At 63.8% G+C, this 114,383-nt stretch carries 103 protein-coding genes and 2 tRNA genes (1 of these 105 only partly in view); 59 read left to right on the plus strand and 46 right to left on the minus strand.

The genetic code is table 11. The features are described 5' to 3' along the window. Nucleotides 1-446, plus strand: partial view of a double-strand break repair helicase AddA gene (gene addA, locus IYX23_RS12715; RefSeq protein WP_196393871.1) — the 3' portion only. It extends 3,043 nt beyond the left edge of the window; the window shows 446 of its 3,489 coding nt (coding positions 3,044-3,489); its start codon lies off the left edge, out of view; it ends in the stop codon at nt 444-446. Here addA and IYX23_RS12720 read toward each other — a convergent pair. The 5 genes from IYX23_RS12720 to IYX23_RS12740 all read right to left on the minus strand — a co-directional run bounded on the left by IYX23_RS12720 (nt 443) and on the right by IYX23_RS12740 (nt 5,417). Continuing rightward, nucleotides 443-1,516 (minus strand): AI-2E family transporter, encoded by a 1,074-nt coding sequence (locus IYX23_RS12720; RefSeq protein ID WP_196393872.1) that lies wholly within the window; start codon nt 1,514-1,516, stop codon nt 443-445. The genes addA and IYX23_RS12720 overlap by 4 nt on opposite strands. Before the next feature lie 145 nt (nt 1,517-1,661). Further along, on the minus strand, nt 1,662-3,812 hold the full coding sequence (gene pnp / locus IYX23_RS12725) for a polyribonucleotide nucleotidyltransferase (RefSeq protein WP_196393873.1): 2,151 nt from the start codon (nt 3,810-3,812) through the stop codon (nt 1,662-1,664). Nucleotides 3,813-4,007: 195 nt separating this feature from the next. Next, complete coding sequence (gene rpsO, locus IYX23_RS12730) at nt 4,008-4,277, minus strand: 30S ribosomal protein S15 (protein ID WP_029648958.1); 270 nt, start codon at nt 4,275-4,277, stop codon at nt 4,008-4,010. 148 nt (nt 4,278-4,425) lie between these two features. Then, entirely contained in the window at nt 4,426-4,878 is a 453-nt protein-coding gene (locus IYX23_RS12735) for a PAS domain-containing protein (RefSeq protein WP_196393874.1), read from the minus strand. Between the two features lie 20 nt (nt 4,879-4,898). After that, nucleotides 4,899-5,417, minus strand: coding sequence for an SRPBCC family protein (locus IYX23_RS12740; protein ID WP_196393875.1), 519 nt, complete (start codon nt 5,415-5,417; stop codon nt 4,899-4,901). 219 nt (nt 5,418-5,636) lie between these two features. Here IYX23_RS12740 and IYX23_RS12745 point away from each other — a divergent pair, with 219 nt between their 5' ends. Beyond that, complete coding sequence (locus IYX23_RS12745; protein ID WP_196393876.1) at nt 5,637-6,446, plus strand: sterol desaturase family protein; 810 nt, start codon at nt 5,637-5,639, stop codon at nt 6,444-6,446. A 96-nt stretch (nt 6,447-6,542) separates the two neighbouring features. Next, nucleotides 6,543-7,136 carry a hypothetical protein gene (locus tag IYX23_RS12750; protein ID WP_196393877.1) on the plus strand — a complete coding sequence of 198 codons (594 nt, stop codon included), beginning with the start codon at nt 6,543-6,545 and terminating at the stop codon, nt 7,134-7,136. A gap of 110 nt (nt 7,137-7,246) precedes the next feature. Here IYX23_RS12750 and IYX23_RS12755 read toward each other — a convergent pair whose 3' ends face one another. The 3 genes from IYX23_RS12755 to IYX23_RS12765 all read right to left on the minus strand — a co-directional run bounded on the left by IYX23_RS12755 (nt 7,247) and on the right by IYX23_RS12765 (nt 10,498). Then, a complete protein-coding gene (locus IYX23_RS12755) occupies nt 7,247-9,025 on the minus strand; it encodes a sodium:solute symporter (protein WP_196393878.1) in 1,779 nt (592 codons plus the stop codon). An 80-nt stretch (nt 9,026-9,105) separates the two neighbouring features. Then, nucleotides 9,106-9,723, minus strand: a complete 618-nt coding sequence (locus IYX23_RS12760) for a MotA/TolQ/ExbB proton channel family protein (protein WP_196393879.1) — start codon at nt 9,721-9,723, stop codon at nt 9,106-9,108. Between the two features lie 34 nt (nt 9,724-9,757). Beyond that, nucleotides 9,758-10,498 carry a hypothetical protein gene (locus IYX23_RS12765; RefSeq protein ID WP_348643660.1) on the minus strand — a complete coding sequence of 247 codons (741 nt, stop codon included), beginning with the start codon at nt 10,496-10,498 and terminating at the stop codon, nt 9,758-9,760. Nucleotides 10,499-10,751: 253 nt separating this feature from the next. On the opposite strand from IYX23_RS12765, the gene IYX23_RS12770 reads away from it, so the two are divergent. From IYX23_RS12770 to IYX23_RS12865, 20 genes are all read left to right on the plus strand, one after another. Next, complete coding sequence (locus tag IYX23_RS12770; RefSeq protein WP_196393881.1) at nt 10,752-11,825, plus strand: RluA family pseudouridine synthase; 1,074 nt, start codon at nt 10,752-10,754, stop codon at nt 11,823-11,825. Between the two features lie 59 nt (nt 11,826-11,884). Next, entirely contained in the window at nt 11,885-12,697 is an 813-nt protein-coding gene (locus IYX23_RS12775) for an ATP12 family protein (RefSeq protein WP_196393882.1), read from the plus strand. Between the two features lie 184 nt (nt 12,698-12,881). Further along, nucleotides 12,882-13,244 carry an NADH-quinone oxidoreductase subunit A gene (locus IYX23_RS12780; RefSeq protein WP_014891230.1) on the plus strand — a complete coding sequence of 121 codons (363 nt, stop codon included), beginning with the start codon at nt 12,882-12,884 and terminating at the stop codon, nt 13,242-13,244. Continuing rightward, a complete protein-coding gene (locus IYX23_RS12785; RefSeq protein WP_018407003.1) occupies nt 13,235-13,825 on the plus strand; it encodes an NADH-quinone oxidoreductase subunit B in 591 nt (196 codons plus the stop codon). The genes IYX23_RS12780 and IYX23_RS12785 overlap by 10 nt, the downstream gene beginning before the upstream one ends. A 160-nt stretch (nt 13,826-13,985) precedes the next feature. Next, nucleotides 13,986-14,588 (plus strand): NADH-quinone oxidoreductase subunit C, encoded by a 603-nt coding sequence (locus tag IYX23_RS12790; protein WP_196393883.1) that lies wholly within the window; start codon nt 13,986-13,988, stop codon nt 14,586-14,588. 10 nt (nt 14,589-14,598) lie between these two features. Further along, on the plus strand, nt 14,599-15,819 hold the full coding sequence (locus tag IYX23_RS12795; RefSeq protein ID WP_018407005.1) for an NADH-quinone oxidoreductase subunit D: 1,221 nt from the start codon (nt 14,599-14,601) through the stop codon (nt 15,817-15,819). After that, complete coding sequence (gene nuoE / locus IYX23_RS12800; protein ID WP_123177177.1) at nt 15,819-16,433, plus strand: NADH-quinone oxidoreductase subunit NuoE; 615 nt, start codon at nt 15,819-15,821, stop codon at nt 16,431-16,433. The genes IYX23_RS12795 and nuoE overlap by 1 nt, the downstream gene beginning before the upstream one ends. Before the next feature lie 20 nt (nt 16,434-16,453). Continuing rightward, on the plus strand, nt 16,454-17,758 hold the full coding sequence (gene nuoF, locus IYX23_RS12805) for an NADH-quinone oxidoreductase subunit NuoF (RefSeq protein ID WP_196393884.1): 1,305 nt from the start codon (nt 16,454-16,456) through the stop codon (nt 17,756-17,758). A gap of 34 nt (nt 17,759-17,792) precedes the next feature. Beyond that, complete coding sequence (gene nuoG, locus IYX23_RS12810; RefSeq protein ID WP_196393885.1) at nt 17,793-19,853, plus strand: NADH-quinone oxidoreductase subunit NuoG; 2,061 nt, start codon at nt 17,793-17,795, stop codon at nt 19,851-19,853. Between the two features lie 35 nt (nt 19,854-19,888). Next, nucleotides 19,889-20,914 (plus strand): NADH-quinone oxidoreductase subunit NuoH, encoded by a 1,026-nt coding sequence (gene nuoH, locus IYX23_RS12815; protein ID WP_196394014.1) that lies wholly within the window; start codon nt 19,889-19,891, stop codon nt 20,912-20,914. A gap of 7 nt (nt 20,915-20,921) precedes the next feature. Next, nucleotides 20,922-21,410, plus strand: coding sequence for an NADH-quinone oxidoreductase subunit NuoI (nuoI, locus tag IYX23_RS12820; protein WP_196393886.1), 489 nt, complete (start codon nt 20,922-20,924; stop codon nt 21,408-21,410). 52 nt (nt 21,411-21,462) lie between these two features. Further along, a complete protein-coding gene (locus tag IYX23_RS12825; protein WP_018407011.1) occupies nt 21,463-22,065 on the plus strand; it encodes an NADH-quinone oxidoreductase subunit J in 603 nt (200 codons plus the stop codon). A 14-nt stretch (nt 22,066-22,079) separates the two neighbouring features. Next, on the plus strand, nt 22,080-22,388 hold the full coding sequence (gene nuoK, locus IYX23_RS12830; RefSeq protein WP_196394015.1) for an NADH-quinone oxidoreductase subunit NuoK: 309 nt from the start codon (nt 22,080-22,082) through the stop codon (nt 22,386-22,388). A gap of 8 nt (nt 22,389-22,396) precedes the next feature. Continuing rightward, entirely contained in the window at nt 22,397-24,427 is a 2,031-nt protein-coding gene (nuoL, locus tag IYX23_RS12835) for an NADH-quinone oxidoreductase subunit L (RefSeq protein WP_196393887.1), read from the plus strand. Beyond that, nucleotides 24,427-25,935, plus strand: coding sequence for an NADH-quinone oxidoreductase subunit M (locus tag IYX23_RS12840; protein WP_196393888.1), 1,509 nt, complete (start codon nt 24,427-24,429; stop codon nt 25,933-25,935). Before nuoL ends, IYX23_RS12840 begins: the two co-directional genes overlap by 1 nt. Before the next feature lie 13 nt (nt 25,936-25,948). Then, nucleotides 25,949-27,382 (plus strand): NADH-quinone oxidoreductase subunit NuoN, encoded by a 1,434-nt coding sequence (nuoN, locus tag IYX23_RS12845; protein ID WP_196393889.1) that lies wholly within the window; start codon nt 25,949-25,951, stop codon nt 27,380-27,382. Nucleotides 27,383-27,412: 30 nt separating this feature from the next. Continuing rightward, on the plus strand, nt 27,413-28,201 hold the full coding sequence (locus tag IYX23_RS12850; protein ID WP_210330690.1) for a biotin--[acetyl-CoA-carboxylase] ligase: 789 nt from the start codon (nt 27,413-27,415) through the stop codon (nt 28,199-28,201). After that, nucleotides 28,198-29,868 carry a ribonuclease J gene (locus tag IYX23_RS12855; RefSeq protein ID WP_196393891.1) on the plus strand — a complete coding sequence of 557 codons (1,671 nt, stop codon included), beginning with the start codon at nt 28,198-28,200 and terminating at the stop codon, nt 29,866-29,868. The genes IYX23_RS12850 and IYX23_RS12855 overlap by 4 nt, the downstream gene beginning before the upstream one ends. A gap of 204 nt (nt 29,869-30,072) precedes the next feature. After that, nucleotides 30,073-31,218: a DNA cytosine methyltransferase gene (locus tag IYX23_RS12860; protein ID WP_196393892.1), complete on the plus strand. Its 1,146-nt coding sequence runs from the start codon at nt 30,073-30,075 to the stop codon at nt 31,216-31,218. Between the two features lie 151 nt (nt 31,219-31,369). Next, nucleotides 31,370-31,777 carry a very short patch repair endonuclease gene (locus IYX23_RS12865; protein ID WP_196393893.1) on the plus strand — a complete coding sequence of 136 codons (408 nt, stop codon included), beginning with the start codon at nt 31,370-31,372 and terminating at the stop codon, nt 31,775-31,777. 127 nt (nt 31,778-31,904) lie between these two features. Here the strand turns inward: IYX23_RS12865 and efp are convergent, their stop codons facing one another. Further along, nucleotides 31,905-32,474, minus strand: coding sequence for an elongation factor P (gene efp, locus IYX23_RS12870; protein WP_196393894.1), 570 nt, complete (start codon nt 32,472-32,474; stop codon nt 31,905-31,907). Nucleotides 32,475-32,570: 96 nt separating this feature from the next. Between efp and epmA the strand changes: the two genes are divergently transcribed. From epmA to typA, 3 genes are all read left to right on the plus strand, one after another. Beyond that, nucleotides 32,571-33,614 (plus strand): EF-P lysine aminoacylase EpmA, encoded by a 1,044-nt coding sequence (gene epmA, locus IYX23_RS12875; RefSeq protein ID WP_196393895.1) that lies wholly within the window; start codon nt 32,571-32,573, stop codon nt 33,612-33,614. Between the two features lie 134 nt (nt 33,615-33,748). Next, complete coding sequence (locus IYX23_RS12880) at nt 33,749-35,224, plus strand: hypothetical protein (protein WP_196393896.1); 1,476 nt, start codon at nt 33,749-33,751, stop codon at nt 35,222-35,224. A 176-nt stretch (nt 35,225-35,400) separates the two neighbouring features. Next, nucleotides 35,401-37,221: a translational GTPase TypA gene (gene typA, locus IYX23_RS12885; RefSeq protein ID WP_196393897.1), complete on the plus strand. Its 1,821-nt coding sequence runs from the start codon at nt 35,401-35,403 to the stop codon at nt 37,219-37,221. An 11-nt stretch (nt 37,222-37,232) separates the two neighbouring features. Here the strand turns inward: typA and IYX23_RS12890 are convergent, their stop codons facing one another. From IYX23_RS12890 to IYX23_RS12900, 3 genes are all read right to left on the minus strand, one after another. Beyond that, a complete protein-coding gene (locus IYX23_RS12890) occupies nt 37,233-40,985 on the minus strand; it encodes a tetratricopeptide repeat protein (RefSeq protein ID WP_196393898.1) in 3,753 nt (1,250 codons plus the stop codon). A gap of 144 nt (nt 40,986-41,129) precedes the next feature. Then, nucleotides 41,130-42,146, minus strand: a complete 1,017-nt coding sequence (locus IYX23_RS12895) for a ribonuclease T (RefSeq protein WP_196393899.1) — start codon at nt 42,144-42,146, stop codon at nt 41,130-41,132. 343 nt (nt 42,147-42,489) lie between these two features. After that, on the minus strand, nt 42,490-43,512 hold the full coding sequence (locus tag IYX23_RS12900; protein ID WP_196393900.1) for an RluA family pseudouridine synthase: 1,023 nt from the start codon (nt 43,510-43,512) through the stop codon (nt 42,490-42,492). Between the two features lie 76 nt (nt 43,513-43,588). On the opposite strand from IYX23_RS12900, the gene IYX23_RS12905 reads away from it, so the two are divergent. After that, complete coding sequence (locus tag IYX23_RS12905) at nt 43,589-44,965, plus strand: TIGR03862 family flavoprotein (protein WP_348643661.1); 1,377 nt, start codon at nt 43,589-43,591, stop codon at nt 44,963-44,965. Here the strand turns inward: IYX23_RS12905 and IYX23_RS12910 are convergent. Next, nucleotides 44,893-45,363: a DUF411 domain-containing protein gene (locus IYX23_RS12910; protein WP_196393901.1), complete on the minus strand. Its 471-nt coding sequence runs from the start codon at nt 45,361-45,363 to the stop codon at nt 44,893-44,895. The two genes, IYX23_RS12905 and IYX23_RS12910, sit on opposite strands and share 73 nt — an antisense overlap. Before the next feature lie 165 nt (nt 45,364-45,528). Here IYX23_RS12910 and IYX23_RS12915 point away from each other — a divergent pair, with 165 nt between their 5' ends. Together IYX23_RS12915 and IYX23_RS12920 are read left to right on the plus strand one after the other, a co-directional pair. Next, nucleotides 45,529-46,710, plus strand: coding sequence for a hypothetical protein (locus IYX23_RS12915; protein ID WP_196393902.1), 1,182 nt, complete (start codon nt 45,529-45,531; stop codon nt 46,708-46,710). Between the two features lie 57 nt (nt 46,711-46,767). Continuing rightward, nucleotides 46,768-47,583, plus strand: coding sequence for a creatininase family protein (locus IYX23_RS12920; protein WP_196394017.1), 816 nt, complete (start codon nt 46,768-46,770; stop codon nt 47,581-47,583). A 3-nt stretch (nt 47,584-47,586) separates the two neighbouring features. Here IYX23_RS12920 and IYX23_RS12925 read toward each other — a convergent pair whose 3' ends face one another. After that, nucleotides 47,587-49,155: a glucan biosynthesis protein gene (locus IYX23_RS12925; RefSeq protein ID WP_196393903.1), complete on the minus strand. Its 1,569-nt coding sequence runs from the start codon at nt 49,153-49,155 to the stop codon at nt 47,587-47,589. Nucleotides 49,156-49,805: 650 nt separating this feature from the next. Here IYX23_RS12925 and IYX23_RS12930 point away from each other — a divergent pair. Both IYX23_RS12930 and IYX23_RS12935 read left to right on the plus strand, forming a co-directional pair. Continuing rightward, nucleotides 49,806-50,951: a type III PLP-dependent enzyme gene (locus tag IYX23_RS12930; RefSeq protein ID WP_196393904.1), complete on the plus strand. Its 1,146-nt coding sequence runs from the start codon at nt 49,806-49,808 to the stop codon at nt 50,949-50,951. A gap of 220 nt (nt 50,952-51,171) precedes the next feature. Next, nucleotides 51,172-51,768 carry an N-acetyltransferase gene (locus IYX23_RS12935; RefSeq protein WP_196393905.1) on the plus strand — a complete coding sequence of 199 codons (597 nt, stop codon included), beginning with the start codon at nt 51,172-51,174 and terminating at the stop codon, nt 51,766-51,768. A 61-nt stretch (nt 51,769-51,829) separates the two neighbouring features. On the opposite strand, the gene IYX23_RS12940 is transcribed toward IYX23_RS12935, so the two are convergent. From IYX23_RS12940 to IYX23_RS12955, 4 genes are all read right to left on the minus strand, one after another. Next, entirely contained in the window at nt 51,830-52,441 is a 612-nt protein-coding gene (locus IYX23_RS12940) for a phosphatase PAP2 family protein (RefSeq protein ID WP_196393906.1), read from the minus strand. Nucleotides 52,442-52,549: 108 nt separating this feature from the next. Beyond that, nucleotides 52,550-53,068 (minus strand): hypothetical protein, encoded by a 519-nt coding sequence (locus IYX23_RS12945; RefSeq protein WP_246716754.1) that lies wholly within the window; start codon nt 53,066-53,068, stop codon nt 52,550-52,552. 67 nt (nt 53,069-53,135) lie between these two features. Beyond that, a complete protein-coding gene (locus IYX23_RS12950; protein ID WP_196393907.1) occupies nt 53,136-54,950 on the minus strand; it encodes an aminopeptidase P family protein in 1,815 nt (604 codons plus the stop codon). Nucleotides 54,951-55,125: 175 nt separating this feature from the next. Next, on the minus strand, nt 55,126-56,055 hold the full coding sequence (locus IYX23_RS12955) for a 50S ribosomal protein L11 methyltransferase (RefSeq protein ID WP_196393908.1): 930 nt from the start codon (nt 56,053-56,055) through the stop codon (nt 55,126-55,128). A 102-nt stretch (nt 56,056-56,157) separates the two neighbouring features. Between IYX23_RS12955 and IYX23_RS12960 the strand changes: the two genes are divergently transcribed. Together IYX23_RS12960 and IYX23_RS12965 are read left to right on the plus strand one after the other, a co-directional pair. Then, complete coding sequence (locus tag IYX23_RS12960) at nt 56,158-57,135, plus strand: hypothetical protein (protein WP_196393909.1); 978 nt, start codon at nt 56,158-56,160, stop codon at nt 57,133-57,135. A gap of 77 nt (nt 57,136-57,212) precedes the next feature. Further along, complete coding sequence (locus tag IYX23_RS12965) at nt 57,213-58,034, plus strand: hypothetical protein (RefSeq protein WP_196393910.1); 822 nt, start codon at nt 57,213-57,215, stop codon at nt 58,032-58,034. 112 nt (nt 58,035-58,146) lie between these two features. On the opposite strand, the gene IYX23_RS12970 is transcribed toward IYX23_RS12965, so the two are convergent. Then, nucleotides 58,147-60,354 (minus strand): hypothetical protein, encoded by a 2,208-nt coding sequence (locus IYX23_RS12970; protein ID WP_196393911.1) that lies wholly within the window; start codon nt 60,352-60,354, stop codon nt 58,147-58,149. A gap of 327 nt (nt 60,355-60,681) precedes the next feature. On the opposite strand from IYX23_RS12970, the gene hpnH reads away from it, so the two are divergent. Next, nucleotides 60,682-61,833: an adenosyl-hopene transferase HpnH gene (gene hpnH, locus IYX23_RS12975; RefSeq protein ID WP_196393912.1), complete on the plus strand. Its 1,152-nt coding sequence runs from the start codon at nt 60,682-60,684 to the stop codon at nt 61,831-61,833. On the opposite strand, the gene IYX23_RS12980 is transcribed toward hpnH, so the two are convergent. From IYX23_RS12980 to IYX23_RS12990, 3 genes are read right to left on the minus strand one after another with little or no spacing between them, the layout of a single operon-like run. Continuing rightward, the gene (locus IYX23_RS12980) at nt 61,774-62,505 is read right to left on the minus strand and encodes a phosphorylase (RefSeq protein WP_196393913.1); all 732 of its coding nucleotides are present in this window, start codon (nt 62,503-62,505) and stop codon (nt 61,774-61,776) included. The two genes, hpnH and IYX23_RS12980, sit on opposite strands and share 60 nt — an antisense overlap. 45 nt (nt 62,506-62,550) lie before the next feature. Continuing rightward, nucleotides 62,551-64,524, minus strand: a complete 1,974-nt coding sequence (gene shc / locus IYX23_RS12985; RefSeq protein WP_196393914.1) for a squalene--hopene cyclase — start codon at nt 64,522-64,524, stop codon at nt 62,551-62,553. A 21-nt stretch (nt 64,525-64,545) separates the two neighbouring features. After that, nucleotides 64,546-64,836 (minus strand): helix-turn-helix transcriptional regulator, encoded by a 291-nt coding sequence (locus IYX23_RS12990; RefSeq protein WP_196393915.1) that lies wholly within the window; start codon nt 64,834-64,836, stop codon nt 64,546-64,548. 163 nt (nt 64,837-64,999) lie between these two features. Between IYX23_RS12990 and IYX23_RS12995 the strand changes: the two genes are divergently transcribed. The 3 genes from IYX23_RS12995 (at nt 65,000) to IYX23_RS13005 (ending at nt 66,896) form a co-directional block, all read left to right on the plus strand. After that, nucleotides 65,000-65,371 (plus strand): Rieske 2Fe-2S domain-containing protein, encoded by a 372-nt coding sequence (locus IYX23_RS12995; RefSeq protein ID WP_018407047.1) that lies wholly within the window; start codon nt 65,000-65,002, stop codon nt 65,369-65,371. Nucleotides 65,372-65,381: 10 nt separating this feature from the next. Beyond that, complete coding sequence (locus IYX23_RS13000) at nt 65,382-66,134, plus strand: hypothetical protein (RefSeq protein WP_196393916.1); 753 nt, start codon at nt 65,382-65,384, stop codon at nt 66,132-66,134. Nucleotides 66,135-66,254: 120 nt separating this feature from the next. Further along, entirely contained in the window at nt 66,255-66,896 is a 642-nt protein-coding gene (locus IYX23_RS13005) for a hypothetical protein (protein ID WP_196393917.1), read from the plus strand. A gap of 130 nt (nt 66,897-67,026) precedes the next feature. Here IYX23_RS13005 and IYX23_RS13010 read toward each other — a convergent pair whose 3' ends face one another. From IYX23_RS13010 to opgC, 5 genes are all read right to left on the minus strand, one after another. Then, nucleotides 67,027-67,371, minus strand: a complete 345-nt coding sequence (locus IYX23_RS13010) for a Rieske 2Fe-2S domain-containing protein (RefSeq protein WP_196393918.1) — start codon at nt 67,369-67,371, stop codon at nt 67,027-67,029. 114 nt (nt 67,372-67,485) lie between these two features. After that, nucleotides 67,486-67,574, minus strand: a tRNA-Leu gene (locus IYX23_RS13015). 45 nt (nt 67,575-67,619) lie between these two features. Continuing rightward, the gene (gpt, locus tag IYX23_RS13020; protein ID WP_196393919.1) at nt 67,620-68,141 is read right to left on the minus strand and encodes a xanthine phosphoribosyltransferase; all 522 of its coding nucleotides are present in this window, start codon (nt 68,139-68,141) and stop codon (nt 67,620-67,622) included. Between the two features lie 26 nt (nt 68,142-68,167). Then, nucleotides 68,168-68,929 (minus strand): molybdopterin-binding protein, encoded by a 762-nt coding sequence (locus IYX23_RS13025; protein ID WP_196393920.1) that lies wholly within the window; start codon nt 68,927-68,929, stop codon nt 68,168-68,170. A 58-nt stretch (nt 68,930-68,987) separates the two neighbouring features. Next, nucleotides 68,988-70,148: an OpgC domain-containing protein gene (gene opgC, locus IYX23_RS13030; RefSeq protein WP_246716756.1), complete on the minus strand. Its 1,161-nt coding sequence runs from the start codon at nt 70,146-70,148 to the stop codon at nt 68,988-68,990. Nucleotides 70,149-70,315: 167 nt separating this feature from the next. On the opposite strand from opgC, the gene map reads away from it, so the two are divergent. The 4 genes from map (at nt 70,316) to IYX23_RS13050 (ending at nt 74,423) form a co-directional block, all read left to right on the plus strand. Continuing rightward, entirely contained in the window at nt 70,316-71,152 is an 837-nt protein-coding gene (gene map / locus IYX23_RS13035) for a type I methionyl aminopeptidase (protein ID WP_196393921.1), read from the plus strand. Next, nucleotides 71,149-71,874, plus strand: coding sequence for a DNA repair protein RadC (gene radC / locus IYX23_RS13040; protein ID WP_196393922.1), 726 nt, complete (start codon nt 71,149-71,151; stop codon nt 71,872-71,874). The genes map and radC overlap by 4 nt, the downstream gene beginning before the upstream one ends. 61 nt (nt 71,875-71,935) lie before the next feature. Further along, a complete protein-coding gene (locus IYX23_RS13045) occupies nt 71,936-73,324 on the plus strand; it encodes a DHA2 family efflux MFS transporter permease subunit (RefSeq protein WP_196393923.1) in 1,389 nt (462 codons plus the stop codon). Between the two features lie 76 nt (nt 73,325-73,400). Further along, nucleotides 73,401-74,423, plus strand: coding sequence for an adenosine deaminase (locus IYX23_RS13050; RefSeq protein WP_196393924.1), 1,023 nt, complete (start codon nt 73,401-73,403; stop codon nt 74,421-74,423). 8 nt (nt 74,424-74,431) lie between these two features. Here the strand turns inward: IYX23_RS13050 and IYX23_RS13055 are convergent, their stop codons facing one another. The 7 genes from IYX23_RS13055 to IYX23_RS13085 form a co-directional block, all read right to left on the minus strand. Next, nucleotides 74,432-75,130: an RlmE family RNA methyltransferase gene (locus tag IYX23_RS13055; protein ID WP_196393925.1), complete on the minus strand. Its 699-nt coding sequence runs from the start codon at nt 75,128-75,130 to the stop codon at nt 74,432-74,434. Then, nucleotides 75,127-77,226, minus strand: a complete 2,100-nt coding sequence (locus IYX23_RS13060) for an ABC transporter ATP-binding protein/permease (RefSeq protein ID WP_196393926.1) — start codon at nt 77,224-77,226, stop codon at nt 75,127-75,129. The genes IYX23_RS13055 and IYX23_RS13060 overlap by 4 nt, the downstream gene beginning before the upstream one ends. Nucleotides 77,227-77,308: 82 nt before the next feature. Then, the gene (locus IYX23_RS13065; protein ID WP_196393927.1) at nt 77,309-77,641 is read right to left on the minus strand and encodes an integration host factor subunit alpha; all 333 of its coding nucleotides are present in this window, start codon (nt 77,639-77,641) and stop codon (nt 77,309-77,311) included. Between the two features lie 212 nt (nt 77,642-77,853). Further along, nucleotides 77,854-78,678 carry a carbon-nitrogen hydrolase family protein gene (locus IYX23_RS13070; RefSeq protein WP_196393928.1) on the minus strand — a complete coding sequence of 275 codons (825 nt, stop codon included), beginning with the start codon at nt 78,676-78,678 and terminating at the stop codon, nt 77,854-77,856. A 111-nt stretch (nt 78,679-78,789) separates the two neighbouring features. Next, on the minus strand, nt 78,790-79,434 hold the full coding sequence (locus IYX23_RS13075) for a TetR family transcriptional regulator (protein WP_196393929.1): 645 nt from the start codon (nt 79,432-79,434) through the stop codon (nt 78,790-78,792). After that, on the minus strand, nt 79,431-82,559 hold the full coding sequence (locus IYX23_RS13080) for an efflux RND transporter permease subunit (protein WP_196393930.1): 3,129 nt from the start codon (nt 82,557-82,559) through the stop codon (nt 79,431-79,433). Before IYX23_RS13080 ends, IYX23_RS13075 begins: the two co-directional genes overlap by 4 nt. A gap of 10 nt (nt 82,560-82,569) precedes the next feature. Next, nucleotides 82,570-83,667, minus strand: a complete 1,098-nt coding sequence (locus tag IYX23_RS13085; protein WP_196393931.1) for an efflux RND transporter periplasmic adaptor subunit — start codon at nt 83,665-83,667, stop codon at nt 82,570-82,572. Between the two features lie 358 nt (nt 83,668-84,025). On the opposite strand from IYX23_RS13085, the gene dnaK reads away from it, so the two are divergent. The 10 genes from dnaK (at nt 84,026) to IYX23_RS13135 (ending at nt 93,643) form a co-directional block, all read left to right on the plus strand. Beyond that, nucleotides 84,026-85,924, plus strand: a complete 1,899-nt coding sequence (dnaK, locus tag IYX23_RS13090; protein ID WP_196393932.1) for a molecular chaperone DnaK — start codon at nt 84,026-84,028, stop codon at nt 85,922-85,924. 122 nt (nt 85,925-86,046) lie between these two features. Then, nucleotides 86,047-87,159, plus strand: coding sequence for a molecular chaperone DnaJ (dnaJ, locus tag IYX23_RS13095; RefSeq protein ID WP_196393933.1), 1,113 nt, complete (start codon nt 86,047-86,049; stop codon nt 87,157-87,159). Nucleotides 87,160-87,280: 121 nt separating this feature from the next. Beyond that, nucleotides 87,281-87,925, plus strand: coding sequence for an rRNA adenine N-6-methyltransferase family protein (locus tag IYX23_RS13100; protein ID WP_210330692.1), 645 nt, complete (start codon nt 87,281-87,283; stop codon nt 87,923-87,925). Next, nucleotides 87,922-88,614, plus strand: a complete 693-nt coding sequence (gene pyrF, locus IYX23_RS13105; protein WP_196393934.1) for an orotidine-5'-phosphate decarboxylase — start codon at nt 87,922-87,924, stop codon at nt 88,612-88,614. The genes IYX23_RS13100 and pyrF overlap by 4 nt, the downstream gene beginning before the upstream one ends. Nucleotides 88,615-88,651: 37 nt before the next feature. Continuing rightward, nucleotides 88,652-88,834 carry a ChaB family protein gene (locus IYX23_RS13110; RefSeq protein WP_196394021.1) on the plus strand — a complete coding sequence of 61 codons (183 nt, stop codon included), beginning with the start codon at nt 88,652-88,654 and terminating at the stop codon, nt 88,832-88,834. Nucleotides 88,835-88,915: 81 nt separating this feature from the next. Continuing rightward, nucleotides 88,916-90,133, plus strand: coding sequence for a glycosyltransferase (locus IYX23_RS13115; protein ID WP_196393935.1), 1,218 nt, complete (start codon nt 88,916-88,918; stop codon nt 90,131-90,133). Nucleotides 90,134-90,170: 37 nt separating this feature from the next. Beyond that, the gene (hpnC, locus tag IYX23_RS13120) at nt 90,171-91,073 is read left to right on the plus strand and encodes a squalene synthase HpnC (RefSeq protein ID WP_196393936.1); all 903 of its coding nucleotides are present in this window, start codon (nt 90,171-90,173) and stop codon (nt 91,071-91,073) included. Then, nucleotides 91,070-91,945, plus strand: a complete 876-nt coding sequence (gene hpnD, locus IYX23_RS13125) for a presqualene diphosphate synthase HpnD (protein ID WP_196393937.1) — start codon at nt 91,070-91,072, stop codon at nt 91,943-91,945. The genes hpnC and hpnD overlap by 4 nt, the downstream gene beginning before the upstream one ends. Continuing rightward, on the plus strand, nt 91,942-93,189 hold the full coding sequence (hpnE, locus tag IYX23_RS13130; RefSeq protein ID WP_196393938.1) for a hydroxysqualene dehydroxylase HpnE: 1,248 nt from the start codon (nt 91,942-91,944) through the stop codon (nt 93,187-93,189). The genes hpnD and hpnE overlap by 4 nt, the downstream gene beginning before the upstream one ends. A gap of 148 nt (nt 93,190-93,337) precedes the next feature. After that, nucleotides 93,338-93,643, plus strand: a complete 306-nt coding sequence (locus tag IYX23_RS13135; RefSeq protein WP_196393939.1) for a hypothetical protein — start codon at nt 93,338-93,340, stop codon at nt 93,641-93,643. Nucleotides 93,644-93,697: 54 nt separating this feature from the next. Here IYX23_RS13135 and IYX23_RS13140 read toward each other — a convergent pair whose 3' ends face one another. From IYX23_RS13140 to IYX23_RS13150, 3 genes are all read right to left on the minus strand, one after another. After that, nucleotides 93,698-95,104, minus strand: coding sequence for an amino acid permease (locus IYX23_RS13140; RefSeq protein ID WP_196393940.1), 1,407 nt, complete (start codon nt 95,102-95,104; stop codon nt 93,698-93,700). A gap of 147 nt (nt 95,105-95,251) precedes the next feature. Further along, nucleotides 95,252-95,590, minus strand: a complete 339-nt coding sequence (gene smbP / locus IYX23_RS13145; RefSeq protein ID WP_196393941.1) for a small metal-binding protein SmbP — start codon at nt 95,588-95,590, stop codon at nt 95,252-95,254. Between the two features lie 95 nt (nt 95,591-95,685). Next, the gene (locus IYX23_RS13150; protein ID WP_196393942.1) at nt 95,686-96,087 is read right to left on the minus strand and encodes a DUF3775 domain-containing protein; all 402 of its coding nucleotides are present in this window, start codon (nt 96,085-96,087) and stop codon (nt 95,686-95,688) included. A 126-nt stretch (nt 96,088-96,213) separates the two neighbouring features. Here IYX23_RS13150 and ald point away from each other — a divergent pair, with 126 nt between their 5' ends. Together ald and phaC are read left to right on the plus strand one after the other, a co-directional pair. Then, the gene (gene ald / locus IYX23_RS13155; RefSeq protein ID WP_196393943.1) at nt 96,214-97,344 is read left to right on the plus strand and encodes an alanine dehydrogenase; all 1,131 of its coding nucleotides are present in this window, start codon (nt 96,214-96,216) and stop codon (nt 97,342-97,344) included. Between the two features lie 247 nt (nt 97,345-97,591). Beyond that, entirely contained in the window at nt 97,592-99,634 is a 2,043-nt protein-coding gene (phaC, locus tag IYX23_RS13160; protein ID WP_196393944.1) for a class I poly(R)-hydroxyalkanoic acid synthase, read from the plus strand. Between the two features lie 97 nt (nt 99,635-99,731). On the opposite strand, the gene IYX23_RS13165 is transcribed toward phaC, so the two are convergent. The 7 genes from IYX23_RS13165 to rdgB all read right to left on the minus strand — a co-directional run bounded on the left by IYX23_RS13165 (nt 99,732) and on the right by rdgB (nt 105,346). Beyond that, the gene (locus tag IYX23_RS13165; protein ID WP_196393945.1) at nt 99,732-100,826 is read right to left on the minus strand and encodes a HupE/UreJ family protein; all 1,095 of its coding nucleotides are present in this window, start codon (nt 100,824-100,826) and stop codon (nt 99,732-99,734) included. Nucleotides 100,827-101,083: 257 nt separating this feature from the next. After that, entirely contained in the window at nt 101,084-101,737 is a 654-nt protein-coding gene (locus tag IYX23_RS13170) for a DUF3618 domain-containing protein (protein WP_196393946.1), read from the minus strand. After that, entirely contained in the window at nt 101,712-102,128 is a 417-nt protein-coding gene (locus IYX23_RS13175) for a phage holin family protein (RefSeq protein WP_196393947.1), read from the minus strand. The genes IYX23_RS13170 and IYX23_RS13175 overlap by 26 nt, the downstream gene beginning before the upstream one ends. A gap of 229 nt (nt 102,129-102,357) precedes the next feature. After that, nucleotides 102,358-102,442: transfer RNA gene (locus IYX23_RS13180), tRNA-Tyr, on the minus strand. A gap of 191 nt (nt 102,443-102,633) precedes the next feature. Continuing rightward, nucleotides 102,634-103,032 carry a DUF779 domain-containing protein gene (locus IYX23_RS13185; protein ID WP_196393948.1) on the minus strand — a complete coding sequence of 133 codons (399 nt, stop codon included), beginning with the start codon at nt 103,030-103,032 and terminating at the stop codon, nt 102,634-102,636. Between the two features lie 56 nt (nt 103,033-103,088). Continuing rightward, complete coding sequence (adh, locus tag IYX23_RS13190) at nt 103,089-104,606, minus strand: aldehyde dehydrogenase (protein WP_196393949.1); 1,518 nt, start codon at nt 104,604-104,606, stop codon at nt 103,089-103,091. A 110-nt stretch (nt 104,607-104,716) separates the two neighbouring features. Next, nucleotides 104,717-105,346, minus strand: a complete 630-nt coding sequence (gene rdgB / locus IYX23_RS13195; RefSeq protein WP_196394022.1) for an RdgB/HAM1 family non-canonical purine NTP pyrophosphatase — start codon at nt 105,344-105,346, stop codon at nt 104,717-104,719. A gap of 280 nt (nt 105,347-105,626) precedes the next feature. Here rdgB and IYX23_RS13200 point away from each other — a divergent pair, with 280 nt between their 5' ends. From IYX23_RS13200 to IYX23_RS13210, 3 genes are read left to right on the plus strand one after another with little or no spacing between them, the layout of a single operon-like run. Further along, nucleotides 105,627-107,129: a sigma-54 dependent transcriptional regulator gene (locus tag IYX23_RS13200; protein ID WP_196393950.1), complete on the plus strand. Its 1,503-nt coding sequence runs from the start codon at nt 105,627-105,629 to the stop codon at nt 107,127-107,129. 36 nt (nt 107,130-107,165) lie between these two features. Beyond that, nucleotides 107,166-107,642, plus strand: coding sequence for a glutathione peroxidase (locus IYX23_RS13205; protein WP_196393951.1), 477 nt, complete (start codon nt 107,166-107,168; stop codon nt 107,640-107,642). Beyond that, nucleotides 107,639-107,944, plus strand: a complete 306-nt coding sequence (locus IYX23_RS13210) for a hypothetical protein (protein ID WP_196393952.1) — start codon at nt 107,639-107,641, stop codon at nt 107,942-107,944. The genes IYX23_RS13205 and IYX23_RS13210 overlap by 4 nt, the downstream gene beginning before the upstream one ends. A gap of 38 nt (nt 107,945-107,982) precedes the next feature. Here the strand turns inward: IYX23_RS13210 and IYX23_RS13215 are convergent, their stop codons facing one another. Continuing rightward, nucleotides 107,983-110,064 (minus strand): carbohydrate porin, encoded by a 2,082-nt coding sequence (locus IYX23_RS13215; protein ID WP_246716757.1) that lies wholly within the window; start codon nt 110,062-110,064, stop codon nt 107,983-107,985. A 327-nt stretch (nt 110,065-110,391) separates the two neighbouring features. On the opposite strand from IYX23_RS13215, the gene IYX23_RS13220 reads away from it, so the two are divergent. From IYX23_RS13220 to IYX23_RS13230, 3 genes are all read left to right on the plus strand, one after another. After that, nucleotides 110,392-111,852 (plus strand): circularly permuted type 2 ATP-grasp protein, encoded by a 1,461-nt coding sequence (locus tag IYX23_RS13220; RefSeq protein WP_196393954.1) that lies wholly within the window; start codon nt 110,392-110,394, stop codon nt 111,850-111,852. Nucleotides 111,853-111,919: 67 nt separating this feature from the next. Next, nucleotides 111,920-112,867: an alpha-E domain-containing protein gene (locus IYX23_RS13225; RefSeq protein WP_018407091.1), complete on the plus strand. Its 948-nt coding sequence runs from the start codon at nt 111,920-111,922 to the stop codon at nt 112,865-112,867. A 10-nt stretch (nt 112,868-112,877) separates the two neighbouring features. Next, on the plus strand, nt 112,878-113,714 hold the full coding sequence (locus IYX23_RS13230; protein WP_196393955.1) for a transglutaminase family protein: 837 nt from the start codon (nt 112,878-112,880) through the stop codon (nt 113,712-113,714). A gap of 6 nt (nt 113,715-113,720) precedes the next feature. On the opposite strand, the gene IYX23_RS13235 is transcribed toward IYX23_RS13230, so the two are convergent. Continuing rightward, complete coding sequence (locus IYX23_RS13235; protein WP_196393956.1) at nt 113,721-114,101, minus strand: transposase; 381 nt, start codon at nt 114,099-114,101, stop codon at nt 113,721-113,723. Nucleotides 114,102-114,383 lie beyond the last annotated feature (282 nt).

Raw genomic sequence — 114,383 nt, forward strand, 5'->3', positions numbered from 1 at the left:
TCCTTGCGGCGCGTGGCGGCTTTCTGGACGAAGACAGGCGAGAGGCGCTGGCGCAGTCGGCGCTCGCGGTTCTCGCCGATCCGCGTCTCGCGCCGCTCTTTGGCCCAGACTCGACTCCCGAGGTCGACATCGTCGCGACGCTCGAAAACGGCGCCGTCGTCGCGGGCCGCATCGACCGGCTCGCCGAAACGGCGACCGAGGCGCTCATCGCCGAGTTCAAGACGGGACGGCCGCGCGCCAAGCTCGAAGACGCGCATTTGCGCCAGCTTGCGCTCTATCGCGCCGCGGTCGCGCCGCTCTTCCCCGGCAAGCGGCTGCGCTGCTTTCTGATCTACACGCAGAACGCCAGCGTGCTCGAAGCCGATGAATCGGCGCTGGCCGATGCGCTCGCATGCGCGCTGACGCAAGACGGGGCGGCGTCAGGCGCGTCGGGCGTGCGAAGTTAAGACGACTCGTCGGGTCCGACGCGACGTCTCCAGAATTCCAGCAGCAACGGGCTGAGCGCCATAACGATGGGGCCAAGGACGATGCCTGAAGCGCCGAACAATTGCAGGCCGCCGAGCATCGCGATGAACGCGGGCACCGTATGGAGCCGCATGCTGTCGCCGATGAGCAGCGGCCGGACCAGATTGTCGATGCTGGAGATCACCACGCCGCCCCACAGCCCGAGAATGATGGCTTCAACCCAGCGGTCCTCGATCAAAAGGTAAATCGTCGCCGGAATCCAAATGACGAAGGAGCCGAGCACCGGCACGATCGAGACAAGCCCCATGATCAACCCCCACAGCACCGGCGAATTGAAATCCAGCACCCAGAACATGAGTCCGCCAAGCAGTCCTTGCAGCGCCGACACCGCCAGCGTGCCAAAGAGGATTGCATTGATCGTATCGCGCACGCGCACGATGATCTTGCCTGTTTCGATGTTCGAGAAGGGCGACAATCGCGCCAGCGTCTGCAGCGCCACGGCGCGGTCGCGCAGGAAAAAGAAGAGGAGATAAAAGGCGAGGAGAGTGGTGATGATTTGACCCGTAGACGCGCGCAGAAAGTTGGCGGCCATATTGGTGACAAAGGCGCCCAGCTGCGAGAACGTCGCTTGCAGATCGAACCTGCGTGCGATCCAGTTTTGGAAACTGCCGAGCCAAGGATGCCCGTCGAGCATCGTTTGCCAGTCGCCTTGCTGCACCGCTTTCTGAACGTAGTCGACGCCTGCGGCGGCCTCGCTGACGAGCCGTTCGATCACCAGCAGCAGCGGTCCCACGATGACGAGCCCGACGATCAGCATGGAGACGCCGGCCGCAACGGAGGGCGGCAAGAAGCGCTCCAGCACGCGATGGGGGGCAATGAACACAACCGCGAGCACGAGCGCCCAGGTGAGCGCCGGCAGAAATGGCGCAGAAATCAGAATCGCGGCGGAGAGAAACGCAAGTGTGACGGCGAGTCTGGCGAGAACAAAAATGTCGATTGAAAGGTTCTGATCCTGTTCGACGAGCGCTGCCGCTTCCAACTCCTCGTTCATGTCCGCCCCTGTCGCTGCGTTCCACCCTATAGACAGGGCGCGCCGCGGGCTTGGCAAGGAGGTCCGACATCTGCGCGGTCCAAGGCGGCCGCGCAAATAGCGCCAAGAAAAACGGGCGGCTTCGAGAAGCCGCCCGTTGAATGTCTTATTCTCCGCCGTTCGCCGCGACGGCTTCGGCCTTTTCCTTGGCCTCAAGGTCTTCGCCGGTCTCCTGGTCGACGACGCGCATCGAGAGGCGGACCTTGCCGCGGTCGTCAAAACCGAGGAGTTTGACCTTCACGCGGTCGCCTTCCTTCACGACGTCGGTCGTCTTGTTCACGCGCTGCTTGGAGAGCTGCGAGATGTGAACGAGCCCGTCCTTGGCGCCGAAGAAGTTGACGAAGGCGCCAAAGTCGGCGGTTTTCACCACCGTGCCCTCGTAGATCAAGCCGACCTCGGGATCAGAGGCGATGGACTTGATCCAGTTGATAGCCGCCTTGATGGAATTGCCGTCCGAGGAGGCGACCTTCACCGTGCCGTCGTCCTCGATATTGATCTTGGCGCCGGTCTTCTCGACGATTTCGCGGATGACCTTGCCGCCCGAGCCGATCACGTCGCGGATCTTGTCGGTGGGGATCTTCATCGTCTCGATGCGCGGCGCGAATTCGCCGAGTTCGGCGCGCGAACTCGTGATCGCTTTCGCCATTTCGCCGAGAATATGCAGTCGGCCGTCCCTCGCCTGAGCGAGCGCGACCTTCATGATTTCCTCGGTGATGCCGGCGATCTTGATGTCCATCTGCAGCGAGGTCACGCCATTGGACGTGCCCGCAACCTTGAAGTCCATGTCGCCGAGATGATCCTCGTCGCCCAAGATATCCGAGAGCACGGCGAAACGTTCGCCTTCGAGGATGAGGCCCATGGCGATGCCGGCCGTCGGTGCCTTAATCGGCACGCCGGCGTCCATGAGCGCCAAAGATGTGCCGCAGACCGTCGCCATCGAGGACGAGCCATTCGACTCGGTGATCTCGGAGACGACGCGCAGCGTGTAGGGGAACTCAGCGACCGCCGGCAGCATCGGCCTGAGCGCGCGCCAAGCGAGCTTGCCATGGCCGATTTCGCGACGGCCGGGCGAACCCATGCGGCCGGTCTCGCCGACGCTGTAGGGAGGGAAGTTGTAATGGAGCAGGAAGCGCTCCTTGTAGGTGCCCTCCAGCGAATCGACATATTGCTCGTCTTCGCCCGTTCCGAGTGTGGCCACGACGAGGGCCTGCGTCTCGCCGCGGGTGAAGAGCGCCGAGCCATGCGTGCGCGGGAGAACGCCGACTTCGGCGACGATCGGGCGCACGGTCTTGACGTCGCGGCCGTCGATGCGGATGCCGGTGTCGAGAATGTTCCAGCGGACGACCTTGGCCTGAAGCTCCTTGAAGGCCGCGCCGACTTCTTCCTTTGTGAATTTGGCCTCGCCGCCTTCCGGGAAGAGCGCGGCGGTCACCTTCGCCTTCACGGCGTCGACGGCGGCGTAACGCTCCTGCTTGACGGTGTTCTTGTAGGCTTCGCGCAGTTCGGCTTCGGCGACCTGGGCGACGGCGTTCGCGACGTCCGTGGTGTCGGCGATGACGAGGTCGCGCGGGTCCTTGGCGGCGCGTTCGGCAAGGCGGATGATGGCGTCGATCACCGGCTGGAAGCCGCGATGCCCCAGCATGACCGCTTGCAGCATCGTCTCCTCGGAGAGCTCCTTTGCTTCCGACTCGACCATCAACACGGCGTCCTGCGTGCCGGCGACGATGAGATCGAGTTCGGAGAGCTTCATCTCCTCGATCGTCGGATTGAGTTTGAGCTGACCGTTGATGCAGCCGACGCGCGCGCCGCCAACCGGTCCCATGAAAGGAACGCCGGAAAGCGTCAGCGCCGCTGACGCCGCGACCAAGGCGAGAATGTCGGGATCGTTTTCGAGGTCGTGCGAAAGCACGGTCGCGATGACCTGCGTGTCATTGCGATATCCGTCGGGGAAGAGCGGGCGGATCGGGCGGTCGATGAGGCGGGAGATCAGCGTCTCGCGCTCGGAGGGACGGCCCTCGCGCTTGAAATAGCCTCCCGGGATGCGGCCGGCGGCGAAGGCTTTTTCCTGATAATTGACGGTGAGCGGGAAAAAGTCCTGGCTGGGTTTTGGCGCCTTGGCCGAAACGACGGTCGCGAGCACTGTCGTCTCGCCCCAACTCGCCATCACGGCGCCGTCGGCCTGGCGGGCGACCTTGCCGGTCTCGAGCACGAGCGTGCGCCCGGCCCAATCGAGTTCTTCGCGGTGAACTTGGAACATGCTGGTCTTTCTCTGATGAACCTGCGGTTCGTCATGAGCAAGACGGCGAGAAGCTGCGGCAGCGGTGTTTCGTAAAGCGTCGACGCAGCGTCCGGCGATCCTGCCATGACTTTACGCGTTGGTCGTGGCGAGCGTCCCTCTGGACGCCCATCTTGGGGAAAGCGGCGCATCGTCGCGCCGCTTTCGCTCAGCTGCTTAGCGGCGGATGCCGAGCCGCTCGATCAGGCTCTTGTAGCGCGGTTCGTCCCGCACCTTCACGTAGTCAAGGAGCTGGCGGCGCTGGGAAACGAGCTTCAGGAGCCCGCGACGCGAGTGATTGTCTTTCGCATGAGTCTTGAAGTGTTCGGTCAGATTGGTGATTCGTTCGGTGAGAATCGCCACCTGCACCTCGGGCGAGCCCGTGTCGTTCGCCTTGGTGGAATATTCCTTGATGAGCGACTGCTTGCGCTCCGCCGAGATCGACATCGGATTTTCCTTGTCTTTAGGAGGTGATCCGCGCTCCGCGGCCAAGGCCGGGATGTCGTCCAGCAGGGTCGCGCGAAAACGGAGCCGCCCCGGCGGACCGGGGCGTGCCGAGGCGTTATAGCAGAAATGCAGGAGATGGATAGAGGTCTTACGCCTTCTCCAGCGCCTTCAGTCGCTGGTCCAGCCTGTTGATTTCCGCTTCCGCGCGGACAAGCTCGGTCACGTCATATTGCACGCCGAGATAGTAAATCACCGCGCCGCGACTATCGAGCAGCGGCGTGATATTGAGTTTATTGAAGAACAACTCGCCATTTTTCCGATAGTTGCGCAGCGTCACTTCAATGTGTTCATGCTTGCGCATGGCCTCCCGCAGCGGCGCGAGCCCCTCCTGATCCCTGTCGACGCCTTGCAGAAATCGGCAGTTGCGGCCAATGATCTCCTCCTGGCCATAGCCGGTCATGCTTTCGAAGGCCTTGTTCGCATAGACGATTGGCGCGTCCGGTTGATCCGGGTCCGCCAGCGTGACGCCATTGACGCATGAATCGAGAATCTGCGTCAAAATCTTCGGGATGATCCCGTCATCTTTCTGAACGACGAACATTTTTCGTTGACCTTAGTTTATCATGATGCGCCGGCGGGTTCGGCTGAAGTCGCGCCGGTTTCGATAAGCGCCCGAAGGTTCTCGACGATCTGCTCTGCGCCGTCCTGCAATGCGGCGCGTATCAGTTTGACGAAGGGTCGCATCGAAAATTCGATCTCACGCAATTCAAAGGTGAAAATCAGCATGGTTCCTTGCGGTTCGCACTCGAATGCGTAGGAGGACGAGAAGGGTTCGGAAATTCCTTCCAGCGCGAGAAGGCGCGGACGTTCGATGGCCGCGATTGCAAATGTGCTCTCGCTGCGAATGCCCCGTTCCATCGTGACTTGACGCGCCGTCGTCCCGACGCGCACGGGCGCGCTTCCATTCGGCTCCAACTCCACGACTTGCGGACACCATCGCTGATAATTCGCGAAAAAATCGCGGGCGACAAAGTCGAAAGCAAAATCGCGCGGCCGTGAAATGACGGTTCTGGCGACGCCGCCGACGGCTGGCGGAGGGGTCGGCCTTAATGCTTGGAGATTTACGTTAAGTCCCAACATGCGACGCCCTTACTGAAAGATGATGGGCTCCCTCAGACGAGCTAAGCGTTTTCCGGCGGCTGACAAGGGCGATCAAGGCGACTTCCCCCGCGCCGTCTAAAAACGCCGGCAAATTGGCGAAGATTGACGGTCTTCAAGGAGCCGGGGTCGCCCATCTTATAGGTCGGGCCGCTTCGCCGCGCGCCTGAAACGGCCCATCCCAAACCAGCGAGGTCGGCGATGAGCGCTCCGCCACATATCGAGAACCTGTTGCTGATCGCGGCATTCTGTCTTTTTGCGATCCTGCTCGTCGTCGAAAAATTCCGTCCTTACAAGAAATTCGCGGGCGCGGGTCTGAAGGCGTCTTTCTCCACCAACACCTCTGCTTTCCTGATCAACAACGTCATTATGAATGTCTTGTCCGTTTCCAGCCTGCTCGTCGTCGCTTCTAATTATTCGAACTATGGCCTGCTATCGAGCCTGCCTGACGCGCCGTTGAAATGGATCGCAAGCTTCGTGTTGTTCGATCTGGCGGTATATGCGTGGCACTATCTCGGGCACAGGGCTGAAGCGCTATGGCTGTTTCACAAAATCCATCACAGCGATAAGAGCTTTCACGTCACGACCGGACTGCGTTTCCATGTCTTCGATCAGCTGCTGGAAGTCGTCGTGAAATGCGTCTGCGCCGTCGTCATCGGCGCGCCGGCGCATGTCGTGGTGGTATGCGAGGTTGTGCGCATGTTCTTCGTGCTGTTCCACCACGCCAACATCGCGATTCCCGGAGAGAGGATTCTGTCCTATTTCATCATCACGCCGTCTCTGCACCGCGCCCATCACTCGACGCTGCGCAGCGAGCACGACAGCAATTATGGAATCGTCCTTTCGATCTGGGACATCATCTTTCGCACGCGAAAAGTTCTGACGCCGAAATCCATCGGTCTCGAGCTGATCGAGGCGGAAAATGTCCTGCAGCTGTTCAGTTTGGCCTTTCTCACCGAGCGTCGGCTTGCGCGCGTCATGCATCTTGTTCCCCGAAAGCCGCTTCCTTAGGCGTGTGCGCTGGCGCAATGCGCGCGCGGCTTGGGGGGCTCACGATCGCGGCGATAAAAGCCCGGGTCGTCTCCGCGCCGCGTGACGAGAGCCTTGATGAACCGCATCGCCCGCTATTGTTTGCCGCTTGTCGTTTTGAGCGGCGTCGCGCCCGCCGCGGCGCAGGACATCTCCTCCGCTTACACAAAGCTGGACGTGCGCCGCGACTGCAAGCACCGGCCTGGAAAGGCGGTCGAGGACTATGGCGACTGGCGCTGCAAGGGCTATGCGGGCATGCCCATGTGGCTTGGGGCGGGCGATCAGCGCATGTATGTCAGCTTCGGATTCAAGGCCAAGGACGAACCGGCGGCGGGACAGACGCTTGCGCCCTTCAACGACTTTTATAAGGGCGTCGTCGAATGGCGGCTCGCCAATGGCAGGCCCTTCGCGGCGATCATGCGCTGGAACGTGAAACGCGCCGCCGACATGGAGAACCGGGAGGTCCGAGGCCGCGCCCTGGTCGTCACGCGCCTGCCGCCGGGCGCCGTCTGCCATGTCGGCTACGTCGACGCGCTCGCCAACCCCAACGCCAACGAACTGGCGCGCGAGATCGCCGACAAACACGCCCGCGATTTCGCCTGCGGCAAGGACACGCCGATCGTCCTCGGCAAGATCACGCCCGGCGAAGATTTCTTCAGCACAAAGCCATAGAGCGCTTCTTCGATCACATGGAACCATGTGATCGGGAAGGCATCGCTCACATCACAATGGTTGGAGCAGGTTCTCATCGAAAAAGTCTGTCAACTTTTCCGGAACCTTCTCTACGCGCCCTTGTCGGGTTGCAACATCTGGGCGTCGCCGCGCAACATGCGGGTGATGAAGGCGCGGGCCGCGGGCTTGTCGCTTCTTGAGGTAAGTCCCGACAGCAATCCAAGCCCGCCGCCAAGCGTTATGCCGGCAAGCGCGCAGAGCGCATAGATTTCGACGCGACTGGGCGATCCCGCCACGGCCAAGGCGCTGAACAGGCCCACCGCGCCGCCGCAGAGCGCGACCAGCGCTTCGCGATCGCCGGCGCGCGGCCAAAAGGCCAAGGCGAGAGACGGCGCGAGGCAGGCGGCCGAGACGGCGAGCGCCGCTGCGACGAGCGCGCCTGGCGTGAAGACGCCGGTGACGGCCGTCACGTAAGCAAGAGTTGACACGACCACGAGCGTGACGCGGTTGACGGCGAGACGCCGGCTCGTCAGGTCGATCTCGCCGCGCAGCCGATAGAGCGCGTCATGGCCGAAGGCGGTCGCGCAGGCTTGCAGGCCCGCCGTGGCCAGCGCCAGACCGAGGGCGATAAGGGCCGAGGCGATGAGCCCCGAAGACGCCGCGCCGAGTTCCGCCGCCTGCGGCAGCGCGCCGAGCAGAAAGTCGCCGTCGAGCGGGCGAATCTCCGCCGCGGCGAGCGGCGCGCCGGGCGCGTATCCCTTCGCCGCGCAGGCCCGCTGAGCCTCTGACGGCCCGCGCACGTAAGCGCCGCAGACGCTGACAAGCCCGCGCTCGCTCGCCTGATAGATCGCTTGCGGCAGGCGTTCGGGCGGCTGTCCAGCACTGGCGCGGGCGAGCGACAGCGCCGAAGCGGCGATCGCCGCAGCCGCAAGCAAGGCGATGACGACGGTCCAGAAGAGGGCGGCGACTCCGGCGCGCCGCGCGCTGCGTCCGTCCCAGGTCGCCACCGAGGCGGCGAGCACCGGCGCGAGCGTGGCGATCCCCAACGCCACGGCGATCGTCGTGGCGAATTCGACCGGCAGGCCCATCGGCGTCGGCGTAACGCCCCAGTTCTCCAGCAGTTTCGCGGCCTCCGTGGAGGCTTCGCCGCCAAAGATCAGGCCGCTCGGCAGGGCGTCATGGAGACTGAGCGCGGCGATGGGCCAGCCAAAGCCCAGCGTCGCCACGCCAGCGGCCGCCGCCGCCGCCCACATGACGCCCGAAAGTCCGCCGGGACCGGCGATGATCAGGCTCGCCGCGGCGATCAGAAACGCGGCGAAGCCCCGGTTGGCGCCGGTGAGTTCGACAAGCGCATTCACCGCGATCAGGCTGCCGGCGGCGGCAAGCAGCGTCGAAGACAGCGCCACCGCGCCGATGAAGCCGACCCGCGTCGCGGCGCTTGTAAAACGGGCGCACAGAAGTTCGGAAATGGAAAAAACGCCGGTTTTGCGTAGCAGCGGGCCGACATAAAGCCCTGCCGCGGCGAGACCGATGAAGACGCCGCCGACGGCGCCGATCGCCCAGCCGCCCCCCGCAAGCCGCGCGCCGAAAGGCAGCATCAGAGCGAGCACGACCGCGGCGTTGGCGAAGCCGGCGTAGGCGGCGGGCAATGCGCGGCCGGCGGTGTAATAGACCGACGCGCGCATCGAATGCAGAAGGAAGCCGAGCGTGGCGAGTCCGAGGATGGTGAAATAGGGCGGGGCCGCGCCAACGAAGCGCTCCGGGGCGCCGACGCGGTCGAGAAGCGCCGCAAAGGCGTAAGCCAGCAGAAAGCTCGCGGCCACGAAGGCGATTCGCGCGTCAAGATTGGCTCTTTCGAGCGCCGCCTGCTCGGCCGACCGATCGCTCATCCTTGCCCTCGTTAAGTCAGAAACGATGAGACTCTAGATGAGGACGTCTCGCCGGCCAAGATGGCGCGCGCATCTCCGCTCTAAGCGATCGACGTCGCATAGGTCAGGATATAGCGGCTCATTCTCTCTTTGAGACCGCCGAACGCCATGCCCATGCGGTTATAGCCGATCGCGGCCGGAATGGCGGCGGCGAGCCCATAGGCCGTCGCGGCGAGCGCATCCGCGATGCCAGGAGCGACGACCGCAAGACTCGTGTCTTGAGTCTGCGCGATGCCCGAGAAGCTCGACATGATGCCCCAAACTGTGCCGAACAGGCCGACAAAGGGTCCCGCCGAAGCGACGATGGCTAAAACCGGGAGCCCGCCTTCGGCGTCGAGCATGAATTCGCGTGCGGCGCGGTTCATCTGCAGCAAGATTCGTTCGCGCTTTTGGTGGATGGATTCGTTGGGCAATTCAGCTTGCGACGCTTCGCGCGCGGCTTCGGCGATCGGCCAAAGGACGCCAATGTCGCCGCCGGCGCGCACGCGATCCAATGCCTTGGACAGACGCCGCAGAACAAAGACGCCGTCGATGATGAGCACCCAGGTCCAGACAGCCGCGGCGAGAAGCAGCGCCATCACCAGTTTACTGACAGGTCCGGCATAGATGAACATGCCGAGGGGCGACATGGGCGCAAGCGACATGGGCGCAAAATCCATTGCAACGCTCTCCTGAGACTCGCGGCGTTAAGCGCTATTGAAACGTGATTCCCTGTCGCGCATACACGGCACCGCAGCTGCTTGGCCCGCGCGAAGAGGCGACGATGCGCCGCGCCAGCGCCGCATGCGCGGGGCTGCCGCCCGAGACTGAAATGCTCGAAATGCCGCCGCCGGAGTTGATATAGAAGGAGACGGAGACGGTCCCCGGGCCAAGGCTCGTCACAGCTGGCGTGCGCCCGCGAATCGAAGCGGCGACCTGGGCGATACAACTCGCCTGCGAGGCGACGGAAGCGTCGCCGCGGCCCCCCGGCAAGCCGAAGCGGCCCGCGACTCTCGCCGTTCCGGATCCTTGACCGGTTCCTCCCGGGAGACCATAGCGCCGACCCTTCTCGGCCGCGCGGCGTCCATCATCGGCCGTTTCTCGGCGCTCGCGGACGCTTTTCTCCGCTTTCTTCGGCTTCTCGACCTTTTCCTTTTTCTCGGCCTTTTCTTTCTTTTCCGGCGCTTGAACCGCGTCGGGCTCCATGATCAACGGTGGCGGCGGCTCGTCAGAGATCAGTTCGTCCATTCCCTCGACGGAAAGTGACGCCGTCTCGATCGGCAACGGATCGTCCAGCGAATCTCCTTCGGGCGCGGGATCTCCCGCCTCGAGCGAAACGCCTTCCGGGATGAGGTCGGCATTTATGCTGCTAAGGTCGATGACCGGCGACTGCGGCCAGTAAACGCCTGAAGCAAAGAAGGCGACGAATATCGCGACGACCGAAGCCGTGGACACTGGATGCAGCCAACGGGGCCTGAGCGGGGGTCGCTTTTCCAATTGCGCGCCAACGATCGAACTTTTAGTCGTCTGATTCACTTGCGAAGCGCTCCGCCGCCGATGCGCCTAAAATCGTTCGCATCATAGGCGCGTGGAAGGGCGCGCTTCAAGCCTTGGCGGAGCGGGTGCGGCTTTGTGTGGCGCCTGGATCGCCGAGCGGCGCCGCCCTATCGTGATCGACACAGAGGCGGCTTTGGCGGATAAGGCGGCCATGTCCCTCAGTCCAAATTCGCAGACGCCGGCCGCCGCGGGCGGCGTCTCCACCGCCCTCGTCACCGAGGACGAGGCGGGGATGCGCCTCGACCGCTGGTTCAAGCGTCGTTATCCCGGGCTCGCTTTGTCCCATCTCGCCAAAATCTGCCGCAAAGGCGAAGTGCGGGTCGACGGCAAGCGCGTCGAAACCTCGACGCGGCTCGAAGAGGGGCAAAAAATTCGCGTGCCGCCTTTGAAGATCGAGGCGCCCGCGGCGCCGGCGGTGAAGCGCGCCGACCCCAAGGACGCGCTGGCGCTGGCCGACATGACGCTCTTTGAGGACAAGGATGTGCTCGTCCTCAACAAGCCCTATGGGCTGGCGACGCAGGGCGGCTCAGGTCAGACGCGCCATATTGACGGGATGCTGGAATCGCTCGCCAAGGGCGACACGCGGCCCGTGCTCGTGCATCGCCTCGACCGCGACACCTCCGGCGTGCTGCTCGTCGCCAAGAACCGGCGGATGGCCGCCGACCTCGGCGAGATTTTCCGCTCCCGGCAGGCCAAGAAGATCTATTGGGCGCTTGTCGAAGGCGTGCCGAAGCCGTCGCAGGGCCGGATCTCGCTCTATCTGGCGAAAGGCGCCGGCATGGAAAAATCCAGAGGCGGCGCAAGAGACCTCGAGAAAATGCGCGTCGCCAAACATGGCGAGGCCGACGCGCAGCATTCGCTGACCTATTACGCGATCGTCGACAAGGTCGCGCCGCGCTGCGCCTGGCTGTCGATGAAGCCGCTCACCGGACGCACGCATCAGTTGCGCGCGCATGCGGAGGCGATCGGCCACCCGATCTTCGGCGACCCCAAATATGGCCATCGCCCGGAGGACGAGGTCCGCCGTCGCGACCCTCTGCGCGCCGTGCCGGAAGGGCTCGAGCGCAAGCTCCACCTGCTCGCCCGCCGCCTCGTCCTGCCGCATCCAAGGGGCGGCGTTCTGGACGTGACCGCGCCGCTGCCCGATCATATGCAGCAGAGCTGGGACCTTTTCGGCTTCGACGTGAAGCGTCATGACCCGATCGAGGACGCGCCGGACGCTTAAGGGGCCGGGAAAAGCCCGGCGAGCGGCGTTTCCTTGGGCGCCTCAGGCAAGGATGACAAATGTCAAAGGAGCCGACCGGCCTCGACGCCGATTTTTTCGTCTCCCCGGAGGAGCGCGATCCGGTAAAGGCCGCGCGCGAACCGGCGCGTCCCTTGCCGAAGCGCTTCTATAAGGAGGCGGTGGCGGCGCCCGCCGAGGGCGGCTACGGAATTTTTCTGGACGGTCGGCCGGTCAACACGCCGGCAAGGCGTCCGCTGGTCGCGCCCTCACGGCCGCTGGCGGAAGCGATCGCCGCCGAATGGGCGAAGCAGGGCGAGACGATTGATCCGGCGACGATGCCGCTCACCAAGCTGATGAACACCGCGCTCGACGGCGTGGCGGCGCAAATGGCCGAGGTCGAAGCCGATGTCGCCAAATATGCCGCCTCCGACCTCATCTGCTACCGCGCTGGAGAGCCGGAGAGCCTGGCGGCGGCGCAATCTTCGGCCTGGGACCCGCTCGTCGCCTTCGCGCGCGAAAAACTTGGCGCCAAGCTCGCGCTTGTGGAAGGCGTCATGTTCATCGAACAGCCGCAGGCGGCGCTCGACGCGTTTGCGCGCGCCGTGCGCGATTATGTGGGGGAGGGCGCCGGCGCGCCGCTCAGGCTCGCCGCGCTCCACGTCATGACGACGCTATCAGGCTCCGCGGTACTTGCGCTTGCAGCCGCCCGACACGAAATAGACGCGGGCAAGGCCTGGGAGGCCGCCAACGTCGACGAAGACTGGCAGATGCGCGCCTGGGGCGAAGACTCCGAAGCGATGGCTAGACGGTCAGCACGCTTGCAGGAGTTCGAGGCGGCGGCGACCGTGTCGCGCCATTCCACTCCTAACTGACTGAAGCGCAATATAGAGGCGCCTCGTCAAAAGGCTGCGGCCAATTTGCCGACGGGGCGCTTCCTCTCTTGCTTTGCACAATGGCCTTTGTTACGGAACGCGCGGCCTGGAGTCGTTCTAAGGAATAACGCCAAGGAAACGCTCCCGCGACCGGCCCTCGCCCCGCCGAAGTCGGACCAGACTCATGCCGCTGCTCGAACAATATCTGCCGCTGGTGATCTTCATCGCCCTATCGGCTGTGATTGCCGGCGCATTGCTCGTTGCGCCCTTCCTGCTGGCGTTCAAGGCGCCGGACCCCGAAAAGCTCTCCGCCTATGAATGCGGCTTCAATCCCTTCAATGACGCGCGCATGAAATTCGACGTGCGCTTCTATCTCGTCTCTCTGCTTTTCATCGTCTTCGATCTTGAAGTGGCCTTTCTCTTTCCCTGGGCGGTGGCCTTCAAGGAAGCGGGCGCCTTCGGCTTCTGGTCGATGATGGCGTTCCTGGGCGTGCTCACCGTCGGCTTCGTCTACGAGTGGCGCAAGGGAGCTCTGGAATGGGACTGATCGAGAAGGAAGGCGTGCGCCAGACTCTGATCGCGCCGCAGCCCAAGGGACTGATCGATCCGCGCACCGGCAAGCCTGTCGGCTCGGACGACCCGTTCTTTCTGCATCTCAACGACGAACTCGCCGACAAGGGTTTTTTCGTCACCGCCACGGACGACGTCATCAATTGGGCGCGCACCGGCTCGCTGATGTGGATGACGTTCGGTCTCGCCTGCTGCGCTGTTGAGATGATCCAGGCGGCGATGCCGCGCTATGATCTGGAGCGCTTCGGTTTTGCGCCGCGCGCGAGCCCGCGTCAGTCCGACTGCATCATCATCGCCGGCACGCTGACGAACAAAATGGCGCCGGCGATGCGCAAGGTCTACGACCAGATGCCGGAGCCGCGCTACGTGATCTCGATGGGCTCCTGCGCCAACGGCGGCGGCTACTATCACTATTCCTATTCAGTGGTGCGCGGCTGCGATCGCATCATTCCGGTCGACATCTATGTGCCGGGATGCCCGCCTTCGGCGGAGGCGCTCGTCTACGGCATGCTGCTGTTGCAGAAGAAAATCCGGCGCACGGGCACGATCGAGCGCTAACGACGCGAAACTGAGGAGTTGTCCGCTCTCGTCCTTCGAGACGCCCGCTCGCGCGGGCTCCTCAGGGTGAGGTCGGGTCAAGCACTTCGCTCATCCTGAGGAGGCGGCGCAGCCGCCGTCTCGAAGGACGGGGGAAGGGCGGCAGGCCAAGGAATTTAGAATGTCGGCTGAGTTGGAAGCTCTCGGCGCTAAAATCAGCGGCGCCTTGCCCGGCGCGGTGACGGAGGTGAAGGTCGCCTATGGCGAACTTACGCTGACGGTCATGCGCGACCGCTGGCTCGAGGTCGCCGCCCATCTGCGCGACAGCCCCGACTGCCTCTTCGTGTGTTTCATCGACGTGACGGCGGCGGATTACCCGCAGCGGGCCGAGCGTTTCGAGGTCGTCGCGCATCTGCTCTCGCCCAAATACAACCGCCGTATCCGCATCAAGACGCCGGCGTCGGAAGAAACGCCTGTCGCCTCGCTCGTCACGCTCTATCCCGGCGCCGACTGGTTCGAGCGCGAGACTTACGATCTCTTCGGCGTGATCTTTTCCGGCCATCCAGATCTGCGCCGCATCATGACCGACTACGGCTTCGACGGTCATCCGCTGCGCAAGGACTTCCCGATGACGGGCTTCGTCGAGGTGCGCTACGACGACGAGCAGAAGCGCGTCGTCTATGAGCCGGTGCGCCTCAGCCAGGAATACCGCAACTTTGAATTCCTCTCGCCCTGGGAGGGCGTGCACTACGACCTTCCCGGCGACGAGAAGGCGAGCAAGTGAGCGCGTCGAGATGAACGATCAAACCCCCGCGCCGGCGAAGCCCGAATCACAGGGTCTGCGTAACTTCAACATCAACTTCGGCCCGCAGCATCCGGCGGCCCATGGCGTGCTGCGCCTGATCCTCGAACTCGACGGCGAGGTCGTCGAGCGCGTCGATCCGCATGTGGGCTTCCTGCATCGCGGCACCGAAAAGCTGATGGAGTCGCGCACCTATCTGCAGAACGTGCCCTATTTCGATCGGCTCGATTATTGCGCGCCGATGAACCAGGAACACGCCTTCTGCCTGGCGATCGAGCGTCTGCTCGGCGTTGAAGTGCCGCGCCGCGGCCAGCTCATTCGCGTGCTTTACGCCGAAATCGGCCGGCTGCTCTCGCATCTGCTCAACGTCACCTCGCAGGCGATGGACGTCGGCGCGCTCACTCCCCCGCTCTGGGGCTATGAAGAGCGCGAAAAGCTGATGGTGTTCTATGAGCGCGCTTCGGGCGCGCGCATGCACGCCAATTATTTCCGGCCCGGCGGCGTCGCGCGTGACCTGCCCGACCAGCTCGTCGAGGATATCGGCGCCTTTTGCGATCCGTTCCTCAAGGTCGTCGAAGATCTCGATGAACTCTTCATCGGCAACCGCATCTTCAAGCAGCGCAACGTCGACATCGGCGTCATCTCTTTGGAAGACGCCTGGAAATGGGGCTTCTCGGGGGTGATGGTGCGCGGCTCGGGCGCCGCCTGGGATCTGCGCAAGGCGCAGCCTTACGAATGCTACGAGGAGATGGAGTTCGACATCCCGGTCGGCAAGCATGGCGATTGCTACGACCGCGCCGTGATCCGCATGGAGGAGATGCGGCAGTCGACCTCGATCATGAAACAATGCGTCGAAAAGCTGATGCGCGCTGAAAACCGTGGCCCGGTGATGGCGCCCAATCATAAGATCACGCCGCCCTCGCGCGGCGAGATGAAGCGCTCGATGGAAGCCTTGATCCATCACTTCAAGCTCTTCACCGAAGGCTTCCATGTGCCCGAGGGCGAAGTCTACGCCGCGGTCGAGGCGCCCAAAGGCGAATTCGGCGTCTATCTCGTGTCTGACGGCGGCGATAAGCCGTATCGCTGCAAGATTCGCGCGCCGGGCTTCGCGCATTTGTCCGCCATGGATTTTCTCTGCAAGAACCACATGCTCGCCGATGTCTCGGCGATTCTGGGTTCGCTCGACATCGTGTTCGGGGAGGTCGATCGCTAATGTCCGTCCGTCGTCTCGCCGAAAAACAGACAGAGAGCTTCGAATTCACGCCCGAAAACAAGGCGTGGCTCGAGAAGCAGATCGCCAAATATCCCGACGGCCGCCAGGCCTCGATGGTCGTGCCGGCGCTGTGGCAGGCGCAAAAGCAGCATGACAATTGGTTGTCGCAGGCGGCGATCGAAAAAGTCGCGGACGCGCTCGGCATGGCGAAAATCCGCGTGCTCGAGATCGCGACCTTCTATTCGATGTTCAATCTGGAGCCCGTCGGCAAATATTTCATCCAGCTTTGCGGCACGACGCCGTGCCTGCTCGCCGGCTCGGATGAGATCATTGACGTGCTGCATCGCCGGGTCGGCCCTCAGCGGCGCGTGACCGACGACGGGCTGTTTTCCTGGCTCGAGGTCGAGTGCCTCGGCGCGTGCTGCAACGCGCCGATGGTGCAGATCAACGACGACTATTACGAGGATCTGACCGCCGAGAATTTCGAGAAGCTTCTCGACAATCTCGCCGCGGGTCGCCCGGTGAAAATCGGCTCGCAAATCGGGCGCGTCTCTTCGGAGCCGGTTGGCAAGCTGACGAGTCTGACGTCGCTTTACGGCGACGGCGCGAAGTAGCAGAGGGAAGAGAAGAAACCATGCTTTCCGACGCCGATCGCATTTTCACCAACCTTTATGGCCTGGGCGACAGATCGCTTGCCGGCGCGCGAAAGCGCGGGCAGTGGGACAACACCAAGGCGCTGCTCGACAAGGGCCGCGACTCGATCATCAATGAGATCAAGGCGTCGGGTTTGCGCGGGCGTGGCGGCGCCGGGTTTTCGACAGGCCTGAAATGGTCCTTCATGCCGAAGGAAATCGATCCCAAGCGGCCGCATTATCTCGTCATCAACGCCGACGAGTCGGAGCCCGGCACGTGCAAGGATCGCGAGATCATGCGCAACGATCCGCATACGCTGGTCGAAGGCGCGCTCATCGCGAGCTTCGCCATGGGCGCGCATGCCTGTTACATTTACATTCGCGGCGAGTTCATCGCCGAGCGCGTCGCGCTCCAGAAAGCCGTCGACGAAGCCTATGACGCGCGGCTGATCGGCAAGAACAATATTCACGGCTATCCGTTCGATCTCTACGTCCATCATGGCGCGGGCGCTTATATTTGCGGCGAAGAGACCGCGCTGCTTGAAAGCCTCGAAGGCAAGAAGGGCATGCCGCGGTTAAAGCCGCCGTTTCCGGCCAATGTCGGTCTCTATGGCTGTCCGACGACGGTCAATAACGTCGAATCGATCGCCGTCGCGCCGACCATCCTGCGCCGCGGCGCCGCCTGGTTCGCCGGCATCGGCAAGCCCAACAACACCGGCACCAAGCTCTTTTCGATTTCCGGCCACGTCAATCGGCCGTGCAATGTCGAAGAGGCGATGTCGATCCCGTTTCGCGAATTGATCGAGACCCATTGCGGCGGCGTGCGCGGCGGCTGGGACAATCTGCTTGCGGTCATTCCCGGCGGTTCATCGGTGCGTTGCGTGCCCTCCAAGGAGATCGTCGATTGCCCGATGGATTTCGACAGTCTGGTCGCCCTGAAGTCGGGCCTTGGCACGGCGGCGGTGATCGTCATGGACAAATCGACCGACATCATCCGCGCCATCGCGCGTTTGTCATATTTTTATAAGCATGAGAGCTGCGGCCAGTGCACGCCCTGCCGCGAGGGCACCGGCTGGATGTGGCGCGTTTTGCAACGCATGGTCGAAGGCCGCGCGCACCGACGAGAAATCGACATGCTGTTCGATGTGTCAAAGCAGATCGAAGGCCACACGATCTGCGCGCTTGGCGACGCCGCGGCCTGGCCGGTCCAGGGACTCATTACGCATTTCCGCGACGTGATCGAGAAGCGCATTGATCAATATGCGGCCAATCCGCATCCCGATCCGATCCGCGTGGCGGCCGAGTGATGATCGAACCCATCGAGACTTCGGGGAGAGCGAAGTGACCAAGATTCTCGTCGATGGCGTCGAAGTGGACGTGCCCGGGGATTTCACCCTGCTGCAGGCCTGCGAGCAGGCCGGCGCTGAGATTCCGCGCTTTTGCTATCACGAGCGCCTGTCGATCGCCGGCAACTGCCGCATGTGCCTCGTCGAGGTGAAGGGTGGGCCGCCGAAGCCGCAGGCGTCCTGCGCCATGTCGGTGAAGGATTTGCGCCCCGGTCCGAACGGCGCGCCGCCGGAAGTCCTCACCAAGTCGCCGATGGTGAAGAAGGCGCGCGAAGGGGTGATGGAGTTCTTGCTGATCAACCATCCGCTGGATTGCCCGATCTGCGATCAGGGCGGCGAATGCGATCTGCAGGATCAGGCGCTGGTCTTTGGAGTCGACAGCTCGCGTTTTCATGAAAACAAGCGCGCGGTCGAAGACAAATATATAGGCGTCCTGGTCAAGACCGAGATGAACCGCTGCATCCATTGCACGCGTTGCGTCCGCTTCACGGCGGAGGTCGCCGGCACGGGAGACATGGGCGCGATCGGCCGCGGCGAAGATATGGAGATCACCACCTATCTCGAAAGCGCGATGACCTCCGAGCTGCAGGGCAATGTCGCGGATCTCTGTCCGGTCGGCGCGCTGCTGCCCAAGCCGCAAAGCTTCCGTGGCCGTCCCTGGGAATATCAGAAGACCGAGACGATCGACGTCATGGACGCGCTTGGCTCGGCGATTCGCGTCGACTCGCGCGGCCGTGAAGTCATGCGCATTCTGCCGCGCATCAACGACCTCGTGAATGAGGAGTGGATTTCCGACAAGACGCGCCAGATCGTCGATGGTCTCAGGACCCAGCGCCTTGATCGCCCCTATATCCGCGAGAACGGCCGGCTGCGTCCGGCCTCCTGGCAGGAGGCGCTCGCCGCCGTCGCCGCCAAAACCAAGGCGACGTCCGCGTCGCGCATCGGCGCGCTCGTCGGCGATCTTGCCGCGGTCGAAGAGACCTTCGCGTTGAAGCTGCTCGCCGAGCAGCTTGGAACGCCCAATCTCGATTGCCGCCAGGACGGCGCGAAACTCGATCCGAAATTCGGCCGGGCCTCTTATCTCTTCAATGCAACGGTCGCGGGGATCGAGCAGGCGGGCGCCGCGCTCATCATTGGCGCCAATCCGCGCAAGGAAGCGCCAGTGCTCAATGCGCGACTCCGCAAGCGCTGGCTCAGAGGCGACTTCAAGATCTCGCTTGTCGGCGAGCGCGCCGATCTCACCTACGACTACGACTATCTCGGGGCCGGGCCGGAATCGCTTCTGCAGTTCATCCGCTCGGCAAAGCCGGTCGAGAAGCTGCTGGTCATCGTCGGGCAGGGCGCTCTGGCGCGCGACGACGGCGAGGCGGCGCTCACGCTCGCCGCTCAGGCCGCGCAAAGGCTCGGCGGTCTCAGCGACGGCTGGAACGGCTTCTCGGTCCTGCATACGGCGGCCGCGCGCGTCGGCGCGCTCGATCTCGGCTTCACGCCGGGCGCTGGCGGTTTGGATGCGCGCGCGATGGCGAAGGCCGGCGCGCTCGATCTCATCTTCAACCTCGGGGCCGATGAAATCGCCATCGAACCCGGCGCCTTCGTGGTTTACATCGGCACGCATGGCGATCGCGGCGCGCATCGCGCCGACGTGATCCTGCCCGGCGCCGCCTATACGGAAAAGTCCGGGCTTTACGTCAATACGGAAGGCCGCGTGCAGCGCGCCTTCCGCGTGGTGTTTCCCCCGGGGGAAGCGCGTGAGGATTGGGCGGTCCTGCGTGCGCTTTCCGGCGCGCTCGGCGCGCCGCTGCCCTTCGACTCGCTTGCGGCGTTGCGCCGGCTGCTCTTTGAAACCCACCCCCACTTTGCGGAACTGGACGAAATTGCGCCCGGCGATCACGCGCAGGTCGTCGCTCTCGCCAACCATCCGGCCGTGGCGATGAAGGATTCCTTCGCGACGGCGATCCAAAACTTCTACTTCACAAATCCGATCGCCCGCGCCTCGGCGGTCATGGCGGAATGTTCGGCGCTGGCGCAGGGCCGGCTTGCTCAGGCGGCGGAATAGGAGCTTTGGACGTGAGCGACGGTTGGGCGAGCGCCATTTCGGATTTCTTCATCGCGTATCCGCTGCTTCTCGCGCTCGTGAAGAGCGTTCTGCTGGCGGTCGCGTTGCTCATCTATGTGGCCTATGTGATCCTCGCCGACCGCAAGATCTGGGCGGCGGTGCAGTTGCGCCGCGGACCCAATGTCGTCGGACCCTGGGGGCTGCTGCAGAGCTTCGCGGACTTCCTCAAATTCGCGCTCAAGGAGCCGGTGATCCCGGACGTCGCCAACAAGGGCGTTTTCCTGTTCGCGCCCTTCATCATGGCGACGCTCTCGATCGCCGCCTGGGCCGTCATTCCGGTCGCCGACGGCTGGGCGGTCGGCGACATCAATGTCGGGATTCTTTATATTTTTGCGCTGTCCTCGCTCGGCGTCTATGGCGTCATCATGGGCGGCTGGGCGTCGAACTCGAAATATCCGTTCCTCTCGGCGCTCCGCTCGGCGGCGCAGATGGTTTCCTATGAAGTCTCGATCGGCTTCGTCATCATCACGGTGCTGCTCTGCGCCGGCTCGCTCAATCTGACAGACATCGTCAATGCGCAGGATACGCCCTACGGCATGGCCGGCTGGTATTGGCTGCGCCTCTTCCCGATGTTCGTCATCTTCTTCGTTTCGGCGCTCGCCGAGACCAATCGTCCGCCGTTCGATCTCGTGGAGGCGGAATCGGAACTCGTCGCCGGCTTCATGATCGAATATTCGGCGACGCCCTACGTTCTGTTCATGCTCGCCGAATATGTGGCGATCGTCACCATGTGCGCGCTGCTGACGATCCTGTTCTTTGGCGGCTGGCTGCCGCCGATCAAGATCGCGCCGTTCACCTACGTCCCGGGCGTGATCTGGTTCACGCTGAAGGTGAGCTTCTTTTTCTTCTTCTTCGCCATGGTGAAGGCTTTCGTGCCGCGCTATCGCTACGATCAGCTGATGCGTCTGGGCTGGAAAGTCTTCCTGCCGATCTCCCTCGCCATGGTCGTCATCGTCGCCGCCGTGCTGCAGTTTTGGCCGGCGGGACCGGCAGGCAGTTGAGGCCGTCATGAAACTCGATCAAGCCGCCAAGTCGCTCTTCCTGACCGAATTCGTCGGCGCATTTCTGCTGTCGATGCGCTACTTCTTCAAGCCGAAGGCGACGATCAACTATCCGCACGAAAAGAATCCGCAGTCGCCGCGCTACCGCGGCGAGCATGCGCTGCGCCGCTATCCCAACGGCGAGGAGCGCTGCATCGCCTGCAAGCTGTGCGAGGCGATCTGTCCTGCGCAGGCGATCACCATCGAAGCCGGACCGCGCCGCAACGACGGCACCCGCCGCACGACGCGCTACGACATCGACATGGTCAAATGCATCTATTGCGGCTACTGCCAAGAGGCCTGCCCGGTCGACGCCATCGTCGAGGGGCCCAATTCGGAATTCTCGGTCGAGACCCGCGAGGAGCTCTACTACAACAAGGAGCGTCTGCTCGAGAACGGCGACCGCTGGGAGCGCGAGATCGCGCGCAACATCGCGATGGACGCGCAGTACAGGTAACAGCAAGAGACGCGAACGAACACGCCGCATCGGCGCAGTAAGGACGAAGAACGTGCAGGCCGTATTTTTCTACCTATTCGCCACGATCATGATCGCCTCGGCCGGCGTCGTGATCTTCGCGCGCAACCCGGTGCACTCGGTGCTCTTTCTCATCCTCGCTTTCTGCAATGGCGCGGGGCTGTTTCTGCTCGCCGGCGCGGAGTTCCTGGCGATGATCCTGATCGTCGTCTATGTCGGCGCGGTCGCGGTGCTGTTCCTGTTCGTCGTCATGATGCTCGACGTCGACTTCGCCGAGCTGAAGCAGGGATTCGCCAAATATCTTCCAGTCGGCGTCGGGGTCGGCGTCGTCGTCCTCGCGGAATTGGGTTTCGTGGCGCTCGGCTGGAGTTCGGCGCCTTCGGCGGCAGACGCCGCCGCCAATCCGATCATTCCGCAAATGAGCAACACCGCGGCGCTCGGCCAAATCCTCTATACGAAATATGTGATCTTCTTTCAGGCGTCCGCGCTTGTGCTGCTCACCGCCATGATCGGCGCCATCGTGCTGACGCTGCATCACAAGCCCAACATCAAGCGGCAGAAGATCGCCGAGCAGAACGCCCGCACGCGCGAAAATGTGATCGAGATCAAGAAAGTTCCGTTTCGGACCGGCGTCTAACGAGGACATCCATGCTGACCATCGGCCTTACGCATTACCTCGTCGTCGCGGCGGTCCTGTTCACGCTCGGCATCGCCGGCATCATCCTCAACCGCAAGAACATCATCGTCATTCTCATGTCGGTTGAGCTGATCCTGCTTGCGGTCAATCTGAACTTCGTCGCCTTCTCGCAGTCGCTCGCCGATTTGACGGGTCAGGTGTTCGCGCTCTTCGTGCTGACCGTCGCGGCGGCGGAGGCGGCGATCGGCCTCGCGATACTCGTCGCCTTCTATCGCAACCGCGGCACGATCGCCGTCGAAGACATCAATTCCTTGAAGGGCTGACCCCAGCGATGATTTACGCCATCGTCTTTCTTCCGCTTGTCGGCTTTCTGATCGCAGGCGCGCTCGGTCCTTGGATCGGGGTGCGCGCCTCGGAGTTCGTCACGACGGGCTTCTTGATGATCTGCGCCGTGCTGTCATGGATCGTCTTCTTCGACGTCGCGCTCGGCCACGATCACGGCTATGCGCCGATTATCGGCAATTGGATGACCGTGGGCGACCTCAAGGTCGACTGGGCGCTGCGGGTCGACACGCTGACGGCGGTGATGCTCGTCGTCGTCAATACGGTGTCGAGCCTCGTGCATCTCTATTCTATCGGCTACATGCACGAGGATCCGGATCGCCCGCGCTTCTTCGCTTATCTGTCGCTGTTCACTTTCGCCATGCTGATGCTGGTGACGGCCGACAATCTCGTGCAGATGTTCTTTGGCTGGGAGGGCGTCGGTCTCGCGTCCTATCTGCTCATCGGCTTCTGGTATCAAAAGCCCTCCGCCAACGCCGCCGCGATCAAGGCCTTTGTCGTCAACCGCGTCGGCGATTTTGGCTTCGCGCTCGGGATTTTCCTCGTCTTTCAACTGACGAAGTCGCTGGGCTTTGAAGAGGTCTTCGCCGCCGTCCCGGGGCTTGCCGGCAAGACGATCCATGTCTTCGGCATGGATGTCGACGCGTTGACGCTCGCCACCTTCCTGCTCTTCATCGGCGCGATGGGCAAGTCGGCGCAATTCCTGCTGCACACCTGGCTGCCGGACGCGATGGAAGGCCCGACGCCCGTCTCGGCGCTCATTCACGCTGCGACGATGGTGACGGCCGGCGTCTTCATGGTGGCGCGCCTTTCGCCGATTTTCGAATATGCGCCCGCGACTCTCGAATTCGTGACGCTGGTCGGGGCGGTCACGGCCATTTTCGCCGCGACGGTCGGCCTCGTGCAAAACGACATCAAGCGCGTCATCGCCTATTCGACCTGCTCGCAGCTCGGCTATATGTTCGTTGCGGAAGGCGTCGGCGCATATAGCATCGGCGTCTATCATCTTTTCACCCACGCCTTCTTCAAGGCGCTGCTGTTTCTCGGCGCGGGCTCCGTGATTCATGCCATGCATCACGAGCAGGACATGCGCAACATGGGCGGGTTGCGTAAGGACATTCCCTTCACCTTCGCGATGATGATCATCGGCACGCTCGCGCTCACGGGCTTCCCGTTCACCGCCGGTTTCTATTCCAAGGACGCGATCATCGAAGCGGCCTACGCCGCGGGCGAACATCATCACGTCGCGATGTTCGCCTTTGTCGCGACCGTGGTCGCCGCCGGCCTGACGTCATTCTATTCCTGGCGCCTGGTGTTCATGACCTTCTTTGGCGCCCGTAAGGACCATGCCGTTCAGACGGACCATGCGGATGAGGAGCCGACGGCGGCGGAATTAGCCCATGCGGATGGCGATCAAACCCATCAGGATCATTCGCACGACCACGGCCATCACGCGCCGCACGAGGCGCCGATTGTCATGCTGGCGCCGCTGGCGGTGCTCGGTCTCGGCGCTCTCGGCGCGGGCATCGTCTTCGGCAAATACTTCATCGGCCATGATTACGATGAATTCTGGAAAGGCGCTCTCTTCACCGGCCGCGACAATCACATCATCCATAAGTTCCACGACGTGGCTCTCGGCGTCGGTCTGGCGCCGACCGTGGTGATGGCTCTGGGCTTCGTCGTTGCGCTCTATTTCTATGTGCTGAAGCCGGGAACCGCGCAGGCGCTGGCGAGGACCTTCCCGCGTCTTTACCGGTTCCTGCTCAACAAATGGTATTTCGACGAGCTCTACGACTTCCTGTTCGTTCGGCCGGCCTTTGCGCTCGGCAGAATGTTCTGGAAGGGCGGCGACGGCGCGATCATCGACGGCCTCGGGCCGGACGGGGTGGCGGCGCGAGTCGCCGATGGCGCCAGGCTCGCCGTGCGCTTGCAGACCGGCTACGTCTATCACTACGCCTTCGCCATGCTCATCGGCGTCGCGGCGGTCGTCACCTATTTCATCGCCGGGGGGCTGCGCTGATGTTTGGTTTCGGCATTCTCTCCGGCGTCACCTTTCTGCCGCTGGTCGGCGTCGCCTTCCTGCTCACGCAGAAGGGCGATGATGAAGCGAGCTTGCGCAATATCCGGTGGGCGACGCTGGCGACGACGCTCGCGACCTTCGCGCTCTCGCTTGTCATCTGGTCCGGTTTCGACACGACAAGCTCGGCGTTCCAGTTCGTCGAGGAGAAAAACTGGCTCGGCTCGGGCCTTGTCTACAAGATGGGCGTCGACGGCTTTTCGATGCCCTTCGTACTGCTGACGACCTTCCTGATGCCCTTCGCCATTCTCGCCTCCTGGGACTCGATCCAGAAGCGCGTCAAGGAATATATGATCGCCTTCCTCGTGCTTGAGACGCTGATGATCGGCGTCTTCTGCGCGCTCGACATCGTGCTGTTCTATCTCTTCTTCGAGGGCGGCCTCATCCCGATGTTTCTCATCATCGGAATCTGGGGCGGCAAGCGGCGCGTCTACGCGAGCTTCAAGTTCTTTCTCTACACGCTCGTCGGTTCGCTCCTCATGCTGGTCGCGATCCTCGCCATGTATGGCAAGGCCGGCACGACCGACATCACCGTGCTGCTGCATACCGACTTCCCCAAGGAGATGCAGACCTGGCTGTGGCTCGCCTTCTTCGCCTCCTTCGCGGTGAAGATGCCGATGTGGCCGGTGCACACCTGGCTGCCTGACGCGCATGTCGAGGCGCCGACGGCCGGCTCCGTGATCCTTGCGGCGATTCTGCTGAAGATGGGCGGCTACGGCTTCATCCGCTTTTCGCTGCCGATGTTTCCGGACGCTTCGACCAATTTCGCGCCGCTCATCTACGCGCTGTCGGTGATCGCGATCGTCTACACCTCGCTCGTCGCGCTCGTTCAGGAAGACATCAAGAAGCTCATCGCCTATTCGTCCGTCGCGCATATGGGCTTCGTGACGATGGGCCTCTTCACGCTCAATGCGCAGGGCATGCAGGGCGCCATCTTCCAGATGATCTCGCACGGCCTCGTCTCCGGCGCGCTGTTCCTTTGCGTCGGCGTGATCTACGACCGCATGCATACGCGTGAGATCTCCGCCTATGGCGGGCTCGTTAACCGCATGCCGATCTACGCCTTCGTGTTCATGCTGTTCACCATGGCGAATGTCGGCTTGCCGGGAACGACGGGCTTCATCGGCGAGTTCCTGTCGCTGACCGGCGCGTTCCAGGCGAATAGCTGGGTCGCGCTGATCGCGACGAGCGGCGTCGTTCTGTCTGCGGCGTACGCCCTCTATCTCTACCGCCGCGTGATCTTCGGGGTCTTGGACAAGGCCAGCCTCAAGAACATCACCGATCTGACGCCGCGCGAGATCGCGATCTTCACGCCGCTTGTCCTGCTCACGATTTACTACGGCGTGCAGCCGCAGGCCATTCTGAGCGCCACGCAGGCGTCGGTCGACAATCTCATCCAGACCCATACGGCGCTGCTCGACGCGATTAAGCTCGCGGCCGCTGGCCAATGACGGATCGCTGACGATGCCCTTCTTCGTTCAACTCGCGCATCACTTTCTTCCCGAGACGATTCTCGCCGTCGGCGTGATGGCGCTCATCCTCATCGGCGCCTTCCGCGGCGAGCGTGGTTTTGGCCTTGTCGACGAAATGGCCGTCGGCATTCTGGGCATCGCCTTGGTCGCGATTGTGCTATCGAGCACGCCCGACACCAGCATCTTCGATGGCGCCTATATCGACGACGGGTTCTCCCGCTTCATGAAAGCGCTGACGCTCATCGGCGCGATCGTGTCGATTCTGCTGTCCGTCGATTGGCTGCAACGCAACGGGCTCGAAAAATTCGAGTATCCGGTGCTCATCATGCTTTCGACGCTCGGCATGTTGCTGCTGATTTCGGCCGATAACCTCATCGCGCTCTATCTCGGCCTCGAACTGATGTCGCTGGCGCTCTATGTCATGGCCGCCTTTGCGCGCGACGACGGGCGATCGTCGGAAGCCGGCTTGAAATATTTCGTCCTCGGCGCGCTCTCTTCCGGCATGATGCTTTACGGCGCGTCGCTGCTCTACGGCTTCTCCGGAACGGTGTCTTTCGCCGGGATCGCGGCGGTCGTCTCGACCTCGGCGCCGATCGGCGTGATCTTCGGGCTTGTCTTCGTCCTGGCCGCGCTGGCCTTTAAAATGTCGGCGGCGCCGTTCCATATGTGGACGCCCGACGTCTATCAGGGCGCGCCGACGCCGGTCACCGCCTTCTTCGCTTCGGCCGCCAAAATGGCGGCGGTGGCGATCACCGTGCGCATTGTCATTACCGCCTTTCCCGGCGTGAAAGACCAATGGCGCCAGATCATCATTTTCATCGCCATCGCTTCGATGCTGCTCGGCTCTTTCGCGGCCATCGGACAGGAGAACATCAAGCGGCTGATGGCCTATTCCTCGATCGGTCATATGGGCTTTGCGCTGATCGGTCTCGCTGCGGGCGACGAGGCGGGCGTGCGCGGCGTCGCGATCTACCTCACGATCTATCTGATCATGACGCTCGGGACCTTCGCCGCCATTCTCGCGATGCGCGTCGAAGGCAGATATGTCGAGAACGTCTCGGACCTCGCCGGCCTGTCGCGCACCAATAGCTGGATGGCCTTCTTCCTGGCGATGCTGATGTTCTCGCTTGCCGGCGTTCCGCCGCTCGCGGGCTTTTTCGCCAAATATTACGTGCTCCTCGCCGCGGTCGACGCTGGCCTCTTCGGCCTCGCGGTGATCGGCGTCCTGGCGAGCGCGGTCGCCGCCTATTATTATCTGCGGGTCGTTAAGGTCATGTATTTCGACGAGCCCGCGCCGGCCTTCGACCGCGCGCCGATGGCGCTGCGCGCGGTGCTTGGCGCTTCCACGCTGGCGCTGCTTGGCTTTTGGGTCTATCCCTCCCCAGTCATGGATGCGGCGGCGGCGGCGGCGAAGTCGCTTTTCTAGGGAGGTAATTCGCGCGTGGAGTTGGGATCATTGGCGCGCGCCCGCGGCGTGCGCCTCCTCGCGCTGGAGAGCGTCGATTCGACCAATGACGAAGCCCGACGTTTGATCGAGGCGGGAGAGCGCGGACCTTTATGGGTGGTCGCCGCGCAGCAGACGCGCGGCCATGGCCGTCTCGGACGCGACTGGATTTCGCCTCCTGGCAATCTTCATGCGAGCCTTGTTCTTGGCGATTTCGGCGACGCCGCCGTGGCGCCGCAGCTCGGCTTCGTGGCGGGCGTCGCGGCCATGCGCGGGTTGCGCGCCGCGACGGGCGGCGCCGGCCGCTTCGCGCTGAAATGGCCGAATGATCTCCTGCTCGAAGGCGCCAAGCTCGGCGGGATTTTGCTTGAGAATGTCGGCGTGCCGACAGGCGACGCGCGTGCGCCGCGCGCCTTCGTCGCGATCATTGGCCTTGGCGTCAACTGCGCCGAGGCGCCGCGCGATCTGCCCTTTGAAGCGCGCGCGCTGGCGTCGATCGGGCCGAACGCGCCAGACGCTGCGACGCTCTTTACGCATCTGTCCGACGCGCTCGTCGACACGCTTGATCTTTGGCGCGGCGGCGAGGGCTTCGACCGCGTCCGAGACGCTTGGCTCAAGGACGCCGCCTATCTTGGCGCCCACATTCGCGTTGAGCTGCCGCGCGAAACCGTCGAGGGACGCCTCGCGACCATCGACGCGATCGGCAGGCTTGTTTTGGCGACCCAGGACGGCGAGCGCCTCATCGAGGCGGGCGACGTGTCGCTCGGTCCGCGCCAGACCACGGCGGGAGGCGTCGCATGACGACGCCGGACACAGATCTCGTCTTCGTGCCGCTCGGCGGCTTGGGCGAAATCGGCATGAACATGGCGCTCTACGGCTACGGGCCGCCGAAAGCGCGCAAATGGCTGATGGTCGACTGCGGCCTCGGATTTCCGGGACCCGAGGCCCCTGGCGTCGACCTTGTCTTCGCCGACATCGCCTTCGTCGAGAAGATCGCGCGCGATCTCGTCGGCATTTGCATCACCCATGCGCATGAGGATCATATCGGCGGGCTCGCGACCTTATGGCCGCGGCTCAAATGCCGGGTGTTCGCCACGCCCTTCGCGGCGGGGCTCCTGGAAGTGCGAAGGCTGAACGAACCTGGCGCGCCGAAGATCGACATCTCCCTGACGCATGCCGGCGCAAAGCTCGATCTCGATCCGTTCGAAGTCGAATATGTCGCCGTGGCGCATTCGATTCCGGAAGCGAATGCGCTTGCGATCCGCACGCCGCTCGGGCTGCTGCTCCACACCGGCGACTGGAAGATCGATCCGCAGCCCGGCGTCGGGACGCGCATCGACGAGGCGCGGCTCCGCGCGCTTGGCGACGAGGGCGTCACGGCGCTCATCTGCGACTCGACCAACATCCTGCGCGAGGGCGACAGTTTCTCGGAAGCCGACGTCGCGCGCACTTTGCGCACGCTGATCGCCGAAGCGCCGGGCCGGGTGCTGGTCACCACCTTCGCGTCCAACATCGCGCGGCTGCGCGGCATCGGCGAAGCGGCGCAGGCCTGCGGGCGCACCGTCGTCGTCGCCGGGAGGGCGATGGATCGCGCCATCCAGGTCGCGCGAGACTGCGGCTATCTCGACGGGCTGCCCGGATTTCACGCGCCCGAACTGCTGCCGACCTTGCCGCGCGACAAGACCGTCGTCATCGCGACCGGGAGCCAGGGCGAAACCCGCGCCGCCATGGCGCGGGCGGCGGTGAACGAACATCCGGCGATCAAGCTTGTCGCGGGCGATCGGGTGATCTTCTCTTCGCGCGTCATTCCAGGAAATGCGCGCGACGTCTTTCGCGTCATCAACGCTCTCTGCGACATCGGCGTCGAGGTCATCACCGACCACGACCACCTCGTGCATTGCTCTGGCCATCCGCGCCGTGGCGAAGTCACGCAAATGTACGAATGGATCCGGCCGCAGATCGCCGTGCCGGCGCATGGCGAAGCGCATCATCTCACGGCGCACGCGGCCTTCGCCAAGTCGCATGGCGTTTCGCAGGTCGTCTCGGCGCGCAATGGCGACATCGTGCGACTGGCGCCCGGCGCGCCGGGCATCATCGGAAAGGCCCCGCACGGCCGTCTGATGAAGGATGGCGACGTCGTCATCACTGACGACGACAGCGCCGTGCGCGACCGCTTGCGCCTCTCTGTCGCCGGCGTCGTTTCCATCGCGCTCGCGGTTGACCGCAAGGGCGAACTTGTCGGCGATCCGGACGTCGTCTTCGCCGGCGTGCCGAAACGGGGCAAATTCGGCGAGGACATGGGCGAAGTCATCGACGAGGCGCTTTTCGCCGCGTTCGAGGGACTGTCGCGGCCGCGACGCCGCGACGCCAACGCCGTTTCAACGGCGATCGAGCGCGCGGTGCGCGGGGCCGTGTCGTCCGTCTGGGGCAAGAAGCCCACCGTGCATGTGATGGTCGTCGCGACGTGACGGGGCGCATGCCTCCCCCTTGCGGGGAGGTCGCGCCGCGAAGCGGCGCGGGTGGGGGTAACGAGAGAAAGCTGTCCCGAACTGCTTCGCAGTTCGACCCTCCCCGTCAAGGGGAGGGGGGCGCTCCTCCGGCTTACGTTCAGCATATCCAGTTTTCGACACTGTTCGCTTCCGCGTTATGCTCATTGAGAGAGCGAATCGCGCATGGACGACCGGCCTGCCTATTATGAATTCTTCGCCGGCGGCGGCATGGCCCGCGCCGGCCTCGGCGACGGCTGGCGTTGTTTGTTCGCCAATGACTTCGATCGCAAAAAAGCCGAAAGCTATCGCGCCAATTGGGGCGGCGAGGCGCTGCACGTCGGCGACGTGCGCGAGTTATCCACAGCGCAATTGCCAGGCCGCGCCGATCTCGTCTGGGCGTCCTTCCCCTGTCAGGACCTGTCGCTCGCCGGCGCCGGCGCGGGGCTGAAGGGCGAAAGGTCCGGGACGTTCTGGCCGTTCTGGGATTTGATGAAGGCGCTCCGTAAGGAGGGCCGTGCGCCGTCGCTCATCGTGCTCGAAAATGTCTGCGGCGCGCTCACCTCGCATGGCGGCAAGGACTTTACCAAAATCTGCGAGGCGCTGGCGAAAGAGCGCTACAGATTTGGCGCGCTGGTCATCGACGCGGCGCTGTTCGTGCCGCAATCGCGCCCGCGGCTGTTCATCATCGCCGCGCGAGAGGATGTCGCGGTTCCTTCTGCGTTGATGAGGAAGAGTGCAAGCGCGCCGTTTCACACCCGCGCGCTTGTCGCGGCGCATGAACGCCTGCCCAAGCGGCTACGCGACAACTGGCTCTGGTGGAATTTGCCGGCGCCGCCGCTGCGCAATACAGCGCTGATCGACGCGATTGAAGACGCTCCGACGGATGTGGCGTGGCATAGCGTAAGCGAGACAAATGTGCTCATCGCCATGATGAGCGACGTCAATCTCGCGAAGATCGCCGAGGCGAAGCGCGCCGGGCGCAAAATGGTTGGAACGCTCTATCGCCGCACGCGCTATCAGCATGGCGCAAAGGTCCAGCGCGCCGAGGCGCGTTTCGACGAGGTTGCGGGGTGTCTGCGCACGCCGGCCGGCGGCTCGAGCCGGCAATATGTGCTGGTCGTCGACAAGGGCAGTGTGCGCTCGCGGCTGATGTCGGCGCGCGAGACCGCGCGGCTGATGGGACTGCCGGAAGATTATTTGCTCCCCGCGACCTATAGCGACGCCTATCATTTGACCGGCGACGGCGTCGTCGTTCCGGTCGTGCGCCACATTGCAGCGAGCCTGTTGGAGCCGTTGCTGAATACATGCGTCGTGCAGGAGGCGGCTTGAGCCCCCTCCCTAACCCTCCCCCGCTTCGCGGGAGAGGGAATCGTCGCGATCAGCGCTGCCGCGCCAGCCGCAACCTTTATGACGGGCGGTCTCTGCCCCCTCTCCCGCAAGCGAAGCGCCGCGGGGGAGGGCTGGGGAGGGGGTCTTACGCGTGAGCGTGAAAGAAAGTCGCGAGCACCGCTCCGCCATCATGCGCGCGGTGAAGGGGCGCGACACCGCTCCCGAAATCGCCGTGCGGACGATGTTGAGGCGGTTCGCGCCGGGCTATCGGCTGCATCGCAAGGACGTTCCCGGCACTCCCGACATCGCCTACATCGGCCGTAAGCGGGCAATCTTCGTACATGGCTGCTTCTGGCACGGGCATGAGTGCCCGCGCGGCGCGCGCAGTCCTAAGGCCAACGCCGACTATTGGCGCGGCAAGATCGCCAGGAACGTCGCGCGCGACGCGGCGCATCAGGCGGCGCTCGCGGCGCAGGGCTGGCGCGCGCTCACGATCTGGGAATGCGAGCTGAAGGATAAAGCCGGGGTGGAAAAGAAGCTGCGCGAATTCTTGGGGTAGGGGCGCATACCTCCCCCTTGCGGGGAGGTCGCGCCGCAAAGCGGCGCGGGTGGGGGGCTTTTCACCCCACCCGGTCGCCTCCGGCGACCACCCTCTCCCGCAAGCGGGAGAGGGTTGCGCCCGCCCCTCAATCCTTGGCGCGCTCGACATAGGCGCCGTCTTCGGTCTGGATCACGACGCGCGTGCCCGGCTGAATATGCGGCGGGACCATCACGCGCGCGCCATTGGCGAGCTTCGCCGGCTTATAGGACGAAGACGCGGTCTGGCCTTTCATCGCCGGCTCTGTCTCCATGATCTCCAGCGTCACGCGCGGCGGCAACTGAATGCCAACGGCCACGCCGTTGAACATCGACAGGATGCAGACCATGCCCTCCTGCAGCCACTGCGCCTGATCGCCGATCACATCGGCGGGCACGATGATCTGCTCATAGCTCGCCTGATTCATGAAGTGATAGCCGTCGCCGTCATTGTAGAGATAGCTGAAATCCTGATCCTCGACGAAGGCGCGCTCGACCTGTTCGGTCGTCTTGTAGCGGTCCGTCGTTTTGACGCCGTCCGAGAGTCGGCGCATGTCGATCTGCGTCGTCGGCGTGCCCTTGCCAGGGAAAAAACTTTCGGCGGTCAGGACGACGTAAAGCTGCCCGTCATCTCTCTCGATGATATTGCCCTTGCGAATCGAACTGGCGATGACTTTCACGTCCGTATCCCTTATTGCCGGCCTGGTTTATGAACGGCGGTCAGACCATATTTCGGGCGCGCCGGCAATCCGGGGCCCCGCCTCGCGGGAGACCTTATGACGCGCGCGTCGCCTTGGTGGGCTCGGGATGTTTATGCCGACCGCAAGCCCTTTCTCAAGGCGCGGGCGGCGATCGCCGCCGCCACCCGGCGCTTCTTCGCCGCGGAAGGCTTCGCCGAGGTCGAAACGGCGGCGCTTCAGCTATCAGGCGGCAATGAAACGCATCTTTCGGCCTTCGCGACGGAGCTGATCGGCGGGTCGGGCGCGCGCAGCCGGCTCTATCTCCACACCTCGCCGGAGTTTTCCTGCAAGAAGCTGCTCGCGGCGGGCGAGGAGCGGATTTTCACCCTTGCGCATGTTTTCCGCAACCGCGAGCGCTCCGCCCTGCACCATCCGGAATTCACCATGCTGGAGTGGTACCGCACTGAGGCGCCGACGCTGCGGCTGATGGAGGACTGCGCCGGACTGCTGGCGAGCGCGGCGCGGGCGGCGGGCGCGACGGATTTCGCCTGGATGGGCCGCGTTTGCGATCCCTTCGAGGAGCCTCAGATCATCAGCGTCTGCGACGCCTTTGCGACCCACGCCAGCATTGATTTGGAACCGCTGCTCGATGACCGTGACGGGCTTGCGCGCGCCGCCGCGCGCGACGGCATACGGGTCGTCGAAGACGACGGCTGGTCGGATCTGTTCAGCAAAATCATGTCGGAAAAGATCGAGCCTATGCTCGGTCGCGAAAGGCCGACGATCCTGACGGATTACCCGGTGAGCGAGGCGGCGCTCGCCCGCGCCAACGCCGACGATCCGCGCTTCGCCGATCGTTTCGAACTCTATGTCTGCGGGGTCGAGCTCGCCAATGGCTTCGCCGAATTGACCGACGCGGCGGAGCAGCGCCGGCGCTTCGAGGCGCAGATGCAGGAGAAGCGCCGCATCTACGGCGAGACCTATCCGATTGACGAGGATTTTCTCGCCGCTCTGGCCGAGATGCCGCCGGCCTGCGGCGTTGCGCTCGGCTTCGACCGGCTGGTGATGCTCGCGACGGGGGCGGCGCGCATCGAGCAGGTGCTGTGGACGCCAGTGGCCGAGCGCGGCACGGCGCTCTAGTTCTCATTCAAATAAACGACGCAACGCCGGCGCGCACGTCCTACGCTGGCAATGACGTCCATATTGGCGCCATTTGGCGGCGAACGCGAGCGATACGCGCTCGCGCGCCGCGCATGATTTTAATGGAGGGCGCGATGGGCCTTAAATTATTGCTGAAATCTGTTGTGGCGATCGCCATGACGATCGCGACAGCCGCCATGGCGCAACAGAAAGAAACCCCGGCCGCGCCTTCTGCGCCCGTGACGACGTTCGACGATAAGCTCGTCAAGATCGGAGAACTCGCCCCCGGCTTCGGCGGCATGTATTTCGACGAGAAGGGCGCGCTGCAGGTCTATATGAAAAACGCCCCCGAACTGCGCAGCGCGGACGCAATGAAAGCCGCGCGGTCGCAGGTCACGTCGGCGATCGCCAGCGTGCTTGGCGCGGAGTTCCTGGCGCAGGACGCAGCTCGCAAGGGTCGCGCTCAAGAACCGAACATCATCAAAGGCGACTACGACGTCGTCGAACTCGCCAAATGGAAGAAAAGCTTCAGCCCGGCGCTCGACGGCCAGGAGATCGTCTTCGTCGATCTCGACGAGCGTCGCAATCGCGTGACCATCGGCGTCGTCGGCGATCCGTCGCGACAAAGATTCGAAGCTCTGGCGAAATCGCTCGGCGTTCCGTTCGAAGCGCTGATCATCGAAGAAACGCAGCCGATCCGTTTCCACGCCTCGTTGCGGGACAAAAGCCGGCCGGTTCCGGGCGGCGTTCAGATCGAAATCGACACCGGCGTTTTCGCCTTTAAGCTCTGCACGCTCGGGTTCAATGTCGTGCGCAATGGCCGCGACGGCTTTATCACCAATTCTCACTGCACCAAGAATCGCGGCGTCAGCAATGACGATGATTTCCATCAGCCGAACGATCCACTGTTTTCCGGCAATAAGATCGGCGACGAAGATAGAGATCCGCCTTTTTTCACCGGCGGCGTATGCCCCTCGGGCAGGAAATGCCGCTTCAGCGACAGCGCCTACGCCGACTACCGAATCGACCGCGGGCGTTTCGAAATCGCGCGAACGACGAACAATACCGGCTCGCTGACGATCAACAGCTTTCCGAACGTCTTCCGGATCATGAGCGAGACGCCGGACTCGGTCGTCGGCATGAGGCTCAACAAGGTTGGCCGCACGACAGGCTGGGCCTTCGGCGACGTGCGCGCGACCTGCATCGACGTCAATGTCGCGGACACCGACGTCAGGCTGCTGTGCCAGAGCCGCGTCGGGCGGGTCAGCGGGACGAACAAGCTGACGGACAATGGCGACAGCGGCTCGCCCGTCTTCTCCATCCTGCCGACCGCCAGTCAGGCGAGCCTGCACGGCATTTTGTGGGGCGGACCGGACGACGGCAGCTCCTTCGTTTTCAGCCCGATGAGCATGATCGAGCAGGAGCTCGGGCCGCTCACCACCTTCACGGCGCAGCAGCCTCCGCCGCCCCCGCCGCCTCCGCTGACGCCGCGCGAGCAGTGCCTGCGGGAATGCAACGCCGAGCGGGACGCCTGTCTCGCCGATGGGGGCCTGGGGTCGCAATGCATCCCCGCCTGGCGGCGCTGCCGGGAGCAGTGCCCGGCGCAGTAGTAGCCCGCGGTTCGGACTGTCTGGCCTCGGGCGGGATCGCCCGGGCCGGCTCCGCTTCCAAATTCCCCCGCCTTGGGGTATGAGACGCTGCATCGCAACAACAGCCAGCGTCTCCAGTTCCCGGCCGCTCTCGGGCGGCCGCAGAGGCGGCTGTTTTACCTGGCCGGCCTTTGAACATGCAGCTGCGCAACATCGCCATCATCGCCCACGTCGACCATGGCAAGACCACGCTCGTCGACCGCCTGCTCCAGCAGTCGGGCGCCTTTCGCGAAAACCAGCGCGTCGCCGAACGCGTGATGGATTCGAACGACCTCGAAAAAGAGCGCGGCATCACCATCATGGCGAAGGCCACCTCCATCACCTGGAAGGATGTGCGCATCAACATCGTCGACACGCCCGGCCACGCCGATTTCGGCGGCGAGGTGGAGCGCATCCTGTCGATGGTCGATGGCGCCATCGTGCTCGTCGACGCCGCCGAAGGCCCGATGCCGCAGACGAAATTCGTCGTCGGCAAGGCGCTCAAGATCGGCCTGAAGCCGATCGTCTGCGTCAACAAGGTCGACAAGCCCGACGCCCGCGTGTCGGAAGTCGTCAACGAGGTCTTCGATCTCTTCGCCGCGCTCGACGCCACCGACGAGCAGCTCGACTTCCCGATCATCTACGGCTCCGCCAAGCAGGGCTGGATGGCCGAGGAGCCGACCGGCCCGCAGGACGGCATGGCGCCGCTCTTCGATCTCGTCGTCAAGCATGTGCCGGCGCCCACCGTCGAGGACGGCGGCTTCCGCATGCTCGGCACGCTGCTCGAAGCCAACCCCTATCTCGGCCGCATCATCACCGGCCGCGTCTTCGCCGGCAGCGTGAAGCCCAATCAGGCGGTGAAGGTGCTCGACCGCACCGGCAAGATCGTCGAGCAGGGGCGTGTTTCGAAAATTCTCGCCTTCCGCGGCATTGAGCGCCAGCCGATCGAAGAAGCGGAAGCCGGGGACATCGTCGCCATCGCCGGCCTCGAAAAATTCAACGTCGCCGACACGCTCTGCGCGCTGGAAGTCAACGAGCCGCTGCAGGCGCAGCCGATCGATCCGCCGACGCTCTCCATGACCTTCCTCGTCAATGACAGCCCGCTCGCCGGCACGGAAGGCGACAAGGTGACGAGCCGCATGATCCGCGCGCGTCTCTTCAAGGAGGCCGAAGGCAATGTCGCGCTGCGCGTCGAGGACGCGCCGGCGGGCGACGCCTATATCGTCTCGGGCCGCGGCGAATTGCAGCTCGGCATTCTGATCGAGACCATGCGCCGCGAGGGTTTCGAGCTTGGCGTCTCGCGCCCCAAGGTCGTTTTCAAGAAGGATGAGAACGGCGACATTTTGGAGCCGATCGAAGAGGTCGTCATCGACGTCGACGAGGAGCATTCTGGCGTCGTCGTTCAGAAGATGAACGAGCGCAAGGCCGAGATGATCGAGATGCGCCCGTCGGGCGGCAATCGCCTGCGTCTCGTCTTCCATGCGCCGACGCGCGGGCTGATCGGCTATCAGGGCGAACTTCTCACCGACACGCGCGGCACGGCGATCATGAACCGGCTGTTCCATGAATATGCGCCTTATAAGGGCGAGATTCAGGGCCGCCGCAACGGCGTGCTGATCAGCAATGATTCCGGCGAGGCCGTCGCCTATGCGATGTGGAAGCTGGAAGATCGCGGCCCGATGATGATCGAGCCGGGCTGGAAGGTCTATAAGGGCATGATCGTCGGCGAGCATACGCGCGACAATGATCTCGAGATCAATGTCTTGAAGGGCAAGCAGCTCACCAACATCCGCACCCAGTCGAAGGACGAAGCGGTGCGCCTGACGCCGCCGATCCAGATGACGCTGGAAAAGGCGCTGGCCTATATCGAGGACGACGAGCGCGTGGAAGTGACGCCGAAGTCGATCCGCCTGCGCAAGGTGTTCCTCGACCCCAACGACCGCAAGAAGGCGAAGGGCAAGGCCGCGCTGGTGGAGTGAGGGCGGTTCAGTCAGTCTTCTGCGTTGGTATGATCAGCGACTGCGACCGAGATTTCAAAATCAACGTAGTCCTTGATCAAACCGAGAGCTCCAATTTCGGTCCACAAGCGTCGCGCTTGGTCGCAGAGCGCTGCACGCTTGGCTTCATCATGCTCGAGAAGGCTGGCACAAAACGCTCGCCAGCCCGGCGCTGCAAGTTTGGCAGGGTCACCCTCTTCATATCGCAGGATCTTGTCGACGGCGTCAGCCAGACGAGAGCGGTCACCCTGGCGGGCAGTAATTTGCGCAAGGCGTAAGTTGCTGTGGGCGATGCCCCACTTCACGCCAAGCGACTCATATGATTGCAATACCTGAGTAAAAATGGTTTCGGCTCGGACGGGGTCTAGTCTCAATTGGACTTCCCCGATCAGATAGTTAGCATTTGCCTCGCCCAGCGTTGCAGTAACCTTCTGGTAGATGGCTCGCGCCTCCTGGAGATAGGCTTGGGCGGCATCCAGATTGTAAAGTCTTAGCGCCAGATCGCCCAGCGCTTGGAGCGTATTCGCCTGCCCTAACCTGTCGCCGACCTGAAGGCAGATATCGCGCGCCTCTTCGAGAAGCGTTTGCGCGCCGTTGAGGTCGTCACGTCGGAGCGCCAGATTTCCCAGGGATTGAAGCGCATTTGCTTGGCCAAGCCGGTTGCCGACCTGAAGGCAGATATCGCGGGCCTCTTCGAGAAGGGTTTGCGCGCCGTTGAGGTCGTCACGTCGGTGCGCCAGATTTCCCAGGGATTGAAGCGCATTTACATGGCCAAGCCGGTTGCCGACCTGAAGGCAGATATCGCGCGCCTCTTCGAGAAGGGTTTGCGCGCCGTTGAGGTCGTCACGTCGGAGCGCCAAATTTCCCAGCAATTGAAGCGCATTTGCTTGGCCAAGCCGGTCGCCGATCTGAAGGCAGATATCGCGCGCCTCTTCGAGATGGATTTGCGCGCCATTGAGGTCATCACGTCGGAGCGCCAGATCTCCCAGCGATTGAAGCGACTGTGCTTGGCCAAGCCGATCGCTGATTTGAAGATAGAGATCGCGCGCCTCTTCGAGATGGGTTTGCGCGTCGACGAGGTCGGAACGTCGGAGCGCCAAACTTCCCAGCGATCGAAGCGCATTTGCTTGGCCAAGCCGGTCGCTGATGTGAAGGTAGATGTCCCCCGCTCGTTCGAAGTGGGTCTGCGCGTCATTGAGATCATCACGTTGCTCTGCCAGATCACCCAGCGATCGAAGCGTATTAGCTTGCCCAAGCCGTTCACCAATTTGAAGGTAGATGTCACGCGCCTCTTCGAGAAGGGTTTGCGCACCGTCGAGATCGTGACGCCGCGCTGCTAGATCGCCCAGCGACCGAAGTGCATTAGCTTGGCCAAGCCGATCTCCGATCTGCAGGCATATGTCGCGCGCTTCTTCGAAGTAGTTTCGCGCACCATTGAGATCGTGACGCCGCGCCGCCAGATCGCCCAGCGATCGAAGTGCATTAGCTTGGCCAAGCCGATCTCCAATCTGCAGGCAAATGTCCCGCGCTTCTTCAAAATGGGTTTGCGCTTGCTCCGAAGCATCCCGGCGCAGAGCCAGATGGCCTGCCGCGTGAACGGCTTGAGCTGCTGCGCTCTTCGACTCACTCGCGCTACGCTCCTTCAGAATCAACGCAAGCTTAAGAAAGGTTGTTTGATCAAAGCGTCGCTCACTGGCGGAAAGTAGGCGCGCTGATTCGATAGCTTGCCTTAACTTTCTAACTGGTTGATCACGAGCGGCTTGGAGGAGGACCGGCGCAAAATTCCGCAGATGCGGCAGCAGCTCGGCTTCCGCTGCCGGCCACCCTGTCGTTCCGAAGTTCTTCCCTTTTTCAAGCAGCTTCATTACTGCCCTTACAACTCGTTGAAGCTCCTCTCCCCTTAGGGGCTTCTCGATGCTCACCGCTTCACGCAGCGGATTGAGAAGCTTAATCGAGCCATCGGGCCGCGGCGCAATAAGACGTAACTGTCGCAAACTATCTGTGGCGGCATCCGACTTTGCCGCGCTGATCTGCCGATCTTCGCGACCAAGAAAGGCCTTCATTCCACCCGGCGGAATGCCGTCGGGGAGGAAGCCGAGGATGGCGAGGAGCCGGTTGGCCATAGGGGATAAACGCCGAGAAGTGAGTGACACGCGTAACGACGCCATAACTGAGTTATGACGATTTTCTTGAGCGCCTGGCTGGCGCAACAATTCAGCTTTCTCGTCTTCCCATCGCCTCAGCATGGGACCAAGCGTGAGATCGCTGTCGACGCGGCTTGCCATTATCGTAAGAGAAAGAGCGTGACCGTCGAGCGCTGCCAAAAGGGGCGGGAGGTCTGGATCGTCTCTTCGTATGTTCGTTGCAATGCCGCAAAATAGATCGCGACTTTCGTCCAATGGTAGGGGCGATAAATCGTCGATCTTTGTCCAGCCTAACAGGAATGGTAGGCCTTCGCGGCTAGTCACAACAAACGAAAGACCAGCGGTGTCTCTCAGCAAACTTAAAATGCGGCTGGTCTCGGGCTCATCGGCTTCTATCAAACCTTCAACATTGTCCAAAATTGCGAAGGCTGATTCCTGTCCGCATGAGTAACGGATGGCCGCGAGAGTCGCGCTCTGTGTCGGTTCCGGACTAAGCCCGAGTTCGGCCGCCAAAAGAATGAATACATCAAGAGGGTCCGTGCGGTTTTCGAGGTTGACGAACACGCGTCTTTCGCCAAACTTTTCAGTTAGCCTCTCATCATAACTCGCGGCGACCGCGACTGTCGTTTTTCCCATCCCTGGTCCGCCGGTGATGATGCATGGACGGCCTTCTGTTGCGGCTGTGACGACTCTGTTGATTTCGTCGCGACGTCCGACGGGGTGCGGATTGGCGATCGCCAAGTCGATGCGGTTTACTTTGATCGCGGAAGCTTGAGGTCCCGAGTTTTCGGGAGCTAAACTTCTGAGGAACTCCGGCAGTTTTTCATGCTTTGGACCGTAAGAAACTAAAGTGACGTTATCTGGCCAGCCCGGCGTTGCCACCTCGTCGTCGGTGACTAACGCAACGTGCTTTTTGCCTAACCCGCCCCATAACGAACTGAACCATTTTAACAGACGCCCGACATTTTGATCCGCAAGGCCATCCGCCGAGCAACCGACAAAGACAAGTGTGTCAGCGAATGCCGCTTGCCGCTGAAGAAACTGCGCACGATCACTATGGTTTACTCTATCGTAATCGGCGTTCGAAAAAACTACTGACTCGGGTTCTTCCCAATAGCCGTGGATATGCCAGACATTCGAGGATTCTCCCGACAAAATTTCCGCGACTGACTCGGGGCTAAGCCAAGTTTTTGGCTGAGCGCCTTTTTTTGTGCAAAGCAGACCGTCATAATTGGTTGTCGCGAGACGGCAGTCGAGCGCGATAATTGCATCGAGAAGAGCGGGCTCGTTAGCTTTTAGCTTGCCCACATTGTTCTTCAGCCAAACGCGATAGTCATTGCTCTTAAAGCCTCCCAATTTTGTCTGAGCAATATTGGCTGAATTGAGCCAGACGTCAGGATCGTTCCGCGTCAGTCCCTCTCGGCAATGATCGCTCCAATCTTCTCCAGGTTCTTTTGGAGCTGAATCGATTGCGCTCTCAATGAGGCCTTTCCAGCCGGGTGCGGCTCCCCCAGTGACGGCCCTGCTTACCCCTGCGCCGCAAACGATTAGAGCTTTCGCGCCGGATATGACGGTTCTGAGTGCTTCAATAGAATCAGACATCAACGGCCTTAACATTTGCAAAAAGTTGGGCCGTCTTTTTAGGGTGAGTCAAGTAAGATTTAGCGGGCGAGGGCGAACGGCGTGGTGAAGCGGGCGTGCCTCACCCGCCGACAAGATGACGCCAGAAGAAGCAGTCGCTTATGACTACTGCAGCCCCACTGCATCGACCACCCCGCTCGGGCAGCCGGGGTCTGTCGCCGGCGCGGCGGCGATAAGATCGGCGAGTTTGCTGTCGGGTTTGACGTCTCCCACCAATCCGATGGTCATCTCGACGATGAGATTGCGGCCGCCGTCTCTCTTGCAGGCGACGCGCACGCGATCCGCGGCGCCGTCGCCAAAGGTCTCATTGAACGCCGCCTTGAGTTGGTCGCGCGTGATCTCCTCGCCGATATGCGCCGCGAAAAGCCCCTGAACCTTGGAGCCATTCAGCTGCGACATCAGCGCGAGCGTCCGTGAAAAATAGATTTCCGCCGCGCTTCCCGGAAAGCACGTGCCATGTTTGATCCACTCATGCCGTTCGAGCAGCGACATCGTTCCTGGCATGACTTCCGACAGCGCATGCCTTGTCGCGTCGGAGAGTTCGGGCTCGGGCAGGCCGTTCCATCTATTGTCCTTATCGGCGGCGACGATGTGGCGATCGACGTTGCAATATTGTTTTTTGGGCCAGAGCCCATGCAGCGTGAAATGCGTCGCGTCGAACCGGTCGGGTCTTTGCGTTTCGCATTCCGTCTTGTCGGGCTTGCCTTCGCAAAAGGCCGGCTGCCAGCTCACGGCGAGGATGTAATCCGGCTTTTGCGCCGCGGGGCCGCCGTCAGGCTCTTGCCCGCCCGAGGCTTCTTCGCCGCCGCTCCCCGGCTGGCCGCCGCCCTCAGCGAGCGTCGCCTCGCCGCATCCGACCGCGACCCACCGGCGCCCCGGCTGAGCGTCGGGGACATCGATGAGATAATGTGTCGCGTTCGGCTTGTTCTTGGCGAAAATGGAATAATGCCCATTCGGCTCGACGCTGATGTTGCCCGGATTGGCGCCGGTTCTGATCGATTGAAGCGCGGGACAGGACTGACGGGCTAGAAAAGTTCCCGATGCAGGCGTATCCGCCGTCGCGCCTGAGGCGACGAGCGACAATGACGAGCAAAGCAGCATTCGAACAGCGCGTGCGCGCATGACAAAACTCCACAAAATCAGCAACACGCGGAAGGGTAATCGCGGCGGCGCAGGCGAGCAAGCATTGTCTGGTTGCGCGATTCTTTCGACGTCCACGAAAGCGACGTCTCGTCAGGGATGAAACTCCGGCGAACCTCCTCAATTGTATTGAGGCACATTCCAAGGAAAAAGGTGGCCGTGAAGGGCATGGCGCTCACGAAGCAACCTCATCCTGAGGAGCGACCGAAGGGAGCGTCTCGAAGGACGAGGTTGCTTCGCCCTCGTGCTTCGAGACGGCTGCTGCGCAGCCTCCTCAGCATGAGGGCTTAGGGAGCGCCATTCAAACAGGCCTCGTTACGGGCGCTCATTCGGCGCTCAGCGCCTCTCTCAACCCCGCCAGATCCTCCGGCAGTTCGCTTTCAAACATCATCTCCTCTTTCGTCACCGGATGCTCGAACCCCAGCGTCGCGGCGTGCAGCGCCTGGCGGTCCAAACGCTCGACGATCTCGCGCGTGGCGGGCTTCAGTTTCGCGACCTTGGTTTTAAAACCCGCGCCATAGGTTTGATCGCCGATCAGCGGATGGCCGATATGCGCCATATGCACGCGGATCTGATGCGTGCGGCCGGTCTCCAGCTGGCAGCGCATGAGCGCGGCGACGCCGTAATCCTCGACCTTCTCCCAATGGGTGATCGCCTCGCGGCCGCGCGCTTCCGACACAACCGCCATTTTCTCGCGCTGCGTCGAATGGCGGCCGAGCGGCGCGTCGACCGTTCCATGCGCGCGATCGGGAACGCCCCAGACGAAGGCGAAATATTCGCGTGTCAGCGACAGTTTGCGGCCGTGATCGGCGAAGAGGCGCGAGAGGCCATGATGCGCGGCGTCGGTCTTGGCGACGACCAAGAGGCCGCTCGTATTCTTGTCGATGCGATGCACGATGCCGGGCTTCTTCACCCCGCCGACGCCGGAAAGGCTGTCGCCGCAATGAGCGATCAGCGCGTTGACCAGCGTGCCGCTCTCATGCGCGCTCGCCGGATGCACGACGAGGCCGGCCGGCTTGTCGATGACGAGGAGATGTTCGTCCTCATAGACAATGGCGAGCGCGATATCTTCGCCCTGCGGCTCGGCCGGAGTCGCCGGCGGCACGTCGAGCGTAACGTGATCTCCGGCGCCGAGCTTCTTGGCCGGATCGCGCGCCGTCTCGCCGGCAAGGGTCGCGCGGTCGTCCTCGATCAGCCCCTTGATGCGGCTGCGCGACAGATGCGCGGCGACGATCTCCGGCTGTTCGGCGAGAAAGCGGTCGAGCCGGGCGCCGGCGTGCTGCGGCGCAACGAGAAATTCGAAGCGCTCGGCGGATGCGTCAATTTGAGGCAGAGCCTTGACTGTCATTTCAGCTTTTTTTCCGCGCGCCGACGCGCACATGATATGAGAGCCACCGAAACGCGGGCGTGGCGCGAGCGGAGGCGTGAACCTTCGCCATTATGCGCATCGAAAAACGCCGCCCAAGGGAGGCTCTTCCATTAGCGACGCCGAGGCTCCGTTCTGCGCCGTCATTGGCGCGGGCCCCGCCGGCCTTTTCGCCGCCGATGCGCTCGCGCGCGCCGGCGCACGCGTCGTTATCTATGAGCACAAAGCGAGCCCCGCGCGCAAATTCCTGATGGCGGGGCGGGGCGGGCTCAACATCACCCATAGCGAAGGCCTGGAGCGTTTCATCTCGCGCTATGGCGCAGCGGCCGCGAGAATCGCGCCGTTCATCCGCGCCTGGACGCCGCAGGCGCTGCGCGACTTCTGCGCCGAGCTTGGCGAGACGACCTTCGTTGGCTCCAGCGGCCGGGTGTTTCCGGCAAGCTTCAAGGCTTCGCCGCTGCTGCGCGCCTGGCTGCGGCGGCTGACGCGGCTTGGCGTCACGATCGTGACCCGCCACGACTTCGCGGGTTTCGCCGAATCGGGGGCGCTGCGCTTGATCGGCCCGGATGGCGAATTCACCCGCAAGGTCGACGCCCTGGTGCTGGCGCTCGGCGGCGCCTCCTGGCCGCGGCTCGGCTCCGACGGCGCCTGGGCGGCGCGGCTTGGCGCGCAGGGCGTGCGCGTTACGCCGCTCGCCGCCGCCAACAGCGGCGCGCTGATCGAGTGGAGCGCGATCTTTCGCGACGATTTCGAAGGCCAGCCGATCAAGACGGCGTTGCTGCGCCATGGCGCGTCTACGGCGCGCGGCGATGTCGTCGTCACGCGCGCCGGACTGGAAGGCGGGCCGGTTTACGCGCTCTCCTCGCAGCTGCGCGACGTCACGCAAAAACACGGCCCGACCACGCTGTCGATCGATCTGCGGCCCGACACCAGTCTCGAATGCCTGACGCGCAAGCTGTCGCGGCGTCCACAGAAACAGTCGCATGCGAATTTCCTGCGCAAGGCCGGGTTCTCGAAAGTCGAGATCGGGCTCCTGCGCGAGGGGCGCGGGGAGGGCCTGCCGCGCGACGCGGAAACGCTCGCGGGGCTCATCAAGAATGCGCCGCTCACCGTCACGGGCGTCGGCGGTCTTGAGCGCGCCATCTCGACCGCCGGCGGCGTCTCCTTCGACGAACTCGACGACAATCTGATGCTCAAGAAGCTCCCGGGCGTTTTCGTCGCGGGCGAGATGCTCGACTATGACGCGCCGACCGGCGGCTACCTGTTGCAGGCGGCCTTCGCCACCGGACTGGCCGCGGGTCGCGGCGCCGCCCGCTATCTCGGCCTTTCGCCCGACAAACCCGTCGCGCCGTTCGAGCCCGATCAGACGGGCTTGTCGCCCCGCCAGTCGCCGAACGGACGCGATCCGGAAGCGTCGAACAAATACAGCCTGTAGACCTCCGCTGCGCCGCCCTCCATGCCCGGCGATCCGGCCGGCATGCCCGGCGCGACGACGCCGACGGCTTTCGGCCGCTCCTTCAGGAGCCGCGCGACCGCCTGCGGGGGAACATGGCCCTCGACGATGTAGCCGTCGATCTCGGCCGTGTGGCAGGAGGACAGCGGCTCAGGCACGCCGAGGCGTTTTTTTACCGCCTGCATGTCGGCTTCGACAATCTCCTCGACGATGAAGCCGGCCTCGCGCATGCGCGCGCTCCACGCGCCGCAGCATCCGCAGGTCGGGCTCTTATGCATCACGACCTTCGTCGCGCCCTCTGCGCGCGCCCATCCGGGGACAAGCGCGGCGACGGCGGCGAACCGCAGCGTCTCGCGTCGGGTGAAGGGGTTATTCGCCATCGGCGTCGATCCTTGTCTCGCGCGCTCATGGGCGCCCGTTTCGAATTCGGGCGCATCGTCGGAACGGCATTCGCGCGAAGTCGCTTGCGGTAGTATGTCAGTGTCGCCGACAAAAGCGGCAAGACGTCGCCCGAACGAACCCAGCGCTTACCATCGGAAGGGTGCATGAGCCAATCCGCCGCCAGCCCGCAAATTGCCGACGAGCCGCTCAGCGAATTCTCGCTTCTCGGCGGCCCCCTTCAGAGGCTGGGAAAACGGCTCGGCCTCGTCCGTCCGGGGCCGAATACGCTCCCCCTGGGGATCGCGCTCGGTCTGATCCCCTGGATCGTCCTCGTCGCCTTGGCGGCGCTTGAAGGCGATCGCGGAAAGTTCTTTACGCTCTCCGTCATCGGCGGGCACATCCGGTTGCTGGCGGTCATTCCGCTGCTGTTCTTTTGCGAAACCACGTTTGATCGGCAAGCGAGGGAGTTTCTCTCGACCCTCTTGCGTTCCGGCGTGGCGTCGAGAACGGCTCCCGCCTTGCAGGCTGAAGTTCGAAGCCTCGCCCGCTGGAGCAATTCCTGGATTCCGGATGCGACCTCGCTCGCGGCGACAGTGCTGATGTTTCTTTTCGCGGCGCAGCTTCATCTGTCTGGAAAGACCGCGTCGCCCGAATCGGGCCGAACCTTGGCCCTCATGCCGCTTGCGGGCTTGTGGTACTGGATGGTCTGTCTACCGCTGTTTCGCTTTCTGGCGTTTCGTTGGGTTTGGCGGCTCGCGCTCTGGTGGCGTTTCCTGTGGCGCTTGGCCCGAATGGAGCTGCGCCTGACGCCGACGCATCCCGACGGCGTCGGGGGCCTCGGATATCTCGAAGTCGTCCAAACCCATCTGGCGCCTCTGGCGTTCGCCATCTCACTGCTCGTCGCCGCCGGTTTCGCCGAGGAAATGTCGGCGGGCGCGTCCTTCGATCCGATTTACCTGGCGACGGCCATCATTGTGATCGTCGACATCGTGCTGTTTCTCGGTCCGCCCTGCTTCTTCGCCTTCAAGCTGATGGAATGCAGAGAACGGGGACTGCGCGACTACACGGTGCTTGCCGCGCGATACGTCGAGGACTTCGAGCGCAAATGGTTTGGCGAAGCGTCTCATGACAGAGAGCCTTTGCTGGGGACGCCGGACCTGCAATCGCTTGCCGATCTCGGCAATAGCGTCGGCGTTGTGCGCAATATGCGCCTGGCGCCCGTCAGCATTCGCCTGCTGGCGATCATTCTCGCCGCGGCGCTGCTGCCGATGCCGCCGCTCTTCTTGTTCAAATATCCTGTCGCGGAGATGGCGCAAAAGCTGTTCATGAAATTGACGGGACTCTGACGAACATAAAGCCGTTCCGTGGAGCGCGCCGCATTCCCCTCGGGGGCCAAGACGCCTATGCTGCGCGCCATGCTCCCGTCGCCCTTCTGGTCCGAGCTTTCGATGCGCGACATGCGCGCGCATGACATGTCGCGCGTCATCGCCGTTCTGCCCATCGCTGCGGTGGAGCAGCACGGACCGCATCTGCCGCTCGGCGTTGACGCCATGATCATGGAAGGATGCGTCGAGCGCGTCGCGGTGCGCCTGCCCGAAGACCTCGAAGCGGTTTTTTTGCCGATCCAGAGCGTCGGCGTGTCGACCGAGCATCGCGACTTCCCCGGCACGCTGACGCTGACGAATGAGACCGCCTCGCGCGTCCTCATCGAGATCGCAGAGGGCGTCCTGCGCACAGGCGTGAGAAAGCTGGTGCTCCTCAATTCGCATGGCGGCAATTCCGCGCTCATTTCGCAGACGGCGCTCGAATTGCGCGCGCGTTCGGGCGCCTTGGCTGTCACTGTCTCCTGGGCGCGTTTCGGCTATCCGGATGGATTGTTCTCTGCGGCGGAGCTGCGCCACGGGATTCATGGCGGCGAAATCGAAACGTCGCTCATGCTCGCCTTCCGGCCCGAACTCGTCGACATGGCGCGCGCCAAAAACTTCCCGCCGGCGACGCTCGACTTCGAGCGCGATTTCGCCTGGCTGCGCGCCGACCGCCCGGCGGGCTTCGGCTGGATGGCGCAGGATCTCTCGCCCGCGGGCGCTATGGGCGATGCGTCGAAAGCCAGCGCCGAGAAGGGCGAAGCGGTGGCGGATTACTGGGCGACGGCCTTCATCGAATTATTGCGCGACGTCGAGGCGTTCGATCTGACGCGGCTCAAGAGCATGGACGATTGAGGATCACGCCGCTGGCGCCGTCCAAAGATAGGTCCAGGTCTCGGTCAGCGTGCGCCCGTGCGCGCGCAGAAACAGCCGAAGATCGGCGGTCTGACCAGGTTTCGCCGAAACATCAAAGAGCGCGCGCAATCCGTCGATATGCGTGTTGGCGGCGACGCTGACGCGCAGCACGCGCCCGGCGTTCGTCGTCGCCACCGCTTCGACCTGGCCCGGATCGGCGACGTAATAGGCCAGATCGCCGCCGGCGAAATCGACGATGAAACGATGCGCGTCGGGATCAACGGGCTCGGCCGAGCCAAGCGCCCGCGCCGGCGCCTCGAAGGTGTTGACGACCATGCCGTTGGGCGCGAGCTGCGGCATGTAGAGCCCGGCGGTGATACGATAGGCGTAAACGAAGGGCGCGCCGGGCTCAGGCGACTTTGCCGGCGTCCAGCTCGCGACGATATTGTCGTTTGTTTCGTCGCGCGTCGGCAGCTCGAGCAGTTCGACGCGGCCTTCGCCCCAGTCGCCGATAGGTTCGACGAAATAGCTCGGGCGGTTTTCATAGGCGAGGTCAAGATCCTGATAGGATTCGAACGTTCTGTCGCGCTGCAGCAGTCCAAAGCCGCGATTGTTGTCGTCGAGAAAGGACGAGGTCCGCGTTCGTGGAGGATTGGCGAGCGGGCGCCAGAGCCATTCGCCGGCGCCGGTATGGATCAAGAGCCCGTCGGAATCGTGCAATTCGGTGCGAAAGCCGTCGCGCACGTCCCGGTCGTTTTCGCCGGTCAGATACATCGACGTGAGCGGCGCGAGGCCGAGCTTCATCCCCGCGCGCCGCGGGAAAAGCGTCGCCTGGATTTCGAGCGCGCTCTCCTGTCCAGCGAAGAGATCGAATCTGAAGGCGCCTGTCGCTGCCTCGCCGTCGAGTAGCGCATAGAGCGTCGCGTGATTGCTGCCCTTCTCCGGCGTCTCGACCCAGAATTCGCGGAAGAACGGAAAGCTCTCGTGCTCGGAGCCGGTCTCGACGCACAGCGCTCGCGCGGAAAGCCCATATTTCTGATCCCGGCCGAGAAAGCGGAAATAGCTCGCGCCCAGGAACGAAATCACCTCATCGTGCACATGCGGCTCGTTGAGCGGAAAATGCAGGCGAAAGCCAGCGAAGCCGGTGTTGACGGGGGGAGCCTTTTCGACCTTGAGGCGACCATAGTCGAAGAGCGCCGGCGAATAGGGAATCGGCGTCGCGATGCCGTCGCGGATCATATTCACCGTCATCGGACGACGATAGAGGAAGCCGAGATGGAACGTCTCTAGCCGGAAGCCGCCGTCCGCGCCCGCAAAAACATCATGCTCGCGCTTGAAGCGGATCCCTCGCCATGTGTCGAAGTCCAGAGCGTCGAAGGGATCCGGCAGACGCGGCGGAACCGTCGTGTCGAAGGGCGCCAGCGCCAGGTCGTGCGCCCGCTGCACGACATTCTCGAAGCCGAACCGCGGCGTGGGCGTGTCGGCGGCCGCCAGCGCTGGGAATTTGAGCGCGACTTGCGCGCCTATTGTAGAGAGCGCTCCGGCGAATTGGCGCCGTGTTATTCGCGTCATTCCCGCGTCCGACCAGGGTTTTGCCTTCGCTAATTGACTGCTGCTCTAGCCCTATCGTCCCGCTGGCGCAAGAAGCTGGCGGCTCGAGGCGCAGCGCCGCGACCTACATGCATCACCCGCTGAAAAAATAATCGTTTGGCGCAAAAACCGCTTGTAACAGCGGCAAAAGCGCGTATCTAAGTCCTTGCCCAAATCGCACGTGCCTGTGGTCGTGTGTCGGTAGGCGGGGATCCGGACAAGAGGCCGGTCAACCGCCAGCGTAAAACCGGCAGCCGGAGGCGAACCGGCGAACTCCGTCTCTGCGGAGGATCGCGACTTAAAGCAACGACGGACCGGGCTTTTTCGTCTCTGTCGACCCTCCAAAGGTCGGCGTACCGAAGAGGCTTGTCTTTCTTGCCGGGCGTGCGGATCGGGATTCTCCCCTTCCAATCGATGGCTGTACCCGCGGAAGCGTGCGCGCTCAGGCGTGCATCATTTCGCATCGGTCCAGTCAACGGCGCATCAACCAGCCGTTCGAGCGCTTGCGCTCGCGCGGCCTTGGACAGCTAAACCCAACGCTCGTCGCGTCTCCATCGCGCGCGGGCGAACGGAGCGGCGTGTCCGTTGACGCTCAACGATCTGGGCGCGGTTCGCCGCGCAAGGGGGCCACGATGACCGACCGTATTCTCGATTTCCTCGCCGAGCGCCGACGCAACGGGCGCGACAACGGACCTTGCCTCGTCGTCGATCTCGACGTCGTGCGCGAAAACTATGTCGGCTTCGCCAAGGCGTTGCCGGATACGCGCGTCTTCTATGCCGTGAAAGCCAATCCGGCGCCGGAAGTGCTCTTGCTCCTCGCCTCGCTCGGCTCGTGCTTCGACACGGCGTCCGTCGTCGAAGTCGAGCAGGTCCTCGCCGCTGGCGCGACGCCCGACCGCATCAGCTTCGGCAATACGATCAAGAAGGAGCGTGACGTCGCCCGCGCCTATGCGCTCGGTGTGCGGCTCTTCGCGGTCGACTGCGAGGCTGAAGTCGAGAAGATCGCGCGCGTCGCGCCCGGCTCCAAGGTGTTCTGCCGCATTCTCTGCGACGGCTCGGGCGCCGAATGGCCCTTGTCGCGCAAATTCGGCTGCGTCCCCGAGATGGCGACGGGCGTGCTCGAACATGCGCATCGCCTCGGCCTGAACGCCTATGGCGTCTCCTTCCATGTCGGCTCGCAGCAGACGAATCCGCGCATGTGGGACGCCGCGCTGAAGTCCGCGTCGGAGATCTTCCGCGAACTCGCGGAGCGCGGAATCAATCTGCAGATGGTGAACCTCGGCGGCGGCTTCCCGACGAAATATCTCAAGAACGTGCCGGCGGTGAAGCAATATGGCAATGCGATCTTCCGCGCGCTGTCGAAGCATTTCGGCAACCGCATTCCGGAGACGATCATCGAGCCGGGCCGCGGCATGGTGGGCAACGCCGGGCTGATCGAAGCGGAAGTCGTGCTGATCTCGAAGAAGTCGGAGGAGGACAGCGAGATTCGCTGGGTCTATCTCGACATCGGCAAGTTCAACGGCCTCGCCGAGACGACCGACGAGATGATCCGCTATCCGATCCGCACGCCGGCCGACGGGGCGCCGACGAGTCCCTGCGTCGTCGCGGGCCCGAGCTGCGACAGCGTCGACGTGCTCTACGAGAAGCAGCCCTATCAGCTGCCGATCTCGCTCGAGATCGGCGCGAAAGTGCTGATCGAAGGAACCGGAGCCTATACGACAACCTATTCGGCCGTGGGCTTCAACGGTTTCCCGCCGCTCGAGACGCATGTGATCTGAGCGAGTCGATCGTTTCCCTCGTCCTTCGAGACGGCCTTTTCGAGGCCTCCTCAGGATGAGGGAAACTGATGGCGGCTGCCCTATCCGCCCTCATCCTGAGGAGCGAGCGAAGCTCGCGTCTCGAAGGGCGAGGGCGGGAACAATCCCAACCCAGTCCCGATCGGCGGGCGCGTCAAGCGCCAGGCGCGAGGGTCGCTTGTCCTTCTTAAGGGAGGGAAAGATGGCCTTTGAACTTGCATGCCCCAATCACGCCCCCGCGTCGTTCATCGCGCCGGAAGCGCTTGTCGCTCGTGCGCCATTTGCGATTTGCAATGAAGCGCCGAGCGACCATGCGGCGCGCGAAGCTTTGCTCGACGACGCCTTCGGTCCCGCGCGGTTCTTGAAGACCTGCCAGCGGCTGCGCGACGGATCGGCGCCGGCGCCCGGCCTCGCGCTGGTCGCGACCGACAGCGTCGGCGCGCTCATCGGCACGCTGCGGCTTTGGCCGGTTCTTGCCGGCGGGCGTGCGGCGCTGCTGCTGGGCCCGCTCGCCGTCGCAGCGCAGGCGCGTTCGCTCGGCGTCGGCGGCGCGTTGATTCGCGAGTCGCTCGCCCGCGCCGCCGACTTCGGCCATCGCGCCGTGCTGCTCGTCGGCGACGCCCCCTATTACGCGCGCTTCGGTTTCGAGCGCCGATTCACGGAGCGGCTGACAATGCCGGGACCGGTCGAGCGCGCGCGCTTTCTTGGCTTGGAGCTTGTCGATGGCGCGCTGTCGGGCGCGCGCGGACGCGTCGTTCCCGCCGCCGCGCATCAGATCGGCTTGCCGCAGGCGGCTTAGAGCGCTTCCCGATCACATGAAGTCATGTGATCGATAAGGTATCGCGCGTTCTGCTCCACGCTCACCAATAGGCGAGAATGCCGCGCGCAAGCGGGTAGGAGAGGCCGGCGCCAAGCGCCACGCCCGCCGCGACGTCGCTCGGATAGTGGTGCGCCGTCGCGATTCGCGACCAGGCCATCGACAGTAGAAGAAGGCCGGCCGATAGCGTCGTCCCCGGCCAGGCGATGACGATGGGCGCGAGCACGCCGGTGAGCGTCATGGCGTGGCCGCTCGGAAAGGAGTGATCGTCGAGCGTCTTCAACAGCGACGGCAATCGCGCGTCGACATGGAACGGGCGCCTGCGGCCGAAGCGGCGCTTGATGATCGGATAGAGCATATGCAGCAGCGCGGCGTTCAGTCCCGCAAGCGCCGCGACATGCAGCCCTTGCCAGCCAAGGCCGATGAGGACGATGGGCGCGAGGATCAGATAGATCCAGCCATTGCCGAGCTTGCTGATCGCGACGGCGAGGAATCTGCCGATCGCGGAGCGCGCCGTTCGTGAGAAGAGATGAACCGCCGCGAGGTCAAGGTCGAAGAGACGTTGGCCCCACGTGGCGGCGACGCCGATGTCTGCTTGCGGCTCTGATGACGCGTCTCGCGTCAGCTTCGCCAGCTGGTCCGATGTGAACGCCATGACGCAACGCTACGCGACGCACGCTGCGGTTTCGCGACGCGGAGGCTGCGTTTACGTGACGTCGGGATAGAGGATGCGTGACGTTTATGTGATGTTTTGGTGACAGCGCTACGCGGGGGCGTGTTTCGCGAAGGCGCTGCGAAAGACGGCGTCGAAGGCGTCGGCGTCGACGTCGACCGTTTCGATCTCCGCGCCATCTTCGGCGACGCCGGAAAAGCGATATTGCGGGTCTGAAAACTCGAGACCTTCTTCGTCTTCGGCGCTTTCGTAAGGCAGCGCGATCTCGACCATCAACTGTCGCTTCAGCGACAACGCCCGGCCGACCACCGCGTCGATGCGGCCGTCCTCGCTGCTGAAATAACCGTCGAGAATAATCAGGCAGACGTCGGCGTTTGGCGCTTCGTCCTCCAGCCATTGCAGCGCGGCTTCGACGCTTTCGGCGACATCGATCTTGCCTGCCTCGCTCACGACGAATTGTTGCGGCTGGTCGACGCCGGCGTCGGACCGCGCCACGCCGAAGGGCGTCAGCATGCGTCCGCGCGCCAGCGTCGTCACGGCTTTCGCGAAGGCCTCGCCGGCCAATGCTGCGATGGGTTCGTTCGGAATTGGTTCTGCGTCAATGCTCATGACATTCTCCTCCGAGCAAGCGGAGTTCCGAGGTTCAATAGATCGAAGTTATCCGTTTCAAGATTGTTCATACCGACGTCGTCGCCTCTCGCAGCCATTGGCGCGTCTTCGCGTCCACAAGCGGCGACAGGATTTTGCGCACCCGGGCGTGATAGGCGTTGAGCCAGATGATTTCTTCCGGCGACAGCAATTTTGGTTCGACGCAATTCAAATCGAAAGGCGCAAGCGTGATGGTCTCGAAGCCAAACATCTCGCGTTCGGCGCCTTTGATCTCGCGCTTCTCGACGATGACGAGATTTTCAAGCCTGATGCCATATTCGCCGGCGCGGTAATAGCCGGGCTCGTTCGACAGAATCATGCCCGGCTGCAACGGCGCCGTCCCGAGCTTCGAAATACGCTGCGGCCCCTCATGCACCGAGAGGTAAGCGCCGACGCCATGGCCCGTCCCATGATCGAAGTCGAGTCCAGCCTCCCACAGCGCGCGGCGTGCGAAAGCATCCAACTGCGCGCCCGAGACGCCCTTGGGAAAGACGGCGCGGGCGATGGCGATATGGCCTTTGAGCACGCGGGTGAAATGTTCGCGCAATTGTTTCGAGGCCGGACCGACGACGACGGTGCGCGTCACGTCGGTCGTGCCGTCGAGATATTGCGCGCCGGAATCGACGAGATAGACGCCGCGACCGACCTTGAGATTGCTCGTTTCCGTCACCCGATAATGCGGGATCGCCGCATGTTGGCCGAAAGCCGAGATCGTCGGGAAGGAGATGTCGCGCAGGTCGCCGTTCTCGCGGCGGAAGGTTTCGAGCGCTTCCGCCGCGGAGATTTCGGTGAGCCGGCCCTTTGGCGCGGCTTCGGAAAACCAGGCGAGGAAGCGCGTCAGCGCCGCGCCGTCGCGAATATGAGCTTCGCGTGCGCCGTCAAGCTCCCTTTCATTCTTGATCGCTTTCGGCAGCGTCGCCGGATCGTCGGCGAGACGCGGCTTGCCGCCCGCCGCGCGCAAGGTTTCGACAAGTTTCGCCGGCGCCGTCGCGGAATCAAAGAGAATGGTCGCGCCGCGCTTGCCGGACAGCACGAGATCCTCGACGAGGCTTTCAGGCGTCTTCAGCGTCAGAAATTTTTCAAGCGCGGCGCGCACCTTCGGCGCGAGCTTCGCATCGTCGACGTAGAGCGTCGGCGCGCCGTCCTTGGGCAACAGGGCGAAGCACAGCGGGATCGGCGTATGCGCGACATCGGCGCCGCGAATGTTGAACGCCCAGCAGATCGCATGCGGATCGGACATCAGCGCCGCGTCGGCATCCTTCAGCGCCGCGCGCAGCTTCTTGATCTTCGCGCTGGCGCTCGCGCCGGCGTAACGCGCGGGATGAATCGCCACCGCGCCTGTCGGCTCGGCCGGCCGGTCAATCCAAAGCGCATCGATCGGATTGGCGTCGAGCGGAACGAGTTCGATCCTTTTTTCCGCGAGAGTTTTGCCGAAGCGTTCGATCTGCGCGCTGGTGTGCACCCAGGGGTCATAGCCGATGCGCGCGCCTTCGCGCGCATGTCCGCTGAGCCAGGCGACGGGCGTCGTTTGCGCGATGTCGAGCGGCTTGAAGAGCTTCGCGTCGATCTCGCCGCGCACCTGAATAACATAGCGGCCATCGACGAAGAGCGCGGCCTCTTTCTCCAGCACGACGGCGAAGCCGGCCGACCCGGTGAAGCCGGTCAGCCAAGCGAGGCGCTCCGCGCATTTGGGCACATATTCGTTTTGATGGACGTCGGCGCGCGGAACGAGAAAGCCGTCGAGCCCTTGCCGTTTCAGCTCAGCGCGCAGCGCCTTGAGGCGCGCCGCGCTGTCGCCGCGCAGGGCGTCGTCGACGAATGTTTGGAATTTTGCTTCGAACATACGCACAAACTATGCACGTCGCGCGCCATGGGCAATGGCTCTCGAACTGTCGACTTGCCCCCTCCCCAGCCCTCCCCCGCTGCGCGGGAGAGGGGGCAGGTTGCGGGACAACGAACAGGTTGCCGGGGGTTAGCCAGGTTTTCGCGTAATGGCGCGGATGATCCCCGCTCCCGCTTTAAAGGGGAAGGGGCAGGGAGGGGGCGTAGGACGCTCCGCCGCGTCTAAGAACCAGAGTCGCCCACCCGTCGATGTCGCCCCGCTCGGCCAGGAAGAACCCCTGGGCGCGGTAGGCGTCGAGCACGCCGCGCACGTCGCGCGCCAGCAGTCCCGAAAGCACCAGCTCCGCGTCGGCCGTCGCGGCGCGGGCAATCTCCGGCGCGAGCAGGCGCAGAGGCTTCGCCAGGATATTGGCGAAGATCAGATCATATTGGCCTTGCAGCGACGGGTGGCGGAGCCCGGTCGCGACGACCGGGCGAACATCGGCGCCGGCGCCATTGGCGCGGGCGTTGGCCGAGGCTGTCGCCACGGCGACGGGATCGATATCGCCGCAGGCGACGCGTTGGTGAAAGAGGCGCGCGGCGGCAATCGCCAGAACGCCGGTGCCGGTTCCGACATCAAGGATGCGCTGTGGGCGCCGGCGCTTGGCGATTCTCTCGAGCGCTCTAAGGCAACCGAGCGTCGTGCCGTGATGGCCGGTGCCGAAAGCGAGCGCCGCCTCGATCTCGACGCCGATGTCGTTTACGCGCCGCCGGCCCCGATCATGCGCGCCATGCACCAGCACGCGGCCGGCGCGGACCGGGGCCAATCCGGCAAGAGCGTTTTCCACCCAGTCCTGCTCGGCGACAGTCGAAAAGCGCGCCGCCCGCGCGGTTTCGGCGTCGGCAGCGGCCTCGATCAGGGCGAGGATCTGCGCTTCGTCGGGCGCGGTCGCGAAATAGACCTCGACGGACCATTGGGGGCCGTCATCCACCTCGAAGGCGGCGGCGGCGGTCTCTGTCGGCTCGAAGGTTTCGACGATGAGGTCGGCGACGGCGCGGGCGCGTTTTTCGTCGCAATCGAGGCGCAGCATGTGGCTGGCGTTATTGGGGGGAAGGCCTTCAAGCATGCGCGCGCTTACCACGGCCGGGGCGCGCGCGTCACCTTTCGCCAGGCGCCAGCGGCCTGTATTGTCGCGTTAGAGGCTGGTTCCAACGAGTTGAAGGCGTGAATGACCGAAAGACTTTCGATCTGTCTGATCGGCCCCAAGAAGGGCGGCAAGTCGTCGCTGCTCGCCTCGCTCGTCGACTGCGTCGCGCAAAGCGCCTTTGGCTATTCGCCGCGCCTGCGCCCCGCGCTGCAACCGATCACCGAGGCGGAATTCTACGCCGAAAGCGCTGAGCCGAAAAAACCCAATCTGCTGTCGGTCGAACAAGGCGACTATGAGCGGCTGCGGCGCGAATTCGCCGAGGGCGGCCTCGCCACCGACACACTCGACACCTACGAATATCGCTTCCGTCTGACGATCAACGGCGAAGCCCCGCCGGCGGCGGTGCTCCGGGGTCCCTGGCTTCTGGAGATCATCGACTCGGCGGGCGAGATCGCCGTGCCGCCGGACGGCGCGGAAGTCGCCATTCTCAACGATGTCAAAGCCAAACTCGCCCGGCAGATGCTTGAGGCTGACGCCATCGTGATCGTGCTGCCGCTGGTGCGGCTCGAGGATTCCGGCTGGTCCGGCAATCTCGCGCGCCTCATCGACCGCTTGGCGCTGGCGCCTGAGAAAAAGCTCAAGCGGCTCGTCGTGGTTTTCTCGCAATATGAGCGCTTGTTCGCCCGCCTCGGGCCGAGCGCCTTCACCTATGCCTGCGATCCGGCGGTGGCGCTGCACGCCTTGCGCAAATCGCTGCGCGCGGCGCAATGGCTGGATCGGTTGCGGGCGCTGGAGGCGCCGAACGGCGGCGCATCGGTGCGCTTCACGGTCTGCTCGGCCTATGGCTTCGTCAAGCGCTTTCAGAATCCCAACATCGATCCGCATCAGCCTGGCGAGCGCCGGTTTCGTCGCGCGGGCCTCGAAGGCGCTCGCGCCTATAATGAATATTGGCGGCCGTTTCTCACCGCCGAGCCGTTTCTTTACGCCGCGCTTGGCCTCGACAGCGCCTTCACCTTCTCCTATGCGCAGCTCGACGCGCGCATCGAGGAGATCGCCTGAAGCGCATTCCGTCAATTCTTGCTTAACGCTCTGTGCATAGGGTGATCGCGCGGATTTCCCGCGCGAAAGGACGCGCGATGCGCATAGCTGCGCCGAATGGCGACGAAACGGCCGAGATCTCTCTCGAACGGCTGCATTATGGGAAGCTCGCTTTTGGCGCGACGCTGCGCGTGCCGGCCACCGCGGGCTATGGCGTGACCTTGCGCAGTTGCAATCTGCAGCCGGCCGACGACCGGCTGCTTTCGCCGCCGCGTCTGATGGCGCTTCGCCGCTTCGAGCCTGAGCTTGTCGATCCTGCTTCGCGACGACGCGGCTCCTTCATCGCGCGGGTCGCCCCGGAGCCGAATTCTCGTCGCGCCATTTTTCTGCGCGCGCGCTTCCGGCCGGAAGACGGCGAAAGCGGCCATGGACGCCTCTATCAGCAGAGCGCCGTCTGGAGCGTGAGCGCCGCGGATTGGCGCCAACATCCGGCGGCGCTTCTCGCCATGGCGGACTCCGAGCTCGACGCGCGACCGGATCTCGTGACCGAAGACGAGGCGGCGCGTTACAACGCCGCGCCGGCGCGTTACCTCGTTCGCTTCATCGATCCGCGGGACGTCTGGAGCGCGCTCGAGGATGCGCTGGAAGCGACCCGCTGGGCGACGCCGACGCTCGAATTTCTGGCGCGGGGCGCCGAAACGGGCAAAGACGCGACGCTGACCTTTGGCGCCGACGATTTTGCCAGCGAGACCGAGTTTCTCGGCGCTGTCGGCCTCGCGCTGCAGTTTTTGCCATCGAGCTATCCCCGCTGGCGCGAGATCAGCGTCGTTTCCGGTCTGCTGCACACGCCGCAGGGTCTTTGCCTGCGCTACCTTCCGTCGCTGCGCGCGGCGGCGCGCGCAACACCCGTCGCCGCCTGAACTTCAGAGCGCTTATCGATCGCCACCATGTGATCGATAAGGCATCGCTCAAAATCAAAATGCTGGAGCAGCTTCTCATCGAAAAAGTCTGTCAACTTTTTCGAAACCTGCTCTAACCGGGCGAACGCCTGTCCATCGGACTCGGTTCAACGTTCAGATAGCGCTCGAGCGCGCCGGAGCGCCGCCGTGGCAGGTTCGCGGCGCCAGCGTCCGCGTAATAGGCGCGCGGGCCGCTGGCGAGGACGCCGTCGGCGGCGTAATGCAAGGCGCGGGCGGAGCGCGGCTTCAGCGCCGCGAACAGCCGCGCCTCAATCTGCCCGACGGTGATATTGTCGACGAGATAGGCGCCTTTGCGGTCGACGTGAGCGATTTCGTCGCGCACGAGCCGATTGAGGATGGCCATGATATTGTCGCGCACGTTCGGCGGCAGGGCAGACATTGCTTCGGCGTCAGGGTCGATCTCGCTCATGTCGCCGTGAACCGGCCGCGCCGCGCGCAAGACGGCTTTCATTGCGCGGATGTCGACGGGCTGCTCCTCGTCGTCGGAAAGATCGATCGGCGCGGCGAACTGACGCCGCTCGCGCGCCTCATAGCCGCGTTTGAAAATCTCCGACAGGAATTTCATGATGAACAGAAAGGCGTCCTGCGCCATGGCGACGCCGATCGCCATCGTCGAATCGGGGGTGAAGCTCCAGAAGGCTTCGCGCGCCAGTTCGAATTTATTGCGCTCGGAACTGTGCGTGCGCAGATAGGCGTCGCTCTTTTTCAAAAGCTCCCGCACCTCGTCGTCTGACAGCCCCGCCGCCTTTCCGGAGACGACGCAGGCGTCGACGAGTGTTTTAGCGTCGTTGAAGCCGTTTGCCGCGGCGCCCCTGTCAGACGCCGGCGCCGAGCGGATCTTGGCGACAATCGCTGAGAGTTCGTCGCGCAGCCCGGCTTCCAGCCCACATTTTTTATCGAAGGCCGCGCGCGCCGCGATCGTGTCGTCGCGCGCCGAGAGCAGATCGCGCGCCTCCCCCTGCGGTTCGCAGGTGAAATCGCGCGGCACGCTTCCCGGCAACGCATTTGATTGCCGCGCCGCCGCGAGAATTGGTTCGCACAGGGGCTTCGCCTCGCGCACGGCGCGCCATGTCGGCTCGAGGCGCAGCTGGTCGCGCAGCGCGGCGAGGTCGCGCAATGTCGCGTCGAGATCGAGGGCGGCTTCGCCCTTCGGCATCGGTCGGCCGGAAGCGGCGCTCGCAGTCTCGGCCTTCTGTTTGAGCGTGATCGTCTGCGCATTGAGCGCGTCGCGCCGCTTCACCGCGTTGGCGCGTTCGTTTGCGGGGCCGGCGAGCGTCTGCCTGAGCGCCGAGACGCGTCGCATCGCTTCGGCGGCTTTCTCCTGATGCCCGCGGCAATTGGGGCCGCAGGTCGCGCCCAGCCCATCGAGTCCGTGCGCGGCGTCGACGGCGAGCTGTTCTTCCTGACGCGCCGTGGCCGCCATCGACGTCATCTCGTCCTGTTTCGCTTTGATGATGACGTCGAGCTCGGCGATGCTGCGCTCAAGCGCCTCGATGTCGCGTCGCGCATCCTCGAGCTGACGCATCGCCGCCTGCGCGCTTTCCATTTCCAGCGCGGCCTGGCTCGCGGCCTGCGCGATGACCGCCTGCTGCGCCTCCTGCCGTTTGCGAATGGCGTCGCGCAGCGCCGGCCCGGCCTGCCGCGCGGTGTCGATGAGGCCGTCGATCGAATCGAGATAAGCCTTGTAGCTCGGCGTCGCGGCGATGCGCGCCGAGGCTGCTTCGTAAGCGGCGGCGATGTCTTTCGTCGCCGGCAGCAGGACTTCCGTCGCAAGCTCCATCGGTTGAAGCTCGGCGACGATCTTGCGCGAGGAGAGCTTGAAGATGTTGTTGTAGTAGTAGGTGAATGAAAAAAAGGCGGAGATCGAGAAGACGAAGGCGAAGACCAGCGCCGTCACGCCGGTCTTGATGATCATGCGCTCGCGCGCCATCCGCCGCCGCGCGATGAGCGCCGCCAGATCGACGCCGAGCGACCAGGATGTCGCAGCGAGCATGGTGAGGACGGCGGTCGTCGCGATCAGCGTGCCCGCGATCCCGATCACGTCTCCGGGCTCCCTCTGCATAATGTCGATCATGCCGGACGAGGTTGTGTAGAAGACCCAGCCCAGAACGGGCAGGGCGGCGGCCATGCCGAGGCGGCCGAGGTTGAGATCGCCGCTCCACAAGCGGGCGAGCGGCGAAATCAGAGCGTCGAAAAGTCCGAAGCGCCGCCGCGGGGCCGAGGCGTCGGGGACGCGCGCCTGCTGCGCGGAGGCGGTCATGGCGCGGACGCTCTCGACGCTGGAACCAGCCGGCTGCGCATGTCCGCTCCCTTAGAAAAAGCAATGTCGGGTTGGTGACGTTGCCGGCGAATTGAGACGGATTTGCGCTCCGGCGCAAGGGCGGACCGCCGCTGCGGCGCAGCGCGTTGGCGGCGCTCCCGGTGGACGCTTGCCGCTCATCGGACTGGGTGTGGTGCGGCGCGGCGCCCCGCTTCCCCTTCCCGAACGATTCGTGCTAGACGGCGAGATTATTGTCTGCGGCTGGGCCGTTCGGCCGCGACTCGCGCTGACGGGCCTTGAACCCGTCAAGTCATCAAGGGGTCAGCCGTGGCCATTCCGTTCCGCTATATCGCAAAAATCGGCGCGTATCTCGTCAAGCAGCACCTCTTGGGCGTGCGGCGCTATCCGCTCGTGCTCATGATGGAGCCGCTGTTCCGCTGCAATCTGGCCTGCGCCGGCTGCGGCAAGATCGATTACCCCGATCATATCCTGAACAAGCGGCTTTCGGTCGAGGACGCGCTGCGCTCGGTGGACGAATGTGGCGCGCCGGTGGTGGTGGTCGCCGGCGGCGAGCCGCTTTTGCACAAGGATTTGCCGGAGATCGTCGAAGGCATCGTCGCGCGGCGTAAATTCGCGATCGTCTGCACCAATGCTCTGCTGCTCGCCAAGAAGATCGACCACTTCAAGCCGAGCCCCTATTTCACCTGGTCGATCCATCTCGATGGCGACAAGGAGATGCACGACCGCGCGGTCTGCCAGGACGGGGTTTATGAGCGCGCCGTCGAGGCGCTCAAACTCGCCAAGTCCAAGGGCTTCCGCGTCACCACCAACAGCACCTTCTTTTCCGACGCCGATCCCGAGCGCGTCGCGAAATTCCTCGACGCGACCACGGCGCTCGGCGTCGACGGGATGACGCTTTCGCCGGGTTACGCTTATGAGCGGGCGCCGGATCAGACTCACTTCCTTAATCGCACCCGCACCAAGGAATTGTTCCGCGCCGTTCTGCGTCGCGGCCGGGGCGGGAAAGCTTGGGGACTCACCCAGTCGACGCTGTTCATGAATTTCCTGGCCGGCAATGTGAGCTATCGCTGCACCCCCTGGGGGATGCCGCTGCGCACGGTGTTTGGCTGGCAGCGTCCCTGCTATCTGCTCGGCGAAGGCTATGTGCCGACGTTCAAGCAGCTGATGGAGGAGACCGACTGGGACGCTTACGGCGTCGGCAATTACGAGAAATGCGCCGACTGCATGGTGCACTCCGGCTTTGAGGCGACCGCCGTCGCCGATTCGGTTCGCCGGCCCTGGCGGGCGGCCGCCGTCGCGCTCTTTGGCGTGCGCACCGAGGGGCCGATGGCGCCTGACGTCTCGCTCGAGAATCAGCGCCCAGCCGAATATGTCTATGACGAAAATATCGCCAGGCTTTCAGAGATCCGCGAGCACGAGGCGCAGCAACGGGCCGAGCAACGGTCCACAGCGGCTTAGCGAGACGAAGGCGGCGCGGGAATCGAGGCCCGCCCGGATCATGCCGCCAAGTTGATGCGGCCCGCGGATCAGCTCGCGGGCGACGCCGAGGGCATGAATGTCGCCCTCAGGCGTCAGCGCTTTAGCGACGAGCGGCGGCAGCGCGCGCGCCGCCGGATCGCTGATCGCGCGCAGCGCGACGAAAGGAATGTCGCGCCGCCGCGAGAATTCTTCGGCCAGATGCGATTCCATGTCGACCGCCACCGCTTGCGCGCCTTCGCGCAGCGCCGCCTTGGCGCCCGGGTTCATCGCCGGCTGATCGACGCCGATGATGGCCCCCGGCGCAACCTTGCAGCCGGCGGCGGCCGCGCCTTTCATCAGCACTGACGAGAGCCGCGAATGGGTGTCGCGCCGCGCGTCGCCCCCGACGATGGCGTCGGCCACGACGACATGGCCGGGCCGCAGCGCGTAATCCAGTCCGCCAGCGAGTCCGAAGCTGACGACGGCGGAAAAATCAGTTCCGCCAAGCGCATCGAGCGCTTGCCGCAGGCGCGCGACATTCGCGCCGCTGCACAACGTCGTGACGCCTTCGCCGGCGGCGCAGGCGGCCTCGCGCTTCATGCCGACGATGACGAGTATCGGCGCGAGGGCGCTCAGTTCGGCGGTTTTTCTACGGCCTGTCGCGCGCGCCATTGCTCCTCCGGCCGAGGCCGTATCAGCTTCATCGAAAAGATGCTTCTAGAGCCCGACCTGCACGCGCTTGCTGTTGGCGCGCCTCAAATTGCGATAGCGCGCGAGCGCCCAGAGCGGGAAGAATTTTCCATAGCCATGATAGCGCAGATAGAAGACGCGCGGAAAACCCGTGGCGGTGAAACGCGCCTCATTCCATAGGCCGGCGTCGTTCTGCGTCGATTGCAGATAGGCGATTCCCCGCGCGACCGCCGGATGGTCGACGTCGCCCGCCGCCATCAGCCCGAGCAGCGCCCAGGCGGTTTGCGAGGCGGTCGACGGGGATTTTTCATAGCCCTTGTAATCGAGCTTGTAGCTCGCGAGGTCTTCGCCCCAGCCGCCATCCTCGTTCTGGATCGCCACGAGCCAGGCGACGGCGCGCCGGTAAGCGTCATGGTCATGCGGCAGGCCGACGGCGTTGAGCGCGCACAGCGTCGACCAGGTTCCGTAGATGTAATTCGCGCCCCAGCGGCCGAACCAGCTGCCGTCCTTTTCCTGTTCTTTGAGCAGGTAATCGACGCCGCGCTTGAGACATTCGCTCGAGTCGATCGTATCGCCGAGCTGCGCCAGCATCGACACGCAGCGCGCGGAGACGTCCGCCGTCGGCGGATCGAGCAGCGCGCCGTGATCGGCGAAGGGGATGTGGTTCAAATAGTGGCATGTGTTGTCGGCGTCGAAGGCGCCCCAGCCGCCGTTCTTCGACTGCATGCCGATGATCCATTCCTTGGCGCGGGCGATGCGCTCGTCATAGGGACGCGACGCGTCATTCGCCGTAAGGCGATCCATCGCCGTCACGACGACGGCCGTATCGTCGACGTCTGGGTAATAGGCGTTGGCGTATTGAAACGCCCAGCCGCCGGGCCGAACGTCGGGCCGCTGCGCCGCCCAGTCGCCCTTGACGTCGAGCACCTGCAAGGGCGCGAGCCATTCGCAGGCCTGGCGCGCCTGTTCGCGCGCGTCTTCGTCGCCGGTCTCGAGCAGCGTGTGCGCCGTCAGACAGGTGTCCCACACCGGCGAAACGCAGGGCTGGCAATAGATTTCCGCATCATGCACGACGAGCAGCCGTTCGATCGCCTCGCGCGCCTGTTTCTTACGCTCGTCGCCGTCCGGCACGCCGAGCACGTCATACATCAGCAGGCTGTTGACGATGGACGGAAAGATGCCGCCCAGTCCGTCGACGCCATTGAGACGTTCGGTCGTCCATGTCATGGCGAGTTCGATCGAGCGCTCGCGCGGGCCGCTGGGCATATGCGGCTCGATCAAACGCAGAAGCTTGTCGATCTGCCCGAAAATATTCGCCCAGGGCCAGGTCTGGTGTTCGCCCTTGGGCCACACCTTCACCTCGTCCGGCGGCGTCGTGAAGAGTTCGGCGATGTGAATGTTCCTGGGGTTTTTCGCCCGCGGCTTTTTCGTCATCAGCACCAGCATCGGCACGAGAACGGTGCGGCCCCAATAGGAAATCTTATCGAGGTGGAAGGGAAACCACTTCGGCAGCAGCATGATTTCGACCGGCATCACCGGCACGCCGCGCCACGGGATTTCGCCGTAAAGCGCCAGCAGCGCGCGCGTAAAAACATTGCTCTTGGCGGCGCCGCCATAGGCGAGGATCGCCGCGCGCGCGCGCGCCATATGCGGCGCGTCGACATCGTCGCCGATCATTTTGAGCGCGAAATACGCTTTCACGCTGGAGCTGATGTGGAAAGGCCCGTCTTGATAGAGCGGCCAGCCGCCGTGATCGCCCTGACAGCGGCGCAGATAAACCGCGATCTTGCGCTCGAGTTCCGCGTCGACCGGCTCGGCGCGGAAATGGCGCATCAGCACATATTCAGCCGAGAGGCTGGTGTCGGCTTCGAGCTCGAAGCAGAAATGGCCATCGCCTTTGCCGAGCGACAGAAGCGCGCGCTTGGCGTTCTGAATGCTCGTCTCCAGCGCTTCGGTGGAAACGGCGGTGAAGTTAGCGTCAATACGCGCGGCGACGTTCATTGCAATCCTTTGTATGTGCGGTCACGCGATGCTGAGCGTCGCGAACTTCGCCGACTCATGATGCGGCTTCACGACGATCTCGACGTCCTGCCCCAAGGCGACGAGAAATCGCATGAGACGTTCCAGCGAAAACTGCCGGAAATCGCCGTGCAGCAGCTTCGACACGTCCGGCTGCTTCACGCCGAAGAGCTTCGCGGCTTGCACCTGCTTCAACCCGCGCTCCTTGAGCAGCGCTTCGATCTTGCGAACGAGCTGCGCCTTGAGGAGGTGGTCGTCGGGCGCCGCCTTGGCGGCGGGAGAGTCTTCGGTCATTTCGGATTGGGGAATGTAGTTGACGCACACTTCGCGCCGATCTGCGTGAGCTATAGTGAAATAACTATATCGTCAAGTCGCGTCTGGCTCATCGATTGCTACAGGGGCGGGTGAGGGCGCCTGGCGCCGGCGTGGCGCGCGACTTTGTCCGAAAGGTGAGCCGATGGACGAACTCTATGTGATTTGTCGGACAGACGAGATCGAGGACTCCGAGGCGACGGGATTCGTCCTGATGCGCGCCGAGGCGAGCGGCGACGCCGCCCCCTATCCGATCCTGATCACGCGCAAGGGCAACAACTTCTATGGCTTTGAGAACGCCTGCCCGCATGAAGGCGAGCGGCTCGACGTCAATCCCGGCCAGTTCATGGACGAGGAAGGCAATTTCCTCGAATGCGGCAGGCATCATGCGCAGTTCGACATCGACACCGGCCACTGCTTCATCGGCCCTTGTCAGGGTCAACGGCTGACGCCGATCAAACTCGTCGTCGACGAGGGCGACGTCTGCCTCACCGGCGTTCTGCTCGCCGAAGAATGAAAGGCGCTCTATGACCGATATGGCGGAACTGCAAAAGCGTAAGCAACCGCTCAATCTCGCGATCGTGCACGTCGACCCCGACGCTTTCATCGCGAATTATGTGCCGTGGCTCGAGATCACGAGTTTCATCACGGCGCTGCGCGCGGGCGACGTCGAGGTCCCCGCCGACGGCGTGACGCCGAAGCTGGCCCCGCAGCAGATCAAAGGCGCGGCGGCGGTGAATTACGGGGGAGACGCGCTCTTCGCCTTCTGCATGGCCGCGGCGCTAAAAGGCGACAAGGCCGCGGTTGAAAAGGTCGACGCGGCGCTCACCGAGCAGCTCGGCCAGGAGTATCCAGGATCGACGGCGCTGTGGAGTTTTCGTTCGCCCATCGCCTCGCCGATGAGCCTTGAAGATCATGTCGGACAGGCCGCGCAGAAAATGCTTGCTGGCGACATCCCGCCGCCGCCCTTGCGCGCGCGCGAGAACTGGAACGCCGGCCTGCGCTTCTTCGAAAAGGCGCGCAAATCGAATTTCGTGCATGAAATCGTCTATCCGCTGGCGTTGTGGACGCGCGCCAAATGGACCGAGACCCTGGAGAAGGGCGTCGCCTTCATGGCGCATATCGAGGACAGCGTGCCGGTGTTGCAGGAATGCCTCGCCGAGACGCGCAATGATCAGGCTTTCATCGCCAATATGCTGCTGAAGATGGCCCCGGCGATCGAGACCGATCTCACGGACGAGATGCAGGGCTTCCTGCGTTCGCTGTCGCGGCGGGTGTAGGCCGCGCCATGGCGCCGCGACGATGCGCCATTTTAAAAATTGCCGATGTTTTCGCCGGGCGAAACGAAGTCTTAACCATCGGCCGCCGATGGTCGTTCGAACGGAGCGAGAGGAGTGAGCATGGCTACGAACACGCAAGGCGAACGCGCACTGGCTGACCTCGAGGCCGGTAAGTTTTCTTTCCCGATGGTCGACTCCATCAGGGATCATGTGAATCAGCTCGACGCCGAGCTGCAACGCGTCAGGACGGAGCTGCAGCGCGTCAATTCGCTGCATGAGGGCGCCGTCAACCAGCTCAGGCAGCAGGAGTTTACGATCCTGCGGCTCGAAGGAGAGCTGCGCAAGCTGAACGCGAGGCTCTACGCCCTGCTGAAGGCCAATGTTCTGACGGAGGCCGCCCTGCGCGAAACGAAGCGCGGCGCCGCGAAATTCGTCGAACTTCTCCCCGTCGCGCGCAAGCATGCCGAGGAAGGGTCGAAGGCGGCGCTGGCCTATCTCTCGACGATTGATCTTCAGGCCAAAGTCGAGGCGGTGAAGACGCATCCGCTGACGGAGAAGACGCTCGCCTGGCTGGCGAATCTCGATCTGCGCGCCGAGTGGACGAAGCTGAAGACGCATCCACTGACGACAAAGGCCGTCAGCGAGCTGCAGTCGGCCCTTCTCAAGGCGAAGGAGAATCTGCCGGTCGTGCAGAAGCGGATCGCCGCGCTCGTTGAAAAGGCGTCGGCTTATATTGCCGAGCTGCAAAAGAAGGCTGCGTAAACCCGACGCGGGGCAGGGCGCAAAGCTGCGCCCGTCCTCTGCGCATACCGTCCCTGCGCGACCGGACGGGCGCGGGACTTCCGTTGCGTCTACCTGAGCGCAAGTCTGTGCGTGCGACGGGAGTTCGCAATCACGCCGGCGCCGATGTGCGCGCCGGCTTGACCGGTCCGACATCGACCTGAATCTCATCGCCCTCGACGCGAAGCGCATAGGGGTGGAGCGTATTGCGGACGAGATGCGTCACGCATTTGCCGCTTGTGCTGTCGAACCCCCATTGGTGGTGCGGACAGGTGACGGTCTGGCCGTTAAAGGTCGCTTCGCTCAACGGCATGTCCGCATGCGGACAGCGCCCGCGATAGGCCTTGAGTTCGCCGCCGGTCGGCCAGACCAGAAGCACGCTCTTTTTGCCGGCGTGAAAGAGGCCCATGCCGCCTTCGCCCACGGCGCTGGTGTTACAGATCGCGGTGAACGCCATCGGGATCGCCTTTAAGATTCAACATTGACAGGCGATAGCAAGTTACGGACCAGCGACGGCCTTGCACTGCGGCGACGCGCGAGGCGAAAAGACGAGGGTCTCATACGCATTTTGTGGTGCGGGCGGCCGGAATCGAACCGGCACAGGCCTTGCGGCCCTACGGATTTTAAGTCCGTTGCGTCTACCAGTTTCGCCACGCCCGCGGAGCGCTCGTTTATAGGGGCGCGGACCCGACGCCGCCAAGCGGATTATATGCGCCGTCTTCGCTGGCCCTCAGGCTTGGCGTCGGGCGTGCCGATCGGCGCCTGAAACGACAGTCCCGTGTCCCAGGGAAAGAAGATCCAGGTGTCCTGCGAGACCTCGGTGACGAAGGTGTCGACCATCGGCAGGCCCTGCGGCTTGGCGTAGACGGTGGCGAAATGCGCGTTCGCCAGCATGTCGCGCACCGCCTTCGCCGTCGCGCCGGTGTCGACGAGATCGTCGATGATGAGCACTTCGGAGCTTGGCCGCCCGAGAATGGTATCGGTCAGAGGCTTGAGCACCTGGATCTCGCCCCGCTCCGTTTCCTCGTGATAGCTCGCGACGCAGACCGTTTCGATGACTCTTATGCCGAGTTCGCGCGCGACGATCGCCGCGGGCACCAGACCGCCGCGCGTCACCGCCACAATCGCCGAGAATCCGCCGATGGCGGCGAGACGCCAGGCGAGCGCGCGCGCGTCGCGGTGAAAAATGTCCCAGGAGACCGGAAAGATCTTGTCGGACCCGTACATCAGCTTCAAGCCTCCCGATCACGCCGTCAGCGCGCCTTTTCCGTCGATAGCGACGCAATCATCTCGCGCGCCGCCGCCGTCGCGCGCGCCAAGAGCGCCGCGTCGCGACTGCGCAGCACAATCTGATTCCTGAATCCGGCGCTCGTAAAGGACGGATAGGAGCCGACGCTCACGCCATCATGGCCGCGCGCGATCGCTTCCAATCCCGCGGCGTAGGCGCCTTCCGGAACGCCGTACGCTTCGACCGTCTCGACGAGCACCGGCGGTCCGGCCGCGAGCCGCGGCCCGACCACGTCCATCATATTCTGCATGATCATCGGCACGCCGGCCATAACGATGACATTGCCGATCCAGAATCCCGGCGCCTTGGAAATGGCGTTGAAAATCAGCTCCGCGCCTTTTGGAATGCGCGCCATTCGCCGGCGCGCCGAATTCAGCTCGGCTTCTGAAAAGCGCTCGCTGAGCAGCGCAATCGCGCGCGGATCCTCGCCGATCTCCACATCGAAGGCGCGGGCGACCGCATCGGCGGTGATGTCGTCATGGGTCGGCCCGATGCCGCCGGTCGTGAAGACATAGGTGTAGCGGGCGCGCAGCGCATTCAGCGCCTCGATGATCGCCTCCGTCACGTCGGGCACGATTCGCGCCTCGCGAAGATCGACGCCGATCTGCGCCAGATAATTCGCGATATAACGGGTATTCACGTCCTGCGTGCGGCCGGACAATATTTCATCGCCGATCACGAGAACCGCCGCGCTCGCCGGCCTGTCTCCCGCCGTTTTTTGCGCCATTACCGGCCTCCCTGTCGCCGATTATGACCATGGCGGCCGTGAACGCCAGTCCTGGCGCTCATTCCGCAGCGGCGGGCGCGACCAGGGTAAATTGCTCGACGGCGGCGGCGAAGCGGTGCAGCAGACCCAGGCAGGCCGCAACGAAGACGATGTCGAGGGCCGGCGAAGCGAGGCTTGCCTCCTGCAAAATCTGCCCGAGCGCGCTCAGCAGGCTGACGCATGAATAGGTCGAGAGGCCATTGCGACCCAGCAGCGTGAAGAATGGAAAAAGCCGCGTTTGGCTCAGCAATGCGGTGATCTTCGAGAAATGAAGCACATAAGCGAGGGCGACGAAATCGACGATTCGGACGACGCCAAGATCCGTCTTGTCCCAGTCGAGATAACGTCCTGCGGCGTCGACAAGCCCGGGCGCCAAGCCAAACGCGTTGGAGACGATGAGCGACGAAAGGATGGTGAAGGCGAGCGCGAATTGATAGGCGACGGCGTGATAAGGCACCCCGTGGGTTTTGAGCGCGCCGCCGCAGTAGATTCCCAGGGCGAACATGAATTGCCAAGCGAAGGGGTTGAAATACCAGTAGCCGGGCTCCGGCCAGGTGGGAACGTTAAATCCCAGCAGGCGCGCGGCCGCGTAAAGCAAAGCCGAGGCGGCAAGCATGCGCAACCTGCCGCGCAAAGCGAAGGCCAGGAACGCCGGCGCAAGCGCAACCAGGACGATATAGAGCGGCAATATGTTGAAATAGGCGACCTGGTGACTGAGCGCGAGAATGCCGGCGACGCCCCGCGCCGGATCGGCGAAGGGCGCGGCGCGGCTGTTGTCGGAGACCAGAAAATCCCAGGGCGTGAAATAGGTTGCGACGCCATAGAGCGCCAAGGCCGTCGCGGTCAGAGCGAGGTGGGCGCCATAAAGGCGCAAAGCGCGGGCGCTGAGCGAAGCCGCCGCGTCGATGATATTGCGCCTGAATTTCTCGCCATAGGCCAGGGCGATCGACACGCCCGAAAGAAAGACAAATCCTTCCGCGGCGTCAGAGAAGCCGAAATTGCGCGGCGTGACTGCGCCAAGCACGTTGCCCGGAATGTGATTCACCAGAATGATCGCGAGGGCCGCGCCACGCCAGAAGTCTATTCCCTCGACTCGCTTTCCCTGCACGCGCTTTTCACGCCCCTTTGTCCCTGCGCCGCGCCACAGCAGCCGCGCCACGGTGGCAAGCCGCAGTAGCAAGCCGCATGCCTCTTCTGATACGGAATCTCGGCCGCGCCGCCAAGACCGCGCTCCGCGCTTTTCAGGGGAATCGCCGGCGACGCGCCGCCGCAGCCTTGCGTTGCCGCCTCAAACCATTACCTTGTCCAGCACATCCTTCGCCTAAGTCAGCCGAGCCGCCGCGTTACATGACCTTTATCGAATCTCATCTCGCGCCCGCCGCGCGCAAAAGCGGACAGATCAAGCTGCACGGTCCCGAAGATTTCGAGGGCATGCGCGCCGCGGGCAAGTTGACGGCGGAGGCGCTCGACATGTTGGTCGCGCATGTCCAGCCGGGCGTGACGACGCAGGCGCTTGACGATCTGGTTTTCGACTTCGCGATGGCGCATGACGCCTATCCCGCGCCGCTCGACTATCGCGGCTACCGCAAATCGATCTGCACCTCGATCAACCATGTCGTCTGCCATGGCGTGCCGGACAACAAGCCGCTGCGAGAAGGCGACATCGTCAATATCGACGTGACGCTTATCGTCAACGGCTGGCACGGCGACGCCAGCCGCATGTTCGCCGTCGGCGAAATTCCACGGCGGGCGCAACGACTGATCGACGTGACCTATGAGGCGCTTGAGCGGGGCGTCGCCGCCGTCAGGCCTGGCGCGACGACCGGCGACATCGGCGCGGCGATTCAGCACTATGCGGAAAGCGAGCGCTGTTCGGTGGTGCGCGATTTTTGCGGCCACGGGCTCGGGCGCGTATTCCACGATGAGCCCAATATTCTGCATTACGGCGCGAAGGGCGAGGGCGTCGAGTTGCGGCCGGGCATGTTCTTCACCATTGAGCCGATGATCAATCTCGGCCGTTCGCAGGTGAAAATATTGTCGGACGGCTGGACGGCCGTCACCCGCGACCGCTCGCTTTCCGCGCAATTTGAACATTCCATCGGCGTCACCGAGACGGGCGCGGAAGTCTTCACCAAATCGCCGGCGGGGCTCGACAATCCCTCTGCCGCGCGCGCCGACGCATGAAGAAGGCGGCTGACGCCGCATCCAGCGACGGCCCAGGCCTGCGCGATTCTGCGCCCCACTATCATGGTCACCGGCAGCGTCTGCGCGATCGCTTCATGGATGCAGGCGAAGCGGCGCTTGCCGATTACGAAATGCTGGAGCTGCTGCTGTTTCGCGCCATCGCGCGGCGTGACGTGAAGCCGCTGGCCAAGGCCTTGATCGCCCGCTTTGGCTCCTTCGCCGAAACCGTCGCGGCGCGGCCGGAGAGGCTTCGCGAAATCGACGGTCTCAGCGAGGCGGCGATCGTCGAAATCAAGCTCGTCGAGGCTGCGGCGAAACGTCTTGCGCGCGGCGCCTTGCAACGGCGTCCCGTGCTCTCTTCATTCATGGAGGTGCTCGACTATTGCCGAACGGCGATGGCCTTCGCCGAACGGGAGGAGTTCCGCATCCTGTTCCTCGATAAGCGCAACGCGCTGATCGCCGACGAAGTCCAAGGCGTCGGCACCATCGACCATACGCCGGTCTATCCGCGCGAGATCGTCAGACGCGCGCTGGAACTCGGCGCGAGCGCGCTCATTCTGGCGCACAATCACCCTTCCGGAGATCCGACGCCGTCGGCCGCGGACATCCGCATGACCAAGGACATCGCCGCGATCGCACAGCCGTTCGGCATTACGGTCCACGACCACCTCATCGTCGGCCGTCATGGCCATGCCAGCTTCCGAGGGCTGAAGCTCATTTGACGCGAAGTCCGTCAACAGGCGTCAGGATTGACGTGACACCTTCACAAACGGGCTGAGCCTATTGTCCTACTTCGTCACGCCGCTGATTATCGCCACTGCGCTCTTCATGGAGCAACTCGACGGCACCGTGCTCGCGACCGCGCTGCCGGCGATGGCGGCGGATCTTCACGAAGATCCCGTGGCATTGAAACTCGCTTTGACGTCCTATCTTCTGTCGCTTGCCGTCTTTATTCCGCTTTCGGGCTGGGCGGCGGATCGCTTTGGCGCCCGGCGCGTCTTTCGCGCCGCGATCATCGTCTTCACCTTCGGCTCCATTCTCTGCGGTCTGTCCAATTCGCTTGGCGCGATCGTGGCGTTTCGGATCGTGCAAGGCCTCGGCGGCGCAATGATGACGCCGGTCGGACGCCTCGTGTTGCTGCGCACCGCGCCGCGCCACGAACTTGTGCGCGCCATGGCCTATCTCACCATCCCGGCGCTCATGGGCCCGATGATCGGCCCGCCGATCGGCGGCTTCATCGCGACCTATTTTCACTGGCGCTACATCTTCTGGGTCAATGTGCCGATCGGCGCGCTCGGCGTCATGCTCGTCACGCGCTTTATTCCAGACATGCGCGAGGAATGGACGCCGCCGCTCGACATCGCCGGCGCGATCCTTTCAGGCGTCGGCCTCTCTTGCCTCGTCTTTGGCTTTACCATCGCGGGGCGCGGCTTCGCGCCGGCGCCCGTCGTAGTTTTGATCGTCGCGCTCGGTGCAGGGGCGCTCTTCGCTTATACGCGCCACGCCAAACGCACGCCCTATCCGATCGTCGACCTCGATCTCTTGAAGATCCCGACGTTCCGCGCGGCGGTCTTCGGCGGCTTTCTGTTTCGCATCGGACTCGGCGCCACGCCTTTCCTGCTGCCGCTGTTGCTGCAAGCCGGCTTCGGGCTCTCGGCCTATGAAGCGGGACTTCTGACCTTCGTTTCGGCGGCAGGCGCGATGGCGATGAAAACGACGGCGCAGCCGATCCTGCGGATTTTCAGCTTTCGGCGGGTGCTGATCGTCAATGCGCTCATCTCCGCCGGCTTTCTCGCCTTCAACGCCAGTTTCTCGGCGGCCACGCCGCATTTGGTCATCATGGGCGCGCTGCTCGTCGGCGGCTTCTTTCGCTCGCTGGAGTTTACGGCGCTCAACGCGATCGCCTACGCCGACGTCGATCAGGACGCGATGAGCCGCGCCACGAGCTTCGCCTCCGTCGCGCAGCAATTGTCGCTGTCGACAGGCGTCGCCATTGGCGCGGCGGCGCTGGAGGCGACGCGCGCGCTGCGCGGCGGCGGCGCGCTGCAGGCGGCGGATTTCGCCCCGGCCTTCATTGTCGTGGCGTTGATCTCGATGCTTTCGGTGATGAGCTTCCTGCCGCTCGCGCCCAATGCGGGCGACGATCTGACCGGCCGCCGAAAACGCGTGTAATCTCGCGGGCGATCACGGGCGGAGAACTCTTGTCGATGAGGATCGCGCGCGCCAGATCGACTGAAACGAGGACGTTATGTCGAACGCAGCCCAAGACTTCATCGCCGGGCTCCCGAAGGCGGAGCTTCACCTTCATATCGAGGGAACGCTGGAACCCGAGATGGCCTTCGCGCTCGCCGAGCGCAACGGCGTCAAGCTCCCGTACGCCTCCGTCGAAGCGATGCGAAAGTCTTACGATTTCCAAAACCTCGCGGACTTTCTCGATCTTTATTATCAGGCGACGCAGGCGCTGTTGATCGAGCGAGACTTCTACGATCTCTCTCGCGCCTATCTCGATCGCGCCCGCGAGGAGAACGTCCGCCACGTCGAGATCTTTTTTGATCCGCAGGCGCATATGCGCCGGGGCGTTTCCTTCGGCGCAGTCGTGGAGGGATTGAGCGCTGCTCTGAACGACGTCGCGCGCGAGGGCGGGCCGACGTCGCGGCTCATCATGTGCTTTCTGCGCGATCTTGACGAGTCTGACGCTTTGGCCACGCTCGAAGCGGCGCGCCCTTGGCTCGATCGCATCACGGGAGTCGGGCTGGATTCCGCAGAAGCCGGAAATCCGCCGGGCAAGTTCACTGAGCTTTATGAGCGCGCCCGTTCGCTCGGTCTGCGCGCCGTGGCGCATGCGGGGGAAGAGGGACCCGCCGCCTATGTCGCCGAAGCTCTGGACCGCTTGAAGGTCGAGCGCATCGATCACGGCGTTCACGCGATCGACGACGCGGCCCTGGTTCAGCGGCTCGCGCGGGAACGAGTTCCGCTGACCGTCTGCCCGCTGTCGAATATACGCCTCTGCGTCTACCCCGATATGCGCGCGCATCCGATTCGGCGGCTCTTCGAGGCGGGCGTCGTCGTGACCGTCAATTCCGACGATCCGGCCTATTTCGGCGGCTATGTGAACGAGAACTACCGCGCGATTCAGCGCGCGTTCGAACTCGGTGCCGCCGAATTGACCCAGCTCGCGAAAAACAGTTTCAGCGCCTCCTTTCTTTCTGACGATGAAAAGAAAGAGAGGATCGCCGCGGTCGACGCCTATGCGCAAGCGCAGGGCGCGTAGCGCATCGCCTAGTCGTCGCGGCGCCCGCGAAACCCTGTCGCCAAGACATAGAGCTCTGCCGAACCCGCGCGGCTCGCCTCCGGCTTGACGTGCCGCACCGTCGCGAAATCGCGCTTGAGCCGCGTGAGCAGCTGGCCTTCGGTTCCGCCCTGCAGCACCTTGGCGATGAAGAAGCCGCCCTTCGCCAACACGTCGCACGCGAAATCAGCGGCAAGCTCGGCGAGCGCGACGATGCGCAGATGATCGGTCGCCCGATGGCCGGTGGCGTTCGCGGCCATGTCCGACATCACGCCGTCGGCCTCGCCACCGAGCATGTTCTTGATGAATTCCGGCGCGTCGGGATCGTTGAAATCCTTCACCGCGAATTCGACGCCGTCGACCGCCTCCATGTCGAGAAGATCGACCGCGACGACTTTGCCCTTGCCCTCTTTCGCCTTCACATGCGCGGCGGCGACCTGTGACCAGCCGCCAGGCGCGGCGCCAAGATCGACGATGCGGTCGCCCGGCTTAAAGAGGTGATAGCGATCATCCATCTCGATGAGCTTATAGGCGGCGCGCGAGCGGTAGCCCTCGCGCTTGGCGCGCGCGACATAAGGATCATTGAGCTGGCGCTCCAACCATAGCGTCGAGGAGAGCGACCGCTTGCGCGCGGTCTTGACCCGCGTCTTGAGGGATCGTCCGCCTTCGCGCCCGGACTCTTTCGTCACGCGTGCACCTTGTCGCGCGGGCTGAAGACGCCGCCGGGCGCCGGCTCCATGACGATGTCTCGATCGTGGAAGGCGTGCAGCGTCGACCGATGGCCGATCGAGACGATCGTCGTGCCGGGCAGCCGCTCGCGCAGCATGGCGTAGATCTCTTCTTCGAGCTGCTCGTCGAGCGCCGACGTCGCTTCGTCAAGGAAAAGCCAATCCGGCTTGGCGAGAAGCGCGCGGGCGATCGCGACGCGCTGCTGTTCGCCGCCTGAAAGCCGCTGACCCCAGTTGTTTTCCTCGTCGAGTCGCTCCAGGAATGGCGCAAGCCGCGCTGCGCGCAGCGCTTCCTGCACTTCAGCGCGCGAGTAGTCGTCGACGTGGCCTGGATAGACGATCGCTTCGGCCAGCGCGCCCATGGGGATGTACGGCCGCTGCGGCGCGAGCATGACCTTCGCGCCGCGCGGAGTCAGCACCTCGCCCGAAGCGTAAGGCCAGATGCCGGCGATGGCGCGAAACAGCGTCGACTTGCCGGAACCCGACGGGCCGGTGAGCAGCGCCGGCTGGCCGGCGGCGAGCGTCAGATCGTCGACCGTTACAATTTGGCGTCCGTCGGGCAAAGCAAGCGTCAGCCCGCGCAGGCGAATGTCAGCGCCGTCAGTCGGAGAGATAATTTGCGTCGCGGACGTCTGCTGGCGAGCCGTATCGATCGCGTGGTCAAAGGACGTCAAGCGGTCGAGCACGGACTTAAAATTGGCGAGAGAGGTGTAATAGTTGATGAAGAAGGTCAGCGCGCTCTCCACCCGCCCGAAGGCGCTCGCCGTCTGCGTCATGACGCCGAGCGTAATGCGCCCGGCGAAATAGAATGGCGCCGTGATCACGTAAGGAATGATCGGCGACAACTGTCCGTAGGTGGAGGTGAACGCCATCAGCTGCTTGCGCTTCTGCACGATCGCCAGATAGTTGACGATAATGCCGGCGAACCGCCGCAGCAGCGAACCGCGCTCGGCGGGCTCGCCGCCAAGCAGGGCGATCTGCTCGCTGTATTCGCGCATACGCGCCAGGGAAAAGCGGAAATCCGCCTCGCGTCTCTGCCGATCGAAGTAGAGCCCGGTAAGAGAGCGGCCGATAAGATGCGTCACCAGCGTTCCCACCAACGCATAGAGCAGGACAACCCAGAACAGGAAACCGGGAATATAAATGTCAGTTCCGGGCAGCGGATAATTGCCCGACAAATCCCACAGCACATAGGCGAAGGAGACAAGCGAACTCAAGGTGGCGATCAGCAGAATTGAATAGGAGTAGACGCCATAGCCTTCCTCCCCGCCGCTGATGAAGCGATTGACGTCCTCGGCGATGCGCTGGTCCGGATTGTCAGCGCCGCTCCCGGCGAGCGCCATGCCGTAATGCGTGTGCGCGCCGAGCCAGCGCTCGATGTAATGCCCCGTCAGCCAACGGCGCCAGCGGATGATCAGCATCGACTGCAGAACGAATTCTATGATCACGGAGGCGACGTAAACGAACGCCCATGGCGTGAACACATAGAGGAGCTGTCGCCAGAACTCCCCGGCGTTCTTCTCCTGAATAGCGTTGAACCAATCGCGATTGAAGAAGGACAGGCGCACGGTGATGCCGACCTGTCCTTGGTTGAGGAGCACCAGCACCACCACCATCGCGATGGCGATGGCGCTCTCTCTCGCCGCAAAGGGCTGAAACGGCCAGACGCGCCCCTCGCCACGATCGCGCGAACTGAAATAAAGATCGGAGATACGCGTCATCTCCTGGACGACGGGAATATGCGAGATCGCGTAAACGATGATCGAGAACACCGCCACGGTGAGCGGCATGGTTTCGGGCGGCGCATAGTCTTTCAGCGACTCTGGCCACAAGCCTTCCGCCTGGGCGAGGCCGATGACTCCGAAGACGATCGTCTCCGTTGAAAAAATGAAGGCGAAGATTTTCAGGAAGCTCGACATGTCGGCCGCGCGCCATGTCGTATAGGCGCAGAGCGCCGTCGCGGCGACGAGGACGAATAGGCTGGAGTCGCCTTTATGGGCGCCGACCAGCGCGGTCAGCGCCGCGAAGACCGCGACCGCCACGCTCAATTTCTGCATCGTTCACCTTGGATCTGAGAAGCCGCTCGGCTCGCCGCGACCGCATCGCCGGCGACTACCGTCTATCCCCATCATAGAGGAGTCAGTCCTCTTCAGGAATGACCGCGTCGCCATTGACATGCGCAACGAGCACGGGCGAGGCCTTAAAGGTCAGCACACGGCGCGATGTTATCGTGGCCTCGACGCCAGTTTTGGGATTGCGGCCGATGCGCTCACGCTTGGCGCGCACGTTGAAGGTCCCGAAAGAACGCAGTTTTACGGATTCGCCGCGCAGCAAAGCTTCGCTGATCTCGTCAAAAGTCGCGTCCAGGATTTTGCGCGCTTCGGCGCGGGACAGCGTTGGGCAGCAGCCATAGACGGCCTCTCGCAGCGCCGCCCGCGTCAAGGTGCTGCCCGGAGCGGTTCTCCTTACCATGCGAAAAGAGCGCCCAATGATTGTTCTGTTGGGACTGGGCTGAACACAACTCCCCCTCGAAGCTTCTGGCAATCGCAACATGGCAATAAATGGGCGCGGCGCCCGTGGCGGCATAGTACGCATAAACAACCGATTTGCAAGGGCGATCACGTGTTCTACGCCCCGACGAAACGGCGGGACGCTGACCTGCGGGCAGGCGATGGCGGAACCCCTCAAACCGCCAGTTTCACCTTGTGTTGCGCCACCGGGATCATGGCGCGAATTTTACGAATGCGGTCGACGTCCACATAGGACGATACGAGCCCCGGCCCTTCGGAAGCCTTCGCGACGACTTGGCCCCAGGGATCGGCGATCAGAGAATTGCCGTAGGTGAAGCGCGTCTCATGCCCGGCCTTATGCGCGCCCGTCTGCGCCGGCGCGCAGAGATAGGCCTGCATCTCGATCGCGCGCGCGCGGCACAGCACTTCCCAATGGTCCTTGCCGGTCACCAGCGTGAACGCCGCCGGCAGCGCGACGATATCCGCGCCCTGATCCGCGAGCGCCTGGAAGAGATATGAAAATCGAAGGTCGTAGCAGATCGCGCAGCCGACGGTGACGCCCTCGCAATCATAGGTGACGACGGCGTCGCCGGGCTTGAACGCGGCGCTCTCGTGATATTTCGCCCCGTCCGGCGCCGTGATGTCGAACATGTGGATCTTGCGGTAGCGCGCCACCTCCTCGCCCTTGCGATTGAAGGCGACGCTGGTGTTGTGCAACCGCTCCTCGCCAGGCGCTTTTTCAAGAATGGACCCGGCGTGTATGAAGACCTTGTGCTCTCGCGCGAGCGCCTGGCACATTTCATAAGCGGGGCCGCCCGGAAGCTCCTCGGCGGCCGCCATCTTCTCGGCGCGCGAGCCGCCGATGAAATCGAAGACCTCAGGCAGACAAATCCAGTCGGGACGCTCCTGAACCACGGCGCGCTCGATCAAAGCGCGGGCGTTGGCGAGGTTCAAGGCCTTATCGCCAACGGAATTCATCTGAACCAGAGTAACCTTCATCGACCGCCCGATTGTTCGCCGTTGCTCGCGCGACCCTCAGTCGCATCCTAACGAATAGCGCCGCTCGCTCATTATACGTCGCTGGCGCCGAAGGTATAGGTCGAATCGCGCTTAACGCGACAACGTCGCCGATCGGTTGAGATCGCGAAAGCCGGCGCGCAACGCTGCAATGCAAAATTCCACCATTTGCGCGCTCGTCGGCGTCGGGCGATCGGCGCATTCCACCATCAGCCGCGGGTGGCAATAGCGAATACAGGCGGCGTGCACCAGCCGCGCCGCGAGCTGCGCATCGCCCTCAGCAAATTCGCCGCTCTCCATGCCAGAGCGAATGACGTCCTCGAGCGCAGCGTCGATTCGGTCGATGTGATCCGAGATGATCGGCCAATTCTCGTCGAGCGCCGCTTCCACCATGTCGTGCAGCTTGCGGTCGGCGACGTAGCGCTCGGCGTTCATCGCCTCATTGGACAGGATGAGCGTGCGCAGCCGCTGCTCCGCCGAACCAGGCCCATGCGCGATGCCCTGCGCCGATTGTTCGACTTCGTTCATCAGATGGCGGGCGACGGCGGCGTTGATTTCCGATTTGGCGCCAAAGAAGCGATAGACGTTGGCCGGCGACATCCGCAATTCGCGGGCGATATCCGCGACCGTGGTCTTTTGGAAGCCGATCTCGCGAAAGAGCCGCTCTGCGGTCGCGATGATTCTCGCGCGCTGCTCGGTCTCGCGCGCGTTCTGCGCGCTTGCTCCCATCACGCTCATTCGGCCGCTCCCCTCGCCAGCGCGTCGGCCAGAGTCTGGACTCGCGCGCCTTTGGCTTCGGCCAATCCCTCGCCAAGATGACGGCGGAACCATGTCGCGTAAAGCGCCGGCAGGAACAGAACGGTGAGGAACGTCGCGACAAAAAGCCCGCCCATGATGGTCAGCGCCATCGGCCCCCAGAAGGCGGAGCCCGATAGCGGAATCATGGCGAGAATCGCCGCGAGCGCCGTCAGCGCGACGGGACGCACGCGCCGAATTGTCGCGCCGATGATCGCCTCACGATATTTCTCGCCGCGCTCGAGATCTTGTCGCACCTGATCGACGAGAATGATCGAATTGCGCATGTCCATGCCCGAGAGCGCGATGAGGCCAAGCAGCGCGACGAAGCCGAACGGCGCGTGAGCGACATTGAGCGCGAGCGAGGCGCCGATGACGCCGAGCGGCGCGCTCACCATCACGAGCGCGACGCGCGTGAAGTTCTGCAGCTGGAACATGACGATCGTCAGCATGACGAGGCCGACGAGCGGAAAAACCGCAAAGATCGACGCGTTGCCCTTCTTCGATTCCTCGATCGCGCCGCCAATCTCGATGCGATAGCCCGGGGGAAGATGCTCGCGAATCTGCGCAAGCTGCGGCCAGATGCGCGTCGTCGCGTCCGGCGCCTGCACGCCGTCCTTGACGCCCGAGCGCACCGTGATGCTCATGTCGCGATTGCGCCGCCAAAATATCGGCTCTTCGTGGTCGTAGACGATCTTCGCGACCTGCGAGACCGTCACCGCTTTGCCGTCGCGCGCATAAATCACCATGTCGCCGATCCTCGAGAGATCGCCGCGCTCCTGAGGAATGGCGCGCGCGACCACTTCGACCTGATCGATCCCGTCGCGCAATGTGGTGATCGTCACGCCGGAAATCGCCAGACGCAGCCTGTTCGATACATCCTGCGGCGTCAGCCCGAGGAGCCGCGCGCGATCCTGATCGATGACCAGTCGCACGCGCGGCGTCTGCTCGTTCCAGTTGAGATGCGGATCGTCGACGCCCGCGTCGCCGCGCATCACGTCGCGCACCTGATAGGCGATGGCGCGGACGGTCGCGGGATCGGCGCCGACCACGCGAAACTGCACGGGAAATCCTACCGGCGGCCCGTAATAGAAGCGATCGACGCGCGCGCGCGCCTGCGGCAGAGCGCCGTTGGCGATGGCGGTCTCCAGCTTCTTCTTCAAGCGCTCGCGCGCCGGGATGTCCTTGGCGACGATGACGATCTCGGAATAGGCTTCGTTCGGGAGCTGCGGATTGAGGCCGAGCCAGAACCGCGGCGGCCCCTGTCCGACATAGCTCGTGTAAAGGGCCGCGTCGGGGTCGTCCTTGAGGAGCGCCTCGGCCTGTTTCGCGGCCTCGAGCGAAGCGCCGATCGACGAACCTTCGGGAAGGCGCAACTGGAGGAAGAGCTCCAGGCGCTCTGCATAGGGGAAGAACTGCTTCGGCACGACGAAGAAGCCGAAGACAGCGAGCGCGAAAACGCCGATCACGCCGGCGATCACAACGCCGCGATAGTCGACCGCCCAGGTGACGACGGCGCGGAGCCAGCGATAAAAGGGCGTCCGATAGATCTCCTCCGGATCGCGATGCGGATGCAGCTTGGCGAAATCGGGAAGAAGCTTCACGCCGAGATAGGGCGTGAACATCACCGCGACGAACCATGAGGCGATCAGCGCGACGAGCAATACCCAGAACATCGAACCTGTATATTCGCCGACTCCGGAATTGGCGAAGCCGACGGGCAGAAATCCCGCGGCGGTCACGAGCGTGCCGGTCAGCATCGGAAAGGCCGTCGAGTCCCAGGCGAAGGTCGCAGCTTTGATCCGATTGAAGCCCTGCTCCATCTTCACCATCATCATCTCGACGGCGATGATCGCGTCATCGACAAGAAGGCCGAGCGCAATGATCAGCGCGCCGAGCGAGATGCGCTGGAGATCGATGCCGAGCGGCCCCATGAAGATGAAAACGATGGCGAGCACCAAAGGCACGGAGAGCGCGACGACGATGCCGGTCCGAAAGCCGAGCGAGAGAAAGCTTACGCCGAGCACGATCACCAGCGCCTCCAGGAAGGAGCGGGTGAATTCGCCGATCGCCTCTTCGACGACCTTCGGCTGATCGGCGATCTGGTCGATGTCAATGCCGACCGGCGTCTTGCCGCGTATCTCCTGGACCGCTGCGCCGACGTTCTCGCCGAATTTGAGGACATTGGCGCCCTTTCCCATAACGACGCCGACGACGATCGCCGGCTGGCCCTTGAAGCGCGCGAGAAAACTCGGCGGGTCTTCGAAGCCGGCGTAGACATTGGCGATGTCGCCGAGGCGGATCACCTTGCCGTTCGCTTCGATGGGAATCGCGGCGATGGCGTCGGCGCCTTTAAGATCGCTCGTCACCTGAACCCGCACGCGGTTCGACGAGGTCTCGAACACGCCGGCGTCATTGATGGCGTTCTGCTTGGAGAGCGAATCGAAGACGGCCTGAGGCTGGATCGCCAGGCTCGCGAGCTTCGCCTCGCTGAATTCGACAAAGATGCGGCGTCCCTGATCGCCATAGACGTCGACTTTGATCACGTCCTGGACGGCGAGCAGCCGTTGGCGCAGCGTCTGGACCACCTTGTCGAGGACATGATAGTCGGCGCCGTCGCCAGTCACCGCATACATCACCGTGTCGACGTCGCCATATTCGTCGTTCACTTGCGGGCCGCGCACGCCGGCGGGCAGCGTCGGCGCGATGTCGTCGAGCTTCTTGCGCAACTGATAGAAGAGCTGCGGCACGTCCTTTGGCGGCGTCGTGTCCTTGAAGGTCACCTGCATCGCCAGAAAGCCGGGCTTGGTGTAGCTCTCGATCTTGTCGAGGAAGGGCAGCTCCTGAAGCTTCTTCTCCATCAGATCCGCGACCTGATCGCGTATCTCGGTGGCTGTCGCGCCTGGCCATGAGGCCGTCACGACGGCGACCTTGATGGTGAATGACGGATCCTCGGCGCGTCCCAGCCGCATGTAGGAATAGACGCCCGTCAGACTGATCGCGATCATCAGAAACAGCATCAGCGTCGGCCGTTGAACGGCCCAGCGCGAAAGGTTTACGCCAGCCATGGCCGGACCCTCAAAGCGATTGCCGCGAGATCACGCGGACTTTTGTGTTGGGATCGAGCTTGTGGACGCCGAGGACGACGATGTTGTCGCCATCCTTGACGCCGCCGGCGACGAGCGCGACGTCGGCTTCGAGGCGCACCAATGTCACCGGAACGAGCTGCAAGTTCCCCTCGCCGTCCACTTTCCAGAGCGAGGGTCCGGAGCCCTGATTGTAAATCGCCGAGAGCGGCACGCTGACGACGGGCTGCGCATCCGAAGCGGTAATGTGCAGCGTGGCGCTCATGCCGAGCGCGACGGCGGCATCCGGATTGAGGATGGAGAAGCGCGCCGCGAAGGTGCGCGTGACCGGATCGGCGGCGGGACTGAGTTCGCGCAGCTTGGCGCGATAGACCGCGCCGGGCTTCGACCAGAGCGTCAAGGTCGCCACGCCCTTTCCGGCCGCCGCGGCGAACGCCTCCGGCAAGGCGACGGCGGCTTCCAATTCGCCGGCATGGGCAATGCGCACCGCAGGCTGCCCCGCCGCGACCACTTGCCCGGGATCGACGAGCGTTTGCGTGACGACGCCGTCCGCCCCGGCGCGCAGCGTGGCGTAGTCCAGCGCGTTGCGGGAGAGTTCGACCGCGCGTTCGGCCCGTCGGAACCGCCCGCGCGCTTCCTCGCCGCCGGCGCGCGCGCGATCGAGCGCCGCCTGGGCGGTCCATCCCTTGGCGCGCAGTTCGGCGGCGCGCCTTTCATCGGCGACGGCCTGAGTTTGCGCCACCCGCGCCGCGGCGAATTCGGCGTCGGACTGCTCCTTCTGCAGCCGCAGATCCTGCTCGTCGAGCGCCGCGATCGGGTCGCCAGCCTTCACCCGCTGACCAACTTCGACAAAGCGTTTGACCACCTTCCCGGCGACGCGAAAACCTTGATCGGACTCCACCCGGGGACGAATGGTGGCGACAAATTCGCGCGCTTGCGACTGCGCGGCGTAGCGCGCCGGCGCGACGAGCACCGGCCGCTCGGAGCGCTCGCTCTCTTCGGCGGACCGCTCGGCCTTGCCGTCACAGCCGGCGAGCGCCACTGTCAGAACTGCAGCGAGCGCATAAAGACCCAAGCGATAGCTGAGCATTGAACCCCGTCCATTGACGCCAGAGCCGCGTTTAGTTCCTTCTGACGATTTTCAATAATCGTCAGTCGTCAGCAATTGGTCAACAGGAAAGACAAATTTGTTGAAGCGACACCGTGCTCGAAGCGCTGGCTAAACCGGCCCGGTCCGCGACGGAGCGCGCCCGGCGCAGCCCGGACGCCTTGTCGCACGGAAATGATTCTTCTATATGCGGCCTGCTCTTGCGGCCGGGTGAGCGCAACACAATCTTGGGAGAGCTAAGCGTGGAGGATCGCGCGGCGGGCTCATGGCGAGCCGCCGTCCTTCGCCTTTTGAACCGGACCGCTTCGGGGTCCGGCGTTCACCAGCGAAAGGAAACGATATGGGCAAAATTATCGGCATCGACCTCGGCACGACCAATTCCTGCGTGGCCGTCATGGAAGGGTCGAGCCCCAAGGTGATTGAAAACGCCGAAGGCGCCAGGACGACGCCTTCAATCGTGGCGTTCACCGATGACGGCGAGCGTCTTGTAGGCCAGCCCGCCAAACGTCAGGCGGTGACCAACCCCGATAAGACCTTCTTCGCCATCAAGCGTCTGATCGGCCGCACCTACGACGACCCGATGACCAAGAAGGACATGGGTCTCGTTCCCTACAAGATCGTCAAGGCGAATAATGGCGACGCCTGGGTCGAGGCTTCGGGCAAGCAATATTCGCCCTCTCAGATTTCCGCCTTCATTCTGCAAAAGATGAAGGAGACGGCCGAGGCTTTTCTCGGCCAGACGGTCACCCAAGCCGTCATCACCGTTCCCGCCTACTTCAACGACGCTCAGCGCCAGGCCACCAAGGACGCCGGCAAGATCGCCGGGCTCGAGGTGCTGCGCATCATCAACGAACCCACGGCGGCGGCGCTCGCCTATGGCCTCGACAAGAAGCAGTCGGGCACGATCGCGGTTTATGACCTCGGCGGCGGCACATTCGACGTGTCGATCCTGGAGATCGGCGACGGCGTCTTCGAGGTGAAGTCGACGAACGGCGACACGTTCCTTGGCGGCGAAGACTTCGATATGCGTCTCGTCGAATATCTCGCGGGCGAGTTCAAGAAAGAGCAGGGCATCGACCTCACGAAGGACAAGCTCGCTCTGCAACGCCTCAAGGAGGCGGCCGAAAAGGCCAAGATCGAACTCTCGTCGGCGACGCAAACCGAAATCAATCTGCCTTACATCACCGCCGACGCCACCGGACCCAAGCATCTGACGCTGAAGCTCACGCGCGCGAAATTCGAAGCGCTCGTCGACGATCTTATTCAGCGCACGGTGGAGCCCTGCCGGAAGGCGTTGAAGGACGCCGGCCTGTCGGCGGCTGACATCGGCGAAGTGGTGCTTGTGGGCGGCATGACCCGTATGCCCAAAGTGCAGGAGGTCGTGAAGCAGTTCTTCGGCAAGGAGCCGCACAAGGGCGTCAACCCTGACGAAGTCGTCGCCATCGGCGCCGCGGTGCAGGCAGGCGTGCTGCAGGGCGACGTGAAGGACGTGCTGCTGCTCGACGTGACGCCGCTGTCGCTGGGCATCGAGACGCTCGGCGGCGTGTTCACGCGCCTCATCGACCGAAACACGACGATCCCCACCAAGAAGAGCCAGGTGTTCTCGACGGCCGAAGACAATCAGACCGCCGTCACCATCCGGGTCTTCCAGGGCGAACGCGAGATGGCCGCGAACAATAAGCTGCTCGGCCAGTTCGACCTCGTCGGCATTCCGCCGGCGCCGCGCGGCATGCCGCAAGTGGAAGTGACCTTCGACATCGACGCGAACGGCATCGTCAACGTCACGGCGAAAGACAAGGCGACGAACAAGGAACAGCAGATCCGCATCCAGGCGTCTGGCGGCCTCAGCGACTCCGACATCGACAAAATGGTGAAGGACGCCGAGGAGCACGCCGCGGAGGACAAAATCCGCCGCGAACTCGTCGACGCCAAGAACCATGGCGAGGCCGCGGTGCACGCCGCGGAGAAATCCGTCGCCGAATTCGGCGACAAGGTTTCGGCCGCGGACAAGAGCGCCATCGAAGCCGCCATCGCCGCGCTGAAGAGCGCCGTCGAGGGCGACGACGCCGACGCGATCAAGGCCAGGACCAACGAATTGAGTCAGGCCTCGATGAAGCTCGGCGAGGCGATGTATAAGGCGCAGCAGGCGGACGCCTCAGGGACGGGCGCGTCCGAGGAGGCGCCCAAGGACGACGTGATCGACGCGGAGTTCAAGGACGTCGGCGACGACAAGAAGTAAGCCGGGACTGGCCATAGCCGCTTCGATGCGGTAGCGAAACGGGAACCCGGCGCGAATACGCCGGGTTCCCTTGCGTTCATGTGATCGCGGCCAGGGCCGCCGCGCACCATCAGAAATCAAGCATGTCCAAACGCGACTATTACGAAGTTCTGGGCGTAAGCCGCACAGTAACGGAAGTCGAATTGAAGATCGCCTTCCGTAAGGCGGCGATGCAGTGCCATCCTGATCGGCACCCGGGCGACAAGCAGGCGGAAGCGCGTTTCAAGGAATTGAACGAAGCCTATCAGTGCCTGTGCGACCAGCAGAAGCGCGCGGCCTATGACCGTTTCGGCCATGCCGCCTTCGATCAGGGCGGCGGCTTCGGCGCCGGCGAGGGCTTCGGCTCCTCCATGGCCGACATTTTCGAGGATCTGTTCGGCGACGTCATGGGGCGACGCAGTCGCTCGGGCGGCCGCGAGCGGGGCTCGGATCTGCGCTACAACATGGAGATCACCCTCGACGAGGCCTATCACGGCAAGGCCGCTTCGCTGAAAATCCCCACCTCGGCGACCTGCGAGCCCTGCGCGGGAACGGGCGCCAAAAAAGGCTCCAAACCGAAGACCTGCGCGACCTGCGGCGGCATGGGACGCGTGCGCGCCCAGCAGGGTTTTTTCGCGATCGAGCGCACCTGTCCGACCTGCCAGGGGCGCGGCGAGACGATTGAGAATCCCTGCCCCGCTTGCGCCGGCGCCGGGCGCAAGACGATCGAACGCTCGCTGTCCGTCAATGTGCCGCCGGGCGTCGAGGACGGCACGCGCATCAGGCTCGCCGGCGAAGGCGAGGCGGGGCTTCGGGGCGGTCCGTCCGGCGACCTCTACATTTTCCTCTCGGTGAAGCCGCATCCGTTTTTCCAGCGCGATGGGGCGGATCTCTATTGCCGCGTGCCGATCTCGATGGTGCGTGCGGCGCTCGGCGGCGAGATCACGGTGCATGCGCTCGACGGCTCCGAGGTGACGCTCAAAATTCCCGAGGGCGCGCAGTCCGGACGCCAGCTCAAGGCCAAGGGCAAGGGCATGCCGGTGCTGCGCGGGCGCGACCAAGGCGACCTGCATGTGCAGATCAGCGTCGAGACGCCGCAAAAGCTCACCAAGCGCCAGAAGGAGCTCCTCGCCGAATTCGAGGAGGAGTCCTCGCATGACACGCATCCCGAGGAGACTGGCTTTTTCGCGCGGATGAAGGATCTGTTCGGCGGTTAGGCGGCGGAGTTCTGTGACGCCACGTTGTTTTTGACGCGCGGCTCTCCTATCATCCGCCCAACGGCCCTCCGATCGCGGGGGCCGTTTGCGCGTTTTATCGCGCCGGTCGGGAGGGGCGTCGTTGCCGCACAGAACGCAGAAAGCCAATGGGCGCGCGAGGCTCGTGGATAACGCGCGCTTCATCCGTCAATGGATTGAAAATCCGCGCCTCATCGGCGCCGTTTCGCCGTCCGGACGGGCGCTGGCCAAGACAATGGCCGGCTTCGTCGAACTGGATCGAGAGGGCCATATCGTCGAACTCGGTCCCGGCACCGGGCCGGTGACTCAGGCGCTGCTCGCCCGCGGAATCGCGCCCGAGCGCCTCGTCCTCGTCGAATATGAGAGCCGCTTCTGCCATCTGCTCTCCGAACGCTTCCCTGGCGTCAACATCGTGCAGGGTGACGCCTATGGCCTCAAGGCGACTCTCGACGGCAAGGTTCCGGGGAAAATCGCCACCGTCGTCTCCAGCCTGCCGCTCCTGGTGCGGCCGGAGCGCGATCGGGTCGAGCTGTTGAATCAGGCCTTCGAACTGATGGGCGACGAGGGGCTCTTCATCCAATTCACTTACGGCCTGACCAAATCGCCGATGCCCATGCACGCCAATGGCGTCAATGGCGCCTATGTCGGCAAGGGATCGCCGCCGGTCGTGCTCAACATTCCGCCCGCGCGCGTCTGGCGCTATCGCAAGGCGGGTTACGCCGGCTTCGCCGGAAAGCGTAAGGCGTGAAGCCGCAGGACCGGCTGATCGTCGCGCTGGACGTCGAAAGCGTCGAAGAGGCGCGGGCGATGGTCGCGGCGCTGGGCGAGACGGTCTCCTTCTTCAAGGTCGGCATGGAGCTCGCCTACGGGCCGGGCGGCTTCGACTTCGCGCGCGAATTGAAGGCGGCGGGGAAGCGGGTATTTCTCGATCTGAAGCTTCATGACATCGGCGTCACCGTGGAGCGCGCGACGCGGCAGATCGCCCGGCTCGGCGTCGACTTTCTCACGGTCCACGCCTTTCCTCAGACGATGGCGGCGGCCCGCGAGGGCGCGTCCGACGGCGCTCTCAAACTCCTCGCCGTGACGGTCATGACCTCCTATGACGACGCTGATCTGAACGAAGCGGGCTACGCCTGCGGCGTCGCCGAACTCGTCGCGCGCCGCGCCAGACAAGCCAGGGAGAAGGGCGTCGACGGCCTCATCCTGTCGCCGATGGAGCTTGGCGCCATAAGGCCGCTTGTTGGCCCAAGCATGCTGCTGGTGACGCCGGGAGTGCGGCCGGCGGGCGCAGATGCCGGCGATCAGAAGCGAGTCATGACGCCGCGGCAGGCGGTCGCAGCCTCCGCCGACTATATCGTCGTCGGCCGGCCGATCACGCGGGCGACAGATTCGGCGGCGGCCGCCGAGGCCATCGTCAGCGAGATGACCCTGGCCTGATCGAGGTCCGTCGCATGCCCTAGAGAGCAACGTCGACCTGCCCGAAAATCTCCAGCACATCCTTCCGGAGCACGCGCAGGACATCTATCACGAAGCCTTCAACCACGCCTTCGACGCCCATCGCGGCGAGCCGCGGCAGGAGGAGGCGGCGCACCGCATCGCCTGGGCCGCGGTCAAGCGATCTTACGTCAAGACCGAGGCGGGCTGGGCAAGGCGATAGGATAGGGGGAAGCGCGCTGGCCTGCCTTGAGCGTGAGTGATAAAAAGCGGGTCTTCGTCGAATCCTTACCCCGATTCGCCCATGCTCGCGCTTGTCATCTCCGCCCTCGGGCTGTTCGTTTGGCTCTATCTGATCGCGCTTCGCGGCGGGTTCTGGCGGCTGACCGAACATGACCGGAACCTGAGCGGTCACGCCGCGGTTCCGGCGACCCATGTCGTGGCGATCGTTCCGGCTCGAAACGAAGCCGACGTCATCGAAAAAAGCCTGGCGTCGCTGTTCGCGCAACAGTTCCATGGCCGTTTCGAGGTCATTCTGGTTGATGACGAGAGCGACGACGGCACCGCCGAGGCGGCGCGCCGCTGCGCGGCCGCCAATGGGGCTTCGAGCCGCCTGACGGTTCTCTCCTCGCGCGGACCAGATGCGGGCTGGACGGGAAAGTTGGCCGCGATGCAGCGCGGGTTCGATCACGTGCGGAGCTTGCCGATCGACCCAGACTTCGTGCTGTTTTGCGACGCGGACATCGAATTTGCGTCGCATGTGCTCGCCCGCCTCGCTGCGGGCGCGACGGCGCGCGGCGCGGTTCTGACCTCGCTCATGGTCAAGCTTCGTTGCGAAAGCCTCGCGGAGCGCTGGTTCGTCCCCGCCTTTATTTTCTATTTCCAGAAGCTTTACCCGTTCCGCCATATCAATGATCCGGATCACCCCGCGGCAGGCGCCGCGGGAGGGGTTATGCTGGTTCGTCCGGAGGCGCTTGCGACCGCAGGCGGCCTGCGGGCCATTCGCGGCGCGCTGATCGACGATTGCGCGCTCGGCGCGCTGATGAAGGCGCAAGGTCCGATCTGGCTGGGTCTGACCGAAGACGTCCACAGCCTGCGCGCCTATCCGCGCCTTGCCGATATCTCCCGAATGGTCGTGCGCTCCGCCTACGCGCAGCTCAGCTATTCCCCCTGGCGCCTCGCGGGCGCGCTCATCGGCATGGCGGCCGCCTACCTAGCGCCGCCCTATCTGGCGCTGTTCGGCGAATCGCCGGCGCGTGAGACGGCGCTTGTCTCATGGCTCCTGATGGCGCAGGCCTATATGCCGACGCTGCGCTTTTACGGCCTGTCGCGGTGGCGCGCCTTTGCTTTGCCAGGCGTCGCGGCATGCTATACGTGGTTTACGGTTGAATCGGCTTGGCGGCACCTAAGCGGCCGCGGCGGCGAATGGAAAGGCCGCTATCAGGCGCAGCGCGCGCAAAAGTCGGCGCAGCGCTTCGAAACGCCCGGCGAGATCGAGGCGAACCGCCAAATCGAGGTATAGGGCGCGCCAGCGCCGTGGAGCGGCAAGACGGCGTCATATGGATATTGCGCAGACGAGTTCGGGAAAGACCCATCGCGACGAGAATTTCCCTGTCGCTTCCTTTCTGATTGCGCCGCGGCATCGCGCGCCGATCCTCGCCTTCTATGACTTCGTTCGCGCCGCCGACGACATCGCCGACCACCCGACGCTTTCCGCGCAAGAGAAGCTGGATCTGCTGGACGCGCTTGACGCCGCCCTGATCGGAGAGGCGGAAGAGGATGCGCCAGTGGCGCGCCGCCTGCGCGAGACCTGCCGCGAGCGGCGTCTCGACTTGCAGCATGCGCGCGATCTGATCCTCGCCTTCAAGCGCGACGTGACGCAATCGCGTTATCGCGACTGGGACGATCTCATCGATTACTGCCGTTATTCCGCCATGCCGGTCGGACGCTTCGTCTGCGATCTCCATGGCGAGAATCCCGGCCGGGTCTGGCCGGCCAATGACGCGCTGTGCGCGGCGCTGCAGATCATCAATCATCTGCAGGATTGCGGCAAGGATTACCGCAACCTCGACCGGGTCTATCTGCCGCAGGATGCGCTCGCGGCGCATGGCGCGTCTGTCGAGATGCTCGTGCAGGAAAGCGCGCCGCCGCCGCTCCTGGCGACGATCCGCGACCTCAACGAGAAAACCGGGCGTCTGCTCGCGCAGTCGCGTCCCTTCGCCGATCTGATCGACGATACGCGCCTCGCCATGGAGATCGGCGCCATCCAGACATTGGCCGAACAGCTCGTTGCGCGCCTTGCGGTCGCCGACCCGCTTCGCGACAAGGTTCACGACGGCAAGTTCAGCTTTGCGCTGAAGGGGGCGGCGGGCGCGCTGGGCGCGCTTCTTCGCCGCGTTTCGCGTCCGCGTCGCGCAGAGTCCGCGGCCGTCCCGAGCACGCGCCCAGGGGCGCGCCAATGACCATGGACACGCTTGCCGATTCCACGACGCTGCGTACGCGCGCCATCGCGACCAGAAGCTCCTTCTATCTCGCGATGCGCATCCTCGAGCCGCCGCGCCGCGATGCGATGTTCGCCATTTACGCCTTCTGTCGCGCCGTTGACGACATCGCCGACGACGAGGGCGACCGCGCCGTGCGCCGCGCCGCGCTCGACCAGTGGCGCGCCGACCTCGATGAGCTTTACGCCGGCCGCATCCGCGCGCGCGTCAGCTTTCTCTCCGAATCCGTCCGCCGTTTCCGACTCGAGCGCGCCGATTTCGAGTCGGTGATCGAGGGCATGGCCATGGACGTTGAGGAGGATATTTGCGCGCCCGACTGGGAAAAGCTTGAGCTCTACTGCGACCGCGTCGCGAGCGCCGTGGGACGGCTGTCCGTGCGCGCTTTCGGTCTCGCGGAGGAGGAGCCGGGCGCCGAATGCGATTTGCCGACGGGGCCGAAACTGCTCGCCTACCACCTCGGGCGCGCGTTGCAGCTCACCAACATCTTGCGCGATCTCGACGAGGACGCCGCGCGGGGACGGCTCTATTTGCCCCGTCAGGCGCTTGAAGCCGCGGGGGTCATGAGCTTCGCGCCGCACGCCGTGCTGTCGCATCCTTCGCTCGAAGAGGTGTGCGTCCCGGTCCTCAACCGCGCCCGCGAACATTATGACCAGGCGGATCTGGTGATGGCGGGCTTGCCGAAGCGCGCGGTGAAAGCGCCCTATCTCATGGCCGCCGGCTATCGTTCGATTCTCGACAGTCTCGCCGCTCGCGGCTTTTCGGCGCCGCGCGCGCCGGTGCGGGCGTCGCGTCTCAAGCTCGTCAGCGCCTTCCTGCGACACGCCTTCACGTGAGCGAAACGGTTCACGTCGTCGGCGCGGGCCTCGCGGGGCTCGCCTGCGCGCTGCGTCTTGCCGACGCCGGACGTCGCGTCGCGCTTTACGAAGCCGCGCGCATGGCGGGCGGACGCTGCCGCTCCTATTTCGACGCGTCGCTTGGCCTGACGATCGACAACGGCAATCATCTGCTGCTCTCCGGCAACACGGCGGCGCGGGATTACGCCAAACGCATCGGTGCGAGCGACGCGCTCGTTGGTCCCAGCGAATGCGCCTTCGATTTTCTCGACGCGCGCACGGCTGAGCGCTGGACGCTGCGCCCGAACGCCTCGCGCATTCCCTGGTGGGTGTTTGTCGCCGACCGCCGCGTTCCCGGCACGGGGCCGCTCGACTATCTTGGCGCCGGAAAGCTTCTCTTCGCGAAGGATGGCGCGACCATCGGCGAAACCATGCGCTGCCACGGCCCGCTGTGGGAGAAGCTTTGGCGCCCGGTTCTGCTTTCCGCTTTGAACACCGAGCCTGAAGAGGCGTCCGCCACGCTCGCGGGCGCCGTGCTGCGCGAGACGCTCGCGGCGGGCGGCGACGCCTGCCGACCGATGGTCGCCAAAGGCGGCCTCGGCGACGCCTTCATCGAGCCGGCGCTGCGCACGCTTCGCGCCAAAGGCGTCGAGCCCCGTTTTGGGGCGCGCCTGCGCGACATCGCTTTCGAGGAGTCTCGCGTCGCTGCGATGCGCTTTGGCGACGCGGAAGTGACGCTGGAAAAAGGCGACGTGGTGGTCCTCGCGACGCCGCCGTGGATTGCGCAGGAGCTTCTCCCCGGTCTCGTCGCGCCCGATGATTTTCGCGCGATCCTGAATGCGCATTTCAAGATCGCGCCGCCGCCGGGCCAGCCGCTGCTTCTTGGCATGATCGGCACGCTCACCGAATGGCTCTTCGCCTTCGACGATCGCCTCTCGGTGACGATCAGTGGCGCCGATCGCCTGATCGACGATTCGCGCGACGCGCTGGCGGAAAAAATCTGGGCGGAGGTCTCCGCCGCGACGGGCCTGCCGGCGGCGCCGCCGCCCTGGCAGATCGTGAAGGAGAAGCGCGCCACCTTCGCCGCGACGCCGGCGCAGGAGAAGCGACGGCCCGATGCGAAGACGCGCTGGGACAATCTGTGGCTTGCCGGCGACTGGACGAATACGGGCCTGCCGGCGACGATCGAGGGCTCGATACGATCAGGGGATAGAGCGGCGGAACTGGCGACGACGGCCAGTTGAACGTGAACCTTCGTGCATGGTGAGCAAGCGCGCTTGCGCCACCTCTCCTATTTCGTTCCGGCAGCTTCTAGCTTTGTTTCTTTGGCGATCTATCTGGCGCGTTGGCGCGCGCGTCTGCTCGTGCGCAGATCGTGGACCGGAGAGTCGTATGTCCAAGGCCAAGACCGAGAACAAATCCAAGGGCGTCGTCATTTGTGCGATCGTCGCCGCCACTTGCGGGCTCGCCAGTATGATGGCGCCGTCGCCAGCCGTGGCGCGGCAGGTCGCGCTGATGCATGAAGCTGGTTGGCACGGCGCGGCTCCGGGGCATCACCGCGGCGGATGCTTTGTAACCACCACGCCCACGCACCACACGCGCGGCATCCGACATTGGCGCTACCCTTGCCCGTACTACCACCGCAGGCATCTCAATCCATATCATCCACCGCATCATCGGCTCTATCCGCACCATTGATGGCCCCATGCGCGAAAACAAAGAGTCCGCTAAACGGGACCGCTGGCGCCGTCATCATTCAGCGTTCCCCGCCAGTCGGCTGCGACGGCGGCTGTAGAGAAAATAAATCGCGAGGCCGATCGCCATCCAGATCGCGAAGCGCTCCCAGGCGACTTTCGGCAGGCGCGACAACAGCCACAGCGAGAAGCCGATGCCGACGAGTGGCGTGAAGGGGACGAAAGGCGCGCGAAAGCTACGCTTCAAATCGGGCCGCGTGCGGCGCAACACGATGATCGCCGAACAGATGACGACGAAGGCGGAGAGCGTGCCGATGTTCACCAGCTCCGCCACTTCCTTGATCGGATAGAGCGCGGCGACGAGCGCGGTCAGAGCGCCGGCGATCAGCGTCGGCCGATAGGGCGTAGAAAAGCGCGGATGCAGCTTCGCGAACCAGGCGGGAAGCAGTCCGTCGCGGCTCATGGCGAACCAGATGCGGGCGCAGGCGAGCAGAAAAGCCAGCATGACGCTGGCGATTCCCGCCACCGCCGCGAGCGAGACGACGAAAGCGACCCAGGGCAGGCCGAGCGACGTGAAAGCGGTCGCGACCGGCGCCGGATTGTCGAGCGTGTCGTAGCGCACGACGCCGGTGAGCACGAGCGACATGGCGATATAGAGCGTCAGCGCCACGACGAGCGACAGAAGAACGGCGCGTGGCACGTCGCGCTGCGGCGCGCGGGCTTCTTCGGCGGCGGTCGTCAACGTGTCGTAGCCGAACACGGCGAAGAACACGACCGCGGCGCCCTGCGCCACGCCGGAAAAGCCGAAAGGCATGAAGGGCGTCCAGTTCTCGACGCGCACATAGGGAAGGCCGGCGACGATCACCAAGAGCGCCGCCGCGATTTTGACGACCACCATTGCGGTGTTGAAGCGTGCGCCGAGCTCCACGCGCAGCGTCAACAAGCCGGCGACGCCAAGCGCGCCGAGCGCGGCGAAGAGATCGATGACGCGGCCGGGGCCGGTTCCCGGCGCGCCGCTCGCCCATTCGGGAAGCGCGAGCCCGAATTGCGCGAGCAGCGCCTGCAAATAGGCCGACCAGCCGATCGCCACCACGGCGACGACCAGCGCATATTCTAGCAGAAGGTCCCAGCCAATGATCCAGGCGGCGAGTTCGCCCAGCACCGCATAGGCATATGTGTAGGCGCTGCCGGCGACGGGAATCATGCCGGCGAATTCGGCGTAGGACAGCGCCGCCGCGGCGCTCGCGACGCCGGCGATCAGGAAGGAGAGGGCGACGCCAGGTCCCGCCTGAGTCGCCGCCACGACGCCGGTCAGCACGAAAATGCCGACGCCAATGAGCCCGCCAAGGCCGATGCCGGTGAGTTGCCAGACCCCCAGCACGCGACGGAATCCGCCCGGTCGGTCGGCTTCGGCTTGCAGCGAATCGATGGATTTGGCGCGCAGCAGCGAGGAGGAAAGCTTCATCAAAAAGGCCCGTCAGCGGGCGTGTCCGCCATGACGTCCATAGGCGATCCCGGCGTCGCTGTCATGGCCGCCGGGTCGTCATGCAGACGCAAAAAAGAGCGGCCAGTGGCCGCTCTTTCGTTGTCAGGCGGCCTATTTATTGGCGGCCTATTTCTTGGCGGCCTCGAGATGCGTCAGCGCCTCTTCGGCGTGTTTCGTCGCGACGTCGGCATGCTTCTGCTTGCCGTGGTCGATGGCCATTTCAAGATGCGAAACGCCCTGTTTGGTATGCTCGTTCGGCTTCTTGGCCTCGGACGCCTTGGCGTGCTTCAAGCCTTCTTCCGCATGCATCGTCAGCGCCTCGGCCTTTCCCTGCTTGCCTTCGCTGATCGCCTGTTTGGTGTGGGTGATGGCTTCACCCAGATGATCTTCCGCATAGGCCAACCGAGGGGCGAAAAAGGCCGCGAGGGATAGAGCCAAAGCGGTTGCAAAAATTCTGCGATTCATGGGGGATCTCCTCAATGCTTCGCCGCATGACGTAATATGGTCTCTTTCGCTCTAGGATCGAGGTCTTGCAGGCGTCCTAGATGTCGCGGCAGTGATCACTGCCGGTCGGCGGCAAAAAGCTCGCAACTCTCGCCGAATTCCGCCAGGCCGCCCTCAAGAAACGAGGCGAGCAGCGGAACGCCGAGCAGATAGGCCGATGTCGCGCCTTCGTGCCGGGCTCGCGCTTGCGCGACAGCCTCGTTCCATTCGCTCGCGGCGAAATCGCCGCGCCCCACCCACATCAGCGCGACGAGCTCGATCTGCTCGTCGATGTCCATGGCCTCGATAAAGGAGGCCACCTCATCGCGCGTGGTGGAGAACGCGTCCTCCGTCAACACGCTGACGAAACCGTCGTCCGTGGCGTTTGAGGCGTCCGCCTCGACGCCTTCATCTTCGCTTTCAAGCTCGCGCGCCTTGACGACGACGAAACAGACTTTGTCCGTATTGATGGTCGGCATTTCTTCATCTCCGCCGTTTTAGAAAACGCGCTTGACCTTCGCCCTTGTTTTGAAAGGTCGCCCTTTGCATATATTCCCCACAGGCGAGATGTTTACCCGAGTCGACGCCGTATTTTGGAGCCGGAAATGCGTGTCGGCGCGCCGAAAGAAACCAAGGACAATGAATATCGCGTCGGCCTGACGCCGTCTTCGGTCGCCGAGCTTGCCCATGCGGGACATGAAGTCTTCATCGAGCGCGGGGCAGGCGAGGGCGCGGATCTATCGGACGCAGATTACGCCGCCGCGGGCGCGAAGCTCGTCGATGGTCCTGAAGCGCTCTTCGCCGCAGCGCAATTGATCGTAAAGGTGAAGGAGCCGCAGCGGCGCGAGATTGCTTACTTGCGGCCGGACCATGTGCTCTTCACCTATTTCCATCTCGCCGCGGACGCTGAACTCACGCGCGAACTCATGGCGAGCGGCGCCCATTGCATCGCCTATGAGACGGTCACGGCGCCCGGCGGCGGATTGCCGCTGCTCGCGCCGATGTCGGAAATCGCCGGCCGGCTCGCCCCCCAAATCGGGGCGCATTTTCTGGAAAAGCAGGCGGGCGGCCGCGGCGTTCTGCTCGCGGGCGCGCCCGGCGTGCCGCCAGCTGACGTTCTCGTTCTCGGCGCCGGCAGCGTCGGCGCGCAGGCGACGGCGATTGCGCTCGGCATGGGCGCGAGCGTGCTTGTCGCCGACCGCAACCCCGACGCGCTGCGGCGTCTCGAAACGCGTTTCGGTTTCGCGGCGCGCACCATTTATTCGACCCGCGCCGCCATCGCCGAATCGGTGAAGCGCGCCGATCTCGTCATCTGCGCGGCGCTCGCGCCAGGCGCCAAGGCGCCGATCCTGATCACGCGGGACATGCTGTCGACGATGAAGCGCGGCGCCGTGATCGTCGATGTCGCGATCGATCAGGGCGGCAGCTGCGAGACGTCACGGCCGACGAGCCATTCTGACCCGACCTATGTCGTTGACGGGGTCGTGCATTATTGCGTCACCAACATGCCCGGAGTCACGCCGCGCACGGCGACGTTCGCGCTCAACAACGCCACATTGCCCTTCGTGCTGGCGCTCGCCAACAAGGGCTGGCGTCGCGCCATCGAGGACGACCCGCATCTTCGCGCGGGGCTGGAAATTTCCGCCGGGCGCATCCTTTCGCCGCCGGTGGCCGCCGCGCATGGTCTGCCGCTCTCGCCGCAGCTCGTGGCGCTGGACAGCGCCGGCGCCGCATAGCATCCTGCTGAATGATGTGAGCCATTCCGGTCCGTGCGACCTTTTCGCACAATCGACCCTGGAGAGCGCTCGCTCAGGGGGGCAATTCGGCATTGCTTTGTAATAATTGGAGCTTATGTCGCCGGGCGCGTCGTCTCGCGCCAGGGCGGCAGAGCTTTTCTCATCAGCCCGCAATTGTTAGACCAGAGCGACGCGGCGGTTGCGGCGCGGCGCCCCGCATCATTCGAAAAACAGACAGGTTTAGGGCATGAGCGCGAACCAGGACCAGGATCCCGCCGCCGACCGGAAGCCAGGGGCCACGGCGAAAAAGGTCTCCGCGCTCGGTAAGTCCGAACCGCCGGTGAAGCCGCCCCGCGAGGCCGAGAAAAAGGCGGATAAGAAGGCCAAGAAAAAGGCCGAGAAAAAGACCTCGGCGAAAAAGCCTTCCGCGTCCAGCGCTTCGAGGCGAAAGGCCGCGCCCGCGGCGCGTAACGGCGCAGAGGCGCCCGCGCCGCGGCCCAATCCCAATATCGAGAAATTCGTCCAGCTCGACATCGAAGCGATCGCCGACAATATGGCGCAGCTCGTGGACCAGGGCCGTAAGGCGTTGGCAGCGGCGATTGGCGGCGTCAATCCCGATGAGGCGCGCAGCGAACTCGCCGCCAACGTCGCCGACGCCACCAAGACTCTCGGCGCCGTCGCCGAATATTGGCTGTCGAAGCCAGATCGCGCCGCCGTCGCCCAGGCCGATCTTTACAAGGGGTTGAGCGAAATCTGGCGGCAGACGCTTCGCCGTTATGGCGGGGAGGATGTGGCCCCGATCGTTCCCTCCGACCGCTCCGATAAGCGCTTCTCCGGGCCCGAATGGAACGAGAACCCCTTCTTCGACTGGCTGCGGCAATCCTATCTGCTCGCGTCGCGCTGGGCAGGCGACATGGTCGAGAGCGCCGAGGGTCTCGACCCGCAGACAAAGGCCAGGGCGGTCTTTTATACGCGGCTGATCTCCAGCGCGATCTCGCCATCCAATTTCGTGCCGACCAATCCCGAGCTGTTGCGCGCCACGATGGACGCCAAGGGCGAGAATCTGGTCCGCGGCTTGAAGATGCTCGCGGAAGACATTTCCGCGGGCGGCGGCGTGTTGAAGATCCGCCAGAGCGCGGACCAGAAATTCGAACTGGGCGTCGATATGGCGAATACGCCCGGCAAGGTGATCTGGCGCAATGACGTGATGGAGCTCATTCAATATGAGCCCGCGACGGCGGAGGTCTATGCGCGGCCGCTGCTCATTACGCCGCCCTGGATCAACAAATTCTATGTGCTCGATCTCAACCCCGAGAAAAGTTTCGTGCGCTGGGCCGTTGAGCAGGGCTTCACGGTCTTCATCATCTCCTGGGTCAATCCCGACGAGACCAAGGCCACGAAGGGCTTCGAGGCCTATATGCACGAGGGCGTGCTGACCGCGCTCGACGTGATCGAGAAGGCGACGGGCGAACGCAAGGTCACGGCGGCGGGCTATTGCGTTGGCGGCACGCTGCTCGCGCTGACGCTCGCCTATATGGCGGCGACCGGCGATGATCGCATCGACAGCGTCACCCTGTTTGCGACGCAGGTCGATTTTTCGGATGCTGGCGATCTACAGATCTTCGTCGACGAGGCGCGGCTCGCGGCGCTCGACGAAAGCATGGCGCGCACCGGCTATCTCGAAGGCTACAAGATGGCTAACGCCTTCAATATGCTGCGGCCGAACGAACTCATCTGGAATTATGTCGTCAACAATTACATGAAGGGGGTCGAGCCCGCCGCTTTCGATCTCTTGTATTGGAATTCCGATTCGACGCGCATTCCGCGGGCCAATCACTCCTTCTACCTGCGCAGCTGCTATCTCGAAAATCGTCTCGCCCGCGGCGAGATGGTTATCGATGACGTTCGGCTCAATCTGCGTCAGGTGAAGGCGCCGGTCTTTGAGATTGCGACCAAGGAGGATCATATCGCGCCGGCGCAATCCGTGTTTCGCGGCGCGAGGTTTTTCGGCGGCGACGTGACCTTCGTGCTCGGCGGATCCGGCCATATCGCGGGGATCATCAACCCGCCCTCCAAAGACAAATATCAATATTGGACCGGCGGCCCGCCGAAGGGCGTTTTCGAGGATTGGATCAAGAACGCGAAGGAAACGAAGGGCTCCTGGTGGCCGCACTGGCTGGCCTGGGTGACGGCGCAGGCGCCCAAAAAAGTCCCCGCGCGCCAGCCTGGCGGCGGCAAGCTCAAGATCATCTGCGACGCGCCTGGCGAATATGTGCGGGTGAGGGGATAGGCAGGCTGAATTCGGCTGGGTCGCGGCGCGAGACGTGGCGCCGCGGCTCAGATCTTTAGCGCGCGAAGCCGCGGACAACCCGATCCGGGCTTGGGCCTTATCCGGGAAGAACCCCGATTCGCTCCAAGAACCAGTAGACGCCCGCAATCGCAATCAGCGCCGAGGCCACGTAGACGAGCTTTTCGCTGCGCTTGCCGCCTGTCTGCTTGTCGATCAGGAACAGGATCGGCATCACCGCGAAAACAATGGCGATCTGGCCGAGTTCGACGCCGATGTTGAAAGCGGCGAGCGCGGGCACGACCCCGCCTTGCGGCACGCCCATCTCGGTCAGCGCCGAGGCGAAGCCGAAGCCATGGATGAAGCCGAAGAGGAAGGTGTTGCGCCAACGGTTGTCGACGTCGCGCGAGAAATAATTCTCCACCGCGACGAAAACGATCGAGGCGGCGATCAGCGCTTCGACCAATGTCGAGGGAAGCGTGAAGATATTGAGCGCCGCGAGCGACAGCGTGATCGAGTGCGAAATGGTGAAGGCGGTGACGATCTTCACGACCGGCCAGATGCGGGTCGCCCACAGAATGAGGGCGAAGAGGAAGCACAGATGATCGTAGCCGGTGACGATGTGTTCGACGCCGGCTTTGAGAAACTTCCACATCAGCTGTGCGGTGGTCTCCATCGGCTTTGACAGATCGAGCGGCGGATCGTCGGGGTAGAGCATGGTCTGGCCGGCGTTTTCGCTTCCCTCGAGCGTGACGAGATGCTTCCCCTTTGCGCCTTGCGCGGCGAGGAGCTTGGTCGCGTCATAGAAGAGCGTTCCGGTCGTTCCGCCGCAGTCGAAGCGCACGACGATCAGCGCGCTGTCCTGGTTGGTGGGGTCTTCGCCGGATTTTTCGACATTGGCGATGCAGGCGCGGCCTGTCGCATCGCGCATCGCGACGCGTTTTTGGACAAATTTGCCGATTTCCGCTTCGAGCGCGCCGGGGGCCGAGAGGTCGACGCTGGCGCGTTCGCTCATCGAGTCCTGAAACATGCGCTCAAGATCGGTGGCGAGAAAGCCGACCTCGACGGCATAGGTTCGATTGTCCTTGGGAAGGATTTTGCCTGTCGAAATATCGGGCGTATGCGCCATGGCCGGAGCCGCGAGACCGACGCAAAACAAGATTACGGCGGCGACTATCTTGAAAACCCCGGTCATACGCGCTCCCCCTGTCGTGGCCGCGCAACATGCCAAACGCGGCTGCGGCCGACAAGACAGCTGAAGCGGGAGCTTTTGATCGGCGCCGCCTTTCAAAATCAGGGAGGCTGCGACGTCTCCGAGAACTGCCAGCCGGACGCCGCACGGGTCCAAGTCGGCGGCCCAAGCGCGGGCGCCGGGCCGGGTCACTGTCGGCCTCACTCTTGGCGAATTACGCCCCGGTTGTCAGCGGGGGCGCCCGGCGCACGCCGGACGCTTCACATGACGCCGCCATTTCCCGCGGGCGTCGTATCGAAGGGCTTTCTTTCAGCTTGTTTCATGACGGATGCGGCGCGCGGCGTCGCCAAAGCGGTTTCGGTCTGGAGCGGGTTTTCACGCTTGGCGCCGGCCATGCCTTCCGGACGCTGCGCCGAATCGTCTGTGGGCTTGTCGGTCGACCATTCTTCACCAGCGGGCAGCAGCGCCGCGAACGCCGCGCTCGCGCCCACGCCAAGAATCGCCGTCAGGAAAGGCTTCTCTCGAACGAATGAGAGAACGCCTCCGCTCTCCGCAGCGCGGCGATCGCTCGCCCAGTTTGGGCGTGAGCTTCGCCGCCATCGGGCTCTTTCCCAGGCGACGGGCCGACGCCGGCTGCTCAAGGCGCGTCCGGCCTCGCGTTCGGAACGGAAAAACATGCTTTTGACCAAAAGTCCCGCCGCCGCAAGGGCCCCCAACGCAACCGGCGCCGGATGTTCGCGCAGAGTTTGCCCGGCGCCTCGCGCAAAGCCGACGATCGACGCCTGTCCCCGCTCTTTCAGCCTATGCAAAATATTGGAAGGAGACACGCTGCTGCGAAGCTCCTCAATCGATTCCGCAAGCTGCGCGCGGATCACATCCGCTTCAGTCTCAAGCTGCTCGGCGCGTTGCGTCATTGTTCATCCCCATCTGTTCTCTCGCCATGGCCACGTCGCGAGAGATCTCATCGAGAGTTTTCCGCGGCTTCAACTGGGACAGTTTCATGCGTCGGCGACCGATGACGGTCAGAACGATTCCGATGATGAGGGCGCCGCCGCCGACGAGGGCGAGCGCCCAATAGGTCCGTAGACCCGCGGCCATCAAAGCGTCGGCTCCCGCCTCAAGCAGCAGCACGAGCCCCGGAATAAGCAGCGCGGCGCCCGCGATAAGCATTTTGACGCCGCCGGAGAGGGCGTCGAGATTCTCGCTCATTTCGACGCGAGCGAGCTCCGCTTCCTTGCGCAACAGCGTCGAAGCTTGGCGCACAACGTCGGCGGCGGCCTCGGTGATCGTGCGAGAGTTTTGCATTTTCCGGTTCTCCCACCGAGCGATTTGGCGACGAAGCGCCAGGAAGTCGGCGTCACGGCCGCCATGGCGCACCCCTTCCCATTTTCTCCTCGGTCGAACCTCCCAATCCAAGGGTTGTTCCAACCCGACTCGTCATCATTCGGCCCTTGGAACGGATTGCGGTCGAACGTCGCCGAGCTTGTGCGCGCCGACTCTGCGGCGCGCATGACGATTTCTGAGCCTGTAGGATTGGTGGGGGAAGTAGGACTCGAACCTACGAAGGCTTAGCCAGCGGATTTACAGTCCGCCCCCTTTGCCGCTCGGGACATTCCCCCATCGTCTCGCAAAGAGACGGCGGCCGCGTTGAGCGCGGCCGATGCAGCGGCATATGCGGCCCTTGCCGCTCGGTGTCAACCTTTAAACTCCCCGGCAGCCCCGGGTGACGCTGCGCCCGCTGAGCGCCGAGATCGTGCCGCTACTGGGACGCAAGAACTCGAGCAGAGGCATTCCGCCGCGGGCGCAGCGCTCAAGCTGGCGAATCGGCGGCCGCCGCGCCGGCGGCCAGATGGGCCAGTTCGACGTCGGAGAAAAGCCGCGAACGCGTCAGGAATCGCAGCCCCGTGCCATTGTCGAGCGAGAACATGCCGCCTTGGCCCGGCACCACGTCGATGACGAGCTGCGTGTGTTTCCAATAATCGAATTGCGCCGCGCCGATGTAGAACGGCGCGCCGCCGATCTCGCCGAGCAGAATGTCGCCGTCGCCGACGAGAAATTCCCCTTGCGGATAGCACATCGGCGCCGAGCCGTCGCAGCAGCCGCCCGACTGGTGGAAGAGGACCGGGCCATGTTCACCGCGCAGCCGCGCGATGAGATCCAGCGCCGCCTGCGTGGCGATGACTCTTGCCGGTTTGACTGTCGTCGCCATCGTCCCCTCTCTATCCTCCCCCACTCCTCTTCCGCGAAGCGGGGAGAGCTGGGCGGCTAAAAGAAGCCCAGCTTCTTTTCGCTGTAGCTCACCAGCATGTTCTTCGTCTGCTGATAGTGATCGAGCATCATCCTGTGATTCTCGCGGCCGATGCCCGACTGCTTGTAGCCGCCAAAAGCCGCATGCGCCGGATAGGCGTGGTAGCAGTTCACCCAGACGCGCCCCGCCTGAATGGCGCGGCCGAAGCGATAGCAGCGGTTGGCCTCGCGGCTCCACACGCCGGCGCCAAGGCCGTAGAGCGTATCGTTGGCGATGGCCAAGGCCTCGTCGTCGTCCTTGAAGGTCGTCACCGACACGACGGGACCGAAGATCTCCTCCTGGAACACGCGCATCCGATTATGGCCTTCGAGCACGGTCGGCTTCACGTAGAAGCCGCCGGCGAGTTCGCCCGCGAGCGCGTTGCGTTCGCCGCCGGCGAGCACCTTCGCGCCCTCCTGCTTGCCGATGTCGATATAGCTCAGGATCTTTTCGAGCTGCTCGGAAGAGGCCTGCGCGCCGATCATGGTTTCGGGGTCGAGCGGATTGCCCTGCTTGATCTCGCCGACGCGTTTTAAGGCGCGTTCCATGAAGCGGTCGTAGATCTTCTCATGCACAAGCGCGCGGCTCGGACAGGTGCAGACCTCGCCCTGATTGAGCGCGAACATGACGAAGCCCTCGATCGCCTTGTCGAGATAGTCGTCGTCCTCGCGGGCGACGTCCTCGAAGAAGATGTTGGGCGACTTGCCGCCAAGCTCCAGCGTCACCGGAATGAGGTTCTGACTGGCGTATTGCATGATGAGCCGGCCGGTCGTCGTCTCGCCGGTGAAGGCGATCTTGGCGATCCGGTTCGACGAGGCGAGCGGTTTGCCGGCCTCCAGCCCGAAGCCGTTGACGATGTTGAGCACGCCCTTGGGAAGAAGCTCGCCGATAAGCTCCGCCCAGACGAGAATGCTCGCGGGCGTCTGCTCGGCCGGCTTGATGACGACGCAATTGCCGGCGGCGAGCGCCGGCGCAAGCTTCCAAACGGCCATCAGAATCGGGAAGTTCCAGGGGATGATCTGGCCGACGACGCCGAGCGGCTCATGGAAATGATAGGCGATAGTGTCGTGGTCGATTTCCGAGATGCCGCCTTCCTGGGCGCGAATGGCGCCGGCGAAATAGCGGAAGTGATCGATCGCGAGCGGAATGTCGGCGGCGCTCGTCTCGCGGATCGGCTTGCCGTTGTCCCAGGTTTCGGCGGCGGCGAGGAGACCGAGATTGGCCTCCATCACGTCGGCGATGCGGTTGAGGATGATGGCGCGTTCCGTCGGGCTCGTCTTGCCCCAGGCGTCTTTGGCGGCATGCGCCGCGTCGAGCGCGGCCTCGACGTCGTCCTTGTCGGAACGGGCGATTTCACAAATCTTCTGACCGGTGATCGGCGAGACATTGTCGAAGACGCGGCCGGACTTGGCGTCCGCCCATGCGCCATTGATGAAATTGCCGTAGCGCGGCTTGAACGGCGGTTTGAGCGCGGCGAAAGTTTCGTGCTTGGTCATGGGGCGTTCCTCGCGTTGCCGCAGCGGCGGCTTTTTCTTTGAGAAGGTAGTTGGAGCGCGGCGTTACGCCAAGTGCCCAGCGCCCTGCGCCACGCCCGAGCCGGGTTGTCTCACTCGAGACACGCCTTCGCCAGCGCCTGGAACGCGCGGGCGCGGTGCGACAGCGCCTGTGAGCCGTCGCCGGGCAGGGCATGTTTTTCCGCCGACATCATCTCGCCGAAGGTCTTGTCGAGCCCGTCGGGCCGAAAGATCGGATCATAGCCGAAGCCCTTCTCGCCCTTGGGCGGAAAGACCAGAACGCCGTCGACGCGGCCCTCGAACTGCTCGATATGCCCGTCGGGCCAGACGACGGCGAGCGCGCAGGTGAAATGCGCGCGATGGGGCGGCTTGGCGCCGCGCGCCTCGAGTTCGCGTTCGACGCGGGCGCAGGCGGCCTTGAAGTCGCGGTCCTCCCCCGCCCAGCGCGCCGAATAGACGCCGGGGGCGCCGTCAAGCGCGTCGACGCAAAGACCGGAGTCGTCGGCAAAAGCGGGCAGGCCTGAGGCCATCGCGGCGGCGCGCGCCTTTAGCAGCGCATTGCCGACGAAGGTCTGTTCGGTCTCCTCAGGCTCTTCGAGGCCGAGTTCTCCCGCGGAAACCGCCTCGACGCCATGCGGCTCGAGCAATTGCCTGAGTTCCCAAAGTTTCCCGGGATTATGCGTGGCGATGACGAGCTTGCCGGCGATTTTGCGCGGATCCATCAGATTTTCTCCCGCCGCGCGGCTCCCGGTGCGCCGGCGGGGCGTCGCCATGGCGCTGACATCTCGATAACTTGCAGCGATTCGCCGTCAAATCGCCAGGATCGCCCTCAGGGGGTCTTGGTCGAAGGGTCGGAAGGCGCTACAAAGTTACATCCTGGCGCGGTTAACCCCGCCTTTACTATGCTTGGCAACGATTGAGGAGCCGCCGAGACGGTTCCGGACGCGCCAAGCCTGACGCGGCGACTTCGCCGCTCGATTATCCCGGAATGCAAGGGACGAAATGACCTCGACCATTCTCATTGCCGACGACGATCCCGTTCAGCGTCGTCTGCTGGAAGCTATGACGCGGCGATTTGGTTACGAGACCGAGACCGTTGAAAGCGGCGAACAGGCGATTGCGCGGCTGACGCAGCCTGGCGCCAAGGCCATAGCGCTGCTCATTCTGGACCTCGTCATGCCTGACCTCGACGGCATGGGCGTGCTCACCCGGATGCGCGACATGAAACTCGCGACGCCGGTGATCGTGCAGACGGCGCATGGGTCGATCGAGGCGGTCATCTCCGCGATGCGCGCCGGCGCCCATGACTTTGTGGTCAAGCCTGTCGGCGCCGAACGCCTGCAAATTTCCATCAAGAACGCGCTCTCCGCCGATGCGCTCGCCGACGAAGTGCGCCGCATCAGCCGCCGGGCGCAGGGCGCGCTGACCTTCAAGGACCTCGTCTCGCGCAGCGACGACATGGAGCGTGTGATCCGGCTCGGCCAGCGGGCGGCGCATTCCTCCATTCCGGTGCTTCTCGAAGGCGAGTCGGGCGTCGGCAAGGAGATCGTGGCGCGCGCCATCCAGGGCGCGTCGGATCGCAAGGGCAAGCCCTTCGTCACCGTCAACTGCGGCGCGTTGCCGGCCAATCTCGTCGAATCGATTCTCTTTGGCCATGAGAAGGGCGCCTTCACCGGCGCCACCGAGAAGCACAGCGGCAAATTCGTTGAGGCGAACGGCGGGACGCTGTTTCTCGACGAGATCGGCGAGCTGCCGCTCGACATTCAGGTGAAGTTGCTGCGCGCGCTGCAGGAAGGCGAAATCGATCCCGTCGGCGCCAAGCGCGCGATCCGAGTCGATATTCGACTGATCTCGGCGACCAATCAAAATCTCATCGATCTCGTCAAACGCGGGCTGTTTCGCGAGGACCTTTTCTATCGGCTCAACGTCTTCCCGATCAACATTCCGCCGCTGCGCGGTCGCCGCGAGGACGTCGCCGATCTCGCCAAGCGCTTTGCGGCGCGCTTCGCCGCCGAGGAAGGCCGCAATATCCGCCGCGTGACGCCGGAAGCGCTGTCGCTGCTGACGAGCTACGACTGGCCGGGCAACGTCCGCCAATTGGAGAACGCCGTCTTTCGCGCCGTCGTGCTCGCCGACGGCGACGAGCTGACGGTCGCCGAATTTCCGCAGATCGCCGCCCATGTCCAAGGCTATGAAGTGCGCGTGCCGCCCGCGCCCGCGCCGGGCGCGCCGGGGATCGCGCCGCGCGAACGCGAGATCGTCCGCGTCGAAATTCGCGACCCGAATGCGATGTCGCTGCTTGGATCGAACGGCGAAATGCGCACGCTCGAGGACATCGAGACCGCGACGATCCGCTTCGCCTTGACGCATTACCGCGGCCAGATGTCGGAAATTGCGCGACGACTTGGAATTGGCCGCTCGACGCTCTATCGGAAGATGAAGGAATACGGACTCGAGGAAGCATCAGAAAGCGAACCCGAGCCATCGGGAACGCTCGTCGCCTAGCCGGAGGCGCACGCTTACTTTCAGTGCGAGGGTTTCATGACGCTGTTCGACATCGAAGCGACGACGATCGAGGGCCAGCCGAAGAAGCTTGCCGATTACGCCGGCAAGGTCATGCTGGTCGTCAATGTCGCGAGCCGGTGCGGCTTCACGCCGCAATACGCCGGGCTCGAAGCGCTTTACCGCAAATTCGCAGATCGGGGATTTGTCGTCTTGGGCTTTCCCTGCAATCAGTTTGGCGCGCAGGAGCCGGGCTCCGACAAGGACATCGCGTCCTTCTGTTCGGCGAATTACGACGTCACCTTTCCACTGTTCGGCAAGATTGACGTCAATGGCGAGAACGCGCATCCGCTCTATCGCCTGCTCAAGCGCGAGGCGCCGGGAATTCTGGGTTCCGAAGCGATCAAATGGAACTTCACGAAATTTCTTCTCGACCGCGAGGGGCATGTCGTGAAGCGTTACGCGCCGACCGACACGCCCGAGCAGATCGCGAAGGACGTCGAGGCGCTGCTGTGACCGCCATCGACGCGCGCATGATTGAAGACGGCGATCCGCTTGTCTTCGACGTGACGGTGCGCGATCAGGGAAGCGAAACGCAGCATCGCGTCACGCTCTCGCGAAAAGATCTGCTGCGGCTCGGCGGCGGCGCCGATGCGCAAAGATTTATAGGCGCCGTCTTTCGCTTTCTGCTCGACCGCGAAGCAAAGGAGAGCATTCTCGCGCGCTTCGACATGAGCGTCGTCGCTGGCTATTTCCCGGAGTTCGAGCAAAAGCTGCCTCACTATCTCGCCCTGAAGCGTCATTGCGACCGCGAGTGAAGCGTCTGACGCTCCTCGCAAGGACGTCGAGCGTTTTTTTAAAACGCCGCGCGCAAGCGCAGCCCAAAGACATTGACCGGACCGCGCGCGCTGTTATGCGCGGGATTGACCAGCAGCTGATAATCGAAGGTCGCATCGATATTCTTGCCGAAGCCGATCTTGTAATAGGCCTCCATGTTCTTCTCGCCGGCGTAGGAGAGCGCGCCGTCGCCGATATAGACGCTGGTTCCGCCAAGTTCGAAGTAGCGCACGCGCGAACCGTGTAGTCCGCTGAAGGCGCCGGCGAGGCCGATCTCGTCGTCGTCGCATCCCCAAAGCGCACCGCCGGCGACGAAGCCGAATGCGACGGAGCGGTCGATATCCGTGTAATCGACCGTCTCATAGCGCCCGTCGGCCATGCTGGCGCGCAGGAAAAACCCAAGATGCGGCGCGATCTGCTGCTTGATGTTTATCCCGCCGCCGGTTTTCACGGCGCGCCCTCGCGCGGTGTCGACTCGCGGCGGGAAATCGCCGGCGAGATAGGCGTAACGGATGACGTTATCGATTTTGCTCAGATAGCCGTTGTCGCCATAGACGAGAAATTTGATCGCGCCGGGCTGATCGAAAAGATCATATCGCGCCTCGAATTCCGCGACGCCCATGAACTGGCGGAACAGTTGCGGCTCGATGTCGAAACTGTTTGGCGTTGTCGAGAGCTGAAACACGCCGCCGCGCGCCGTCCACCAGTCCTGCTTCCACTCTGCCGCGAGGCCATAGGTGTAACCCCAGGCGTCGGCCGCGTAGTCGAAGGCGCCCATCGTGTTGAACGCGAAGTTGAGAAAGCCGGTCGTGGGATCATGCGCGTAGACGTTGTCGTCGAAAACGTCGCCGACGGCGAATTTTCCCAGCGTGATGACGATGCGATTCTTGTCGACCTTGCCCGAGATCTGGTTTTGCGTCGATTCCAGCACTTCGCTCCGGGCGCCGATATCTGGGTCTCTCTGCCGCTCGCCGCCATTCAATCCGATGATCTGGCGCAGGAAGTAACGCTGGAAGCGCATATAGGGGGCCGCGCGGCCGACCTTTGCGACCGCGGCGTTGACGTAAGACGCCGCGCCGACCGAATTGGCGAGCCCATAGCCGGCGTCAATCTCGGGGTTGAGGTAGACGGCGCCGCCGTCCCACAGGCGCAGGCCAAGGAAAAGATTGGTGGTCGAGCCGACATGGGCCTTGCCGCCGGAAGGAAAGCTGTTGGGTCCGTCATAGAGCGCGCGAAACCGCGGATAGGCCTGGACGACATTCGTCGTCTGCGCATGCACGCTGTAGCGTTCAGGGGCGTCCGGATCGCCGGCGTTCCCGCCATTGCCCGAATTCGGGCCGTCATGCGCGTGCTGGCCGTAGTGCAACTCGCCAGAAATCTCACTCTTCGCGCCGAAATGATAGTTCAGACCGAATCGCAGCAGATGGTTCTCATTGCGCATGCGCGACGCATAGGCATAGCCGGCGCCATTGTCGAAGACCTGTGTGTTCAGCGACTGATTGAGGAAGAGATATTCGGCGCGCGCCGACCAATTGTCGGCGAAGGCGTATTCGAAGCCGGCGCCGATCGCATATTTCATCCGAGAGGATTGCGACCATGGCGCAGAGAAAATGGCGTCGGGACCACCGGGGCCGAGCGTCAGCGTCGCTGGGCCGCGCGCCCCGCCCGCCGCGACGCCGCCCGTCAGATAGAAGAGCGAGCGGTCCCATGCGTAGCCGACGCGCCCGCGAATGCTCGCGAAGAAATTCGCGCTCGAATTGGCGGAGAGCGCGTACGCCGGAAGGCCGGGAACATAGGTCGGCGAGGCGGGGAAAAGCCCATGCGGGCCGCGCCTGCCGTCAAGAAGGCTGAGATCGGTTTCGAAACCCCAGACGAAGGGGCCACGCTGCCAATTATATCCGACCTGCACGCCGACGGTGACGCCTGGGCGCGTCACGCCACTCGGATAAAGATCGAAGACGGGCGCGCCGAAGCCGCTCGTCGCCTGCAGCCGCTCGCCTGCGTGCAGAGGAACGGCGCCGCCGAGGCTCGCGCCCATATACATGCCGACCCAGCTGAAGACCGGCGGCCGGTCTTCGCAGCGCGCCGCGTTCCCATTCAACGCGCAAAATGCAAAACTAAGAGCGACGACAAAAGACGGGCGCGCGGCGGCGCTCGTCGGCGCTCCATGTCGAGGAACGGCGACGCTCGATTTCGGGCTGGATCGAGGCCTGCGCATGCGCTGTTAAGAACCTTGCCGGCGACGTCTCCGTTGGATAGCGATAAGGCTGCGCCAGAACCAAGCGCCGCGCGAATCATCCTTTGGCCAAATAGTAAAACTCTGTGACAGATTTTCGCGGCGACTATTGGCGCAGTCCTTGCTTTGAACTGTAAAAAACGGCTGCCAGCCGCGCAAAACAAAGCGGGCCGCCAAGAGGGAGTTCTTGCAATGGACTCACGCATAACGCAGTTCGATGAACTGGCTGGAGCGGACGGCCGCACCCGCGCCCCTTATCGCAAGCTTTCGCAATGGCTCGCGGAAACCCCGCCCGAACTCCTGGCCTCGCGACGCGAGCAGGCGGAGCTGCTTTTTCGTCGCATCGGCATCACCTTCGCGGTCTATGGCGCCCAGGAGGCGACCGAGCGCCTCATTCCCTTCGATATTCTGCCGCGCATACTCGCCCGCAGCGAATGGGCGACCCTCGAAAAAGGTCTGATCCAGCGCGTCACCGCGCTCAACGCGTTTCTTGCCGACATCTACGGCGCCGGCGAGATCTTGAGGGCTGGAATCGTTCCCGCCGATCTTGTCTATCGCAACCCGGCCTATTGCCCCGATATGGCGGGCCGCCGCGTGCCCTTCGATATTTACGTGCATATCGCTGGCGTCGACATCGTGCGCACCGACGATCAGGGCTTCTTCGTTCTCGAGGACAATGCTCGGACGCCGTCTGGGGTCTCCTATATGCTCGAGAACCGCGAAGTGATGATGCGGCTTTTTCCGGAGCTCTTCGCGCTGCATCGCGTCGCGCCGATCGAAAACTATCCCGACGAACTGCTCGGGACTTTGCGCTCGGTCGCCCCGCCGCGCGCCAACGGCGATCCGACGGTCGTCCTGATGACGCCCGGCCAGTACAATTCAGCCTTCTACGAACACTCGTTTCTCGCCGACAAGCTCGGCGTCGAGCTTGTCGAGGGCCGCGATCTCTTCGTTCGCGACGACGTCGTCTATATGCGCACGACCGAGGGCCCGCGCCGCGTCGACGTTATTTATCGGCGCATCGACGACGACTTCCTCGACCCGCTGTGCTTCCGGCCGGATTCGGCGCTCGGCGTCGCCGGGCTGATGGGCGCCTATCAAGCAGGCAATGTGACGCTGGCGAATGCAGTCGGCGCCGGCGCCGCCGACGACAAGGCGATGTACACCTACATGCCTGACATTATTAAGTTTTATCTAGGCGAGGCGCCGCTCTTGCAGAATGTTCCGACCTTCCGCTGCCGTGAACAGGAGGCGCTCGCTTACGTGCTCGACCATCTCGATGAACTCGTCGTCAAGGAAGTGAACGGCTCCGGCGGCTACGGCATGCTCGTGGGACCGCATGCGACGAGGGCGCAGATCGAGGAGTTTCGCGCAAAGCTTAAGGCGCATCCGCAGAATTTCATTGCTCAGCCGACGCTGGCGCTCTCGACATGCCCCATCGCCATGGCCTCGGGCGTCGCGCCGCGCCACGTCGATCTGCGGCCCTTCGTGCTGCAGGGCGCCAATGGCGCCCGCGTCGTCCCGGGCGGTTTGACCCGGGTCGCGATGACGGAGAAATCGCTCGTTGTGAATTCAAGCCAGGGCGGCGGCACCAAGGACACCTGGGTGATCGACGACGCGTGGAGCGCCGAAGAGGCGATGGGGCAAGCGTGAGAAGACGCTCGCAAACGCCGCGATGAACATCGATGATCTCCAAAGCGACTCATAAACGGACGTGCTGATGCTTTCCCGCACCGCCGACAATCTGTACTGGCTCGCCCGCTACATGGAGCGCGCCGACTTCCTGGCGCGCGCCATCCAGGCGTCGCGGCGCCTCGCCGCGCTGCCCAAGGCCTATGGCGGCGACGAAACCGAGTGGGAAAGCGTGCTGCTGTCGTCGGGCGCGGCGCTATCGTTCGATGCCTCCGGACGCCCCGTCGATGAAGCCAACGTCATCGAGTTTCTCACCTTCGCGCCGGAGAATCCGGGATCGATCCGCAATTGCCTGGAGCAGGCGCGCGCCAACGCCCGCGCCGTGCGCACGGCGTTGACCATCGAAATGTGGGAGTCGATCAACGACGCCTATCTGGAAATGCGCGCGCTGGAGTCGCGCGGCGTCGTCCCTTGCGCGCAGGAACTGGCGCGCTTTCTTGAGGTCATCAAGCAGACGTCGCTGACCTATGACGGCGGCGCCTATCGCACCATGCTGCGCAACGACGCCTATTGGTTCTCGCGCGTCGGGCTTTTCATCGAGCGCGCCGACAACACGGCGCGTCTGCTCGACGTCAAATATCATGTGCTGTTGCCCGAGAAGGAGATCGTCGGCGGTTCGCTCGACTATTTCCAATGGTCGGCCATTCTGCGCGCCGTGTCGGCGCATACCGCCTATCATTGGGTCTATCGCACGAGCATGAAGCCTTGGCTTGTCGCCGATCTGTTGATCCTGCGACCGGAGATGCCGCGTTCGCTGATTTCCTGCTATGAGTCGATCGTGCGCAATCTCGACAATCTTGCCCGCGCCCACGGGCGCCAGGGCTCATCGCAGCGTCACGCCCGCGGCGTCTACGGCAAGCTCGAAAAACTGAATATGGAGAGCGTCTTTCAGGGCGGGCTGCATGAATTCGTGCAGTCCTTCATCTCGGAAAACAACCGACTGGCCGCGCTCATCTCCGAGCAATATCTCTTCTGAGCGAAATCAGATGCGCATCCGCATAAGGCATGAAACGACCTATCGCTATGCCGAGCCGCCGCGAACGGCGGTGCAGCATCTTCGCCTGACGCCGCGCAATCACGATGGGCAGCATGTCGTCGACTGGCGCATCGATGTCGATCGCGATTGCCGACTGGTGCAGTCGGAAGACGCCTTCGGCAATACGCTCCACCGCTTCTCCGTGGACGGGCCGCTTGAGTCGATTTCCACCGTGGTGGAAGGGGAAGTGACGACCTTCGACATGGCCGGAGTCGTATCGGGCGCGGTCGAGCGCTTTCCGCCGGTCCTGTTCATGCGCGACACGCCGCTGACGACGCCGAGCGCAGCGATCTGCGATTTCGCGCGCGAAACGACGTCAAAGGAAAGCGGAACGCTCTCGAAGCTCCATGCGCTGCTTGGCGCGATTCACGAATCACTCACATTCGACGCCGCCGCCACGCATTCGGCGACGACAGCGGCGGAATGTTTCGAGCATCGCAAGGGCGTCTGTCAGGATTTTTCGCATCTCTTCATCGCCTGCGCGCGCGGGATCGGCGCGCCGGCGCGCTATGTGAGCGGCTATTTCCTCGGCAGCGATGACGAGGATCAGGTCGCCGGCCACGCATGGGCCGAGGCCTATGTCGAGGATCTCGGTTGGGTGGCCTTCGATCCCACGCATGGCGTCGCGCCGCAGGAAAATCATGTGCGCGTCGCCGTAGCGCTCGACTATCTGGGCGCGGCCCCGATTCGCGGCGCGCACTCCGGCGGCGGCGGCGAAACGCTGGACGTCAAAGTGCGCGTCGCGCGCGCGGCGGCCTTCAGCCAGTCGCAATCACAATCGCAGTAGCTCGTCTCAGACTCCGACCAATTGATCGACCGCCGCGCTCTGGCGCGCGTCGGCGTCGCTTCGCCCGCGCTCGGGCAAGCCAATTTCTTCGCACGGCGCGAAGCGCAGCCCGTCTTCGTCATATTGAAAATCGCATGCGTTGAGCGCGGCCACGACGCGCGGCCAGACGCCCTTCCTGTCCCAGCGATGGTAGCGCGTATAGGCCGTGTACCATTTGCCGAACCGCGGCGGCAGGCTGCGCCAGGGCGCGCCGGTGCGAACGATCCAGAACACCGCTTCGAGAAAAAGCCGATTGTCGCGGGCTCGACAGCCTGGGTCGCCCTGTTTTCCGGGAAGGACGGGCGCGACGGCCTGCCAATGTTCGTCAGAAAGATAATTCTCAATCAATTGATCCTCCGTCGCGGCGCATTGCGACGTCGACCCGCCGGACCGTCTTCGATGTGAAGGGCCGACATGATCGATCGATATTTCTATCCTAGGTTGTAATTTTAAACAGCACAACCTGTTTTGGCGGGGTCGTCCGGCGAAGATTTGCGTTCAGCCGCCGCATGAGACGGGACGCCAGAGCTCCGAATCCAGGTTTCGAGGGGGTCATCTCACCGCGTCATGGCCGCGCTTGTCGCGGCCATCCACGCGACGACACGAGGCAAATGTGAGGATATGAGCCGA

The organism is Methylocystis sp. L43, assembly GCF_015709525.1.
Classification (GTDB): domain Bacteria; phylum Pseudomonadota; class Alphaproteobacteria; order Rhizobiales; family Beijerinckiaceae; genus Methylocystis.

Coding starts and splice junctions, on each gene's coding strand:
- IYX23_RS12720 (WP_196393872.1), bottom strand. CDS start 1,516: ATGAACGAGGAGTTGGAAGCGGCAGCGCTCGTCGAACAGGATCAGAAC.
- pnp (WP_196393873.1), bottom strand. CDS start 3,812: ATGTTCCAAGTTCACCGCGAAGAACTCGATTGGGCCGGGCGCACGCTC.
- rpsO (WP_029648958.1), bottom strand. CDS start 4,277: ATGTCGATCTCGGCGGAGCGCAAGCAGTCGCTCATCAAGGAATATTCC.
- IYX23_RS12735 (WP_196393874.1), bottom strand. CDS start 4,878: ATGTTCGTCGTTCAGAAAGATGACGGGATCATCCCGAAGATTTTGACG.
- IYX23_RS12740 (WP_196393875.1), bottom strand. CDS start 5,417: ATGTTGGGACTTAACGTAAATCTCCAAGCATTAAGGCCGACCCCTCCG.
- IYX23_RS12745 (WP_196393876.1), top strand. CDS start 5,637: ATGAGCGCTCCGCCACATATCGAGAACCTGTTGCTGATCGCGGCATTC.
- IYX23_RS12750 (WP_196393877.1), top strand. CDS start 6,543: ATGAACCGCATCGCCCGCTATTGTTTGCCGCTTGTCGTTTTGAGCGGC.
- IYX23_RS12755 (WP_196393878.1), bottom strand. CDS start 9,025: ATGAGCGATCGGTCGGCCGAGCAGGCGGCGCTCGAAAGAGCCAATCTT.
- IYX23_RS12760 (WP_196393879.1), bottom strand. CDS start 9,723: ATGGATTTTGCGCCCATGTCGCTTGCGCCCATGTCGCCCCTCGGCATG.
- IYX23_RS12770 (WP_196393881.1), top strand. CDS start 10,752: ATGTCCCTCAGTCCAAATTCGCAGACGCCGGCCGCCGCGGGCGGCGTC.
- IYX23_RS12775 (WP_196393882.1), top strand. CDS start 11,885: ATGTCAAAGGAGCCGACCGGCCTCGACGCCGATTTTTTCGTCTCCCCG.
- IYX23_RS12780 (WP_014891230.1), top strand. CDS start 12,882: ATGCCGCTGCTCGAACAATATCTGCCGCTGGTGATCTTCATCGCCCTA.
- IYX23_RS12785 (WP_018407003.1), top strand. CDS start 13,235: ATGGGACTGATCGAGAAGGAAGGCGTGCGCCAGACTCTGATCGCGCCG.
- IYX23_RS12790 (WP_196393883.1), top strand. CDS start 13,986: ATGTCGGCTGAGTTGGAAGCTCTCGGCGCTAAAATCAGCGGCGCCTTG.
- IYX23_RS12795 (WP_018407005.1), top strand. CDS start 14,599: ATGAACGATCAAACCCCCGCGCCGGCGAAGCCCGAATCACAGGGTCTG.
- nuoE (WP_123177177.1), top strand. CDS start 15,819: ATGTCCGTCCGTCGTCTCGCCGAAAAACAGACAGAGAGCTTCGAATTC.
- nuoF (WP_196393884.1), top strand. CDS start 16,454: ATGCTTTCCGACGCCGATCGCATTTTCACCAACCTTTATGGCCTGGGC.
- nuoI (WP_196393886.1), top strand. CDS start 20,922: ATGAAACTCGATCAAGCCGCCAAGTCGCTCTTCCTGACCGAATTCGTC.
- nuoL (WP_196393887.1), top strand. CDS start 22,397: ATGATTTACGCCATCGTCTTTCTTCCGCTTGTCGGCTTTCTGATCGCA.
- IYX23_RS12840 (WP_196393888.1), top strand. CDS start 24,427: ATGTTTGGTTTCGGCATTCTCTCCGGCGTCACCTTTCTGCCGCTGGTC.
- nuoN (WP_196393889.1), top strand. CDS start 25,949: ATGCCCTTCTTCGTTCAACTCGCGCATCACTTTCTTCCCGAGACGATT.
- IYX23_RS12855 (WP_196393891.1), top strand. CDS start 28,198: ATGACGACGCCGGACACAGATCTCGTCTTCGTGCCGCTCGGCGGCTTG.
- IYX23_RS12860 (WP_196393892.1), top strand. CDS start 30,073: ATGGACGACCGGCCTGCCTATTATGAATTCTTCGCCGGCGGCGGCATG.
- epmA (WP_196393895.1), top strand. CDS start 32,571: ATGACGCGCGCGTCGCCTTGGTGGGCTCGGGATGTTTATGCCGACCGC.
- IYX23_RS12880 (WP_196393896.1), top strand. CDS start 33,749: ATGGGCCTTAAATTATTGCTGAAATCTGTTGTGGCGATCGCCATGACG.
- typA (WP_196393897.1), top strand. CDS start 35,401: ATGCAGCTGCGCAACATCGCCATCATCGCCCACGTCGACCATGGCAAG.
- IYX23_RS12890 (WP_196393898.1), bottom strand. CDS start 40,985: ATGTCTGATTCTATTGAAGCACTCAGAACCGTCATATCCGGCGCGAAA.
- IYX23_RS12895 (WP_196393899.1), bottom strand. CDS start 42,146: ATGCGCGCACGCGCTGTTCGAATGCTGCTTTGCTCGTCATTGTCGCTC.
- IYX23_RS12900 (WP_196393900.1), bottom strand. CDS start 43,512: ATGACAGTCAAGGCTCTGCCTCAAATTGACGCATCCGCCGAGCGCTTC.
- IYX23_RS12910 (WP_196393901.1), bottom strand. CDS start 45,363: ATGGCGAATAACCCCTTCACCCGACGCGAGACGCTGCGGTTCGCCGCC.
- IYX23_RS12915 (WP_196393902.1), top strand. CDS start 45,529: ATGAGCCAATCCGCCGCCAGCCCGCAAATTGCCGACGAGCCGCTCAGC.
- IYX23_RS12920 (WP_196394017.1), top strand. CDS start 46,768: ATGCTGCGCGCCATGCTCCCGTCGCCCTTCTGGTCCGAGCTTTCGATG.
- IYX23_RS12925 (WP_196393903.1), bottom strand. CDS start 49,155: ATGACGCGAATAACACGGCGCCAATTCGCCGGAGCGCTCTCTACAATA.
- IYX23_RS12930 (WP_196393904.1), top strand. CDS start 49,806: ATGACCGACCGTATTCTCGATTTCCTCGCCGAGCGCCGACGCAACGGG.
- IYX23_RS12935 (WP_196393905.1), top strand. CDS start 51,172: ATGGCCTTTGAACTTGCATGCCCCAATCACGCCCCCGCGTCGTTCATC.
- IYX23_RS12940 (WP_196393906.1), bottom strand. CDS start 52,441: ATGGCGTTCACATCGGACCAGCTGGCGAAGCTGACGCGAGACGCGTCA.
- IYX23_RS12945 (WP_246716754.1), bottom strand. CDS start 53,068: ATGAGCATTGACGCAGAACCAATTCCGAACGAACCCATCGCAGCATTG.
- IYX23_RS12950 (WP_196393907.1), bottom strand. CDS start 54,950: ATGTTCGAAGCAAAATTCCAAACATTCGTCGACGACGCCCTGCGCGGC.
- IYX23_RS12955 (WP_196393908.1), bottom strand. CDS start 56,055: ATGCTTGAAGGCCTTCCCCCCAATAACGCCAGCCACATGCTGCGCCTC.
- IYX23_RS12960 (WP_196393909.1), top strand. CDS start 56,158: ATGACCGAAAGACTTTCGATCTGTCTGATCGGCCCCAAGAAGGGCGGC.
- IYX23_RS12965 (WP_196393910.1), top strand. CDS start 57,213: ATGCGCATAGCTGCGCCGAATGGCGACGAAACGGCCGAGATCTCTCTC.
- IYX23_RS12970 (WP_196393911.1), bottom strand. CDS start 60,354: ATGACCGCCTCCGCGCAGCAGGCGCGCGTCCCCGACGCCTCGGCCCCG.
- IYX23_RS12980 (WP_196393913.1), bottom strand. CDS start 62,505: ATGGCGCGCGCGACAGGCCGTAGAAAAACCGCCGAACTGAGCGCCCTC.
- shc (WP_196393914.1), bottom strand. CDS start 64,524: ATGAACGTCGCCGCGCGTATTGACGCTAACTTCACCGCCGTTTCCACC.
- IYX23_RS12990 (WP_196393915.1), bottom strand. CDS start 64,836: ATGACCGAAGACTCTCCCGCCGCCAAGGCGGCGCCCGACGACCACCTC.
- IYX23_RS12995 (WP_018407047.1), top strand. CDS start 65,000: ATGGACGAACTCTATGTGATTTGTCGGACAGACGAGATCGAGGACTCC.
- IYX23_RS13000 (WP_196393916.1), top strand. CDS start 65,382: ATGACCGATATGGCGGAACTGCAAAAGCGTAAGCAACCGCTCAATCTC.
- IYX23_RS13005 (WP_196393917.1), top strand. CDS start 66,255: ATGGCTACGAACACGCAAGGCGAACGCGCACTGGCTGACCTCGAGGCC.
- IYX23_RS13010 (WP_196393918.1), bottom strand. CDS start 67,371: ATGGCGTTCACCGCGATCTGTAACACCAGCGCCGTGGGCGAAGGCGGC.
- gpt (WP_196393919.1), bottom strand. CDS start 68,141: ATGTACGGGTCCGACAAGATCTTTCCGGTCTCCTGGGACATTTTTCAC.
- IYX23_RS13025 (WP_196393920.1), bottom strand. CDS start 68,929: ATGGCGCAAAAAACGGCGGGAGACAGGCCGGCGAGCGCGGCGGTTCTC.
- map (WP_196393921.1), top strand. CDS start 70,316: ATGACCTTTATCGAATCTCATCTCGCGCCCGCCGCGCGCAAAAGCGGA.
- radC (WP_196393922.1), top strand. CDS start 71,149: ATGAAGAAGGCGGCTGACGCCGCATCCAGCGACGGCCCAGGCCTGCGC.
- IYX23_RS13050 (WP_196393924.1), top strand. CDS start 73,401: ATGTCGAACGCAGCCCAAGACTTCATCGCCGGGCTCCCGAAGGCGGAG.
- IYX23_RS13060 (WP_196393926.1), bottom strand. CDS start 77,226: ATGCAGAAATTGAGCGTGGCGGTCGCGGTCTTCGCGGCGCTGACCGCG.
- IYX23_RS13065 (WP_196393927.1), bottom strand. CDS start 77,641: ATGGTAAGGAGAACCGCTCCGGGCAGCACCTTGACGCGGGCGGCGCTG.
- IYX23_RS13070 (WP_196393928.1), bottom strand. CDS start 78,678: ATGAAGGTTACTCTGGTTCAGATGAATTCCGTTGGCGATAAGGCCTTG.
- IYX23_RS13075 (WP_196393929.1), bottom strand. CDS start 79,434: ATGAGCGTGATGGGAGCAAGCGCGCAGAACGCGCGCGAGACCGAGCAG.
- IYX23_RS13080 (WP_196393930.1), bottom strand. CDS start 82,559: ATGGCTGGCGTAAACCTTTCGCGCTGGGCCGTTCAACGGCCGACGCTG.
- IYX23_RS13085 (WP_196393931.1), bottom strand. CDS start 83,667: ATGCTCAGCTATCGCTTGGGTCTTTATGCGCTCGCTGCAGTTCTGACA.
- dnaK (WP_196393932.1), top strand. CDS start 84,026: ATGGGCAAAATTATCGGCATCGACCTCGGCACGACCAATTCCTGCGTG.
- dnaJ (WP_196393933.1), top strand. CDS start 86,047: ATGTCCAAACGCGACTATTACGAAGTTCTGGGCGTAAGCCGCACAGTA.
- IYX23_RS13115 (WP_196393935.1), top strand. CDS start 88,916: ATGCTCGCGCTTGTCATCTCCGCCCTCGGGCTGTTCGTTTGGCTCTAT.
- hpnC (WP_196393936.1), top strand. CDS start 90,171: ATGGATATTGCGCAGACGAGTTCGGGAAAGACCCATCGCGACGAGAAT.
- hpnD (WP_196393937.1), top strand. CDS start 91,070: ATGACCATGGACACGCTTGCCGATTCCACGACGCTGCGTACGCGCGCC.
- IYX23_RS13135 (WP_196393939.1), top strand. CDS start 93,338: ATGTCCAAGGCCAAGACCGAGAACAAATCCAAGGGCGTCGTCATTTGT.
- IYX23_RS13140 (WP_196393940.1), bottom strand. CDS start 95,104: ATGAAGCTTTCCTCCTCGCTGCTGCGCGCCAAATCCATCGATTCGCTG.
- smbP (WP_196393941.1), bottom strand. CDS start 95,590: ATGAATCGCAGAATTTTTGCAACCGCTTTGGCTCTATCCCTCGCGGCC.
- IYX23_RS13150 (WP_196393942.1), bottom strand. CDS start 96,087: ATGCCGACCATCAATACGGACAAAGTCTGTTTCGTCGTCGTCAAGGCG.
- ald (WP_196393943.1), top strand. CDS start 96,214: ATGCGTGTCGGCGCGCCGAAAGAAACCAAGGACAATGAATATCGCGTC.
- phaC (WP_196393944.1), top strand. CDS start 97,592: ATGAGCGCGAACCAGGACCAGGATCCCGCCGCCGACCGGAAGCCAGGG.
- IYX23_RS13165 (WP_196393945.1), bottom strand. CDS start 100,826: ATGACCGGGGTTTTCAAGATAGTCGCCGCCGTAATCTTGTTTTGCGTC.
- IYX23_RS13170 (WP_196393946.1), bottom strand. CDS start 101,737: ATGACGCAACGCGCCGAGCAGCTTGAGACTGAAGCGGATGTGATCCGC.
- IYX23_RS13175 (WP_196393947.1), bottom strand. CDS start 102,128: ATGCAAAACTCTCGCACGATCACCGAGGCCGCCGCCGACGTTGTGCGC.
- IYX23_RS13185 (WP_196393948.1), bottom strand. CDS start 103,032: ATGGCGACGACAGTCAAACCGGCAAGAGTCATCGCCACGCAGGCGGCG.
- adh (WP_196393949.1), bottom strand. CDS start 104,606: ATGACCAAGCACGAAACTTTCGCCGCGCTCAAACCGCCGTTCAAGCCG.
- rdgB (WP_196394022.1), bottom strand. CDS start 105,346: ATGGATCCGCGCAAAATCGCCGGCAAGCTCGTCATCGCCACGCATAAT.
- IYX23_RS13200 (WP_196393950.1), top strand. CDS start 105,627: ATGACCTCGACCATTCTCATTGCCGACGACGATCCCGTTCAGCGTCGT.
- IYX23_RS13205 (WP_196393951.1), top strand. CDS start 107,166: ATGACGCTGTTCGACATCGAAGCGACGACGATCGAGGGCCAGCCGAAG.
- IYX23_RS13220 (WP_196393954.1), top strand. CDS start 110,392: ATGGACTCACGCATAACGCAGTTCGATGAACTGGCTGGAGCGGACGGC.
- IYX23_RS13225 (WP_018407091.1), top strand. CDS start 111,920: ATGCTTTCCCGCACCGCCGACAATCTGTACTGGCTCGCCCGCTACATG.
- IYX23_RS13230 (WP_196393955.1), top strand. CDS start 112,878: ATGCGCATCCGCATAAGGCATGAAACGACCTATCGCTATGCCGAGCCG.